Genomic DNA, 115,343 nt, shown 5'->3' with positions numbered 1-115,343 from the left:
ACTTCACACCAGTTCATTCGGATTTCTGGATATCTCAAAACTATGGATCAAAACTACTAGTCTTTAAGAAGAGTTACCTAAATATGCTTGTACAGGAATGTTTTCTTTTGCTATACTTTCCAGGGAGGCTGTATCGATAAATTATCGAATGGTGCTCTAATAGGTTTTAATAAAAATGAATATTAATTAACTTGTAGCCATGGAGGTGAACTCGTTGGATTTTGCTCAGATCCGTAAGGACCGAGACAAAAGAACGGTCGGTACTTGACTCTTTTTTTGCCTTTCGGACCTGTTTAGCAGATAGCTAAAAGGTCTTTTTGTTTGTTTAAATTAAGGGAAAAGAAGGGGAGACTATTATGCGTTTTCTTATCGTGGGTGCAGGAGCTATAGGTGGATATTTCGGAGGCCGTCTAGTTCAAAAAGGAGAAGATGTTACATTTCTCGTCCGAAATGCCAAGCAGATTCAGTTAGAAGCGGACGGTTTGATTGTAAAAAGTGTTCATGGGGATTTTCAGACTTCTGTACGAACGATTTCTAATAGGGAAGAAGCAGAGCTTTTCGACTGCGTTATTATAGCGGTCAAGGCATACCATTTGCCTCAGGTGATGAATGACATTGAACCCTACGTCGGTGAACATACACTGATCCTCCCGCTCCTCAATGGTTATAATCAATTTAGCATTTTGCAGAAGCGTTTTGGCCCAGAACATGTACTGGGTGGTCTTTGTTATATAGAAACAACTCTAGATTCAGCAGGTACTATCGTTCAAAGCAGTTCGTTTCATAGTATTGTGTTTGGTGAATGGGCAGGCGGTGAGTCAGAACGAACAAGATTGCTGCTGAGTCATTTGGATCATGCTGGCTTCACTGTATCATTAAGTTCTGCCATTCAGCGCGAAGTGTGGCAGAAATATATATTTGTAGCTAGTCTAAGTGGGATTACCACTTTAATGGATAGCTCTGTTGGGCCTATTTTTGCTTCCCCAAAAGCACGTGCAATCTATGAGCAGCTTCTTCAAGAGATTGTTAGCTTGGCTCAGAATGCTGGAATGCCTGTGGGACCGGAAAATATAGCTTCCACGATGGGAAAGATGCTTTCTGTGTTACCTGAATTTACTTCATCCATGCATCGGGATATGCATAAGCTACTACCTGTAGAAGCGGACCATCTGCATGGGGCACTTCTGGCTATGGCTGTTCCAGGTCAAGGCGCGTATCCGGTTCTCGAAACCGTGTATGCCCGTTTGAAAGTATACGAAAGCGTTAATGATATGAACTGATCTACTTTAAATCACAATAAGGAGCTGGACAATGATGAAGGAAACGAATCAAAAGATCATGACTTTTCTAATGTTCGAGGGTAAGGCAGAAGAAGCTATGAATTTCTATACGTCCTTGTTTGATGATTCCGAAGTTATTAGCATTAAGCGCTATGGAGCGAACGAAGCAGGACCTGAAGGGAGTGTAATGCAGGCCTCCTTTTCTTTACATGGACAAGTATTTATGTGTATAGATAGTTATGTTCAGCACGGCTTTACCTTTACTCCAGCGATATCCTTATATGTGAATTGTGAGGGTGAAGCTGAAATTGATCGGGTCTACGAATCATTAGCGCAAGGTGGACAGGTCCTAATGCCTCTTGGAAGCTATCCGTTTAGTCCGAAATTTGGCTGGGTAGCGGATCGTTTTGGTGTGACCTGGCAATTAAATCTTCTATAAGTAGTATCATACTATTGTTCTGTAACCTCCATTATAATGAGCATAGCTATTATAATGGAGGTTTTGAGATGTCCATCATTAATCCGTATCAGGTATGTCCGGTGTTTGAGAGTGAGCGTTTAATCTATAGATTGGTTCAAGAGGAAGACGCAGAGGACCTACTAGAATGTTATTCTGACGCTGCTTCTATCCCGCTCTTCAATAGCGATAACTGTACTAACGATTTTAACTTTCAAATGATAGAAGAGATGAGTGGCTGTATACGATTCTGGCTGGATGAATATGCAAGGCATAGTTTCGTTCGATTTAGTATTGTAGAGAAAGATAGTGATAAGGCTGTTGGCACTATTGAATTTTTTGCGAGAAATGAGAGTGTTGAAGGGGTAGGAGTGATTGGTGTTCTAAGGCTTGATCTGATCTCGAGATTGGAGAATGAAGGGGTTCTTACAGAGATCCTCTCTATGATTGAGAAGGAGTTCTATGATTGTTTTGGGGTTGATGCGATGATTACCAAGGCCATTCCTGCCGCTAAGCAAAGAATTACTGCACTATTAAATAGTGGTTATTCAAAAATTGAGGGCAATACACTGGTGTCTTTCTACGACTATTATATGATTTCGAGAGTTTCTGGTTAAGAGGTATAATCGCAAGCTACATAAATGATTAGAGGAGGTGAACCTAATAGGGTTTACATCCTCTTTTTTTGAAAATATAAGAAACGGATTTAATTACATTGCTGAACAATAGTTGTGCCCTTATTAGTAATCGTGACAGTTGAATAACCAGATAGATACTCTGTATAACCGCATACAGTTTCTTGGGTGGATCGTCCTTTTGCGTCAGTATACTTTAGGTATATAGAACCTTCACCACTTAAGCTCAGTGTAGGCTTAAACTTTTTCGTTTGTCCTTTCCTGATGGGACTTATAAATAATTCCTTGGAATCCGTATGGACTAAACCTATTTCAATAGAGCTAATATCATTATCCGACTGATTATCTACAGTGAGCAAGAAACTCTTAAATGGAGTTAGGATATTTGATATCGTACCGATCCCTAAAGCTATCACAATACCCACTGAAAATATAGAAATACCTATTAAAAATCGTCTCTTCATCATGCAGTCCCCCTATGTAAGTAAGACAGGGTTCATTCGAATAATGTTACAGTATATAAGAATTAATTATAACTATTCATTAACAAGTGAAATTGGAAGAGATGTGCTACCCTTAATGTATGCCAAAATTTATTTGAAAAGGGGTTTTGTTTTGACAAAATCAACGATTCTTTCATCAGAGGGAATAATGATTCGTCATTTTGAACAAGGGGACATGCCATTACTGGGTGAGTTATATAACTCGGTTACTTCGCGGGGAAATGCTGTTTTTTGGTGGGTTGGTGATGAGGAAAACTGGAAGAATGTGTACTGCGCCTTTGAAAATGGGAAAATGATTGCCAAAGGTCAAGTAGAGATCATAAATATTGTGCCGACTGGGCGTTCAAAGGAAAGCAGACATTCGATCTATTTGAATTTGAAAACAATACCTGAACGAGAAGAAGACTATGATTTATTAGAGAGCATGTATCAAACGCTCCTCTTGAGAGCACTAGAATTAAAGGAAACTTTACCAGAAGAGTATAAAACGACGCTATGTGTGGGGAATAACGCATCGGAGATCGCGAACACGCAGTTTTTTGAAAAAGAAAAGGGCTTCTGTCAGTACAATAGCTTATTTAAAATGAATCATAATCTTAATGATACTTTCTCCGTACCTGAACTAAATGAGAGATTTGAATTTGCAAATTGGATGATGGAGACCCCACAAGAAGAAGAACTTTATTTAGAATTGGAAGCAGAGGTTTGGCCAGAAACCCCACTCGGGAAAGAACGACTATCTCAGTTTAAGCAAAATCTGCTTTGGAATTCTTTGGTTGTTCGAGAAGGGGAGAGGGTTGTAGGCAGCTTGATGGTATGGCAAGAAGAGAAAAGTGGATATATTGAAAATGTTTTTGTACTAGAGCCGTGGAGAAGATTTGGAATTGCTAGGTACATGCTTTCTCAAGCGTTAAGCTATTTCAGAACACATGGACTTGAAGAAGCTTATTTAATGGTGTTAACAGATAATGATTCTGCATTGCATCTTTATGAATCTGTTGGATTCAGTTTATCAAGTGAAGAAAGACGGTATCGTATAGAATTATAGAACTCCTATAGTTTTTGAAGTGGAGGATTACTAAGCAAAGTGTGATTCGTTTTCATCGAGGCTCGATGACAGGATTGCACTTTTTTAGTAATCCGTTCGCCTTGTAATAAATGATGACTGGAACCTCTGAACAATTTTGTTCAGTTATTGTTAGTTACTTGTTTACCCTCGCATTTCTTACACACGTTAACCTTTTCGCCTGAAAGTCCTTTTCCGATATATAAAAGCTTAATACGAGTGCTGCCGCAGATCAGACATGTTCCTCTGCCTCGGGATGGCATACGCCAAAGTGCTTTGCCGCGCTTGTTTTTGGACATAAATAGCCCACCTTTGCGATTGATACCCTATCTTATGAGCGAAGGAACCTTAAAGTTCGGAGAATGAAGCTTATAAATTCCTTTGTAATTGCAGATGAAATAAAGGATAAATAAGGGCAAAAAATGCTCTAAAAAAACAGCGCATAACTTAAATTATACGCTGTTTTAGTTTTAAGACGTTTTTTTGAGGAGAGATCGCCACTTGGACGAGCGAAAAGGAGGGATTTTAAGGATTTTTTTATAAATAACGGATATCTATATCTCTAAATTTACCTGCTGACATTTTTAGCATTCTGAATTGTAATGAGCCTTGTTTATAAGTGCCTCTGCTCTGATCCGGATTGACTGGAATGGGGAGTGGGATGATCTCGCTATGATCTTTTCCAAGACCACTTAATTTGATTTGGGTTCGGTTGATTTGTGCCCATACACTTTCGGGGTGAATACCATTTGGAATACGAATTTTAGTAATTAGATAATTATGTGTGTCCAAATGCTCCACATGCAGACTTGAGGTTTCTTCGGTAAAAGATGAAGAGGTGGCTGCGGTAGCTTCTCTGATTATTTTTTCAACATAACCATCGATCTGGCTTGGATCCAGCTTCCATTGCTCTTCAAGCGACTTTAAGGATAACTTTTTCTTAAAAAAGGGATCTTCGTTCATCCAATCTAAAGGGTTCGATTTATTGGGGCTCATGAACGCTGAACCTCCTTCATTTTTTTATCCATTGTATGGGCGTATGACTTATTCAGTGACATCTGGGCGGGTATCTACATAGAATAGGTTATCATTCCGAAGGGAGGAGTGGTTTGGTGGTTTCAATCATCGGCAACATTAAAATTAACAGCGTAGGCCCCAGTTCCACAGTCTTAGTAGGAAATACGGCATCTGTTATCTTGAGCAGTAACTCCAAAATCTATGCCGGTGCCAACTCCTTCCCCATAGGTGATTCCTTTGGTACGATTATTACGAATAACCAGGCTAGCAGTACTAATACAATGGATTCGGATGTGGTGGATCAAGTATCGCCTCCTTAAGGGTGGGTTTATATGAATATTACGGTATATCAGTGCGTATCGGTCAATAATCTAAAAATTGGTACGATCTCAAATTCATCGGTCCTTCAGATCGGCACATCCGGACGAATTAATACCTTGTCTCATAGTTATCAGACCGGGGACGTTCCAAAATCTCCTCCTGCGCCAACACCAGCGGTAAGTGATTCAGCTCTTGTACCCTTGCCTCCACCAACTGAACTATATAGCCGCTAGAATTAGGCTCCTATACTTCGCATACAATAAACCATAGGAGGGGGTTGTATGCACCCGTATTATATTCAGCAAGTCTTTAATGCACTAAGAGTGCAAGCAGAAAAGATTCAACTACTAGAGAAACAACTCCAAGATTTAAAAGGGGACATAGACAGCATAAAGAACAATAAAACTGCTAGTATAGGTCCTATAAATTATCATTTTGAACAATTAAAAATCGAGAAGCTGGAAGGCACTTTAAATATAGGCATTACACCAAATGAGGGAAATAATCTGGATGAAGCGATGATCAATGGTAAGCCTATTGGGAAGGAAGAGGGAGTGATACCAACTGCATCTGCATTATCGGATAAAATTCGTCCGGAAATTCTGAAGTATGTACAAGAGGAAGTTCCTTCTCAATTTTCACGCTTAGAAAAAGAGCAGAACTTAAGTATTGATGAGCAGTATATCCAAATGGTAACCCAGGATCTGCTGAATCAGATGGATGGCCGGATTAACGAGTATGTAAGCCAGCTTCCTGCCGCAGAAGAAGGGCGTAGATACACAGAAGAGGAAAGTACTTCTATTGTTGAGCAAATCAAACGAGATATTGTTACGGCGGTAGAACGTCATTTGGAAATAAACATAACTGGAAGGCGGGAGCCGCATGAAAGTAATCGTGATTAACAGAGAGATAAATGTAAACGCGGTAAAAGTGTTTTCGATATCAGGTTCTTCGGTATTTTTAGTAGGGGATACGCAGACGATTAATTGTTCTTCGGCGTTTGACAGCGTGATAGAATATACTCCAAGTGCTCCGGATCAAGTCAAAAAAGGAAGTTAATAAATGCACACCTCACGTATCCTAGATGTGTATATCAATAATCTGTCTGACAGTTCGATTTTTTTATGTGGATCTGTAGAGCGGATTCAGTCTAAATTTGTAGGTAGTAAAGAAAATTACCTATATAACATAAAAGAGATTAATAGCAATAATAGAGAGGCTTCACCCTTAGAGATCCCACTCATGGCATGGCCGAAGCAAGTGAATGAAGATGAAGTTGAGATTTTGAATGATTCTAAGGAATCAACGATTAATATGCAATGTATTAGGATTTTATCGATTGGGTCTGGGACGACCTTCCAGATTGGAAATGGTGGCTCTGTTCATCTGGAGAGTCGAACCAGTGAGTTCAAGCGAGAAATAGCTTCAGAAGATGAGGGGTAATTTAGCATATTTGTTGATACTTATTTTATAAAAATAAATTAGTTTACATAATCATTATTATGTAAACTAATAAAAGGTACTGTCCTATAAGAAAGTACTTTTCACAAATAAGGGAGCTTCGAGCTACGAAAAGGAGGACCATCAAAGGTATTCTGCTATAGAAACAACATTAAACTCATAAATAAAGAAAGCCTGCAAATGTGCAGGCTTTCTTTATTTGGTGAAAGAACATATTTGTTTAGAAGCCTTCACGAAGCCATGACGTCGCCAGCTTTATGGCGGCTTTTTTGGCATTGGTTTCAGCTAAAGGATTTAGCATCACAAAATCATGTATGATCCCTTGAAAACGAACTGCCGTGACTGTGACTCCAGCTTCACGTAATTTGGCAGCATAAGCCTCACCTTCATCACGTAGAACGTCTGCTTCACCCGTTATGACTAGTGCTTCGGGTAGATCTCGTAACTGATCAACACTAGCTCGAAGCGGGGAGGCTGTGATCTGCTTCCGCTCCTCGGGGTCAGTTGTATATTGATCCCAGAACCATTTCATTCCATCACGCTGCAAGAAATATCCTTCGGCAAACTCATGATAGGATTCGGTATCAAAGGAGGCATCCGTTACCGGATAGAACAAAAGTTGTTTCTCTATCTTTGGGCCACTGCGTTCTTTTGCCATAAGCGTAATGGCGGCTGCCATATTCCCACCGACACTATCACCACCTATGGATAGCTTGCTAGCATCAAGGGCATGATCACTTCCCTGTTCAGCGATCCATTTCAGAACAGCATAGATCTCTTCGATGGCTGTAGGATATTTTGCTTCCGGAGAGAGGCTATAATTTGGAAAAACAATAGCAGCCTCCGCTCCGACTGCTAGTTCACGTATCAGACGGTCATGCGTATGTGCATTACCAAACACCCAACCTGCACCATGAATGTAAAGGATGACAGGCTGCGGCGCGGAAGAGGAACTAGGAGGGCGAACAATTCTTACAGAAACATCACCGTTAGGTCCACCTGGCACCATTAGATCTTCAATATCTACTTCAGGTTTATATATATCACTGGATTGTACGCTATCTACCGTTTCTCGGCCTTTTTCTGGTCCAAGATCAGGAAGGAATGGAGGTTTGGAATTAGCATCGGCAAATTTCTGCGCTGCTGGCTCAAGAACAATCTTTGGTTGATTTGGCATGATATATCGTCTCCTTTGTCTGGTCATAGTATAGTTTACCCTCTTCATTCCATAACCATCTAAGGAGCTGCTGAAACGAAAATGAAATAGAATCAACCCGTAACTAATCCTGGCAAAGGACGAGTTACGGGTTGCTGATCTTTATAATTTATAATACTTTTCGTTGACCTTCATACCTTTCACGACTTAAATCCTTCTTTCCGGTTACCGCTTGTTTATGTTTGATACGGAAGATCAAAATAAACATCAAAGTAATAAGCAACGGATAGCCTATCGCCCAGCCTGTAAAAGGAAACACAGCGGCGGTAGCTAGAAAAGAGATCCAGCTAATCGTTACGCCTAATCTGCTTCCCTTAAGAAGGCGTATCCCTGCGGCACAGCCTCCGATATAAGTCAGGATAAATGTCGCATTTGGAAACTGGATCAAAGTAGTGATAGATATCATTCCGCTGCTGTAGAGTGATATGACCGTTACAAAACAGAGCAGCAGGAAAGCTATCCCTCCGATAGGGGTATGATATGGTTTGGATAGTCTGCCCATCCATTGCGGGGCATAGCCCTGACGTGATAAGGCATAAGCCACTCGCGAAGCGGCACCGGCATAAGCAATAATGGTGGCGGTACAGATGAAGAGACCTGTGAGTCCTGCGATAAATCCTCCCCAGCGTCCAAGAGGCTGGCTGATGATCCAGACAAGTGAAGTACTCGACCCACCTTTAAGGTAGCTTTGTGTGCCAACCGTCGCTAAAGCAGATAAGAAATATAGAACACCTACAATAATAGCAGCGATGGTCACACCTTTAACTGCAGCACGTTGTGGATCTTTGAACTCCTCAGAGAGATGTGAGACAGCTTCCCAACCAATAAAACACCAAAATAGGATCGCTGCAGCCTGTCCAGTGCTCATCCAACCGTGTGGGGCGAAGGGAGTGAAGTGTTCAACCTCCATCCGCGGAAGCGCAGTAGCAAACGAGAAGACGAGGACAGCTACAATCGCAATCACTACAGCAATTTGTACCTTTCCCGCCACTTGCATACCAATCCAGTTTGTAATTAGCCCAATGGCCAACATCACCGCAGCAATAGTAATTCTCGCGGGTTCATCCCAGCCCATGGCGGCTGTCATATAACCAGCTCCAGTCAGCGCAGCGACAGGCGCACCAATCGGAACGGACATTAGGAAGAACCAGCCCACTAAAGATCCGGCTTTAGGTCCGAAAGCAAGGGTAACGAAGTGGGACACGCCTCCAGCGTTAGGGAATTTGGCAGAGAGCAGGCCCATCGATAAGGCCATTGGCAAAATCAACAGCGTCATAAATCCCCATGCCAGTAATGAAGCGGGACCAGCCATTTCTGCAGCCAGCCCGGGAACGATTAAGACTCCTGAGCCCAATACAGCACCGATATAAAGAGCTATGGCTTGCGGCATGCCGATGTTTCTTCGTAAAGTGGTTGAACTTGAATCTTTCATAATTTTTTAATCCTGCTTTCATTGTCTTTTGTTATAGAGTAGCAGATAATAGATCCATTGGAAAAACAGATTTTTTGAATAGTATCCATTCGAAATTCCGATGGATAACTATTATTCAGGGGGCATCTATGGAATCACGTCATCTTTTTACCTTTATAGTTGTAGTGGAAACTGGAAGCTTCACCCGTGCTGCACAGAAGCTTGATTATGCACAATCCAGTATTACCGCACAGATCCAAGCGCTAGAGACTGAAATAGGTCAGCCTTTATTTGATCGGATCAGTAAAAAGATTATCCTAACCGATGCAGGCCGCCGTCTGCTTCCATTCGCACAAGAGATCTCCAGAATGCACTCTCTAGCGCAAGATGCTCTTCGCTCCGAGAGTGAGTTAACAGGGTCTTTACGAATTGGCGCACCTGAATCTCTGGCTGCTTTTCGTTTACCAGGCATTATCAAGGAGTTTCGTGTTAAATATCCGAAGGTCCAAATTCTTCTGAAGCCTGGAGCCTGCTGGGAGCTAACAGATCTAGTTCGTTCCGGTGAACTGGATCTGGCTTTCTTACTGCAACCCGAAACGGAAGATAAAGATCTGAATATAGAAACTCTGGTGCATGAACAAATGACCCTGATCGCCCCGCCGGAACACCCTCTAATTAATCTTTCGGAGGTAGAGCCTCTACACCTTAAGGGAGAAACGATACTGCATACGGAAACCGGTTGTAGCTACCGTACTTTGTTCGAGCATCATTTAAACAGCCACGGGGTATTTCCTGACCCTACACTAGAGTTTTGGAGTATCGAGGCAATCAAGCAATGTGTTATGGCCGGTCTAGGCATCGCTTTTATTCCAATGATTACAGTGAACAACGAATTAGCGGAAGGGAAGTTAGCCAGGTTGAATTGGAATGATGAATCCCAGCGGGTTGCAACTCAAATAGCCTATCATCATAAGAAATGGAAATCTCCTGTTCTAACAGAGTTTTTAAAAGCTGTGCAAAAGCATGCTGAAAAATGGAGCAGCTAAGTTTAATTCATATAGCCATTCTATGGTACAATAGATTGTCGAAATCAAGGGAGGCTCGAAGCCATGAATGATTGGAGTGAAGACTACGAAGAGGGGCTTGAGGCTTTTTTAATCTGGATGAAGGATGCCGGTTACACTCCCTATACGCAGAAATCCTATTTAGTAGATGTAAGACAGTTTTTAGAAAGTCTGAATGGTAAAAAGCTAGAGTCCGTAAAGAAGCTGCATGTTATTTCTTTTCTTACGTCAGTGCGTGAACGTGGAGTAAGTGATGCTACCCGTAACCGGAAGCATGCCTCAATTAACTGTTTTTTCAAGGCATTAATTGAGCTGGAATTGCTTCTAACCAATCCTGCAGCTGGGATTAAGAAATCTAAAACGGAGATCAATCGCGAGCCGGTCTACTTAGATGAGGGTGATCTGGGGCGATTTTTGTCTTCTATAGATGGGAAATACAAAGGCCGTAATTTAGCAGTCTTTTTACTGATGTCCTATATGGGGCTTCGGGTGGGGGAAGTCCACACGCTTAATTTAAGTGATTATAATGTAGAAAGACATTCCCTTCGAGTGTTCGGTAAGGGACGTAAATGGCGTAATGTACCGATCCCAGAGGATGTGGTACCTTTTCTCGATCTGGCGATTGAAGAACGATTAAATCCTTGGCGCAGTAAAGAGGAAGCTATGTTCATTTCACAAAAAGGACGCAGGCTGTCCATACGTGGCATTCAGCAAATCGCTGCGGACACCTTCGATCGTTTCCAAAGGGATGTGCCTGCTGCACAACGTCGACCCTATTCCAGCCATAAGCTACGACATTCCTTCGCTACCATGCTGCTACGAAAAGGTGCGGATCTGCGGACGGTTCAAGAGCTGCTGGGACACTCTTCCATTCAGACAACAACGGTTTACACGCATATCACGAGCCGTGAGAAGGAAGAAGCCATGTCGAAATTGCAAATCCAGATTTGATAGAATTCTAAGTGCAATTCTTTTCATGAAAAAGGGGCTATCCCTTGCCATTGTATCATGACAGTAGGGAGAACCCGATGTATTCTTTTGCTTATAGTTCCAGCTTAGCTATCTCAGCTTTAAGCTTCTCGGCAGATTTCTGGAATAGAGCTCGTTCTGTTTCATTCAATGGAAGATCTAGTACTTCTCGTACACCGGACCGATCTACGACGCAAGGCGCGCCAAGGTAGACATCCGAAACTCCGTTATAATTATTCAATAAAGTAGATACGTTCAATACAGAGCCTTCATTATGAAGAATGGAGACTACAATACGATCTAGTGCTAATGCTATTGCGTAAGAGGTTGAGCCTTTGGCATCAATAATTTCATAAGCGGCATTCTTAGTATCTTGGAATATTTCATCTTGTTCTGCTTCGTCAAAACCGAGATCAATCCCGGCAACATTCGCTAGACTCCAAACCGGAAGTTCCGAGTCTCCATGTTCCCCGATAATCTGACCGTGAATACTGCGTGGATCAATTTCTTTGTGGCGTCCAATCAGGTAGCGAAAACGTGCACTATCCAGCACCGTTCCGGAACCGATGACTCTTCTGCGATCAAAACCGCTTATTTTCAAAGTGGCATATGACAAAATATCTACAGGATTAGTAGCAATAAGTAGTATCGCATGTTGATTATATTTGGTGATCTTTTGAACGATATCTTTGAAAATTGAAATGTTTTTGCGGAGAAGATCTATCCGGGTTTCACCCGGTTTTTGTGATGCACCGGCAGTTACAATGATGATATCCGCTTCCCGGCAATCTTCATATGTACCAGCCCATAGCTTCACACCACCAACAAAAGGCATACCGTGATTCATATCCAATGCTTCTCCAAGGGCTTTCTTTTGATTAACGTCAATAAGTACAAGCTCAGGCATACGTCTCCGTAGCAGTAATGTATAGGCTGTTGTTGTACCAACTGCTCCAGTACCAATGACTACGACACGATTGGGTTTCGGGGGGGCCATGATTCCATCTCCTCAGTAATTAAAATTTTTAGCTTTTAATCTTGTCCATCATAATCGCTAACGATATTGTTTTCAAGCAGGTCTTATTTAATGCATTACCCCATTTTGGGCATACTTAATAGAAATTCTCTAATCAATTTGACAACAAGACTAGACAGGAGAGAATGTAAGAATGGATTTATTTCGCAAAAAACCGCTAATCGCACCTTCAAACTCCGGTACAACCAAGTTAAACAAAACACTCGGTGCGCTGGATCTAACCATGTTAGGTGTAGGAGCGATTATTGGTACTGGTATTTTTGTAATGACAGGAGTAGCGGCAGCAGAACACGCTGGTCCTGGCCTTGTCATTTCATTCCTGTTAGCCGCGTTTGCCTGCGTGCTGTCAGCCCTTTGTTATTCAGAGTTTGCATCGAGCATCCCAGTCTCCGGAAGTGCCTATGCTTATAGTTATGTAGCTTTTGGAGAATTACTCGCTTGGATTTTGGGCTGGGACCTTGTGTTAGAGTATGGCGTTGCAGCAGCTGCAGTGAGCAGCGGGTGGTCAGGCTATTTACAGGGACTTTTAGAGGGCTTTGGTATCCATATTCCTACAGCACTATCCGGGGCGTATAATGCGGAAGCAGGTACCATTATTAATTTACCAGCAGTAATAATCATTTTACTAATTTCCTACTTACTAACACGGGGAACTAAAGAGACGGCTCGTTTTAATGCGATTATGGTTATTATCAAAATAGCTGTAGTGCTTTTGTTTATCGTAACTGGATTTTTCTATGTTAAACCAGAGAACTGGACTCCATTCCTGCCCTTTGGCTATCAAGGTGTTGTGAACGGTGCGGCAACTGTCTTCTTTGCCTACATAGGTTTTGATGCGTTATCGACTGCTGCAGAAGAAGTAAAGCAGCCTCAGCGCGATTTGCCTATAGGGATTATTTCATCCCTTGCTATATGTTCTGTATTGTATATCCTAGTTTCACTTGTATTAACGGGGATTATACCTTATACGGATCTCAATGTTAGTGATCCCGTTTCTTATGCGCTCCGTGTTGTAAATCAAGATATGATAGCGGGTTTAATCTCTGTTGGAGCTATTGCGGGAATGACCACCGTACTGCTCGTAATGCTGTTCGGTCAAACTAGATTGTTATTTGCAATCTCACGAGATGGTCTTTTACCACGAGGATTGTCTAAGATCAATGCTAAAACACAGACACCTATTCGGAGTACGTGGATGGTTGGGATCATTATAGCTGTATTAACGGGCTTTATTCCATTGGATCGATTGGCTAACTTAACAAGCATTGGAACACTGTTTGCCTTCTTTGTCGTTTCATTGGGGGTAATTGCCCTGCGGGTTATTCATCCTAATATGAAAAGAGGATTCAGAGTACCCTGGGTACCCTTCATTCCATTGCTAAGTGCGGCAACATGCGGATATTTGATGTATAATCTAGGAAGTGAGACATGGATTGGATTTCTGATTTGGACAGGTCTTGGGCTTCTGATCTATTTTCTATACGGCTACCGTAATAGTAAGTTAAATTATAAATAAGATTCCAATTGAGAGGAGAGAGGGCATTGACATCTAGAACCGCTGGATTGAAAACTCTAAGAATGTTTATGATGCTATTTTTTCTAGCGTGGATAGTCTCAGCATGTTCTTCACCACCACCGGAGCCTTCTCCACAGCCACAACCTACAGAAGCACCGGAAGAAGGACAGACGATTACTCTCATTACACCACCTAGTAACAATACTAACAAAGAGAGTGGCCCGAAATATCAGGTTCAAACTCGAATTACGGGTTTTCATCTGCTTAGTGAGACAGAGGGCATGGTATGGGGTGTAACAAAAAATGAACTTCGTTTGTACGTTACCCATAATAACGGGTCGACCTGGGCTAATATCTCTCCTGCACCCAATGTGCAGTTCCTTTCCACACCTGTCTATGGAAAAGGCATCTTTTTCACTGACTCTAATCATGGTTGGATTATAAGAAGTGCCTTTGGTACGACAGAAAATATAGTGTTACGAACCACAGATGGAGGGAAGAGCTGGAAAATCTCTTCATTAGGTGATGATAATAATGTATCTTCCGTTTATTTCAATTCACCAACTCAGGGATGGCTAATGACCTCTGCGAACGCTACTCCTAATAAGGAAAGCAAGGCGATTTATTCAACGACAGACGGTGGGGCCACATGGGAAGAAGTGATGCAGAATGAACAGTATAATCCGAACCTTCCAAATCATTCGATCCCGTTCACAGGAGTAAGTACTGGAATGATCTTCAAGAATCATGTAGAAGGATTTGTGACTTTGCAAACCGGTGCCCTTCCTAAGATCTTTATAACTAAGGACGGCGGGCAGAGTTGGAATCCAGGACAGTCTTTTCTGGTAAATGAACAACTGGAAAGCTGTGACAGAGTCATTACTGGCAAACCAGAGTTCTTCGATGCTAGTAAGACTAATGGTTGGATGTCTGTGGGCTGTCAAAATGATAAAGATAAGACGATTACTTACCACGGTTACTTTACCGCTAATGGTGGAGACAACTGGAAATTCACCCCTTTTGAATTAAAGAGTCCAACCGGAGGGAATCATCAGAGCGCTCCGACATTTCTGGATTCGCAAGTTGGTTGGGCCATTATTGGTGATACTCTTTACCATACCGTTAATCAAGGGAAAACTTGGCTCCCTCTTAAGGAGAGCAGTGTTCTGCAGTCTAAGCTTGAGGAATATCCTGAGACGATTAAGATGCAGTTTATTTCCGCAGAGGTGGGATGGCTTTTGCTTGAGAAAAAAGAACAAAAACGCTCGCTCCTCTTACAAACTACAAATGGTGGGATTAGTTGGCGTGTGATGTAAAGTGAAGCTGTTTCAAAAGTAGTAGATACTACTTTTGAAACAGCTTTCTTTAAAAAATAAACAAGAATGAACTTCCAAATCAATTTGTTTTTGATTGATTGAATATAAGGAAAAAACTTAATTAAAATTTTCTTTAAAGATGTGAAAAAAATCACATTACATTTAAATGATCGTGTGATATATTTAACACATAGAACAAGTTCAAATTTTCACAAACTTAACTTTCGAATAGGAGAGATTACAATGAAAACTTTTGAAACAGATTATATGACAAGAAACCTACTGCAACTTTGCTACAACTGTGATGATGCTCACCTGTGTGAAACGGAAGAACAATGCAGAGCATGCTGGGCAGACAATGGTATGTTAGATGTTGAGACTGATGAAACGAAGCAATTGCTAGACCTCGTTCATGCTTAATCTGAACACTCAATACTATGATTAAAGACCACACGATTTCTTGATTTCTAAGAAAACGAAGTGGTCTTTTTGCATGAAGTCTCACTAATTTAATGCTTTCTGGACTAGAAGAGGCATATACATGTACAGAAGTGCCTGAAGTTAAGCTAAGGGTTGAATTAATGGGTATGAAGGGGGACAATGTCATGGGAATGGGCCCGGATCTTTCATGGATGTTTGATTTCTCTGGAACAGTGATGCCAATATTTCTCATTGTAATGGTTGGTATTCTTGCAGTTTCAGCAGGCAGGGGTTTGCTTCAATGGAGCCGGAACAATAGCTCACCCATGCTAACTATCCCTGCCCGTATCGTCAGCAAACGGAGTGAAATAAGGCAGCAGCAGGTTCAAGAAGATAATGGTTCAAGTCGTACAAGTACAACATACTACTTAACGTACGAATTGAATGGAGGCACTCGAATTGAATTTAAAGTAGATGGCCATGAATATGGAATGAGTGCAGAAGGCGATAAAGGCATGCTTACCTATCAAGGAACTAGATATCACGGATTTGAGCGACAACCACAATACTCCACAGCGGAGTAGTCATTAGCATTCATTCTTAAACCATTCTTCTGTTCTATTCAACGGAGCAGAGGGATGGTTTTTATTTGCGGTCTAATAAGCAACTAGACGGAATGTAAATGGCTTTAAAATTAGGTGGGAACTGTCACCTCTTGGGCTAATGCACATACAATACACCATGCAGTTAAGAACGAGGTTGTTTACGAAGCAACCCCAAGGAGGAGACAGCATGGCCGTCATCAAAACGAACTCGGAAGATGTGAGGGTGCTAGCGCGGTTGATGAGAGCGGAAGCTGAGGAAGATGGAGATCTCGGTATGCTTATGGTTGGCAATGTTGGTGTCAACCGGATTCTTGGCAATTGCCTTGATTTTTTGAACATTCGTACTGTGAATGACATGGTCTATCAAAGTCCGGGAGGATTCGAAGCTCCGCAAAAAAGCTACTTTTATCAACGAGCAAGAGAAGCAGACATCCGTCTTGCTAAACGTGCAATTGCAGGTGAAAGAACTTGGCCAGCGACCAATGCTTTATGGTTCTTCCGTCCTGTAGGAGATTGCCCTCCAACCTGGTATAACCAACAAAACACTGGCCGCTTTAAAGCTCATTGTTTCTTTACTCCGACTGGAGAAGATTGCCCGGCTGTATTTATTGGTAATTAACAGGGTAACTGTGTAAAAGAGAATTACTCATTGTTATGAGTAATTCTCTCAGTAAGCTAGTGTAAAGGTTCTTTTGTATCCAAAGGGAGCAACTGCTCCGATAAATATTTAGGAGGTTTCATTAAATGATCGTTCAACCATACCGTCCCGTTACTTACACTATTGGCAGTGTTTCTTCTTCAGGTATGCAAATGCCAATGTCTACAGGAATGCAAGGCATGCAAGGGATGCAAGGAATGCAAGGCATGGGTAGCATGCCACCACAAGTTAGCAGCGGAAGTCCGATGACACCAGGAGGGGTTGTAGTTCAAAACCCGCCTCAACAGTTTGAACAATCGTATATCGAAAATATTTTCAGACTGAATTTAGGCAAAGTAGGTACATTTTATTTTACTTACGAAAATAACAAAGAGTGGAATGCCAAAGTTTACAAGGGTGTGCTGGAAGCTGCGGGCCGTGACCACATTATTATTAGTGACCCAGTAACTGGTCAACGTACTGTATTACTTATGATTTATTTTGATTATGCTACATTTGATGAGCCCCTTACTTATCAGTACCCTGGTGTGATCGGTAATCCTCCTACAACAAGAAACTGTCGTTAATCAAGGTCTTATATTTGTGTATGAACCCCATCACTTAACCGTGAGGGGGTTTTCTCTATTTATGCTGATATTTTGGAATAATAAGGGGAATAAAGGCCTATTTTTTTTCGAAAGGACACGCATGCTTGCGGTTTGCCCCAATATATTAATATAATAAAGTATATATTCAAAAACGTGATTCTAGACTGGAGATGAAAGCATTGGGAAATTGATACTGAAAGGAACAACTGGCAAGCGATTTGCCAATACTCTTAAAAAACGAAGGAGGTGGGCCTATCCATCCGTACGGAGAATGGTGGATAGGATTATAAATTGAGCGACCCTTTACCCGGTATATTACACGTAGGTCTTATTATTCTGTTGGTATTATTAAATGGATTCTTTGTTTCAGTTGAGTATGCAATGGTGAAAGTACGAAGCGGTAGAATCGATACCCTTATTGAAGAAGGTAGTAAAAAAGCTTTAAAAGCGAGAAGCATTGTACGCAACTTGGAAGGTTATCTATCCGCCTGTCAACTTGGTATTACATTGGCTTCACTTGCGTTAGGATGGTTGGGGCAGCCCGCTATAGCTAACCTTGTTGGGCCCTTATTAGGAAGTATAGGTTTTGGAGTAACCGCTGTTAATGTTGTATCTTTGATTATTGCTCTAATGTTTATCACTATCTTGCATATCGTGCTAGGAGAGCTTGCACCTAAGACTATTGCAGTTAACAAGGCTGAATCTGTCCTTTTGCTAACATCGGGGCCGATGAATGTGTTTTACAAGATCATGTATCCAGTGATTTGGATCGTAAACGGGCTGGCACGTGGTTTATTACGGATCTTCCGTTTATCCCCTGCTTCAGAGCTGGGAACGGCGCATACGGAAGAAGAAATCCGTATTATCATGCAAGAAAGTAATAAAAGCGGCTTTATTGATAATACCGAAATGGCGCTGGTTGACAATATTTTTGAATTTGTGGATACAATGGCCCGCGAGATCATGATTCCTCGAACAGAAATGATCTGCTTGAATAATCATCTTTCAACGGAAGAGAACCTTGAGATTGCTTTTGATGGAATGAGGACGCGTTATCCTGTCTGTGATGGTGATAAGGATCATATCCTTGGCTTCATCCATATCAAGGACTTAATTAGGGATCGTGAACAAAGCTATAATAAATTGATCCGTCCTATACTAACTGTACCAGAATCTATTCAGATTAGTGCTCTGTTGAAAGTCATGCAGCGCGCAAAGACACAAATCGCCATTCTGATTGATGAGTACGGTGGAACATCAGGAATGGTTACGCTGGAAGATATCATGGAGGAGATTGTAGGAGAAATTCAGGATGAGTTCGATGAAGAACGTCCTGGTGTTGAGAAGCTGGGGGAGGATGAACACTCCATCGACGGCTTGATGCTTATTGAAGAGATCAATGATCTTTTGGGGCTCCATATGGATACTGAGGATTATGATACGATAGGCGGTTGGCTGTATTCTAAATTGGAGGTTAATCCACCTCAAAAAGGACAGTCTGTAGAATTTGATGATCATCTGTTTATTGTGGAAGAAACGGATCATAAGCGGATTTCTCGAATTAAACTGCTGAAGTTACAGCTATTGACTGAAGAAGCTGGTGCATAACGAACTTATTAGAATGATTAGGACACAGTGCTATAGTGCTGTGTCTTTTTTTACAGAGTTTTTACAGTATTGTTTGCCAAAAAGAGACTAAAAATTATATAATTTTAAATGTATATGATAAAAACTACATTAGTCCACAGAGGACAGAAAGGAACTCTCCTTGAGTAAACCTAATAAAAGTACAAGCGTTCCCCAGCTTAGCAAACAAGAGAAACGGCGGGTAGAACAGGAGCAGCAAAAGCAGAAGACGAGAATTTTAATTATTAGTTCAATTGCTTTAGTAGTCATTATTTTTGTTGGATTGTTTATGTTAGCTTCGAAAGATGCCACAAAAAATGCCACTTCGGGAGAACCAGTAGCATTCAATTACAGTGAGCTACCTAGAGTTGGTAAAGAGGATGCACCTGTTAAAATTGTTGAATTTGGAGACTTAAAATGTCCAGCGTGTTCCCAATTTGCAACTTCAGTTAAACCGAAAATTGTTCAAGATTTTGTCAACGAGGGAAAAGCAGCGCTCTACTTTGTAAATATGGCTTTCGTTGGTCCAGACTCTGAAACGGCCTCACTTGCTGCATTATCTGTTTATCATCAGAATAATGATGAGTTCTGGAAGTTCTATGATGCTGTATATGCTCAGCAAGGTGATGAAAGTGAAGAATGGGCGACTGAAGATTTCTTAGTAAGCCTTGCGGAGAAAGAGAAGTTAGCTATCGATTACGAACTGCTTCGTAAAGATATTAAGGATCGTACGTATGCAGATGAGCTGAATAAGGGTATGCAGTTAGCTAGTGAAGCTGGGGTGACGACTACACCATCCCTTTACATCAATGGAGTAATGATTGCGGATCCTTTTAACATTGAAGCGATTTCAACTGAAATTAACGACGCCGCAAAAGCTGTGGAGGCAAAGTGACAAAGTTCCTATCTTTTTGCAAGCGTAACTGCCTGTATCTGGCCTGGTTCGTCTCTTTAGTTGCTGTAGCTGGTAGCTTGTATTTGAGCGAAGTATTGAAATATGAACCTTGTAAGCTTTGCTGGTTCCAGCGAATTTTTATGTATCCTCAGTTATTCCTCTTGGGAATTGCGACGTTTCGAGGAGATAAAAGGATTATCCCATATGTACTTCCATTAAGCTTGATTGGTGGCAGTATCTCGATTTATCATTATGCGGAGCAGAAGATTCCTGCGTTAAGTAAAGTGCTTCCTTGTACAATTGGTGTTCCTTGTAATAAGGATTACTTGAACTATTTCGGATTCATTACGATTCCTTTTCTTGCTTTAATCGCGTTTGCTTTAATAAGTATTTTACTTTGGTACGGACGCAAGGAAGAAGAAGTGATGGAATTAGAAACAGAAGAAAGTTTAGGATTTTGATTTTTCAACTTTGAAGGAACGAAAAAATGTGAAAAGTGACTAAAAACACGACCCAGAGGGATAATTGAAGAGAATGAAAGAGAGCATCCAATTAGACGCTGTATTTGCGCTTTTTGGATGTTTTTTCATTCTTTTTTCATTTTTTTCAACGCTTTACTGCATACACTTTGTAGACTAATATTAGACCTTGTGAGAAGTTGAATATGCGCTGAATTTTCTTAGGAAAAACGGGGGAACCAAACTTGGCATATGTGCCAATGGGGTGAATCGGAATAGGTCGATTGGACTTGTACCGTAGGGCTAAACCACAGCCCGAATCCGCCAGCTAACCTCGTAAGCAAGGTGGGATAATGACCATGCATAGCATGCGGATCATTTCCGTATGCTATTTTTTGTGTCTGCATTTATGAAATCCACCAATGAAAACAGCGCGCGGAAATTCCGTTTCAGCTCCCAAAGAAAGGAACTGTATCCACCATGGTAAGCAAGGTAAAACGACTATTGATCGGGCGTCCGATGAAGTCGAACGAACTCGATCATGAAAAGTTATCCAAGGTTAAAGCACTGGCTGTCCTGTCTTCTGATGCGCTCTCGTCTGTAGCCTACGGAACGGAACAAATTCTGATTGTACTGGTGGCTGCGGGGTTTACTGCCATCTGGTATTCCCTGCCAATTGCATTAGCCGTATTGGGCCTGCTGGCCATCCTGATTTTATCCTATCGGCAGACGATCTACGCTTATCCGCAAGGAGGAGGAGCTTACATCGTTGCCAAGAGTAATCTTGGTGTTCCGACAGGGCTTTTAGCAGGAGGGTCTTTGTTAGTGGATTACATTCTGACCGTAGCTGTTAGTGCCTCGGCAGGGACAGATGCGATCACATCAGCGTTTCCAAGTCTTCATAATCACACGGTTCTTATTGCTGTATCCGTAATTATTCTTCTAACATTGATTAATCTTCGCGGAGTTACAGAATCGGCTTCATTTATCGCAATCCCAGTGTATTTGTTTGTGGTGTCGATTGTAGTTTTGATTATCTCCGGTGTTATTAAATATGCAGCAGGTGGCGTACATGCGAATGTCCCTGAAATAGGCAGCGCCGTCTCCAATGTTAGTTTGTTTCTACTATTAAAAGCCTTCAGTTCTGGCTGTTCGGCACTTACGGGTGTAGAGGCTGTATCTAATGCCATTCCAAACTTTAAAGCACCGGCTGAAAAGAATGCAGCCAAGACCTTAATGGTCATGGGGGTTATACTTGGATTTATGTTTACAGGTATCACATTACTGGCCTATTGGTACGGTATAGTGCCTGATGAAAAGGCAACGGTTGTTTCTCAGATCGCTGAATCGACCTTTGGTCGCGGAACTTTATATTTTTTCATTCAAGGGATTACAGCAGTCATTTTATTCTTAGCAGCTAATACAGCTTACTCAGCGTTCCCGCTGCTCGCCTTTATGTTTGCAAAAGATAAATATATGCCACATGCTTTTATGGTTCGTGGTGACCGTCTAGGTTTCTCAAATGGTATTATTTTTCTAGGTGTTCTGTCTGCTGTACTTGTAGCTGCATTTCACGGAAATACAGAAAGCTTGATTCCTCTTTATGCGGTAGGTGTCTTCATTCCGTTCACATTGTCCCAGCTAGGAATGATGGTTCATTGGTTTAAAACCAAACCAGCGGGATGGAAAAAAAGATTTGTTGTAAATACCATCGGTATGCTGACTACATTGACAATTACGCTTATTTTTATCATTACTAAGTTCTCAAGCGTATGGATGGCGTTCATTTTCTTACCTGCTGTAATGTTTGTGTTCCACCGCATTCACAAGCACTATTTGAACACAGCAGATCAGCTTCGTATATGTCCGGCTACGGATAAACCTTTAATTAAAGGAAGTACGGTTGTTGTCCCTGTTGCTGGTGTAACACGTGCTTTACTGCATTCCATCAGCTATGCCAAGTCTCTAACAGATAATGTAGTAGCCGTGTATGTTGGCTTTGATGAAGAGGACATTCAAAAGATGGAGCAACGGTGGGAGGAATGGAATCCGGGTGTACGCCTGATTGTACTTCGTTCCAGATATCGCAGTATTATTCGTCCGTTAGTGAAATTTATTGATACCGTGGAGTGGAAGACCGCAGCGACGGATCATATCACGATTCTGATTCCACAGTTTATAACTAAGCATTGGTGGCAAGCTGTACTTCATAATCAGACCAGCTTTTTAATCCGTTCGTATCTAATGAATTCAAAAGATGTTGTAGTTGCGACTGTCCCCTATCATTTGAATAAATAATGGATTATTAAGGAGAGGCTATATCCGGAACGTTCGGAATATAGTCTCTTTTGTATTTTTTTTGAAGGAAAATGCTGCAAATCAACAAAATTTTAAATTTATAGGTTGACACAGAGAATGAGAATCAATATCATTTAAAAGTGAGACAGAGGTAAACAACACCTTTGAATATCAAAGCAGGTATATATTAGGAGGGTTTTTAATGTTTTCGTTAAACAGAAAAAGATTTGGAAGCATGAAATTGACGATGATCGGACTAATAGTGATGACGCTATTCCTATCCGCTTGCGGTAATAATAATGCTGAAAGTTCATCCAATGCAGGAACTGAGCCTACAACAGCGCCTACTGCAGAAGCTACAGAAGCACCGGCAGCACCAAAAACGTTAACGGATGCGATGGGGCATGAAGTAACGATCCCTGCTAATCCTGGGCGTGTTCTGGGTTCTTATTTGGAAGATTCTTTGGTAACGCTGGGTGTGACTCCAGTAGCCCAATGGTCTGTGCCAAATGGCGTTCAGGATTATCTGGCTGCTGAATTGAAAGATGTCCCTACCATTAGCTACGATCTTCCATTGGAGGCAGTAACCAGCTTCGCTCCGGATCTGATTCTTATCCCATCGGAGTCTTCCGTACAGAATGGTATCTACGACCAATTGAATAAGATTGCACCGACTTATGTGATCGGGGATAAGCTAAATCAAGATTGGCGTAAATCGCTACTCAAGATTGGTGAAATTCTGAACAAAACCCCTGAAGCAGAGAAAGCCATTAAAGATTATGAAGACAAAGCGGCGGCTGCGAAAGAAAAGCTTAAAGGAGCTATTGGTGAAGAGTCCGTGGCGATTTTATGGCTGGTACAAAAAAACTTCTATATTGTAGACGAAACTCGCAGCAGTGGTGCTGTATTATATACAGACCTTGGTGTAAAGCTACCTAACTTAGTAACAGAAATTCCTGTGGGTACAAGAGCTACTTGGAATCCAATTTCGCTGGAGAAGCTTTCTGAGCTGACTGCAGATCATATTATCCTTGTAAATAGTGATAAGACTGAGGGTTCGGAGATTCTGGACAGTGCCATTTGGAAAGGCATCCCGGCTGTAAAAGCTGGTAATGTGCATGAAATGAGCTCAACAAGCAGTTGGCTATACAGTGGTGCGAACGCTGGTGGCAAAATCATTGACGATGTGTTAACAAGTCTTGTGAAATAAAAGTCGTAATTCACCATGAATGAGACTGCTCATTTGGGTGGGGAAGGGCGTGCAGATCAGTATCTTAGATACAAAGATCTGCACCATTTTTTTATAAACTACGCCCATATTACGGGAAAATGGCTCCTGCAATTGTACAACATTAATTTTTTTGCGATAATGAGAATGATTGTTGTTATCATATAGACTATTGTAACTATCGATTAAGGAGACGACTCATGGTTTCACCCTCAGATTTCGCACATCGCAATAAAAATGATACACAAAAAGCTCTACATACCCGTCCGGCAGCTGCAATAGGTATTCTGATTTTTGGACTTGCTGCTATTGCCTTTGGACTGGCACTTTCAGTCTCAGTGGGTGCGGCAAATATCAAGCTAGCTACGGTATGGGAAGCAATATTTCAATTCAATCCAGATATACAGCAACATCAGGTGATTAGAGAACTAAGACTTCCACGCGTGATCGCAGGTGCTTTGGTCGGTGCTTGCTTCGCAGTAGCCGGGGCAATCATGCAGGGGATGACAAGGAACCCACTTGCGGATTCAGGTCTGCTCGGCTTGAATGCGGGAGCGGGTGTAGCGCTTGCTATAGTATTTGCTTTTGCACCTTCGCTCTCCTTCACTACACTTATGTTGTTTTGTTTTATTGGTGCCGCAGTTGCTTCTTTTATCGTATTCGGAATTGGGTCGCTTTCCTTTAATGGCCTGACACCGTTGCGGTTGACACTTGCGGGCTCTGCTGTCAGCGCATTACTAGTTGCTGTTAGCCAGGGCATAGCGATTCTTTTTAACTTATCTCAGGATATTGCTTTTTGGTTAGCTGGTGGAATGGGAGGAGCTAGCTGGACTCAGATCAGAATCATTTTCCCTTGGGTGTTTGTGGCATTAATTGCAGCGATGATGTTATCGCGTTCCGTCACATTGCTCAGTTTAGGTAAGGAAGTGGCCGTTGGTCTGGGGCAGCGGACTCGATTAGTCCAGTTGGCATGTATGATTGTTGTAGTCGTTCTTGCCGGAAGTGCAGTCTCGATGGTTGGCCCGATTGCTTTTATAGGACTAATTATTCCACATGTTACGCGTTATTTCGTGGGGGTAGATTATCGCTGGATTATTCCTTGCTCGGCAGTCCTTGGGAGCTTATTGATTATCTTTGCGGATATCGCCGCGAGAATGATCAACGCACCTTATGAAACGCCGCTAGGCGCTTTAATTGCTATTATCGGGGTACCTTTCTTCATTTACTTGGCGAGTAAGCGGAAGGGGGAACTGTAATGCACAGATTAACCCTTTCTCCAAATGAAAAAGAACGCCGCAAACGCGTGCTTACAGTATTATCGCTCCTAGCTATATTGATCGTCGTCATGTTTATTATCAGTATGAATACAGGGTTTATGCGCCTATCCCCATTGGAGGTATTACATACACTGCTGGGAGATGGAACACATCAGCAAAAGCTTATTTTATTTGATTTTAGATTACCTCGCATCGTAATTTCACTGTTGGTTGGAGCGGGCTTTGCAGTGTCAGGCTGTATCTTACAGAGTCTCGCACGAAATGCACTTGCTGAGCCGGCTACGCTGGGCATAAGTGCGGGTGCAGGTTTTGCGGTAATCATTTTCATCTCGTTTTTTCCGGCTACAACAGCAGCTCCGGTATTCGTCTTGCCGCTCTTAGCGCTTGGAGGGGCTAGCTTAACCGCCGCTTTAATCTATCTTCTCGCTTATCGGAAAGCAGATGGTCTATCTCCAACAAGGTTGATCCTTATCGGGATTGCGGTCGCTGCCGGAATTAATGCTTGCCAGCTTGTGTTGGCACTTCGGCTTGATCCTAATAATTATCAATTTGTAGCGACTTGGATCGCCGGTAAAATATGGGGTGGGGATTGGAGATTTGTCCTTGCTCTGTTACCTTGGATAGTGATTTTGTTACCGTTTGCCTTCTATAAAGCACGGATTCTTAATGTATTGAATCTAGGCGATCATACTTCACTAGGGCTTGGAATGCGAGTGGAGAAGGAGCGTATTCTTCTACTCATGACAGCAGTGGCGCTTGCCGGCTCCTGCGTTGCTGTAAGCGGAGGTATAGGCTTCGTTGGACTGATAGCACCACACTTGGCTCGCAGGCTCGTAGGGCCCCGTCATCAGGTATTATTGCCGGCTAGTGCGTTGACAGGGGCACTCCTTATGATTACTGCCGATACGATCGGCAGATGGGTATTACAACCTGCAGAAGTTCCCACGGGCATTGTGGTTGCAATTATTGGCGCACCTTACTTTTTATATTTACTCGCCAAATCAAAAGCGTGAGTATAGCTCCATACAACGTAGCGCGTGCTTACGAAGCAAAATTTATTATGTAGTTCATTCTAGGAGCATAGCTCCATAAAACTTATAAGGAGTTGTTATCATGTCAGAACGTTTGAATACAGAAGAATTAAGTATTGGGTATGCAGAGGCTACAATTGTTAAAGGATTGAACTTGACTATCCCTACGGGAAAAATCACTGCACTAGTGGGCGCTAACGGCTCCGGTAAATCTACAATCCTCAAAACGATGGCTCGGATCATGAAGCCTAAGAGCGGCAGTGTAATGCTGGACGGCAAATCAATCCATAACTTTTCAACGAAAGAGGTAGCTCGTCAACTTGCGATTTTACCGCAAAACCCAACAGCTCCAGACGGTCTAACGGTTTCTGAGCTTGTCAGCTACGGTCGTTTCCCCCATCAAAAAGGTTTCGGTACAATGACCGCAGAGGATCGCAACATTATCTCGAACGCAATCTCCGTTACGGGGATGGAACCATTCCATGATCGTCCGATTGACCGTCTATCGGGTGGACAACGTCAACGCGCTTGGATCGCTATGGCATTGGCACAAGAGACGGATATTTTGTTCTTAGACGAACCAACAACATTTCTAGATATGGCTCACCAGCTTGAAGTCCTACAGCTTCTGCAAAAGCTGAATGAGGAAGAAGGGCGTACCATTATCATGGTCGTGCATGATTTGAATCATGCTACTCGTTATGCGCAGCATATGGTAGCTATCAAGTCAGGTACTGTGATTAGTGAAGGATCACCTACTGAGGTTATGACCCCAAATGTATTGCGCGAAGTGTTTGGCATTGAAGCAGATATTGTTCCAGATCCACGTACGGGAGTGCCACTGTGCCTTCCTTACGAGCTTGCTGCCTATAAAGCGGTGTAATCATATTCGAGAATCATACAACGAACAGGCTCCCGTCATTGACAAGGGAGCCTGTTCGTTGTTACAGTTGGGGTTGCCTACAAATCCATGATACCACTACTAAAAATAGATTAAGGACCATCATTTATACATGGTTAAAGGAGCATGAAACATGAATATTGACAAAATTCAAAATGACCTAGAGCAGCTAATGACTGCAGGAATTGTGAAGAGTCATGAGAACTTAAAAGATCACGTGTATACCAAAATGGGCGGTAAAGCAGATATTTTGGCAGCACCAGCTACTTATGAGGAAATTCAAAAGATTGTTACATATGCGGAACAGAATGGGATCACCCTTACGGTACTTGGGAACGGTTCGAATGTGATTATCCGCGATGGCGGTGTACGTGGAATCGTTCTGCAGACGGCAGGACTAACGGATGTGGGGATTCGAGACAATCTCTTATATGCGGAGTGCGGCGCTAAGATTATTGATGTTTCCAGATATGCGCTGGATATGGAGCTTACGGGTCTTGAGTTCGCCTGTGGCATTCCAGGAACGGTTGGTGGAGCGTTATACATGAACGCAGGCGCTTACGGCGGAGAAATTAAAGATGTACTGCATAGTGCGCTAGCTATAACTAAGAGCGGGCAATTGGTGACTCTGCAAGGGGATGAGCTGCAATGGGGTTATAGAAAAAGCGTGTTCGCAAGCGGTGAATACATCGTACTTGAGGCCAATTTTGCTATGACTTCAGGTGATGCATTAGCCATCAAGTCGAAAATGGATGAACTTACTTACCTGCGTGAATCCAAGCAACCGCTTGAGTATCCTTCCTGTGGTAGTGTCTTTAAACGTCCTCCAGGTCGGTTTGCAGGTCAGTTAATTCAAGAGAGTGGCTTGCAGGGAACAAGAATCGGTGGTGCTGAGGTATCCAAGAAGCATGCAGGGTTTATTGTAAATGCAGATCATGCAACCGCCAGCGATTACATTGGGCTAATTCACCATGTAAGGGCGACTGTGAAGGATAAATTCGGTGTGGAGCTGGAAACTGAAGTGGAGATCATTGGAGAAGAGTAACTTATTAATCGTATAAATCGAAAGAGCCCCAGATTTACTGCGGGCTCTTTTGCTGTTATTACAACTTGCTTAATTTACTGAGAGGGTATATATAGCTCGATCTGTCGTAATTTCCGCCTTACGATCTCCTATATCCTCAATCCGAAGCCCGTCAATAGCTAAGTCATAGGTGGAGTGTGGTAGCGATACTAGCTCACCATCGGCGTTTAAAGTGCTGCCAAATCCTTTTAATATTATTGCACTCCCTAGATAATCATCGATAACATCCTCCGCACTCCGAAACTCAACGGCCTCTAGATTAAAATGAATTTTATCCAGATCACGAAGCTCTTTCTTTTCAATTACAATAGTTTCATTCACATGACTGTTAATCCAGTCCATAACTTTCTGTATACTTTGTTCCATTAGATGAGCCCACCTTTACCTCGAAGATTATTAAGTTTAAGTTACCCTTTTCTTAGGATTTGAATCCATATTTCTGCTATATTAGAACGAATTACTTTTGCTGTGAAAAAGGGCGAGGCCTTTGGGTTTCTAGGTCCCAAGGGTGTTGGGAACACAACAACAATGTGCATGATGACAGGTCTACTTCAGTCTACAAGCGGAGAAATTTTAATTAATGGCATGAATATTTCACATCATAAAAAGAAATTCATGCTCAAATTGGTGTTGTTTTCGAGCTTCCGAATCTATACATGCGTAGTTCTATTCGAAATAATCTGGACCTGTTCGCTGATCTGTATAGGGTAGCAGGAAATCGAGTGAATGAAGTCATGTAAACTCCAACTGTTTGACAAGGGAAAAGCTAAGGCAAAGCGTAGAACTTGTCAGGAGCAGGCTACCCATGGTATAGTTCAAGACGCAATATGCTTAAAGAAGAAGTCTGCACGGATGATGCAGGAGAGGTTCGCGAACTCCCTCTATAAAAAACTAAGAGTATATTAAATCATATAAGCGGATGCGCTCCTTTACCGGGACGTTGCTTCCGTTTCTTCTTAGTGGAGCCAAGTTTTCGAAATCTCGTTCTTCTTTCCATTACCGGCCAAGGCCGAAGGAAAAGAGAGGGGTTTTTTGTCGTGTCAGAAGGAAGAATGAAAAAGGAAATGCAAGAGGTTACTTTGCTTGGGAATCAGGGAACGCAGTACCAGTTTGGTTATGATCCAGATATTCTAGAGGTATTTGATAACAAACATCCTGGGCGTGATTATTTTGTTAAATTCAACTGCCCTGAGTTCACAAGCTTATGTCCTGTAACAGGCCAGCCGGATTTTGCTACATTGTATATTTCATATATTCCTGAGCAGAAAATGGTGGAATCCAAATCATTAAAGCTATATTTGTTTAGCTTCCGTAACCATGGTGACTTTCATGAGGACTGTGTCAACATTATTATGAATGATCTGATCGCACTGATGGACCCTCGTTACATTGAGGTGTGGGGGAAGTTCACTCCGCGTGGAGGCATCTCTATTGACCCTTATTGCAACTATGGAAGACCGGGTACGAAGTATGAAGCGATAGCGGAGCACCGCTTAATCAATCATGACCTCTATCCGGAAAAAGTGGACAACCGCTAATCCCAATAAGTTGATAAGGAGAGATTTAGATGAATAAGAAAGCACTCGTCGTATTCAGCGGCGGACAAGATAGCACCACTTGCCTGGTATGGGCTTTGAAGCAATTTGAGGAAGTGCAGGTTGTTACCTTCAATTATAATCAGCGGCATGCGGCCGAAATCGAAGTGGCTACAGAAATAGCGGCTAAGTTTAATGTACAACAGCATATCCTAGATCTTGGGCTGCTGAATCAGCTGGCACCCAATGCACTAACCCGCCAAGATATTGATATCGTTGCTGGCGAAGGCGATGAGCTTCCTAGCACGTTTGTAGACGGACGGAATCTGTTGTTTTTATCTTTTGCGGCAATATTAGCTAAACAGCTGGATTACTCCCATATCGTTACGGGTGTCTGCCAAACGGACTTTAGCGGGTATCCGGACTGCCGTGATGTATTTGTGAAATCATTAAATGTTACGCTGAATTTATCTATGGACTATGAGTTTGCAGTACACACTCCACTGATGTGGCTGGATAAAAAAGAAACATGGAAGATGGCCGATGAACTGGGCTATTTTGATTATGTTCGTGAACACACATTAACCTGTTACAACGGCATAATTGGGAGTGGCTGTGGAACTTGTCCAGCTTGTCTTTTACGTCAGCGTGGTCTTGAACAGTATGAGGCAGAAAGAACGGAGGTTAGTTCTTAATGCTAAACGAGGTTTCAGTCTGCAAAATATTCACGTTCGACGCGGCGCATCAATTAGTGGGCCACAAGGGGAAATGCAGCAATCTGCATGGACATACTTATAAGCTTGAAGTAGTGCTCAAGGGTAAACCTATGACCGCGGAAGGCCATTCGGATGAAGGGTTTGTTATTGATTTCAGCGATATCAAAATGACAGTACAACAAAGCCTTGTAGATCGTTTAGATCACGCTTTTCTCGCTATGGGGAATGAACCTGTATTAGAGACGTTAGTGAATACTGGCTCCAAAGTAGCTTTATTGTCTTTCCGCACCACGGTTGAGAATATGTCCTCCTATATTGCCTATAAGCTGAAGCAAGCGGGGCTGCCACTCTACGCTGTAAAGCTGTGGGAGACACCAACCTCCTGGGCAGAGGTACTGGCTGAAGATATCCCTGAGGATGGGCCGTCTTACCGCTTGTATGGAGGCTGTGACTGTGAGTAAGATTCCCGTAATTGAAATGTTTGGTCCGACCATTCAAGGGGAAGGTGCGGTGATTGGTGTAAAGACGATGTTTGTCCGCACCTATGGCTGCGATTATCGCTGTGGCTGGTGTGACTCCTCCTTCACTTGGGATGGCACGGTGAAAGACAAGGTTCGTATGATGACCTCGGATGAAATTATGAATGAACTTTTAGCTATAGCTGGAGATAATTTCGATTGTGTTACGATTTCCGGCGGTAATCCTGCTTTAATTGGTGATGGGATGGGCACTTTTATTAACCAGCTTCATGAGCGAGGGAAACAAGCGGCTATAGAAACTCAGGGCAGTAAATGGCAGGACTGGTTCAATGATGTGGATGTGCTGACCATCAGTCCGAAACCACCAAGCTCAGGGATGACGACAAATTGGGAGATGCTAGATACCATCATGCGTAAGATGGAGAATCCGGGCCGTTCTACACTTAGCCTGAAAGTCGTTGTGTTTGATGACAAAGATTTTGATTATGCAAAAGACGTTCACCAGCGATATCCCAATGTGCCGCTCTTCCTGCAGCCTGGGAATGATGATGTCACTGAAGAAGGAGACATTTCTGCTCGACTTTTGGGAAGGCTGGAGTGGCTGTTTAATAAAGTGATCATGGATTCAGAAATGAATAGAGTGCGAGTACTTCCACAGTTGCATGCTTTGATCTGGCATAATAAACGCGGTAAGTAAAAAGGATTGTAATGATGTGGGTGTCTGCTTAGCAGATGCCCTTTTTTTGTTGATTGGAGTCTTTAAATAGGTAGATAGAGTGTCCCATAATCTGGTATTATTTTTGTAAAAGCTCTAGGAGGTTATCCACTTGGAAAATTCAACTGCACTATTAATTATTGATGTTCAAGAAGCTATGTTCTCCTACCCTGATCAAAAGCTGTACGATGAAGAGGGGGTGATGGAGAGAATTATTTCCCTTCAGCACAAAGCTAGGGTGGCAGGCATTCCAATTGTTTATGTCCAACATACAGAAGATGAGGAATATACAAAAGGAACGCCCACGTGGCAGATTAGTCATCGTATCACACCGCAGGAAGGCGAAGTTATTGTGGAGAAGCCTACTTGGGATGCTTTTCACCGAACCGTACTGCAAGATGAGCTACAGAAGCTGGGGATCACGAATCTGGTGATTTGTGGAATGCAAAGTGAGTTCTGTCTAGATACGACGATAAGACGCGCATACAGCATGGGCTATAAAAGTGTATTGGTTTCAGACGCTCATAGCACCTTTGATAACAAAATGCTGAATAGTGAACAGATCGTTAAGCATCATAATGCACTGCTTGGAGGGAGATTCGCCCAGTTACGAGCTGAAAGCGAGGTTCAGTTCTAGATGAATACCCCTCAGGCTGCCATGAAACCTATTCAGCGTTCTCGACTTAGACTATTTGCCGGAAAGCGATATTTTATTTACAAAAGATATCTGAAATGGTGTACTAGCCGAAGCAAGGTGGCGAAGCAACGCACTAGTGAAGTTTTATCTAATGAAGTGATGACGCATGCTACACCGTTATTAAGAAGTCTACGGAATGTAGATATGGTGCTTCAATACAATAAAATAACCAATTTACGTCTGGCGATAGCGAAACTGGATGGACTTATGGTGCGGCCGGGGGAGACTTTTTCTTACTGGAGAAGCATTGGAAAGCCCACGAAGCGAAAAGGGTATCTGGAGGGAATGGTGCTGCATTATGGTGGGTTCCATTCCGGGGTTGGCGGAGGCTTATGCCAGCTGTCCAATCTGATCTACTGGATGACACTGCATACACCTCTTACGGTTACGGAACGGCATCGGCACAGCTATGATGTATTTCCAGATGAACAGCGTATACAGCCATTTGGAAGCGGGGCCACCTGTTCTTATAATTATTTGGACCTTCAAGTGAAGAATAATACGAATCAAGCCTATCAATTAAAGCTCTGGCTGGATGACAGCCATTTACATGGGGAATGGAGATGCGAGGAGCAATCCCTTTATAAATATGAAGTATACGAAAGTGATCACCGAATTAGTCTAGAACCTTGGGGAGGCTATATACGCAGTAACAAGATTAGTCGAAAAGTATATACACGTACCGGCGACCTAATTGGAGATGAAGATGTAACCGATAATTATGCGCTTATGATGTATTCCCCGCTTCTTCATGGATAAGAAGATAGGTCTTAGGGTTATAACATAGATGATGTTATCGTTACACCCTTTGCCATACTCTAAAGGAGCGGATGAACAGTATGAAGGCACTAACCTACCAAGGGAAGAAAAAAGTTAAGGTTAAAGAGGTAGCTGATCCGAAGCTTGAGAAAAAGGACGATATTATCGTTCGGATTACAACTACAGCGATTTGTGGCTCAGATCTACACATCTATAACGGTGAGATTCCAGGTATGCATGATGATTATATTATCGGTCATGAGCCTATGGGGATTGTTGAAGAAATTGGCCCTGACGTAACTAAAGTCAAGAAAGGCGATCGTGTCATTATTCCCTTTAATGTGGCCTGTGGCCAGTGTTTCTTTTGCCAGCATGAGATGGAGAGCCAATGTGACAATTCTAATGATGCTAAGGACACAGGTGGCTACCTAGGTTATTCTGATACTTATGGTGGCTTTGCTGGAGGGCAGTCCGAGTTGCTGCGGGTACCTTATGGTAATTTCGGCCCCTTTGTGGTTCCTGAGGATGCAGAAATGGAAGATGAGAAAATTCTTTTCTTATCAGATATTGTACCTACAGCCTGGTGGGGAGTAGAAAGCGGAGGCGTGAAGCCAGGGGATACAGTTATTGTTCTTGGCTGTGGACCTGTTGGTCTGTTAACTCAAAAATTCGCCTGGATGAAAGGTGCTTCTAGAGTCATAGCTGTTGACCATGTTGGTTACAGGCTGCAGCATGCGAAGCAAACCAATAAGGTTGAAATTTATAATTTTGAAGAGATCAAGGATATTGAGGCGCATTTGAAGGAGATTACTCATGGGGGAGCAGACGTAGTTATTGATTGCGTAGGTTTGGATGCCAAAATATCTGCTTTGGAAAAAGTGGAAACCACACTGAAGCTACAAGGCGGCTCACTCAGCGCATTTAGGATGGCCTCGGATATTGTGCGTAAATTCGGAACCATTCAGCTGGTAGGGGTTTATGGGCTTAATTACAATATGTTCCCGCTGGGTCATCTATTTGAACGTAATATTACTTTAAAGATGGGACAAGCCCCAGTTATTCACTATATGCCTTTGCTTTATAAGATGATTAAAGAGAATAAATTTGATCCTACAGATATCATTACGCATCGCCTGCCAATCAGTAAAGCAGAGCATGGCTATGACGTTTTTAGTGAGAAAAAAGAGAATTGTATCAAGGTTGTTCTAAAGCCGTAACCTTATAGAAGCATGAGCTCTCGTCAGAAATGACGTGGCTTATGCTTTTTTTAGTGAAATCTAATGAAAATAGATGCATTTTTTTACGGTCTGCGTTAAATTAACATAAGTGACTTTAGATATTGAAAGGACGCGTACCATGTGAATCTTAAAAAACCGCCACTTCCTATTCCAATATTAATGTTGATTGGGATTGTGGCCATCTCATTTTCTGCTATTTTTATTAAATGGTCTGCAGCACCAGCGTCTATTCAAGGCATGTATCGGCTGTTATTCACCTCGCTATTGATGTTGCCTTTTGCACGACCATACAGTGGAGCAGCGGTTGCGCTTCGTAAAAAGGACTGGATCATGTTAGTGCTCTCAGGCACTATGCTTGCTCTACATTTTTTGCTTTGGATGGGCTCTTTGAAGTATACTTCGGTAGCTAGTTCAACGATGATTATGGCGCTGGAGCCCGTATTTATTATGCTGGGCGTTTATTTTTTGTATAAGGAAAAAACGGCTGCGTCTGCTATTCTGGGACTGAGTATTGCTATTGGTGGTGTAGTATTTATCGGCTGGGGAGATATTGGAATCTCTGCGAATAATCTTAAAGGCGATTTGTTATCGGTTGGAGGTACTGTAGCGGTAGCTGTGCATATGCTTATCGGTCAAAAGCTAGTGGTGCGTATGCCTTCCTATTTGTATAGCTTGATAGTCTTCTTGTCAGCAGCTGGCGTGTTTGCCATATACAATCTGTTCATGGGGATTTCCTTCTTTAATTATCCTGCGAATGAGTGGGGGATTTTCATATTGCTAGCTGTGGTACCCACGGTATTTGGGCATATTTTATTTAATTGGCTACTTCAGTATGTATCCGCAACTACGGTATCCATGAACATCTTAGGAGAACCCGTGGGTGCTAGCATCCTAGCTTTTCTGCTCTTAGGTGAACAATTAACAGCGCTGCAATGGGCTGGTGGACTGTTAGTCATGTTTGGACTCGGTGTATATTTGTACGCTGGAAGAAAGAAAACTATTCGGGTGGCAGATACCATTCAGAATGCTTCATAACAGATATTTTAATCATAAAGGGGTCACAAGGAATGGAAGAACAAGATCACAATGTAGAACTACCTTCTGGAAAAGGCACAGGGCCAACCAGTGAGGAACTATGGAACGAAGACACATACACAGCTTGGGTTACTCGATTTGGTACACCTTCAGAAGCAGCAGCCAAATTAATCAAGGAACCAAGTGCGAAGCTGTACCCGCTCTCTTCTTATTTTGGAGAAGTAAAGGGTAAAAAGATGATGAATCTCATGGGATCAAATGGCATGAAGGCCGTCGCTTTGTCTTTACTTGGAGCGGACGTAACCGTTGCCGATTTCTCGGAAGCAAATGCGCGTTATGCCGCTGATCTCGCACAAGAAGCGGGTGTTCAGCTTACCTACATCGTATCAGATGTTCTTAAGCTTCCAGATCACGTCCTAGATGGTTCATATGACATCGTATTTGCTGAGTTAGGAATCATGCACTACTTTACCGATCTTGCACCGTTTATGGAAACCGTCCGTCGTTTACTTTCTCCTGGCGGGATTTTTGTTCTGCGTGATTTCCATCCAGTGACAACTAAGCTTATAACCTCGAAGGGATCTACGGCTAAGATTCGCAAGCACAAAGTTAGTGGGGATTATTTCGATACAACATTGGAAGAAAAGAAGGTCTCGTATTCTAAGTATTTGCCTTCCACAGGCAAACCTGTAGGCGAACAGGAACATAGCGTTGTCTATTGGCGCCGCTGGACGCTTGGAGAAATCGTTACAGCCGCTGCTAGTTCTGGACTTGTGATCCGCCAATTGGCCGAAGAGCCCAATCTATCCTCGGATGTTTTTGATAAAGGAATCCCAAAGACGTACACCTTGGTGGCTGGAAAGGGTTTGAATTAATAATTCTTATAAAAGACTGCATCGTCCATGAAAAGACGGTGCAGTCTTTTTTGCTTGCTTTAAAACATAAAATTTTAAACTTTTTTGCGGAGAATATTCCATTACATTTGAAGCCTATAGGCAATACAATAATTTTACATTCAATATTGAAAGCGATTACTTCAATAAAAAAGCACTCCTAAAGGATTTGAGGTGGAGATGAAATGGACGAATTATTACTACGAATGGCGGGGATTGATAAATTTTTCCCCGGTGTTCACGCATTGAATCAATGTCAATTTGAGCTGAAGCGTGGGGAAGTTCATGCCTTAGTTGGTGAGAACGGTGCAGGGAAGTCTACCTTGATGAAAATTGCCACAGGTGTCTATGCCAAGGATGCGGGTCAGATGTGGTACAAGGGATCTGAGGTGGAGATTGCCAATACTCGTGCTGCGCAGGAACTTGGGATTAGTATTATCCATCAGGAACTGAATCTAATGCCGCATCTTACAGTGGCCCAAAATATATTTATTGGTCGTGAGCCGCGTAAGGCACTGAAATGGTTCGTTGATGATCTGGAGCTTAATCGTAAGGTGCAGGAACTGTTTGATCAGATGAATCTAAAACTGGATCCGAAGACTTTGGTCTCAGATCTGACAGTTGCTAATCAGCAAATGGTTGAAATCGCAAAAGCTTTGTCTTTCAATGCCGAGGTACTGATTATGGATGAACCAACTGCAGCGTTGACAGATACGGAAATTAACGAGTTATTCCGTATGATTGAGCAATTACGAGAAGAAGGTGTAGGTATTATATACATTTCTCACCGCATGGATGAGTTGAAACGGATCACAGATCGCATTACAGTCATGCGGGATGGTTGTTACGTGGATACTGTTCGGACGGATTCAATAACCATTGATCAGATTATTAGCATGATGGTCGGTAGAGAACTCTATCAAACGTCAAAGCCGACGATTTCCAAACAGACGCAGCAAGTCGTTCTGGAGGTTCAAAATCTTTCTAGCGGGCAGTTGTTGAAGGATATCAGCTTTCATCTGAATAAGGGTGAGATTCTGGGTTTCGCAGGATTAATGGGAGCTGGACGTACTGAGGTTGTTCGCGCAGTATTTGGGGCTGATCCTATCGATAAAGGTGAGATTAAGCTGCATGGAAATACGGTACGTATACGACATCCTCATCAAGCAGTGCAGCAGGGTATTGGCTATTTGTCCGAAGATCGCAAACGCTACGGACTGCTTGTAGAGATGGACATTAGCATGAATAATGCGATGGCTTCCTTCTATAAGTTCCGCAATGCCTTCGGATGGATGAGGGATCGCGAGATGCGAAAGACAGCGGAGCAACATGTGGAAGCACTAGCAACCAAGACACCAAGTATAAGTCAAAAAGTCAAATTCTTATCCGGTGGCAATCAGCAAAAAGTGGTTATCGGTAAATGGTTGACGAGAGACTGCGATGTGCTGATTTTCGACGAACCGACACGTGGAATTGATGTAGGGGCGAAAAGTGAGATCTATAAGTTGCTTGATCAGCTGGCCAGCGAAGGAAAAGCGATCATTATAGTCTCTTCAGATCTCCCAGAGATTCTAAGAATGAGCCATCGCATTATTGTCATGTGTGAAGGACGTATAACCGGAGAACTAACCGCAGAAGAAGCATCGCAAGAAGCAATTATGAAATATGCGACGATGCGTTCATAATCGTTCAAGAGTTTATCGGAGGTGTCAAGGTCATGAAGATCGCAGATCAAGGGATTAGCCAACCTATCGGCTCGAAGCAAACCGGGGCGCAATCAGGGTTCAAACAAAAATTATTGGCATTCGCAAGTTTGATCATATTGGTCATCGTATTTTCAGTAGCCTCAAGTAACTTTTTTCAATTCTCTAATCTAGTTGGAATTCTGGTCTCTACTGCTGTAATTGGAGTATTAGCTCTAGGCGCAACCTTTGTAATTATTACAGGTGGGATCGATCTTGCTTTGGGTACGGTGATGACCTTCTCCTCCGTGATGGTTGGCGTCTTCATTACATTCTGGGGTCTACCCGTTCCACTCGGTATTGTAGGCGGGATTCTAGCTGGTGCACTATGTGGCTTTATCAGCGGTTTAATGGTGGCGAAAATGAATATTCCACCTTTCATTGCTACGCTGGCGATCATGATGAGTACTAAAGGATTATCACTGGTCATAACGGGTGCTAAGCCTATTTATTTCAATGATGATCCGATCTTTGCCAAGATTGCTATGGGTAAGATGATCCCAGGCATTCCGAATACCATCATTATCTTCTTATTGCTCGGAATTATCGCAAGCATCATATTGTCGAAGACCATTATTGGGCGCTATAATTTTGCGCTTGGCAGCAATGAAGAAGCGACTCGCTTATCCGGTGTAAATACGGTCAAATGGAAGATTGTAATCTACACCATCACAGGGATCTTCAGTGGAATCGCTGGTATCCTGATGGCCTCACGACTTAATTCAGCGCAGCCGTCACTTGGCACCGGTTATGAATTAGAAGCTATAGCGGCTGTCGTCATTGGAGGCACATCTTTAAGCGGGGGCGTAGGATCTATTCTAGGTACGATTATTGGTGCACTGATTATGAGTGTACTGACGAATGGCTTACAGATTATGTCCGTTGCTCAGGAATGGCGGACAGTCATTGTCGGTGTTGTCATCATCATCGCAGTGTATGCTGATATTCTTCGCAGACGGAAGCAATGAAAGAGGTATTATCTCCATACGGAGTGATATACAAAGCAAATGACGAGGGGGAAGATTTAAATGAAACAACGTCGAAAAGGGATTATTATGCTTGCCAGTTTGTTACTGGCTACTACCTTACTTGGTGCTTGTAACAACAGTGATAGCAAAAAGAGTGCATCCGGTTCAGACAAACCCTATATCCCAGTCATTTCAAAAGGCTTCCAGCATCAATTCTGGCAAGCGGTGAAGCAAGGAGCCGAGAAGGCTGCCAAGGAGTTTAATGTCGAGATTACGTTTGAAGGCCCTGAAAACGAGAGTCAGGTAGATAAACAAATTGAAATGTTGCAGACGGCGCTAGACAAGAAACCTGCAGCAATCGCTTTAGCGGCTCTGGACAGCAAAGCAGCGATTCCATATCTGGAAAAGGCAAAGGAAAACAATATTCCAATCATTGGCTTTGACTCTGGTGTAGATAGCGATATCCCTGTAGCAACAGCAGCGACGGACAATAAAGCAGCCGCCGCTTTAGCAGCTGATAAAATGGCTGAGTTGATTGGCAAGAAAGGTAAAGTAGGTCTAGTAGTACATGACCAAACAAGCAGCACAGGTCAACAACGTCGTGATGGTTTCTTAGAACAAATGAAAGCGAAATATCCAGATATTGAAGTGTTAGAGCCGCAATATGGCGGCGGAGATCAGTTGAAGTCCACGGATCTTGCAAAAGCGATGATGCAGGCCAATCCGGATCTTAAAGGGATCTATGGCTCAAACGAAGGCTCTGCGGTAGGTGTGGCTAATGCCGTAAATGAATTGCAGATGGGTGGAAAGATTGTGGTCATCGGATTTGACTCTGGTAAACAGTTAATGGATGCCATTCGTAGTGGTGTTGTGGCTGGCGCGGTTACACAGGACCCTATTGGGATTGGTTATCAAGCGGTGAAGGCGGCTGTGCAGGCGATTAAAGGGGAAACCGTAGAAAAGAATATTGACACAGGGTTTCATTGGTACGATAAGAACAATATGGATTCCGATGAGATCAAACCTCTGCTATACGAATAGAAGCTACATATAATAGAGGTTGCCTTAAATAGGCAACCTCTATTATCCTTATTTAAAAAGGTAAACATTTACATGTAAGCGATCGATAAGTTCATAGCTGAGGAGGTGTTGGATGTATAAGATTATTCTGGTTGATGATGAAGATGAGGTTCGTGAAGCGATTAAACAGAAGATATCTTGGAATAATTATGGTTTTGAGCTCGTTGGAGATTTCGATAACGGCAGAGATGCCCTTGATGCGATCGAGCAGTTTCGACCAGATGTGATTATTACAGATATTTGCATGCCCTTTATGGATGGTTTAGGACTGGCAAAAGCTGTTATGGAACGGTACCGCGACATGAAGGTCATTATCGTAACTGGTTATGAAGACTTCGATTACGCCAAACAGGCAATAACTTTGAAGGTGACAGAATATTTGTTAAAACCGATTAATGCTCGTGAGTTTGCAGAATTTCTAAACAAAATGAAACAGGATTTGGATGAAGAGTATTTACAAAAGGCCAATATCGCAAAGCTTCGCATGCAATTAAATCAGAGCTTACCTTTACTGCGCGAACGTTTTCTGGAGAAACTGGTTACGACTCGAATGAAGAACGATGAGATCGAGAATAAAATGAATTATTTTCATATACAGTTTCAGGGCGCGGTTTACCTTGCAATCGTAATCGAGATAGAAATGGAGAGTCGAAGCCAGGACATTGCTTCTGATGCTGAGCTACTACGTTTTGCTGCATTTAACATTGTGCAGGAGCAACTTGAGAAGGGGCAGTGCGGGGTGGTGTTTCAGACTAGAGATGGTAAACTCGCTGCGATATTATCAGGAGATTCAGAAGCAATTGAAGTTACAACACAGCTTCTCGCGGATCAGGTTCAGACCAGCTTGAATAAGTATTTGAAGCTGACCGCCACCATCGGCATCGGTAGAAAATACGCTAGCATGCAACAAATTCCACAATCCTTCCAGGAAGCGATTTCATCCTTAGAATATCGTTATCTTTTAGGCATCGATAAGGTGATCTCCATTCAGGATCTTGAGTTTGGCAAAGGGTTGGATCAAGCGCACTTCACTTCTTGGGAAAAGCAATTTATATCCGCGTTGAAGACAGGGAAAGCATCAGCGATCTCAGAGGTTCTCTCACAATGGTTTCAGGAATTAAAGAGCAATAGCTCTTCTATAGAAGGTTGCCGCAGTATCATCTACCAGATGCTCGTTTCTCTAATGAATTATGTGGCCGATATTGGATTCCCCAATACTGAGCTGGTTTCGCATAATATGTTCGCAGAAGTTGCTGCTCTAAAGACTTTAGAGGAAGCGAGAAATTATTTGGAGAGAACTTGCCATGAGCTGATCCTCAAGCTATCGGAACAAAGAACTACGGTAAGGGCTTCTCAGATGAAAGCCGCGGAAGCTTATATCCGGGAGAATTATTATAATGACAGTTTTTCACTCAATGAGTTATGTAGCCATATTTTTATGAGCATCAGTTATTTCAGTGTAACGTTTAAACAGCATACCGGTGAGACTTTTATTGAGTATTTGACTCGCCTCCGTTTGGAAAAAGCTAAAGAACTGCTTACCATCACACAGCTGAAGACTTATGATATCGCTGCTAGAGTGGGCTATGCTGATCCTCAGTATTTCAGTGTTATTTTTAAACGAAATGTTGGGATCACACCTAAGGAATATCGACAGCGACAGAAGGAGAATCTTCTTCTATGAAACCTAATCGTTTCTTCCGAAGTCGAAGTATTCATAATAATATCGCGATTTCTTTTTCGCTTCTTATCCTCTGCACCACTATAGTACTTACCTATACTTCATATCGACTCTCCTCAGCAGCCGTCATGGGGAATTCCGTAGCCTATACCTCACAATTAATAGAACAAGTAAAACTGAACATCGAGAATTATATTAGCAACATGGAGAGCATTGCTGCTCTGGTGTTAACTAGCAGTGATCTTGAGAAATATGTAAGAGGTTCGAGTTCTGGACAAGAAGGGGAGACCAAGGATAAGCAATTAGCTAGCCAATATCTACGATCTGTAGTCCAATCCCGCTCGGATATTTCTTCTATTGTGTATGCAAGCTCGGAAGGGATAACCGTTTCAGATCGACTGGATGCAGTTTTGAAACCGCTTCCCGAGTTGATTGCTCAAGAGTGGTATCAGCAAGCATTGAACCAGACGGGAGTGGCTGTCTCCTCTTCACATGTGCAGCACTTATTTCAGAATGAATACCGTTGGGTAGTGTCGATCAGTAGAAAGCTTTCCGATTCTTTTTCTGAAATGGAAGCAGATCGACAGGGTGTGCTACTCGTAGATCTTAATTTCAGCGTTATTAACAATTTGTGCAAACAAATCGAACTGGGAAAGCGCGGTTATGTATTTATCGTAGATCCGTCAGGGAGTTTAGTTTATCATCCTCAACAGCAGTTGATTTATTCGCAGCTCAAGTTTGAGCAATTGGATACTGTTCTTGGGATTAAGAACGGGTCAGTTACGGTGAAAGCAGGGAACGAACAGAAACTGTACACCGTGGATACCACTAGCTTTGGCTGGAAGATTGTAGGGGTCACCTATCCAGATGATCTGGTTGCTAACAAACAGCAGATGCAAGGGACCGCCGCCTTGTGGGGAGCCGTAAGTCTGATCTGTGCTATGGCAATTTCTGTGCTGCTGTCCTACGCATTAACCAAACCGCTCAAGAATTTAGAAATGAATATGAAAAAGGCTGAACGCGGTGAGTTCGACATTCGCGTGGAGATTGAGAGCACGAACGAAATCGGTAAGCTAGCCCGTACCTTTAACCTGATGATCCTGAAGATTAAAGAGCTGATGAGTCAGATCGTCATGGAGCAAGAGATGAAGCGTGTGAGTGAGCTTAAGGCCTTACAAGCACAGATTAAGCCCCACTTTTTGTATAATACGCTGGACTCGATCATTTGGATGGCAGAGACCGGTAAGATGGAGGAGGTAGTCGAAATGACCTCTTCATTATCGAAGCTGCTACGTTCTACGATTGGTGAGGGCGAGGAGCTGATCCCGATCGCTAGAGAACTAGAACATATTCGGCACTATCTAACGATTCAGAACATGCGCTATCGCCATAAATTCACATATTCGATAGAAGTGGATGAAGACATTCTTGAATGCAGTATTTTGAAAATGGTCCTTCAACCCTTAGTTGAAAATGCGATTTATCATGGGATAAAGCATAATCCTGAGCAAGGTCACATCCTGATTAAAGGCAAAAGAGAGCAAAAAGATATTACTATTCAAATTATTGACAATGGTGTCGGTATGAATCCAGATCAGATGGGGAAGTTACTGCTTCAAAAGCCAGATTACAGGATTGGCAGTGGGGTAGGCGTCGCGAATGTAAACCATCGCATTCAGCTTTATTTCGGGGACCATTACGGTTTGTCTTTTGCAAGTGAAATGGAAGAAGGGACGACGGTCACTTTAAGAATTCCTGCGCTCTATGAGGAGGAGAGTCCATGAGTTCACTTTGGTCAAAAATAGGCCTGTCTGCTCTACTGTTATTCTTTATTGTAGCGCTCGGTTGGGTAGGTTATCGTATGTTTACGAATGAGCTTGATCCAAAAGTCAGAACCATTATCTACGTTCCTAAGACTATCGATACCAGCATTGAATTCTGGGAGGTAATGAAACAAGGTGTGGCAACTGCTGCCAAGGAATTCGATGCAGATGTCCATACGGTAGGAACAAATACCGAGTTAGATGTGGATAAGCAGATTCAATTACTAGAACAGGCGATTGAGGAGAAGCCTGATGCCATTATTTTGGCTGCTACCGACTATTATCGTCTTGTTCCGGTTGCAGAGCAGATTAAAGCTGCGGGTATCACGCTTATTACGGTAGACTCGGGACTGAACGGCGGTGTATCGGAGAGTTTTATCGCCACAGATAATTATGAAGCAGGCCGAAAAGCAGCGCAGAAGTTGATTGAAAATATTCATAGCGACGATCTAGTCGCCATTATGAATTTTGTACAAGGCTCCGCTACAGCTATCGAGAGAGAGAAAGGGGTTAGGGATGCTTTATCTCAGAATGGAGTTAATCTTGTGCAGGATACCCTTTACAGTAACGGTTCTTCGAAGAAGGCATATCAATTAACTGTTGATCTTCTAAGGAATCAGCCTCAACTAAAGGGAATCATTGGTCTCAATGAGCCCTCTACATTAGGTGCGGGACTGGCAATTATGGATATGGGCTTAAAAGACAAAGTGAAGCTGGTGGGGTTCGACAATTCCAGTAGTGAGGTTCAATTGCTGGAGAATGAAATTATGCTGGGGACGGTGATTCAAAAACCTTTTACTATGGGGTACTTGGCTGTGAAAACTGCACTTGAAGCCGTTTCAGGCCACAAAGTAGCTCCTGTTATGGATACAGGCTCCGAATTCATTACGAAGGAAAATATGTACACAAGTGAGAATGAGAAGTTAATGTTTCCGTTTATAGAATAAGCCTAAAAAAGGGAGTGCTCAAGTCCGTAATGGCTTTGGGTGCTCCCTTTTAGTATAAAATATAAAGTCTAAACGTTGTTTAACATTTCAGCAAAAGACTGCTGCAACGGTGTTAATATATGATCTTTTCGCCAAGCCAGTACAAAACCGCCGCTCTCAGGCAAAACTCCCGGTAGAGGAGCATAACAAAGACGACCTAATGCAAGTTCTGCTTCAATGCTAACTCTAGAACAAATGCCTACACCATCTCCCTCGCTAACTAACTTCTTTAGGGATTCAGGTGAATTTAACTCGGATCGGTTCCACAAGCGAATATGATTTATTTCTGCCCATTGATCCGCAAATCCCCGTAAACAAGAACCACTCTCATACTGAATCCAAGGCTCAAGCGCGATCTGTTCTGGTGTTAGCTTCTCTATAGTTGCAAAAGGGTGACTAGGGGCAAAAATCAGCACAGGCTCGTCGCGGACAATCAGCTGAAAGTTAAAGGATTCATCATGCCAATCTGAAGTGTGCAAAATAGCCATTTGAATTTCTCGGCTTCGGAGTCGTTCCTTTAACAAAGTGTCACTTTGGATCGTCATCGAATTATTAATACCAGGATATTGTTTCATGAATTGGATTAGCGCTTTAGGTAAAATATAAGTTGCAGGTATATAACTTGCTTCCAGCTTCAAAGTACCATGTGTTGGGGAAGAAAACTGTTTAACAGTACGTTCAGCTTCGGCCGTAAGTGAGACAATCTTGAGCGCATATTGATAAAGGGCTCTACCCGCATCTGTGAGCAGGACTCTTCCACTTCGATACTGGAATAAAGGAGTTCCAAATTCATTCTCTAAATTCTTCATATGAAAAGATACAGTGGGTTGTTTAAGGCCCAATTCAGCAGCTACATCGGTTACTTTCTTATATTTTTCAAGTAGAATAACGATCTTTAACTTCATAATATTCATGACTTTCCTCCGAACAATGCTAAGTTGGATAACAAATTATATCTCCATTATAGATTAAATCTATACATATATATAGTTTCTATTGGTATTTTTATCGTTCGCTTTACAAAGTTAAGAAGTTTCTCTAACGAACGAGCTCTAGAATAAGAAGAGTCAGAGGGGCCAAGAAGCCCCGGACAACAACAATAACATATGCGTACAATGCACTTTTACAGTAAACAAGCATATGGGGGCCAAAGCTCCACAACACCATGTTAAAGCTTTCGAAGCCAGTTCCATATGAACTGTATGCGGAAGCCGTGCTAACAAAACATTTAGGAGGAGACAAAACAATGCAATTCAAAAAATCTTGGGTTATGACTTTGGCTTTAACGAGCGTACTGGCACTTTCGGCCTGCGGTAATGGTGGGGCAAACAACACGGGAGGAAACGCTGCAGCTACAAATGAAGGTAGCGGCGCTAAAATAAGTGGTTCTATTCTAGCATCAGGTTCAACAGCACTACAACCATTGGTTGAGCTGGTAGCAGAGAATTTCATGGATAAAAATGCTGGTGTGGACATTCAAGTTCAAGGCGGCGGCAGTGGTACTGGTCTTACTCAAGTAGCTGAGAAACAAGTAGATATCGGTAACTCTGATGTATTCGCAGAAGAAAAACTAAAGGATGCAGATGCAGAAAAAGCAGCAGCTCTTGTAGATCATCAAGTAGCAGTAGTAGCGATCGCAGCAGTAACTCATCCGGATGCTGGTGTAGACAGCTTGACTAAGCAACAGCTTATCGATATTTTCACAGGTAAGGTTACGAACTGGAAAGAAGTTGGCGGAGCGGATCAAAAAATCCAAATCATCAACCGTCCAGGCAGCTCCGGTACTCGCGCAACCTTTGAAAGCTTTGCACTTGGAACTAAAACGGAAGATATCCCAGGATCGATTCAAGAAGATTCCTCCGGTACTGTTAAGAAAATGATCGGAGAAACTCCAGGGGCTATCGGTTATCTGGCTCTTTCATACCTTGATGATTCAATCAAAACACTTAGCCTTGATGGTGTAGAAGCATCTGTGGACAATGTTGTTTCTGGTAAATATCCAGTATGGGCTTACGAGCACATGTACACAAACGGCGAACCAAATGAAACAGTAAAAGCATTCCTTGACTTTTTCTTGACAGACGAAGTACAAACAGGTGAAGTTGTTGAGCTTGGATACATTCCAGCAGTAAAAATGCAAGTTACTCGTGACGTTGCAGGAAATGTTACAGCTAAGTAATTCACTTCTAAGTAATTTGTAAGGATTAGAATCTCAAGTGATTAGAGGCGGATACATCTGCCTCTCTTTTCACTTTAGAAAGAGGGAGCAATTGAGGGTGAAAATAAAGAACTCACGCATCGAGAAACATCATATTGAAGATTTTGTGGGACGTACATATATGTCCTTCTGTGTACTGCTATTGATAACAATCATTGTATCGATGGTATATTTTGTGGCGTCTAAAGGGATTTCAACTTTCACAAGTGGCGATGTTAGCGTTACAGATTTTCTGTTCGGAACAAAGTGGTCACCTGAAGCAGATACGCCATCCTTTGGTGCATTTCCGTTTATCACGGGATCCTTCTTAGTTACTCTACTTGCAGCATTGATTGCTAGTCCACTTAGCCTTTGCGCTGCGCTGTTTATGACGGAGATTGTCCCAGGATGGGGCAAAAAATTGCTTCAGCCCGTAATCGAGCTGTTGGCAGGTATCCCTTCAGTTGTTTATGGTTTCATCGGATTAAGTGTTATTGTACCGTTTCTACGCAACAACCTGCCTGGTCAAGGCATCGGGGTAGCTGCAGGCGCGCTTGTGCTCTCGGTCATGATTCTTCCGACGATTACAAGCGTGGCTGCAGACGCGCTGGCTTCATTGCCGCAAAATTTAAAGGAATCCTCCTATGCGCTTGGTGCCACCCGGTGGCAGACGATCTCTCGAGTGATTATTCCGACAACGTTTCCTGCTATTATGACTGGTATTGTCCTGGGGATGGCACGTGCATTCGGTGAAGCCCTTGCTGTACAGATGGTTATCGGGAATGCGCCATTCGTACCAAAATCACTCTTTGAATCAGCTTCTACCTTGACGAGTGTAATCACGCTTGGAATGGGGAACACAACCATGGGTTCTGCGCACAATAATGCTCTGTGGAGTATGGCACTGGTTCTTATGCTGATGACCTTTGTATTTGTCTTCTTTGTGAGACTGCTTGAAAGGAGAAATAAAATTTGAAGCCGAGAACCGTAAATAAAATTGCCACAAGCCTTATTGTGTTTTTCGCATTGCTCATCGTAGCTATTCTGGTTGGTCTATTAGGATATATCCTCTTTCGAGGCCTTAGTCACATTAGTTGGGATTTTCTATTCTCTGCACCACAAAAAATTCGAGCAGGTGGAGGAATTGGTCCTCAATTATTCAACTCCTTATTCCTTTTGGTACTCACGCTAATAATTACAGTACCGCTTGGACTGGGTGCCGGTATTTATATGGCTGAATATGCTCGTCCAGGAAAAATCACCGGCTTTATTCGCTTAATTGTTGAAGTATTATCTTCGTTCCCTTCAATCGTAGTCGGCTTGTTTGGTCTATTGCTGATTGTTAACTATTTTAATCTTGGCTTTTCCTTAATCTCGGGAGCACTGGCATTGACGGTCTTTAATCTACCGCTGATGGTTCGGATTACTGAGCAAGCTTTCCGTAGTGTTCCGAAGCAACAAAAAGAGGCAGGTTTTGCACTAGGATTGTCCAAGTGGAAAATCGTAACCTCTGTGTTGTTTCCAGTAGCATTACCAACGATTATTACCGGTACAATTTTGTCCGCTGGCCGTGTCTTTGGGGAAGCAGCCGCGTTGATGTTCACTGCAGGAATGAGTAGTCCAAGACTAGATTTCACCAACTGGAATCCACTTAGTCCGAACTCACCACTGAATCCTTTCCGTCCAGCTGAAACACTGGCTGTTCATATCTGGAAGGTAAATAGTGAAGGCCTTGCTCCTGATGCCGCGCAAATTGCTGCGGGAGCTTCAGCAGTACTTGTAATTATGGTGTTGATCTTCAACTTGGCAGCACGTTATTTCGGAAGATTTATTTATCGTAAGCTTACAGCTTCAAAAAGAATGAACTAATTCCTAAAAATTAAAGTAGAGATGTAGGAGGAGTAATCGATGGGAACGTCGGCAACAGCAGTGCGAGAATCTTTTCAAACCGAGGACCTGAGTATTTTTTATGGAACATATGAGGCAGTAAAGGGGATTAGTCTTCCTTTTGCTGAAAATACGGTTACTGCACTGATCGGCCCATCCGGCTGCGGTAAATCAACCTTTCTTCGTTCACTGAATCGGATGAATGACGAAATCTCCGGATCAACCACCAAAGGAAGCATATGGATTGATGGAGTGGATATTAATGCTCCGGGCACAGACGTTATCAAACTGCGTCAGAAGATTGGTATGGTGTGGCAGAAGCCGAATCCGTTCTACAAATCCATTTATGATAACATCGCTTTTGGTCCTAAGTATCATGGAATTAAAGGGAAAAAAGCACTCGATGAGATCGTAGAGAGCAGCCTTCGCAAAGCAGCCTTGTGGGACGAAGTGAAGGACCGGTTAAAAGATTCAGCATTAGCTCTATCCGGTGGACAACAGCAGCGCTTATGTATTGCAAGGGCGTTGTCGGTTAACCCACAAATTCTGCTCTTGGACGAACCCGCATCCGCACTAGATCCGGTTTCCACTGGTAAAGTAGAGGAGCTCATCAAGGAGTTAAAAGAAGAGCTTCGCATCGTAATCGTAACGCACAACATGCAGCAGGCTGCACGGATCTCTGATTATACGGCCTATTTTTATCTTGGATCCCTTATAGAATATGATAAAACGGATAAGGTCTTTACTAATCCTGAGAATCAAATGACACAAGAATACATCATGGGCCGTTTCGGCTGAAGCCTTTTAACATCGTTCTTTAGGGAACGGTGTTTTTTTTCTAATATTTGCAAAAGGCAGATTGATACTGTATTATTAATGATAATGATTATCATTATTACTATAGGGAGTGGATCTTATGACACAAACTCAATCGACTCAAAAGAATAGCGTAGCAGAACTAATTAAAGAACGGCGCTCTGTTAAACTTTTTCAAAAAGATCCACTGCCACAAGGACTACTAGAGGAATTGTTAAATGTAGCGGTATGGGCGCCTAATCATGGGGTTCGTGAGCCGTGGAGATTCATTGCTTTTCAAGGTGAAGGTACAAAGTTCTTGGCTGAAGCAGCATTTGCCTTCGTGAAACGTGCCATAGCTGATCCTGAAGTGGCTGCCAAGCGCAAAGAATATATCTCAAATATTCCCTTAACGTTAATTGTGGTGATGCCTGAAGATCCTCGGCAGAGAGAGTGGGATGAGGATTTTGCAGCAGCGTCAGCACTTGTGCAGAACTTCCAGCTAGCAGCTTGGGAGCAAGGCGTGGGAACGATTTGGAAGACCGATCCTTATATCAATAATCCTGAATTCCGTAACAAAATTGGTGTGAAGCCAGGAGAGAAGATCATAGCTATGATTCATGCTGGATACCCAGAAACTGTGCCAGACAGCCGTCCACGCACGGATGCTTCTGAACTACTGAAGATCGTTGATAGCTATCCAGAGAACGATGTAGTGGAATAGAGAAGACTATAAGGGATTTGAATAGTAATCGTTTAAAGCATCCATTGGGGTGCTTTTTTTCTTGCTTAGAATCTCTAGGAAAGAGGCAGGGAAAAGATAAGGAAAGTCGAGTAAAGATGAATCGAGGATGAGTAAAGTTGAGTTGAAGAAGTTTCGAAAATGTTTATAGCAATATATATTGTGCATAATGATTAGTATAGATTACAATTTAGTGTAATGAAACAAATTGTATAAGGAGGGAAAAGCGTGGGGGAGAACAAGAACATCAAGATGAAACTGGCTCGTGTAGAAAAAGATCTTTCCCAAGAACAGTTAGCGGAATTAGTAGGAGTTACAAGGCAGACGATTGGCCTAATTGAAGCGGGAAACTATAACCCGACACTTAAGTTATGCTTAGCGATCTGCAAGGCATTGGATAGATCATTAGACGATATTTTTTGGGAGGATTAAGGTGAGAGGGACAAGGATTAAGGATGAGCGGATTATCTCAGAAGGTCAGAAGATTAGTACATACGGGTTTATGATAGTGGGTAGAGGAATGGATAAATCGCTATTGCAAAACTAATGGTATTAGTTTATATTTAAGCTAATACCATTAGTTTTGTGGAGGGATAATGATGAGAGTAACTCGTGAAGGTCATTTATTACAGCTGACTTGGATGCCAAAAGTGTTTCCTGTGAATTGTTACATCATAGAGGAAGAAAATGAATTAACTTTGATCGATGCGGCCATGCCGTTTAGTGTAAAGGGAATTATGGATACTTCAGCAAAGTTAAATAAGAAGATTACTCGTATTGTATTAACGCATGCTCATGGTGATCATGTTGGTGCACTGGATGAACTAAAAAAGCAGCTTCCAGAGGCTCAGGTGTACATTTCAGAAAGGGATTCCTCTTTATTAAGCGGAGATCGTTCCCTTCGTGAGGGAGAACCTCAGACCCCTATTAAGGGAAGTGTACCCGATAAGGTAACAACAAGACCAGATGTATTACTCTATGATGGCGATGTCATTGGTTCGTTGACAGCCATTCTAACTCCCGGTCATACCCCTGGCTCTATGTCTTTTATTGATTCACGAAGCAAAGCTGTTATTGTTGGCGATGCTTTTCAAACCTTCCGGGGAACCGCAGTTTCAGGAACCGTAATTCCTTGGTTTCCGTTTCCGGCTATGGCCACCTGGAATAAAGATCAAGCCTTAAAAAGTGCCATTAAGCTTCTAGAGGCTTCTCCGACTATACTGGCCACTGGACATGGAGACTTGCTTAGAAATCCAGTTCAAACCATGGAGAATGCCATACACAAAGCACAAATGAATCAAGGAAGGAGGAATTAAATGTCACCTAGAGCGGGATTAGATCGTCGTATGCTAGTTATTGCAGCAGCAGAAATTGCCGATCATGAAGGAATCGAGACCGTAACTTTAGCTGCATTGGCTAATAAACTAGGTGTTCGATCTCCGTCGCTATACAATCACATTAACGGGCTACAGGATTTGCGTACACAACTAGCAATTTATGGACTAGGTGAGCTTTCTACGGCCATGATTAGCGCAGCTAAAGGACTTAGTAGAGATAATGCTGTACAGGCGATGGGGCGAGCGTACGTGGACTTTGCTAGAAGTCGCCCTGGTTTATATGAGACCACGCTGCGAGCGCCTGAACAGGCCAATACGGAGCTAGAAGCAGCAAGTGAACATATACTGAAGCTTATCATTCAAGTGATGAAGGATTATCAGTTAGGTGAGGAGGGTGAAATTCATGCAGTCCGCGGGTTACGAAGCATTTTGCATGGCTTCGCCTCTTTGGAACAAAAAGGCGGTTTCGGAATGGCGCTTGATACTAATGTAAGTTTATCTCGCCTCATCGGTACATTCATTGCTGGGATTGGAAATATGAAATCAAAATAATGGAGTACATAAGGAGATGATGTAGTGATGCATGAGGGATATGAAGAAGGTAGTGTCACCACTTTTGAGGAAGCTGTAGGCATTGTTGCCAAGGTTGGGATTTTACCGCTTGCAAACCTGATTCCTGATCACCCATCTTTAAACGGATTAACGAAAGCAGAAAATTGGCATACAGGAACAGAGCTAGATCCTTGGTCATGGCGTGTAAGGTTTCCCGGGGAAGGATTGGCTGGATACGGCAAGTTTATTAAGAAAAAAGCGATCTTGGTCTCTAGCGGGTGGTTTCCAGCATTTGTGGCAGCTGTTGGAAGTACAAAATCTATAGAAGAACGTTATAATGACGGATTGGCCAGCAGAGAAGCAGTGACTTTACTGCAAATTATCCGTGAACGTCAAGGGATTGATACACGCATCCTTCGTGCTGAAGCTGATATGAAGGCTAAGGAAAAGAAGACGGCATTCGATAATGCAGTTACGGAGCTTCAGGCATCGCTGGACATCGTTATTTCAGGTGTAAAAGAACGCCAAAATGCAGAAGGTGAGAAAAATGGCTGGAGCAGTACCTCGTTTGAGACTGTAAGCCACTGGACGGAAGATAACGGTCTTTCCTCATTTGAAGGCGATAGAGAAGAGGCCATAGCTTGGCTACATTCCAAAATGAATGGCATATGGTCGCCTACAGCAATAGCCTGGACGAACAAAGCACTCTCATGGAAATAAAAACGGCTAATCAGTACTCCCAAGAGAGTGATTAGCCGTAAGCGTTTTCTAATAAAATCATATCCATCACATTATTGTTCCAACATAGGTGCCAAGTAAGCAATCAGGAAATACAAGAATCCGAAAAACAGCATAACATAGGCGGTATATTTGATTGCATTAGATGCAACAATTCTTGAATCCACCGGTGCTTGAATTTCGAGCTGTTCTTCTTCAACGCTGTCAATTTCATTGGATATTGGGTCTCTCAACATGATAATCCCCTCCTTGGAAATTAGATCCTTAACTGTATTGTGACATATTTGTGAACGGAAATCAACAATAGTGTGAACAAATATTGAACTTTTATTCAAATTTGGACTATTTATTTACTGGATATTCTAGTTTGCAATAAAAAACAACCTGCTTTTGTCCTCGGAAGAGGAACCAAGCAGGTTGTTTGGCATTTTATTTATTCAATAATTTAAGCGAACAATTTAAGCCCAATCTCCATCACGGAAGATAGGTACGGTTGTTCCATCATCCTTAATACCATCAATGCTCATTTCAGGTGAGCCCATCATAAAATCAACATGTGTATGGCTTTGGTTCATTCCTTTTTCCTGCAATTGTTCTTTCGTCATTGTCGTACCTTCTTGAAGGGTAAAGGCATAAGCTGCACCTAATGCCAAATGGCAGGAGGCATTCTCATCATATAATGTGGTGTAATATAGAATTCCGCTCTCGGAGATCGGAGAGTGGAAAGGCACCAAAGCGACTTCTCCAAGATAAGCAGAGCCTTCATCTAACGCAATAAGGGAAGCAAGCGTTTCTGAACCTTTTTCAGCGGTGAAATCCGTTACTTTGCCGTTTTCAAAGGTGAGGGTGAAATTGTCAATAAGATTACCCCCATAGCTAAGCGGCTTAGTGCTGCTTACCTTACCATTCACACCAGACTTCAGTGGGGCAGTAAATACTTCTTCAGTAGGGATGTTGGCTAGGAAAGGGACTCCTTTGCCATTGACAGCTCCTGCTTGACACCAGATATGTCCTTCTGGCAGCTCAATCGTCAAATCGGTTCCATGTCCTGTATAGTGCAGCTTGCGGAACTTATTATCATTCAAAGCAGTACAACGTGCTTTCAGACCATCTAAATGTTGACTCCATGCTTGAATAGGGTCAGCTTGATCCGCACGTGTGGCTTTAAAGATAGCATCCCATAGCAAATCAATTTGCTGATCAGGTGATGCTTCAGGGAATACCTTTGCCGCCCACGATGCTGATGGGAAGGCTACAATACTCCAGCTTACGTGATTCCCCATTAACAACTCACGATATGGAGCTAACGTCTGTCCAGAGATCCGCTGATTATCCGCAATTCTTTTGGACTCAACACCGCTCAATAGATCTGGATTCGTTGAAGTTATCGATAGAAATGCTGCACCTTTTTTAGCCAGGTCTTCCAATTCATCTGCTTGCCATTGTGGCGGTTCCAAAAAGGAATCGGATGGAGCGAGGTCATAACGAGTACGTGTAACAACCTCATCACTATAATTAACCTTGACGAGCTTCGCACCCGCTTCATAAGCTTTACGTACTACAAGACGCACCAGTTCTGCGGAAACGATATCGGCATTTACAACAAGGGTCTGCCCAGGTTGGATATTAACCCCAATCTTTACTGCCAGCAATGCATAATTCTCCAGTTTTTGCTTGAAATCCAACATAGTTCCTACTCCTTTCAATATCTCTAGTCTTTATTTCAAATATGCAGTTATTAGAACGCCCAGTTTCCATTAATAAATACAGGTTCTTCTGTTCCATCAGCAGTAATTCCGTAAATATTCATCTCCGCAGAACCGATCATGAAATCCACATGGGTGACGCTATTATTTAATCCATGCGCAATAAGTTCATCCGGAGCCATATCTTTACCGCCTTCTAAACAGAAAGCATAAGCCATACCTATAGCTAGGTGATTGGATGCATTCTCATCAAACAAGGTATTGTAATAAAGAATATTGGACTCTGAGATAGGGGACTTATGTGGAACTAATGCAACTTCACCTAGGTATTTTGCTCCTTCATCCATACTAATGAGGTGCTCTAGTGCTTCTTGTCCTTGTTCTGCACTAACACTAATAATTCGTCCGTTTTCAAAAGTAATAGAGAATCCATCGATAATGTTGCCGCCATGGCTAAGCGGTTTGGTGCTTCGTACGGTACCATTTACACCAGTCTTTAGAGGGGCGGTAAATACTTCCTCGGTAGGCATATTGGCTACAAAAGAATGACCTTTTGCATTAATGCTGTCTCCTTGTGCCCAAATATGACCTACTGGAAGCTCGATGCTTAAGTCCGTACCAGGTGCTATGTAATGCAGTTTCTTATATTTTTTTGCGTTGAGTACATTTGCTTTTTGATCTAAGGTGTCGAGATGTTCTTGCCATGCAGCTACCGGATCTTCACGATCAAGACGTACGGTGTGGAAAATAGCTTCCCAAAGCTTACTTACACGTTCTTCAGCTGGAACATCCGGGAAGACTTTATCCGCCCAAGCCTGACAAGGTACAGCAACAATACTCCAGCTAACTTTGTCGGACATTTGCATTTCACGATATTTGGTGAGTGCGGCTCCCCGTACTTTTTGATAATTTGAAATGCGTACAGGATCAATACCTTTAAGTGCATCAGGATCTTCCGCAATCACGTTAAGAATAGCCGCACCCTTCTCGGCGAGTTCGGTCATTTCACCTGCGTACCAAGTAGGAGGCTCAGTGAACACTTCTGGAGCAGCATGTTCAAACTGCTGGCGTGTAATGCTCGCATCACTCCAGTTCACCTTCACTAAGCTTGCTCCAATCGCATATGCCTTGGCGGTAATCATACGAACGAAATCAGCTGCAAGAATTGGTGCATTCACCACCAGAATTTGCCCTGGTTGAACGTTAACCCCAATTTGCACAGCTAAATCTGCATATTTACTAAGCTTTGCCTCGAAATCAGTCATCGATATTTCCTCCAATTACTAATAGTTTGGTACTTTACAAGTATTGTACTAAATTATTAACCGCCGGATGAAAAAAGTCAATTACATGGAATTTACAGTGTAAATTGAGGAATTACATTCATTTCAATGCTATACTGAAAGGGGAAATGATTTGATGAATGGAAGGAAGATTAGCGGATGAATTTAGAGATCGTAAGTGCTGAAATGAGCCGTAAAGAGGATAAAAGCTATGTAGGGAGGACGATATTTACTCTCGAAAACCATAAGGCTCCATATGAGATTACTTTTTTCAGTACAAGAGGAACGGAATGGGATTACAGCCTAAGCTTTGCTGGTGAGCCTGGAAGTGAAGATCAGTTCTTAGAAACTGACGCGCTACTTGAAAATGATGACGATGTATACAATCAATTGCTGGATGCCGCACTAGATAAACAAGAGATCGTTGAAGAGTAAAACATACATGTGTTGATTGATTACCAGCGGCAATATTCATTGCCGCTGGATACATCTCGCCTTATCCAATTGTAATCTTACCTTCAGGATATCTGTAAAGTTCCTTACTACCCTTAGGCTTGAGTGCATAAGCTAGAGTAAGCGGACCTGTCCGACCCAGAAACATTAGAATAATAACGAGCACTTTACCCGCCGTAGTCAATTCTGGAGTAAGTCCCGTGGAGAGACCAGAAGTTCCGAATGCAGATACGGATTCAAAGAGTACCGCAAGAAAGTCAGCCTTTTCTGTCACGGACAACAACATCGTAGCAATGACCACTAACATTAGAGACATTAATGTCATCGTCACGGCTCTATAGACATTTTCTTTGGCGATCCGATGACGAAACATTACAATATCCTCTTTACCCCTTAGTCTTGCAGAAACCGCAGCCACTAGAACAGCGAACGTAGTAATCTTAATTCCCCCACCAGTAGATCCAGGCGCAGCCCCTATGAACATTAGCAGAATCATTAGAAATTGCGTAGATTCCCGCATAAGTGGAATTTCAATCGTAGTGACGCCACCTGAACGTGGTGTTATCGCTTGTAAAAATGTAGCCATCATCTTTCCACCTGCACTCAAAGGCTGCAGCGTAGAATTAAATTCTAGTAAGAAAAATAGAGCAGCCCCAATGACAATTAATATCCCAGAGGTCGAAAGAACAACTTTAGAATGTAGAGTAAGCTTTTTGCGTTTTGGAAAGTCAAAAACATCAGATAGGACAATAAAACCGACCCCTCCTAGAAAGATGAGGAACATTGAGGTGAAATTCACTATAGGATCATTTACAAAACGAGTAAGTCCACTAAAGGGTCCATGAATGTCACCGAATAAATCAAAGCCTGCATTATTAAAAATAGATATACTGTGAAAAATTCCATAATATACAGCTTTTCCGAAAGGCATATCCATCATAAACCTACCGGCAAACAAGATGGCACCTGTGAGCTGAATAACAAGGGAATAGATCAGGACTCTGCGGATTAACTGGACAATACCTTGCATGGAATTCTGGTTCATAGATTCTTGCATAAGAATTCGCTCTTTAAAGGATATTCGTTTATTAAGGACCAAAGTAATCAAGGTGGCCATCGTAATAAAACCCAATCCCCCAAACTGAAATAATACGAGTAGAACGACTTGTCCAAAAGTTGTTAACTGTGTGCCCGTATCAATGACTGCCAAACCTGTAACACAGGTTGCCGATGTAGCCATGAATAATGCATCAATAAAAGAAATATGCCCTTCTACGGAGGCTACCGGCAAACTAAGTAAAAAGGTTCCGGCAGTGATAAGTATTACAAATCCTAGTGATAAGACTTTAGGTGGTGTTAATTTCAATCCACCGAAGTTCAGATTAGCCAATTCAATTCTCCTGTCATACGTGAAATTAGATTAGTGCTCACAAAATTATAACATAACTTGCCAGACCTTCCCTAAGTGGAGGGAGGTAATTGACATATTTTATCGAATTATTCTAGAATAACACCCTATTCTGCAACTTTAAAGAGGAGGCTTTCTTAATGGTGATAAGTCCGATTCTGAATCAGATTGGTGCAGTTTTTATTCCGGTAAAGGATATTGAGAAATCAAAAGAATGGTATTGCCAATTGCTTGGTTTGCCTTTGGATGGTGAAGTATTATTCGGGCATTTATACGTCATCCCCATGCAGGGACCAGAAATCGTATTAGACAGCAAAATTTACACCTCTGAGTCTGTTCTTAATATCCCCTCTTTTCATCTAAATACCGAAGATATTGATGCTGCTTACGATTATGTGAAAGCAAATGGCGGAGAGATTCTTACGGATATCGAGCATGATCATTGGTTTAATTTTAAAGATCCGAATGGTAATGTTATCATGGTCTGTCGTTGTTAAGAATGATTAAGAAAGGAATAAACTAATGATAAGAGAGGCTGTTCCTGAAGACACATTGTATATTGAAAATTTATATCGAATGTTGTTGCCTGAGCAAACAGCTATACAAGTGTCACCGGAACGACTGAAGCGGATAGCTGACAATACGGATAGTTTTCTTTATGTGTACGAAGAAGAAGGGACTATTGTTGGGACGCTCCATCTCCATCTGTGTATGGATGCTTTATGTGACGATCGACCCTTTGCTGTCATTGAAAGAGTCATCATATCACAAGAGGTGAGAGGGAAAGGTTACGGAGCGAAATTAATGAGATATGCTGAGCACGCAGCCACCTCTAGGGGTGCCCTTAAGATCATGTTATCGAGTGCAGTCAGTAGAGAGGATGCACATCAATTTTACGAACATCTTGGATACAATAGCAGCTCCAGTAAGCTGTTCAAAAAGTACTTATAGCTATTTACGATGGGAAGTGGGAATATGAGGGTTACATTGAGGGAGCTGGTGCCGGAGGATGCTGGTGAATTGCTTCGCCTTCAGCATCAGTTAGACCAGGAATCCAAATTCATGTTACTGGAACCGGATGAACGGCAATCCAGTCTAAATCAGGTCAAAGAGATGATCGAAAGCTTCGCTTCAGCCGATACTTCAATCCTTATTGGTGCAGAGGCTGATAACCAATTGATAGGTTTTATGTCGGTTAGAGGTGGAAGTGTTAGACGCAATCACCATAATGCGTACATAGTCATTGGCATCCTAAGACAATATCAAGGTAAGGGGATCGGTGCAGGTCTGTTCCGAGAGATGGATGTTTGGGCTAGGAATACTGAAATTGTTCGACTGGAGCTAACCGTCATGACACATAATGAACCGGCTGTGGCGCTATATATCAAAAATGGGTTTGAGATCGAAGGGACGAAAAGAAAATCACTTGTGATCGATGGCCAATGGGTAGATGAATATTACATGAGTAAGATTTTGAAAAAAGAAAAAAGGACAGAGGATCAGATTTTAATCTGATAACTCTATCCTTTTTTTATGATTAAAAGCTTATGAATTCTCAAGCTCTGACGATTCAGTATCACCAGTAGACTCAATGATGACCTCAACCTTGCGTACACGGTATCTGTTCATTTCACGAATGATTAAGGTTACGTTATCATGTACAATGCTTTTGCCAACGGCCGGATCCGGGATATGACTGTATAACCAGCCTCCAATCGTTGTCACTTCCTCATGTTCGAAATCAAGACCGGTAAGCTCCTTGACCTCAATTAAAGATACCTTACCATCGAACAGATAATTTGTATCGCTTAGTTTCTCAATTTCTCTGCGCTCATCACCGTCAAATTCATCTCGAATTTCACCAACGATTTCTTCCAAAATATCTTCTATCGTGATGAGGCCAGATGTTCCACCATATTCATCAAGCAGCAGGGCGATATGCACCCGCTCCAATTGCATACGGGTTAAAAGATTCTTAACAGGTGTTACTTCAGATACAGTTAGGACAGGCTGAATCAAGCCTTTGAAATCAAAATCTGGGTTATTGTCATATTGCAAATAAAGCTGTTTGGTATTAATCATTCCGATGATATTATCCTTGCTGCCTTCTGCAACCGGGAAGCGAGTATATTGCTCCTTACGGATAATCTCGAAATTTTCTTTCAATGAATGATTGGTGAAAAGACATACCATATCGGTTCTTGGAACCATGATTTCTTTGGCCAACATCTCATCAAAAGTAAAGATACGGTTTACATAGCCATATTCAGCTTTATTGATTTTTCCACTTTCATAGCTTTCGGATAAGATCAAACGAATCTCATCTTCACTATGTGCGTCTCCATGCTCACTGGCAGGCTTCATCCCAAAAAGGCGAACAAGCAGATTTGCGGAACCATTCATAAACCAAATGAGTGGGTACAAAATTCTGTAGAACCAAATAATCAGCGGTGATGTAATTTGACCGATTTTTTCCGGAATGTTTATAGCTACTGTCTTCGGAGCAAGTTCCCCGACAACGACGTGTAGGAATGTTGCAATGACGAATGCGAATAAAAACGCAAGAGGGTGACTCACACTTGAACTAATGTTAGCCCAGTCGAATACCGGAAGGAGCAGCTGCTCAAACGCCGGCTCTGCTAACGCACCAATACCCAGCGCAGTGATTGTAATCCCGAGCTGACAAGCAGATAAGTACCCGTCAAGATTAGCAGACACTCGTTGTACAGCTAGCGCGTTCTTCTTTCCCTCGATCACCATTTGACTGATCTGGCTACCTCTAAGTCTCACCAATGCAAATTCCGTTGCTACAAAAAAAGCGGTTAAAATAATCAAAATAGCCACCAACGTCAAACTAAGTCCTATACCCATATAATCTTTACCATCCCTTTCGTTCCTAAAATAGGTTATACTCATATTATGAGTTCTTATGAACTATTCTACGAACTTTTCAGAAAAATATCAAATGGTGGAGGGAAACAGATATGGAATCATTTGCATTGACTCGTGTGGAGATGTCCAGTCTTCTGCTCTCATTGACCGGATTATCAGACCGGAAACCGCTGAATATCCTCCAAGAGGCATGGACCAAATTTCATCTTGATGAAATTCAAAAGGGGACTTCGTTACCCGCTTTTTTATCTACAGATGTTCCACCCATTTTACAAAAGATCATTAAGGGCGATAATGTTAAAGGCTTTTCACTTGGTGAAATTGCTTCATTAGGCCATCTTATAGAGTATTCCACGTTGACTGTGACTACTATGCAAAACTGGGTGAAGCGCGACTTTAAGGAGTACCTCGGTTCTCCAAGAGAGGGAAAAAAGTATTCAGTCAATCAGGCAGCACTTCTGTTTATGATTGATGATCTCAAATCGGCCCTGAATTTCGAAAGTATTCGTCAGCTATTCCAACTGATGTTCTTAAAGCCAGATCGCGACGATGATGATCTCATAGAACCGGCAAAACTGTATTTCGCATACGCTGGACTTTTTGAAGAGATCAAGAGCAATCCCACAATACAGACGCAATGTAAAGTAGATCAACTTTTACATAAGGAGTTCTCCTGGAAAGAAGAATCCCTGCTTAGAAGTTCTACAGATCGTGTGATCAATCGGCTGACGCATCTTACAAGATCTCAGAGAGAATCTGTGCGCAACATACTGCTGATCGCCACGATAGCTGTTCAGACCTGTTATTTTCAATCACTTGCCAGACAATACTTTAATGCGGCTTTATTTCTTGATTTTTGAACGCTTCAATTTTAAAATGTATGAGTGAAACAATCAAAAGTAAGTTTCATAAGATATATGTTGGATATAAGGGGGCTTAGAAGTGAATCAAATGACACTGCTGCGGAATCCGAAGCAGAGGAAATTACTCTTCAGTGCAGGCTTAAGCTGGATGTTCGACGCGATGGACGTCGGGATGATTTCTTTTGTTGTAGCGGCTTTAGCCAAGGATTGGAATCTGGGACCGGAGCAGATAGGCATATTAACAAGTATTAACTCCGTGGGCATGGCCGTGGGCGCTGCGGCGGCAGGGATATTAGCAGATCGATTCGGACGTAAACCGATCCTTCTATGGACACTCCTGATTTTCTCGGCTGCGAGTGGGTTATCGGCTTTTGCAACAGGCTTCGGGATACTCTGCGTGCTTAGATTTATCGCTGGATTTGGACTAGGTGGGGAGCTGCCTGTTGCCTCAACTTTAGTGTCTGAGAGTATGCCTGCCCGTGAGAGAGGCCGCGCGGTTGTGCTGCTGGAGAGCTTTTGGGCGGTTGGGTGGATTGCTTCTGCGTTAATTGCATTCTTCGTCATTCCTGATTATGGCTGGCGTGTAGCATTCGGCATTGGTGCTGTTCCCGCTCTATATGCTTTATATTTAAGACGCGCTATAGATGATTCGCCGAAGTTTGCAGAGATTAAGAAGGCACCTGTCTCCTTAAAAAAACGTATCGCAACTGTATGGTCACCAGAGTATCGCCGTTCTACGATTATGCTGTGGATTTTATGGTTTACCGTAGTGTTTTCGTATTATGGCATGTTTTTATGGCTTCCTACAGTTATGGTACTTAAAGGGTTCAGTTTAGTTAAGAGCTTCGAGTATGTGCTAATCATGACACTCGCCCAGCTCCCAGGTTACTTTACTGCCGCTTACTTCATCGAGAAGTTCGGACGTAAGTTTGTCCTGGTCATCTATATGCTGTTCACTGCCGTTAGTGCGGCATGGTTCGGAAATGCGACGACTGAAGGCATGCTGATGGCTGCTGGTATTTGCTTGTCGTTCTTCAATCTTGGAGCATGGGGTGGCATGTACGCATATACACCAGAGCTATATCCAACATCTATTCGTTCAACAGGTGCTGGTTTAGCGACTTCTTTTGGCCGGATTGGTGGCATCATCGCTCCTTTACTAGTAGGTGTGCTGGTAGGTAAATCTATAGCAATTGGCTCGATCTTCATGTTATTTTTTGTAACGATTATTATCGGTGCGTTAGCGGTGCTCTTCCTAGGAAAAGAGACAAAGGGAACGGAGCTACTGTAAAGGATAATTCTTCATTACATACTTGATGTTAATCTATCAACAATGCTAAAATTTAATAAGAACAAAACGGTTCCTTCACAATTGTGAACAGGGCCGTTTTTTTTAAATTAGTCCTTCTTTTATAAGAACGGAGCGATCGAACATGAGTAAGGATGGAAAGCAGCCTCATTTCACGGAATTAGTCTGGGAAAGTACGGAGCAAAATGTTCCTATTCCCCCGCGAAATTCATCAGAACCAGTGCTGCCTAAGTTATCTACTGCAAATGTAGGGAAGTCTAAAGCGTCGTCAGAACCTTCTCTACAGCTTCAGCTTTGGGATCTGGAGACGGACACCCCAGAACCTGTGACAACAACAGAAAGCCAGTTTGTAACTAGAGCGAAGGAATTGGAGCATAGAACTGAGGATTCAGCACTCTTTGTTCCTTTTAAGAGCTACTGGCCCACGTATGGCCATATGACAGGCACGCAAAGTAGATGGTATTTTTATTGGCGCTATGAAGTTAGACAGGGTAGATATCCGAAAACGGATCTTTCATATATTTTTCTGCATGTGTATGAGCTTATTAATGGTGTAGGCTGGCAAGATCCTTATGATGGCTATAAGCAGCTCAGTCAAATCTGGGAAGCTTATCGAGAAAAATATAAACGTCTGGATCAATATTTGGGTGGTTGGATCGCGGACTTCTCGTTTGTTCATCATTTGGATGTGCCACTATCGCTAATCGTTGCTCGTTCACGCGGCCTTGCTGGAGATCTGGCTGAGCTAGAGTTAGAGAGATGTCTTACTGTATCTCCTGAGCAGTTAACCTTTACGGTATTAACCGCGATGTCGGACTACGATATTAGTAAATCGAAGTTTTATATGGGGGAAGGTAAAGAAGCCCTCGAACGATATATTCCACAGATAGTGGCATTAATCAACGCTTATGTCAGTCGGAAACACGGCTCGAATTTGGTTGAAATGTTCCCACCAGGCCCATCAGTTATGCGGGAGCGTTATTTATTCCGTAGCGCCGTATATGATATTTCGCTATATGGTTATTCTGTACTTATACCGGTTGTTCGTATCAGTAAATCTCCACCGCTTCGCAGTTTGATTACAAGGCTGTTCCGTTTGACTGAGAATAAATTACGGGAACTGCTGGGTTATCGTGGTCGGCTCAAAGGGGTTAACGTGGATGCTGATATGGATGATCTTATCACTCGTTTTCTGAAGCGGGAATTTGAGAAAGAGAAACAGGAAGACAAGGGGCCGGCAGTAGTCATTGATCGTGAGAAGCTTGAAAGGCTGCAGAGTGATTCCGAGATTGTACGAACCATGCTTACGGTTGAGGAAATGATTGAGCTGGAAGAGCCTGAGGATAGCGGTTTTGAGATTACTAATGAGGAATCCAAGCTTGAAGAATTAGTAGAAAAAGAAGAATTTGAAGAGATTGAAGATGAAATCATTGTACCGCTTCAGTCTCTTGAGCCTGAATTAACTATAGAAGAAATTCAATCTGCTAACGTAGGAACGGAGTGGGAGCAGTTCTCTAAAGCTTTAAGTCCACTCCAACACGAAGCTCTTATTGCGCTTATGAACGAGGATGGAACACAAGCCATACAGAAGCTAGCGGCTGCAAACGGCACGATGTCAGAGCTCTTGATCGATGAGATCAATGATATGGCAATGGACATTCTAGGTGATTTGATCATAGATGGTGAAGAAATTGCAGAAGAATATAAAATTTATCTGCTTAATATTTAATGAGGTGAACTTTGGATGAATGTTTTAAAAATACCTAAACGCATGACGACAGCGCTAGTCAATTCACTGACAGCCGGTGTGGTTCCGCGTATCGGACTAGAGCATATAGCCGTTGGTCGCCGGCCAGAGATTGAAGCGATATTGAGAGATATGGATAACATTGCGGAGGGTGGAGCTGCTTTTAAGCTGATTACAGGCAAATTCGGTAGCGGCAAAAGCTTTCTTTTGCAGATGATACGTAATTATGCGATGGATCGGGATTTTGTAGTAGCTGATGCGGATCTATCCCCTGAACGAAGATTAGTGGGAACGAAAGGACAAGGTCTTGCTACATATCGAGAGCTGATGAGTCACTTGTCTACCCGGACGCGTCCAGATGGAGGGGCTCTGGAGATTATTTTGCAAAAATGGATCATTACGCTTCAGCAGTCTGTGATGCAAGAGAATGAATATGGCCCTGATCACCCCCAGCTTGGAGAAGAAGTTGAGAAACGAATCTATGCTGTAGCCTCCGAAATGCGCGGGTTGGTGCATGGATTTGATTTTGCCAAAGTACTGGCTTCTTATTGGAATGCCCATAAGCTCGCTGACGATGAACTGAAGCAGGATTCCCTTCGCTGGCTCAGAGGGGAATTCGCCACTCGAACGGAAGCACGAAAAGCACTTGGTGTTGGCGTGATTATTGATGATGATAATTGGTATGATTATATGAAGCTGTGGGCGGAATTCACTTCTGCTATTGGTTATAAGGGACTGCTGCTGTTCATAGACGAAGGCGTCAATCTCTACAAAATCACGAACAGCATCTCACGTCAGAGTAACTATGAAAAGCTGCTTACGATGTTCAATGATACGATGCAGGGCAAGGCAGAGAGCCTGGGAATTTTTATAGGGGGGACTCCGCAATTTGTGGAAGATAGTCGACGCGGATTATTTAGCTATGAAGCGCTGCGTTCTAGATTAGTTGCAGGAAGATACGGCGCAGCAGGTCTGAACAATTATACCGGGCCTGTTATTGCACTAGACATGCTTTCACATGAAGAAATTTTGATCCTTTTGCAAAAGCTTAGAGATATCCATGCCCTTCATTATGGTTACGAAGCACAGTTAACACAGGAACAATTGGTTCATTTTATGGAAGAAGCAGTGGGCAGATTAGGGGCAGACGAGCTCTTGACTCCACGTGAAGTGGTGCGTGATTTTATGGATCTGCTACACACCTTGCACCAGCATCCGGAAATTTCTTTCGAGAAGCTAGTGGGCGAACGAGCCACTAAACCTGCTGAAAATGAACAAAACGAGTTAGATGGATTCCTCGCGGAGTTTGAATTATGAGTGATAATCCGTTTTACAGGCTGGCTCCCTTCATTAAAGAGTTTATCTATAAGAACCGATGGGAGACCTTGCGCGAGGCCCAGGTAGATGCCTGTCGTGTGCTGTTTGATACGCCAAATCACTTACTGATTGCTTCGGGTACAGCTTCTGGTAAGACAGAGGCGGCTTTTTTTCCAGCGCTTACTGAGCTGTATGAACGTCCATCCGGTTCGGTCGGTATTCTGTATATCGCTCCGCTGAAAGCTTTGATTAACGATCAATTTACACGGCTGAACGATTTACTACGTGAAGGCAATATTCCGGTGTGGCACTGGCATGGGGATGTCCCGCAAGCAGATAAGACGAAACTGGTGCAGAATCCTTCCGGCGTGCTGCAGATTACTCCTGAGTCGCTTGAGGGACTATTGATGAACCGTCCGAATGCTATTCCAGCTCTGTTCCATGATCTTCGTTTTATTGTTATAGACGAGGTTCATGCCTTCATGGGCGCTGATCGGGGGATTCAGGTCTTAAGTCAGTTGGCGAGAATCTCACGAATGGCGGGATGTCATCCGCGCAGAATCGGTCTATCGGCCACGCTTAGCGACTATGCTTCGGTGACGGAATGGCTGGCGGCTGGTACGCGGGAGAGCGTAGAGGTGTCCGCTCCACAGGGCGGGCGTAAGCTCCGATTAAGTGTGGAGCATTTCTCTTTCCCGGATGCACGGGATGAAGTGCAGGCGGAGCATTTAGAACGCGCGAAGCAGTCTTACTACGATTTCATTTACGATCATACGCATCTTAAGAAAGCGTTGATCTTCACGAATAGCCGCTCGGATGCAGAGACGGCGACCCTTGAGCTGCGGAGAACGGCCGCGAAGCGTGGGGAACGGGATGTTTTTCACGTTCACCATGGCAGTATCTCCGCGATGCTCCGCGAAGAGACGGAAGCTGCGCTGCGGCAAGGCTCCGGACCTGCCGTTGCGGCAGCGACATTGACGCTGGAGCTGGGCATTGATCTGGGAGAGCTGGAGCGGGTGCTCCAGGTCGGCGCTCCTTATAGCTGCGCAAGCTTTGTGCAGCGGCTCGGTCGCTCGGGCAGGCGCGGGGACGCCGCATCCGAGATGATCTTTGTCACGCCCGAGGAAGAGGATGAGGAAGCGCAGCTTCCGGCACGGATGCCTTGGACATTGCTTCGAGCGATTGCGGTGATAGAGCTCTATGTGCGCGAGAAGTGGGTTGAACCACTGGTGGTGCGCCAGTTGCCCGTTGGTCTGCTATACCATCAGACGATGAGCATATTGAAAAGTATGGGGGAGGCGGAGCCGGAGGAATTAAAAGAGGCTGTACTTAGCTTACCTTCCTTCAATAGCATTGATCCTGTGGACTACGATACTTTCATGACTTATATGCTGGGTATGGGACAAATCGAGAAGATGGATGAAGGCAGCCTGATTATCGGGATGGCAGGGGAGAAGATCGTGAACAACTTCCGCTTCTATGCAGTTTTCAAAGACGATGAAGAGCATGTTGTCTATAACGGAACGGAAGAGATCGGTTCGATCACAACGGTACCACCACCGGGTTACTGTTTTACTCTGGCAGGGAAGCTCTGGAAGGTAGAAGAGGTCGATAATCGCCATAAAGCTGTTTATGTAAAAACCTCACGCGGAAAAGTGGATACGTTGTGGCTTGGAGCGGGTGGGGATGTGCATACACGCATTATGATGAAGATTCGTGAAGTGTTAGGCGCAACATCCTTGTATCCGTATCTTGCTCCGAGTGCGGCCGCGCGGCTTGAACGAGCACGCCGTTTAGCGAAGGAAAGTGGAATGCTTGAACGTTCCGTTATGCCGGCAGGTGGAGATTCGATGTTTATCTTACCGTGGGCGGGTAGTCGGCAATTCCGCACACTAGAGCGCCTTCTCAAGAACAATTTAAAGAGCTCACAGGGACTTAGATCTATCGTACCGATGGAACCTTATTATATGGTGGTTGCAGGCAAAACAGATGCAGATACGCTGGAAGCAGAAATTATCGCTGAAAGCATGGCTGCAAGTGACCCTTTATCCTTGTTATCACCAGATGAGGCGCCTTATCTCGGGAAATACGACGAGTTCATCCCACATGAGCTGCTGCGCAAAGCTTTTTCTTTGGATGGATTAGATGTTCCGGGGTTGCTTGAAGTGCTAAAACAATGGCGGCAACCACAATAACTATTTTAAACATTTTTAATCGAGACGCCCGCTTATGCGGGCGTCTCTTTATGTTCGGACGCACAGCAACATGTATGTCCTTACGCCAATCTAGAGTTTCCTCCTATTCCAAAAGCTGCATAAAAATAGGGCAGGCGGAGAATAGTATCTAGAAGATTCCTATTAAGAGGATGATTGCGATGTGGTCTAAAATAGTCTCTTATATTCCCGATTGGACAGTTTTTATACAGGCGGCGATAACGTTGCTCTTTCCCATAGCGGTTTATTATCTTTACAAGCATCTATATTTCTATGTTGGAAGCGGACGCTCCAAGAATTCAGGGGCTAAATCTCAGGATGCTGAACCGAAGAATTCGGACAATCATGCAGCAAATCAACAGGAAACTGAAGCCGATCACCCGCCTTCTAAGTCTACAGGGTTTACTCAAGACTATGATGACGATTTAGCAGCGATAAGAACGGCATTAGAAGCAAATAGTGATGTGTGTTTTCGTGAATTCACAGTCAAAGGTATTCAGGCACGTGCCGCTTTGGTCTATGTTGAGGGCATGCAGAATGAACTGCTAATCAACCAACAGGTGCTACAGAATCTGATGTTTGCCAATGAAATGCAGGCTTCCGAAGGAATATACACCTATATGAAACAGAATATGCTACCGCTGGCTCAGCTAAACGAAACTAGAGATTTGGATCATCTGCAGGAGTCAGTCCTGTTTGGATACACCGCACTGATTGTAGAAGGCATGCGTGAGATGCTGCTGGTTGGCTTTCCACATGGAGCAGTGCGCTCTATTACTGAGCCGACTTCAGAAGCTTTACTGCGGGGACCAAGGATTGGATTTACCGAAGTGCTCAGTGAGAATACCTCTATGCTTCGCCGCCAAGGGCTCAATAAGCATCTGGAAATGCAAAGGTTTGAAGTGGGTAGCGAAATCAAGAAGAACCTGGTTATCGCTTATATGAAAAACATTGTAAATCCAGATCTGCTACAGGAAGTGAAAGACCGGATCTCCAAAATTGATATGGATTTCATTCTGGAATCTGGTTATGTGGAACAGTTAATCGAAGATGATTATTTAAGCCCGTTTCAACAAACACAGAATACAGAAAGACCCGATCGTGTGATTGCCTCCTTATTAGAGGGGAGAATCGCTATCCTGCTGGATGGCACACCGTTTGCCCTCATTGTTCCAGTTACGTTCAGTATGCTATTGCAGTCACCTGAGGACTACTATGAGCGTTGGTTTCCAGGTACACTTTTGCGGGTGCTACGGTTTGGCGCAGCATTTCTGGCTCTGTTAGCCCCAGCTCTGTATATTTCCTTTATCTCCTTTCATCCGGGGCTGATTCCTACGCAGCTAGCGATTTCCATTATCGAAACACGCCAAGGTGTACCTTTCCCTTCATTAATTGAAGTATTGATTCTGGAGATTTCTATTGAAATCTTGCGTGAAGCTGGAATTCGTCTGCCAAAGCCCATAGGACCGGCAATGGGGATTGTCGGAGGACTGATCATTGGAGATGCCGCGGTACAAGCCGGTATTGTAAGTCCCTTTCTGGTAATTGTCGTTGCCGTGACAGCGATCTCTTCGTTTTCCATACCGATGTACAGTGCCGGGATTACCTTGCGGATCTTACGATTCGTAGGTATGTTATTTGCGGCGGTCCTGGGTATGTACGGTACCATCCTTTTTTTTCTGCTAATTTGCAGTCATCTGACTCGACTTTCAAGCTTCGGGGTTCCTTACGTCACCCCAATCTCGCCTTTCCGGGTAAGTGATTGGAAGGATTTGTTCGTCCGTGCGCCGTTATCTATCATGAAGCGAAGACCGGAGATGCTGAAGACCCAGAAGAAAATTCGCAAGTCCTAGAGAATGTATCTAGCAGGAGCAGAGGGGGAGCGCAGTGTTCAAACGTACGGATGACAAGATCACAACCTCACAAGCTGCCATTGTATTGACTAATTCCATGTTGGGTGCTGGCATTTTAACTATGCCAAAAAGTGTTGTCAAGGCTGTACAGACTCCCGATGCTTGGCTTTCAGTAGCGCTGGGTGGTATCGTCGTGTTTTTGGTAATCTTGGTGATGGTGAAGCTTAGCCAACAATTTCCGGGTAAAACGGTCTTTCAGTATTCTAAAAAAATAGTGGGAAATCTCCCAGGTAGTGTGCTGAGTTCACTATTGATTCTTTACTTTATTGTCATTGCTGGCTTCGAAATCCGCGTACTGGCGGAAGTAACATTGTTCTTTCTTCTGGAAGGCACTCCGATCTGGGCGATCGTGATGCCATTTATCTGGGTGGGTACGTATTTGGTGTATGGTGGGATTAATTCCATAGCCCGCGTGTTTCAGATTGTATTTCCGATCAGTATCTTTATCCTGATCATTTGTTTTATTTTAAGCTCCAGAATATTTGATATTCATCATTTACGTCCTTTTCTAAGTGAAGGCATCATGCCGGTCTTCCGGGGGATGAAGTCGAGCATCCTGATCTTTACTGGTTGTGAGGTTGTGATGACGATGACGGCCTTTATGCAGCATCCGCAGGAAGCAGTCAAGGGGATGTTGGTCGGATTATGCATTCCGCTGGTGCTGTATCTGGTTACGATTGTGATGGTGATTGGCGGCTTGTCCATCAATTCAGTAATCACAAGTACCTGGCCTACGATAGATTTGGTACGGAGCTTTGAAATTTCTGGTTTCTTTTTTGAACGATTTGAATTCCCGCTGCTGGTCATTTGGTTGATGCAGATGTTTTGTAATTTTTGCAGCTTTTTCTTTAATGCTTCACTTGGAATCTCACAGGTGTTCAATCTGAAGATTCATCCGGTGATGTTCGCCTTAATGCCCATCATCTTCATCTGTACGATGATCCCTCAACGCATTAATGACGTCTTCAGTCTTGGTGATTCCATTGGCTATATGGGCGTGCTGATCTTTGTATTGTTGCCATTGCTATTGTCGATTGTATTACTGATCAGGAAGAAAGGACTTAAGCAGAATGTTTAGGCAGAGAGCTATACACTTACTAATAGTATCCATTATTTTAATTACACAGCCTGGCTGTTGGAGCAGTAAAGAGATTGAAGATCTAAGTGTTTATACAGGATTGGCGCTTGATAAGGGAGAACCTGATGCACTCGAACGGGAATTCGAGGAACGTGGGGGAAGCTACCAAAAGCAAAATAAAGTTACGGCAACTGTACAAATTATACCTGAAAGAACAATTGGAAATACCGGTAAAGATGGAGAAACAGCCAGAACCCATTTTAACAATGTTTCTGAGACTGGGGATTCTCTGCTTGAAGTATTCCGCCAATTCACCATTCGTCAGAACCGTCCGATTATCGGCCATCATCTCAAGGTTATCGTAATGGCTGATAATCTTGTGCAACAAGTGAAGATCAGACGTTTAATGGATTTTGTGCTGCGAGATAACGATATCCGCCCGAGCTGTCTAATATTTCTAAGCCAAGGGCGTGCGTCCGATACGCTTAAGACGAACTCGGAGGAGATTCCTTCCATTCGACTTGAAGAGATGGTCCAAAACAACTTCAGAACCAGTAAAGTTATGAAGGGGATAACATTGTCCAATCTAGATGCTCTGATGTACTCTAAGCGAAGTTTTGTGTTGCAAAACGTTGTGGAAGCACAAGGTGAGGTGGAATTCTCCGGGGCCGGTATTATCAAGGGAGAGACAGGGCATTGGATCGGCAACCTTGACCAACATGATGTGGAGAGTATTTCCTGGATCAAAGGCGATATTAAGAGCGGGAGCATCAAAGCCTATGATCGGTCGAACGACTCCATTACTTATGAGATTAAATCAGTGAAGAGCAAGATTACACTGAATAAGAGCGATGATAAGGGGATGTCATTTCATGTTGCGATTGAGTCCACTGGACGTCTAATTGAGAATTGGAATGTGGATGAGGATTCCTCGAGTGTAGCTTATTTTAAAGAACTAGAGAAGATATTTGAAGAGAAACTAACCCAACATATCAATGGACTTATCTACAAAATGCAGTCCACTTACAAAGTGGATGTAGCTGGATTCGGTGATTGGCTCAGCATTGAAAAGCCGCATATTTGGAAACAGATGAAGGATCATTGGGACGATGAATTTACGCGGATGCCATTGACCTTTGATATAAAACTTAAAATCACCGATTTTGGTTCCACATCTAAATGATCGCCTCACGTCGAAAATATGGTTCATGGAAGCACCCGAATTAGCGGGTGTTTCGTTATGTTCGGACATATATTGTATTTTTCTAGAAAAAACAAACCATTTATCTTAAATTTGACACCTTGTTGAAAGCGCTTAACAGTACAATAATTAGCCTATAACGAAAATAGGGGGCGTCAAACAATGGTCAGCAAAAAAATGAAGGCAACTTCAACAATTGCGTTATCAGCAGCTTTGGTTTTAAGTATGGCAGCGTGTGGAAATTCAAACAACAATGAGAGTAAAGGCGCTACAGAGTCGAAAGGGAATACAGCTACGAATGCTCCAGATGCCGGAACTACTAAAACCGAAAGCGGTAAGAAGGTCACGATTACTTTTCAAAATATTTATCCGGATCCAGCAACACCTGCTTATAAAATGCTTCATGAATTAGTTGACCAATATGAAAAAGAAAACCCTAACATTCACATCGAACTAGATACTTTGAATACAGACCAACAAAAAGTCAAACTGAAGACACAAGCTGCTTCCAAAGAAGTTCCTGATATTACGATTGTTAACCCGGCTGCACAAATGAAACCCTTCGTTGATGCTAAGCTGTTTGCTCCCCTGAATGATATGCTGGATCAAAATGGACTGAAAGACACTTATCAATCCGGTCTGCTTGATTACTACAGCTTCGATGGCAATGTTTATGCGCTGCCAGATGGTAATAACATCGAGGTAGTCTATTATAATAAAGAACTTTTCGAACAAGCGGGAATCACAGACACTCCTAAAACATTCGATGAATTACTCCAAGATGTAAAAACCTTGAAAGCAAAGGGCATTACGCCAATCGCGATCGGTGAAAAAGATTCCTGGACGGGTTCATTCTTGTTCATGAATATCCTGCTTCGCACCAATGGGGGACCTGGTTTCCTTCAAGATGTGCTGGATGGCAAAAAAACATTTGAAGATCCTGCTTTCATAGAAGCTGTTGACCGTTTCCAAGATCTCGTGCAAGCAGGTGCATTTCCAGATGGAGCTACTTCCATCGATGCTAACGCAGGTGGTAATATCTTTAAATCCGGTAAAGCTGCTATGTGGGTTATCGGTTCTTGGGAAACAGGTGCAATTGACGCATCCTCAGTGGCTGGTAAAGCAGGAGCCTTCCAATTCCCAAGTGTGAATGGTAAAGGTGATCCAAATGAATTCATGCTCGCACCAGGTAGCGCCTTTGCAATTTCTGCGAACAGTGAGCATTTACAAGAAACCAAAGACTTCTTAAACTTCTTTACACTCAACTATCCTAAAAAGCAATTTGAACTCAAAAATGCTGTAGGGATTGGTCAAAAAGTGGATGGAGACCTGAAAGCCGCAGGTTACTCTGATCTGGCGATCAACGTTTCAGGATTATTCAATCAGGTTAAAGGTGGCGACTTGGCCTTTGACAACACTATGAACCCAGCTACGGCACAAGTCCATCTCAGCAGTATCCAAAATCTTTTTGTTCAAAAAGTGGATTCCGCTCAAGTAGCTAAAGAACATCAAACCGCATTTGAAGCAAATAAATAAGAAGGTTTCCAAAACGCGATGCGAGGGTGCTTAAACGCTTCTTCGCATCGTGTTTACATTCTAGGGGGCGGAAATAATGAAGGTACTAAAGGTTCCAGCGCGCACAATCGCCGTCTTCGTGTTACCTTGCCTGCTTTTGTATGTGTGCTTGGTGTTTGCTCCTATTCTAGTATCCTTTTATACAGGATTGCTAAAATGGGACGGAATTACGACTGCGAAGTTTGCTGGACTTGCTAATTTCAAAGATATGTTTTTTCATGATCCGGTATTTTGGCCCTCTGTAAGGAGAACATTACTCTATGCTGTGGCTTCCATGGTGGAAATTCCATTTTGTTTGTTGATGGCTGTCCTTCTAAACCGGTACGTGAGAAAAGGAAACACTTTAGTTTCTATTTACTTTACGCCGGTTATTTTGTCGGTGGTTATCATTGGACAGCTCTGGAAAACGATTTATGACCCGGTATCCATGGGAGGGATGTTGAACGGTGTCCTGATCTCTCTTGGGCTGGATAGCTGGACTCACAATTGGATCACAGAACCTAAAATTGCGATGTTCGCTCTTTATGCAGTTTCTCTATGGCAATATTTCGGCTACCATTTGCTGATTCAATATACCGGTGTTCAGAATATTCCGGATGAGCTGTATGAAGCGGCAAAGATTGATGGGGCTGACGGATTCAAAGCCGATCGATACATTACTTTTCCGCTGATTATTCCAATCTTTAAAATATCTATCGTACTCGCCTTTATAGGGTCTTTGCAGGCTTTTGATCTCGTAATGGTCATGACAGCCGGTGGACCCGCTCATGCTACAGATGTTATCTCCACACATATGTACAACAGTTCATTCTTATCCTTTAAATATGGCTATGGTAGCGCTATCGCTTCTTTCTTGGTCATACTGTGCCTAGTGTTTACTGCTAGCATAAATACGATCTTTAATAAGCTTGAGAAAAAATTCAGTTAGCAAAGGAGTGCGCGATCATGCGGAATGTCAAGCATAAACGCCCAAAGCGTCCTTACAAGGACGGTAAGCGTTTAAGCGAGAAATATAAGGATAATGTATTAAGTGGAACTCATACGTTCTTATATTTCAAGAAAGGACTCGTGTATCTTCTCTTTGCGATTCCTGTCGTTACCCAGCTATATCCTCTTCTATGGCTAATGCTTTATTCCTTGAAGACCAATGAGGAGATTTTGGGAGGACGTTTTTTCTCATTTCCTAAAGTATTTCAGTGGCATAACTATAGCGAGGCTTATAGGTCAGGTAGTTACCTAAAGTATTTATCAAATAGTGTATTGGTTACTGGTGTAACGATGATCTTCGTTATCCTGCTTAGCTCCATGGTAGCTTACGCGATTTCTCGATTCCGTTGGCGTTACGGCAACTTGGTCATGACGATTTTCTTAATGGGGATGATGATTCCCATGCAGGCCACTTTGCTACCACTGATGATCATTTTCAAAAATATGCATATTCTGAATACGCATTTATCGCTCATATTACCTTATGTAGCTTTTTCTACTCCTATAGCGGTGTTTATATTAAGTGGCTTTATGAAGAGCATTCCGCATGAAATCGAAGAATCGGCCTTTATAGATGGGGCGAGCGTATATCGGATCTTCCGCGCGATCATTCTTCCTGTATCCGTGCCACCGGTAATGACTGTGTGTATTCTAACGTTCATCAACATTTGGAATGAGTATATCTTAGCGGCCACCTTCATTTCCTCCGAGAAATTGAAGACCTTGCCCTTTGGCGTGTACACATTCGTTAGTCAGTATTCTGTAAACTATGGAAATATCGGTGCATTTCTAGTGATGGGTGCGTTACCCGTCATTTTAATCTATTTCTTCTTATCTAATCAGATTACAAAAGGAATGGTGGCGGGAGCAGTAAAAGGATAACTCTATATTGCAAATTTCAATAATGGAATTATAATGAAGAAGCAGCAGGACAGATGAGTTTGAGGAGGGAAGCCTTTTTGAGAAACAGCTTTCATTCCATCCACCATCGATTGTTTTTGCTGTTTCTTTTTTGTATGTCTAGCATTCTATTAATTGTGAGTCTGCTCTATTACAACCGGACAACCGTACAGTTTCATGAGAAAATAAGTGATTTGTCGCAGAAGAATGTCGCCCAGACGGCGGATCTATTCAGCTTATTGTACAAAGGGTATGATAGTCTCTCTAAATCACTCAGCAATAACTTTGAACTGATACGTTTGATTAATGAGACAAGCACTGAGCCGGCGGTAGCTTACATCAATGAACAGACAATTACCAATATTCTAGGAGCTATATTTTATTCTCGGGATGATCTCGTAGGTATTCATGTCATTACAGATAAAGGTAAGATTTATAATTACGGAAATTATATGAATGTGGTTGATCCCGATTATATGAAGGAAGATTGGTACCATCAGCTGCAAGCTTCCTCCGGTAAAATGGTCTGGCTCGGCGTCTATGAACATTCTCTTATCGATCAAGTAGAGGATAGTCCTGTGTTTGCCTTTGGCCGTCAGATTTACGATCTCAATGAACACAAACCGATTGGCATTGTTCTGTACGAGACGAATCCGAAGCCTGTTCTGGATGCGCTAGATAATGTGAAGCTGGGTGAGCATAGCCAGGTGTATTTAATGTCGCAGGATGGACGATTCGTATCCTCTGCCGAAGATCAGGAACCTGATTTAACTCAGCTCCCGTCTTTACAGAACTCCCAGAATGTTGTGGTCGAACAGACAGCCAATCGTCTGCTTGTCGCTTCTAAACTGTCCTTCTCTGGTTGGTGGGTGCTTAGTATCACTCCTAATCGCGACCTAAATGTAGAGTTGGTAGAGATGAAACGTTATCTGTTCATTGTATTTTCGATTCTTGTGCTCGTCTCTACTTTAATAGCTTCTATGGTTTCACGAACGATTTCTTTGCCGCTTAAAAAGGTGATTCGAGAGATGAAGCAAGTGGAGATCGGAAATTTTCGGGGAATGGTGAATGTTTCTTCTTATCAAGAGATTAATATTCTTGTTGCTTCGTTTAATCGGATGGTTCGCCGAATCGAAGAACTGATCGAGCGGGTGAAACTTTCTTCCGTCAGTGAGAAGAATGCTGAGCTTCATGCCTTGCAATCTCAAGTGAACCCACATTTTCTATACAATACTTTGGATATGATTTATTGGATGCTGGATGAGGAAGGGAATGAGCAACTGGGTGAACTTGTTCTCTCGCTATCTTCGATGTTCCGGTACAGTAGTCATTGGGAAGTTGACGTAGAAGTCACACTACGAGAAGAACTGGAACAAATTGGACACTATCTAAATATAATTTCTATCCGACTGGAAGGTCGTCTACGGATTGAGATCAATATAGATGAACGATGGCTTGAGGTTCGCCTTCCCAAGATGACTGTACAACCGGTTATTGAAAATGCTGTAAAACATGGCTTGGAATCGCTCGACCGTCAAGGTATTCTGAAGGTGAGTGTAATTGAAGAAGCTGGAGTACTGAACATCGTTGTTCAAGATAATGGCAAAGGTATGGATGCAGAAAAGCTGAATGCGCTAGTGGGATCCTTAGATCGGCCAACAACGAAAGAAAATGGGAAAATGGGGATAGGTCTTCAAAATCTGCACCGGCGGCTCCAGCATATGTTCGGAGAATCCTATGGTCTTGTGATTCGAAGCTTACCTGGAGAAGGAACCGAGGTTGCTATCATGCTGCCGATTCCGCAGGAAGGAGAGCATAGTCTTGAACATTCTCATAGCTGATGATGAACGAGTGATCCGAGAAGGCATTAAGCGCACTATAAGAAGTATCTATCCAGATTATTGTGTACATGTAGCTGCGTCCACAGAAGAAGCAGTCAAGATTATGGAGGAACAATCCATCCATATGGTCTTAACTGATATTCTTATGCCCGGTATGAATGGCCTAGAGTTCATGAGGATTTCTAAGCGGCGGTATCCTTATGTCAAATGGGTAGTCATCTCTGCACACAGTGAGTTTGCCTATGCACAGGAGGCTGTTCGTCTTGGAGCGAGAGATTATCTACTTAAGCCGATCGGTAAAAGCAAGCTACTTGAGATTATTAGTAACTTATCGCTAGAAATAGAGCAGGATCATAAATTTATTAAAGATGAAGACCGATTAAGGTCAAGTCTCAAATATTTAAGAGAAGGTGTATTTCAGAGGCTCGCTTCTGGTTTTAATCTCGGTAATTTAGACATCAGCCAATTAATAGAAGATCATCAATGTTTCTATTTGATTTTGCTCCAAATGGATGCGGGTGATAAAAACATTCGGATAGAACATTTTATTGTAGAAAATGTGTTAACTGAGCTGATAGATCGGGACGGGAGCGGGTTTGTAGTCAGCTATGACCGCCAGAGTCTGCTGGGATTAATCACCTTAAGAGAAGAAGCACGATTAGAAACTTTTCTGGAAGATGGGCGTACCTATTTGAAGCAATATTTAAAAACACCCTTCCAAATGATCCATTCCGGACTTAGCTACGATATAAATACTGTACCTCAGATCGTAACGAGCTTAAGAGAGGCAGTGAATTCTCAAGTGTTGGATTTAACGCCAGCGAAAGGTAGTGGCGAAAAAGCCATCGACATCGCATTGCAATATGTAAAAGAACACTATTTCGAAGACCTTACTTTAGAAAAGATTGCCTCCGTTGTATTTCTGAATCCGGTTTACTTCAGTCAATTATTTAAACAGAAGACGGGTCAAGGCTATAAGGAATACGTGACATCCTTACGTTTGGAACAAGCAAAGCTACTGCTTGTAAACTCGAAGCTTAAGGTGGCAGAAATCGCCGAACGTATTGGATATCAGGACATGCGGCATTTTACACAGATGTTCCGCAAGCGGTTCCTAGTAACTCCGACGGAGTATCGCCAGCAGCTTAATAATGGAACCTACTGAATGGTTCATAGGATTGGAAAAAGGATCTCTGCAGCCATTAGGGTGGCTATAGAGATCCTTTTCTTCTGTGGATCAGTAATGGGGGTAATTTGCTGCTGCATATATAAAAATAACGAAAAATAAAATGAATATGGCGTAAAGTAGAGTGCCGACAATCCCGCATACCAGACCCGCAATAGCTAAGCCTCTTCCTTGCTCATACCGAATCCGTATTTCTTTAAGGGATAGGGCAGACAGAATAACCGCTACAATCCCTAACAAAAATCCGATATAAGGAACAATTATGGAAAGTACTCCTAAAACGAAACCAGCTATTGATTTGCCATTCATCGGTGTTGGTGGGGGCGGGGGAGGATAATAGTTTTGATTCTCGTTCGGCACATAACTCATTCAAATCACCTCCTATCAAGCGTGTTATTGGATGTAGTTAATCCAGTGTTCAAGCTGTACACAAGGAATGAGTCCAATAGATTCAGCTAGTCTGATGGACGCTTGATTTGTTTCAAGCACATGATAGCGTGGAATAAACCCTCGTTCTAACGTTTCTTGTATGGCGGTTTGGACCACCTTTTTCGCATACCCGTTTCTTTGTGAGGATTCTAATGTATGTAGAGCGCCGATTTCCCAGATGGTTTCTTCATTACGGAACGCTAGGCAGGTACTGACCGGATTGCCGTCTAGGTAAATTGACACGGAAAAAGCACCATTTTGAAAATAGTCTTCTATTTCATCTTTCGTGTAATGATTAGCGGCCCATAGCGGAATTAATCTGTCGTCAACCATATGACTGATAACAACTTCTTCGTCCTTCGGAAAGATTTGACCCTCAACTGTACTGTATGAGTAGAACCCCCGGACTTTCTCCATTGAAAATTGTGATGATAAGGCCTCTGTGTAGTTCACGTCTTGCAGTTTAAAAACAAATTTTGCTTGCGGAGGCAGCAATTGAAACAGAGCCGGAAATACATCTGGGCTGCTGTAATCCATAAATACGATGTAATCCGCTTGAGGATATACTCTATGATCATATGCGTAGGCTGAGGCAGGAAGAAGCAATAAAACACCCCATTGACTTCCTTGCTCCACAAGATGAGACTCCATGACTTTCTGGAATGAGGTTAGCATTTTTAATAAACTGACATTCTTCAAGGGTTCCTTGCGCAATTTGGTCATAATTCGGTCATTCTGGTGCATGTTATTAACTCCTCGCTAAATAGAATCAAATATAAATTGTACTTATGTAGATCATATATATTTGGATGATTATTATATCGCAGAAATACGTAAGCTTGACAGTGACTGCTATAATGTATTAGGAAAATAAAGCTTGCTGTTTGATGCAGCATACGTAATCGGAGGCACAGAAATTTCATGACACAATCTATCACACCCGCTGCAGTTCGTGTAGGAGGAGGCCTAACTAAGCAATTCATACTTATATTAGCTATTGCATCAGGATTAAGCGTGGCAAATATGTATTACAATCAGCCCCTTCTGGCCGATATTGGACGAACCTTCCATGCATCCTCTAACGCAGTAGGATATGTATCGATGCTTACTCAGATCGGTTATGCGCTTGGGATGTTATTGTTTGTTCCGTTGGGCGACATTCGTGAACGAAGAACACTAATATCCGGACTTCTTATTGCCGTATCATTATCACTCGTTGGTTTTGCTACAGCTCAGAACCTTATTTGGATGTATATTGCCAGTTTTGCTATTGGCATAACTACGGTGGTGCCGCAGGTTATCATTCCTCTCTCCGCAGAGCTTGCTCTGCCAGAAGAACGAGGTAAGGTTATTGGAACCGTAATGAGCGGGCTGTTTTTTGGTATTTTGCTGGCAAGAACGATATCCGGAATTATAGGAGATATGTTCGGCTGGAGAGCGATGTACTGGATTGCTGCAGTTATAATGCTATTGTTATCCCTTATCTTATACCAACTAATTCCAAAGACGAAACCAGAAAATAATTCATCCTATACGGATCTACTGAAATCAATGGGGAATTTGATTCGCAGATATTCGACGCTTCGTGAAGCATCACTGATTGGGGCTTGTATGTTTGGTGGCTTCAGCGTGTTCTGGACTTCACTGGCTTTCTTTTTAGAAGGTGAACCTTACCACTATAGTAGCTCTATCACAGGCTTGTTTGGGTTGATCGGTGTAGCAGGTGCTGCGGGTGCTCCATTTATCGGGAGGTTAGCTGACAGGATCGCACCGAAAAAGATAGTAGGTATACTACTGTTGCTGACATTGATTGCTTATGGATTCTTCGGTTTAGCTGGATTTACAATCTGGAGCCTGATTGCCGGTGTTATTATTCTGGATCTTGGCGTACAAGGGTCACAGGTTAGTAACCAAACACGGATCTATGCACTTGAGCCGGCGGCCCGCAGCCGAATAAATACTGTGTTTATGGTCAGCACTTTTACAGGTGGCGCAATTGGATCAACACTTGGAAGCTTTGCATGGCAGCATTGGGGCTGGAATGGCGTCTGTCTGATGGGTGGAATGCTAATTGTGGCCGCTATATGCATATGGATAGTCTATAGAGGAATTGAGAAGAAGGCATTAAACGCAGGAGGTGCATGAGCATCAATCTGAAGGCGGAAATGGTAAAGGTTGTCCCGTATGACCCCGAGTGGAAGGTAGAATTCAATAGAATTAGAGTTCAGTTGTTATCTTATGTTGGCGACCTCATTGTTACGATAGAGCATGTGGGGAGTACTTCCATTGAAGGCTGACTATCTCCGTTCAAATGGCGGTAACGCGTCAAGCATATGCAGAAGTCAAACAGCGTCTGGCGGAACAACACCGCTACGATAGGGATGCTTACTGTGAAGGAAAGACAACGTTTGTCACCTCGATTTTATCAAAAACCATGAAATAACCCATAAGCAATCATGTGCCTGATCGAAGATGGCTTCGATATTCACTGGGGGACATACCGCTCCACTTACGGAACTGCTTGGAGAAATATAACGCATCATTGAAACCGACCGAAGAGGATACCTGGTCGATGGTGAGCGTTCCTCCAAGCAGTTCCTTTGCTTTATCCATGCGAACCTTTAACAAATATTGCTTGGGTGACATTCCGATCTTTTGCTTAAAGGCCTTAGAGAGGTGAGCCCTATGATAACCAAGCGAGGATGCCATGTGGTCGATACTGATCTGTTGATGAAATTGGAGAGAGATCCAGCGGATCGCTTGATTGATCTGGCGGTCGATAACATCCGGTAAATGTGCGGAATTAGGGGTTAGCGAACCTATGTTCGCAAGGCCGAATTTGTGCACCAAAAGGCGCATCCACCCAGAAGCCTCCAAACTTTCCAACCTTGGATAAGCAGACTGCTGGAAGGAAAAACGAATATGTTCATACAAGTTATGTATCTCTAAAAGATTATCTAAGTGTATTAACGGCTTGTCCGGTGTAATCCCCACTTCTTTAAATAGCTGCTGAACGGCTTCTCCTTGCAAGGCTACCCATACATAAGTCCAAGGCTGTTCCATGTCTGCCTGATAGCTGAATAATGCCCCTGGGAATATAACAAAGGTATCTCCTGCACCACATACCTGAGAGTTACTTTCACTCTGAAACACTCCCTTACCATCCATTACGGTATGTATAAGGTAGTAATCGTGAACAGAAGGCCCCATCTTATGTCCTGGGACCGGTTTACCTTCTCCGCTGAACAATACAGTCAGGTCGATTTCATCTGGAGCAAGATTAAACCCTGCTGTGAAATGATAATGCTCTGAAGCCATTTGCTTCTGACCTCCTATACGTGATTTGAATTACATATAGATTATAGGACATACCACATAAATGCAACAAACATCCATATATGAATTGTATTTATCCATACTCATTGAGATCGCTCTCATTTATAGTGAATAGTGAAGAGAGAGACGGATACCCTCTGATATTCAAGTGTTTATAAGGAAAATTTATGGATATTTTCTGTGTCGTTAACGATGTCGGGACCGTAGAGCTCACTATTTAAGGAGGAATATTTCACATGTCCAAAATTACATTTATCGGAGCGGGAAGTACTGTATTTGCAAAGAACGTTTTAGGAGATTGCATGAGAACTCCAGCCCTTCAAGGCTTTGAGCTTGCCCTATATGATATTGATCTTCAGCGCCTAAAAGATTCTGAGAATATGTTGAGTAATATAAAAGCAAGTAGTGGCAGTACTTGTATCGTGAAATCTTATACGGATCGCAAGGAAGCTTTACGTGGAGCTAAGTATGTAATTAATGCGATCCAGGTCGGGGGGTACGATCCTTGTACCATTACAGACTTTGAAATTCCGAAGAAATATGGCTTACGTCAGACGATTGCGGACACGGTTGGTATCGGTGGCATTTTCCGCAACTTACGTACGATTCCTGTCATGCTTGATTTTGCCGCAGAAGTGAGAGAGGTTTGTCCAGATGCACTCTTTATGAACTATACGAATCCAATGGCCGTATTGACGAATGTGATGAACACTTATGGTGGTGTGAAGACCGTAGGATTATGTCATAGCGTACAGCATTGTATTCCAGGCTTATTCGAGCATCTGGGAATGGATCAGACAGGTGTACAAGCTAAGATCGCCGGTATTAACCATATGGCTTGGCTACTCGAGGTTACGAAGGATGGAGAGGACTTATATCCGGAAATCAAACGTCGCGCTGCCGAGAAGCAGAAAGAACATCATGGGGATATGGTTCGTTATGAAATGATGCTTAAATTTGGTTACTATATTACGGAGTCTTCAGAACATAACGCAGAGTATCATCCTTATTTTATCAAACGTAATTATCCTGAACTCATAGAACGGTTTCAAATTCCACTCGACGAGTACCCCCGCCGCTGTGTAGAACAAATTGAACGGTGGCAGCAAATGCGTGAAGAATTAGTAAATAACAAAGAGCTTGTACATGAACGTTCGCATGAATATGCGTCCTACATTATGGAAGCCATCGAAACGAATGTACCTTTTAAAATAGGTGGTAATGTTATGAATACAGGTCTTATCACCAATCTTCCGAAAGAAGCATGTGTAGAAGTTCCGTGCCTTGTAGACCGCAGTGGCGTGACTCCAACCTTTGTGGGAGATCTGCCTCCGCAGTGTGCTGCACTGAATCGTACGAACATTAATACACAATTGTTAACAATTGAAGCAGCGATTACTCATAAGAGAGAGCATATTTATCACGCAGCTATGCTCGATCCGCACACTGCCGCCGAACTGTCGATGGATGACATTACGAATATGTGTGATGAGCTGATCACAGCCCATGGAGACTGGTTGCCCGCGTATAAATAATGCGGTCTAATCTTTCATTGTATAAACACAAAAAGAGCCTGAGAAATCAGGCTTTTTTTGCTTATCTGTCTAGGACAACTGGGGTCTTAAAGAATACACATATATGGACACCTAAATGCGGAGGTGAAGCATGATGATCGTTGAGAATTATACTTTAGCATCGTCTACAACCCATGCCACTCCTTATTACGTGATCAGAGGCGGGCTCCCAGGTCCTGTGTTTATGGTGGTGTCCGGCATACACGGGAATGAAACGGCAAGCATTCGTGCGGCGAAAAACATCGTGAATCACTTAAGACAAGGAGAATTAAATATTTACCGTGGTACGCTTATTATTGTGCCTCTCATGAATCAAAAAGCTTATCGCAAACGAATTCGGGGCGTGCCGGATTTGAACCGGACGTTTCCACGTACTCGGAATGGATCTGCCAAACATCCGTTATCCGTAGCCTTGCTTCAATTAATAAGACGTTATCGCCCCAGCTGGTACCTTGATCTCCATGAAGCGAACGGTTTGTCTCAAAGAAATCCTAAACGCCTTGGTCAGTCTAATATCATTAAGCCTGGGAGCCAAGGTACGGTTACGGCTAGGCGTATCATAAAAGACATTAACCGTACAATCGCAAATACTTCTTATCATTTTAATATCCGTTTACGAGAGCGCCCCGGGTCGTCACGTGCGGCCGTCTCCCGTATCATAGGAGCGAAGGCATTTACTGTGGAAACCTGCTGGAGTCTTGATCGTGACCTTCGTATTCGTTATCAGATAGACATTGTTAGTCGCTTTTTAAGAAGTGCTGGATTGATGTGATGATAATTAGATATGCTGTATGCCAAGCAAGCTGACCCTAAGTTCAATAGGAATCGGCTTGTTTTGTGTGGATTTAAAAGATCATTGACAACAATGGGTATAGTGTATATATTACATATATACATTGAATACACATAAACTAGGAGTGAGGGCACGCGTTCATGAACATATTGATATCCAACACTTCCGGTGAACCCATCTATGCACAGATTGTAAGTCAGATCCGCCAGATGATCCTACAAGGAGAGTTAGTTTCAGGTACGCCTTTACCTTCTATTCGACTGTTAGCCAAAGAGCTGCAGATTAGCGTAATTACAACAAAACGAGCTTACGAAGAACTGGAGAGAGAAGGCCTTATTAATTCCATTGTGGGAAAAGGTTCCTTTGTTTCTGGTGCAGATCAGGAGTTTATTCGTGAGCAACGGCTACGGATCATGGAGAACAAGATGAAGGAGATTATTGACGAGAGTAAGCTGTTGGGGATTGATTTTGCTGAGTTCAGTGAGATGTTGAAATTGCTGTATGAGGAGGAGACAGAATGAACGATGTCATTCAATTGAATCAAATATCTAAAAAATATGGCCATTTTAGCCTATGCGAACTTACGTTCGGTATTAAGGAAGGGTATATAACGGGGTTAATAGGACCCAATGGGGCAGGGAAAACAACTTTAATTAAAATGATGATGGGTATGGTACAGCCCGACCAAGGAAGTATCGAGATTTTTGGCAAAGAAACATCCATAAAGAATGCAAAGTACAAAGATCGAATTGGGTATGTTTCCGATGAGAACTATTTTTACGATCCATTAACCATCGATCAGATGAGTAAGATGATTGCTCCCTTTTATAGCCAGTGGGATAAAGAGACTTATAGGAAATACATAGAGATGTTTAAGCTTTCCCCGCGGAAAAAGATTAAAGAGCTCTCCAAAGGAATGAAGATGAAGTATTCGCTCGCTATTGCCTTATCGCATGGTGCAGATCTGCTCATCATGGACGAACCTACTGCAGGTCTTGATCCCATATTCCGGAGAGAACTGCTTGATTTACTTAGTGAGCATATCCAGGATGAGAAGAAATCTATTCTTTTCTCCACGCATAACACGACTGATTTAGACCGGATAGCGGATTATATTGTTTTTGTGAATGAGGGGCGGTTAGTTTTTAATGAGATGAAAGAATCACTACCTAATAAATATATGCTGGTAAAAGGCGACAAGGAGCTGCTTGATCGGGATGTGCGAAAATGGTTCATCGGGCTTAGAGAGACGGAAGTTGGTTTCGAGGGTCTTCTGAACAAGCGCTCTGAGGGTGAACGATTCTTTAGAGATCATGCTATATGCGAGACACCTACTCTGGAAGAAATTATGTATTTTACGGTAAAGGGAAACGCTTTGTATGTTTAATCTCTTGCTGTTGATTCGGAAAGACATTATTCTCCTGCGGAATTTTATCCCTTTATTTCTCTTGAGTATTTTGTTTGTTGCCTATGTGCAAAAGGATAGCTCCAGTATGTTTGCTGCCTTTCAATCCTTACTGTTGCTCGTATACTCCTGTTCAATGGATGCACAGAATAACAACACAAAGTTTGTTATAGGATTGCCAGTAAGTCGGCAAGAGATTGTCTTGGCTAAATACTTATCACTGATTCCTTATATTTTCATCGGTTTGGTTTGCTCATTAGTTTTGTTTCTAATTTCTTTTTCATTTGGCTATTCCATTAGTCCAGTGTATTGGATAGGGGTATCTTTAACGTTACTTATGATTCCTTTGACTGCGTCTATTTATCTGCCGATTCATTATTGGCTTGGTTACAAAAACTTTTACTTCAATACCTTTTTTAATGTAGTTGTAACGATAACCACGATAAGTGCTGGAGCTTCACTCACCAATTCATCAGTTTTCTCAAAAATAACCCATTTAAAGCTGCAAGATCATCTGGTGCAGATAGGTTTGATAGGGATCGTTTATCTATTCATCTTGTACTTCTCATATAAGATTTCACTACGATTGTTCAGCAGGGAAGAGTTATAAGCTAAGGAGGACTTATAGTGTATCATTCATTTTATCTTATTCAAAAAGACTTCATTCTTCTGCGTAAATTTCTGATGCTGCTAATCCCTTTCTTTATTTTTATAGCTTACTCGAACTATCATAGCTTCAGTTTATTTACGGTGATGCCACCCATGCTGTTATTGATAAGCTCCTGTTCTATGGATACTCAGCAGATGACGCAACGGTTTCTCGTTAATCTCCCTGTACGGAGACAAGAGCTTGTCCGTGCCAAATACTTCTCAATCCTTCCATATGCGCTTGTTGGGCTGGCAGCAACTGCTTTTACCTATCTCCTGATTATTATGACAGGTAAAGAGGTAACCCCTTATTTTTGGCAAGAGGTTGGTATTGCGATATCTATTTTCCCACTCCTTGCTATGCTTTATTTACCGATTCATTACTGGTTAGGTGCTAAAGGAACGCAAGTGGTTAATCTCGTTTTTATGATGATTATAATGGTTGGTCCGAATGTGATCGGTAGTTTGCTTCAATGGTTTCCTGACCTAGAGAACTGGCAGAGCTATGGCGTGAAATCTAGCTTTATTCCTTATATCATAATAGGACTCGCTTACGTGTTTTTACTCAGCTGTTCTTATCTCATTTCATTGCGGATTTTTGAGAAAAAGGATCTGTGATTTTAATAATTTGAGATTTAGATTGAATTCATATACCATTATCACTACAAAGATAAATACTGTAGGGGAAGGGTATACATCCAATGCCTAAAATGATTTATAGTTTTCGTACAAAAATGATTATGCTGCTGATGGCCAGTATGCTAGTATCCGGTGGGATAACCTTTTTAATCTATAAGGCGCTCCAGCGATATTATCACTCTGAGGTGAAGTTTGAGAATCCACTTACCCAAGTTCGCTATGTAATAAGAGATATTGGAGATGTGAATACATTTTTAATTATCTTTATACCACTCGCCATTCTATTTTTCTTCTTATTCACTAAGCCGTATGCAAAATACTTCAAAGAAATATCAAAGGGGATTCATCAGCTAGCATCAGGTGATTTCTCTGAACGAGTAGATATACCTTCCAAAGATGAATTTGGGATCATTGGTCATGATCTAAATCTAGCCATAGAGAATATGCAAGAGGCCATTGAGCGGGGAGATATTGCCGAGAGCAGTAAAGATCAACTCGTGTTGAACCTGGCACATGATTTGCGTACACCCCTAACCTCGGTTATTGGCTATTTGGATTTTATTTTGAAAGACAATCAATTAACGCCTGAACAGACCAGGCATTACACGACGATTGCTTATACCAAATCTCAACGTTTAGAAAAATTGATCGATGAGCTGTTTGAAATTACAAGAATGAACTATGGCAAGCTTAAGCTTGAGAAATCCTCGATTGATCTCAGTGAGCTTCTTTTACAATTGAATGAAGAATTATATCCAGTCTTTGAGAAAAATGGTCTAATCTCCAGAATGGATATGACACAACCTCTGATGATATATGGCGACGGGGAATTGTTAGCACGTGTATTTGAGAACCTTCTTATGAATGCGGCCCGATACGGAAGCGATGGTCAATTTATTGATATTCACGGTTACTTGGACGCTAACGAGGTAGTCGTAGAAGTGATTAACTATGGGAATTGTATTGAGCCGGAAGAGTTGCCACGTATTTTTGATATGTTTTACACGGGTGATCGTGCACGAACACATCCAACTGGAAGTACGGGACTTGGCTTGTTTATTACTAAAAATATAGTAGAGCAGCATCATGGAACCGTATCTGCGCAAAGCAGTGTGGTGCGGACAATCTTTGAAGTGAGACTCCCGAGAAACAGTAATTGAAGACCATTTCTATATGATGAAGTACCAACCTAAAGAGGATTCGTTGGTGGATGATATCTAAAGATAGTCAACCTTTGAAATCCTCTTAAAAACATGATATAATTAGCTTGCTAATTAATTTGTAAGGTGGTCCGGAGGAACAAGCTGTGATTGAAGATGAGATAAGAGAACTACTGGACAGAATTTCTGCGGAAATGCGTAGAGATTATGCAGCATTGCTTAGAGAATTTAATCTTCATGTGGGCCAAGAACAGTTATTATGCCGGTTATGGAGATCAGATGGAATGACCCAGATCCAGTTAAGCGAAAGTCTGAATTGTGAGCCGCCAACGATTACGAACATGGTGAAATCACTTGAGAGTCATGGGTTTGTTGTTCGAAAAAGAGATCCTGAAGATGGCAGAGTAAGCCGAGTGTATCTTACTTCAGCCGGACGTAATCTTTGTGAACCTGTGGAACGTATATGGAATAAGCAACTGGATAAATTATTAACAGGAATTTTACCCGAAGAACGTTTATTATTAAGAAGGCTTATGAAACAGATGGCGGATAATTTATCTTGAATCTGGCATAGCTCAGCACATCCATTAGCAAGCTAACCAACACTTAGAAAAGAGGAACATAGATGATTACCAGTTTAACTCGTATTAATGAACTAGCCAGGAAAGAACGTGAAGAAGGCCTGACAAAAAGTGAATGGGTGGAGCAGATCGCTTTACGTGAAGATTACCTACGTGAAATTCGTGGACAAGTTCGTAACAGTCTGTCGGGAGTGACGATTGTAGATCCTGAGGGAAATGATGTTACGCCTGAAAAGATTCGGTTGTCGCGTAAAGAAACTTTGAACTAATTTATAGTTAATAAAATGGATGAGCACCTTTAGAATATCGTTGAATAGCCCTAAGGCTTAATCAGCGAATATCTAAAGGTGTTTTTTTATGATATCAATTGAACGAAAGTGGAATCATATTTATAAAAGTTATCTTAACGGAAGCTTAATTCTATTTCTTTAGTTGTGGTTGAGAATTAAGACTGAATTAATCTTGTGTTACACAGGATCTAAGACTGGATGGTTAGAATGAAATGGACAGAAGATAAGATATAAACATATGGGGAGCGGGAGATGACAGATGAAAAAAGCATTGTTCTTGTTACTTAAAGTAGTAGTAGTTATTATCGTACTAATCGTAGTATTTCTTGCCACTGTATTTACAGTTAATGTGGTCAGCAACAAATTAGAGAAAGGCAAAATTGAATCCTATGGCCAGCTAATACCTGTAGACGGAAAAAACATGAATGTCATGATTCAAGGTCAAGGCGAAGAAACGGTAGTGTTACTACCAGGTTTCGGAACGGCAGCCCCAGGAATTGATTTTAAACCGCTAGTTGACGAGCTATCTCCATTCTACAAAGTGGTAGTAATTGAGCCATTTGGGTATGGGTTAAGTGATATCACTGAAAAAGAACGAACGGTCGATAATATAGTGAGTGAACTTCATGAAGCTTTACAACAATTAAAAATAGACCGTTATATTCTGATGGGGCATTCTATTTCTGGAATTTATGGTCTGGACTATGTGAACAAATACAAAAACGAAGTCAGTGCATTCGTGGGGATCGACAGCAGTGTACCGGCACAAGGAGCAGGTGAGACGCTTCCAACTGCAGCCTTAAAATCACTTAAACAATCAGGATTCTTCAGATTGCTGGTTAAAATCGATCCTAACCAAATCCTCTCACCAAATGTGGATGATAAAACGAAAGAACAAAATAGAATGATTACGCTTAAAAACATGATGAACCCAAACATCATTAACGAAGCAGAGCATTTCCCTAGTAATTTTAAAGCTACCGAAACATTGAAGTTTCCTAAAGATCTTCCTGTACTTTTCTTCTTAGTGAAAGATACTACGGATGTTGAGGGCTGGGAAGCTTTACATGAAGATCAGATTAAAGATTCCTTACAGGGGAAGATGATTCTGCTTGAAGGCGATCATTATTTACACCATACCCGATCAAAAGAAATCGTCCAGAATTTCAGAAGCTTCATGAATGAAACCAAATAAGCATAAATGAGAAAGCGTCGAACGATTCGTTTAGTGAATCCTTCGGCGTTTTTTTATATGAATGATAAGCAACAAAAAATGATTGATCAACGCATTTGTGGGCACTCTAAACCTTAATCTTTATTATAGGAAGGACTAACATAGCATGTGCGGAATAGCAGGAATATTAAAATGTAATGGACACCCCCCGCAAGAAGAAACCTTAAAACAAATGACAGGTGCAATGAATCATCGAGGTCCTAATCATGAGGGAATATGGCTTGATTCTCGCATTGGACTCGGTTTTCGGAGGTTGTCCATTATAGACCTACGTGATGGGAATCAGCCGATGACGAATGAAGATCAGTCCCTGTGGATTGTTTTTAATGGTGAGATCTATAATTATAAAACACTAAGAGATCAGCTGAAGCTAAAGGGACATCATTTTCAAACACAATCAGATACAGAGGTTATTTTGCATTTATTTGAGGAATACGGCAAGGACTGTGTTCATCATCTACGTGGAATGTTTAGTTTTGCGATTTGGGATCGTAAGGAACAAACGCTTTTTGCTGCTAGAGATCATTTTGGTATTAAGCCTTTTTATTATTACAAAGATGAGAATAATCTTTTATTTGCTTCAGAAATCAAAAGCATTCTTGCCGTGCAAGGAGTGCCTAGAAAGCTTCAGTATCAAAGCTTATTTAGCTACTTAACTTTTCAGTATGTACCGCAACCCGATACGATGTTTGAACATATTCATAAATTAGGCCCTGCAGAGCGTATTTTTGTTAACCCGAATGGTGAAATGAAGATCGAGAAATATTGGGAACCCCATTTTCATCCGGTAAAACGATCCTTAGCAGACTATGCGGAAGAAATTCAATGGAAATTGAAAGAGTCTGTAAATCTTCATTTACAAAGTGATGTGAATAGAGGGTGTTTTTTGTCCAGTGGAATTGACTCCACAGCTATAGCTGCAATGATGAAAGCAGAAGAATCAACAAAGACTTTTTCGATTGGATTTGAAGGGGTGAACAATGAAACTATCATTGCAAATCAAACGGCAGCCAAACTGGGGACGGATCATTATTTTCACATTTTATCTACAGAAGACTTTTTTGAGAGTATACCGAAAACGGTATGGCATCTAGATGAGCCTGTTGCGGACCCTTCCGCTATTGCGCTCTATCATCTTAATCAGCTTGCCAAAGAGCATGTCACGGTTGTCCTATCGGGGGAAGGCGCTGATGAATTATTCGGAGGATACCGAATCTATAGAGAGCCGGATGCATTAAGACCCATTACATGGATGCCTAACTTCATAAAGGATACGTTACGAAAATCTTTAACCGTATATCCTTATCATTTTTATGGAAAAAATTATTTACTTCGGGGGCTGACACCTTTAGAGGAACGCTTTTTCGGTAATGCTAATATCTTTAACAAAAGCGGAAAGATGAACTTGCTTCACGAATCGGTACACGCTCAAAATAGCTTTTTACATCCGACCGATATCGTTAAGCCTTTTTATGATAAGACAGTGCACCTTGATCCTACGACAAGAATGCAGTTTATTGATATGAACTTTTGGTTACCTGGCGATATTTTATCAAAAGCAGATAAGCTCTCTATGGCACATTCATTGGAATTAAGAGTCCCGTTTTTAGATAAAGAGGTTTTTGAAACGGCCAGTAAAATTCCAGTCGCCAATCGGATTGGCAAAAACACAACAAAACTTGCTTTGCGTAAAGCTATGGAAGGTATTGTTCCGGACGCAATTGTGAATCGTCCGAAATTAGGATTTCCCGTACCGATTCGTGATTGGCTTAAGACCCCGATTTCAGATATAATGTTTGAGCAAATACGCTATAGTGGTATTGAAGAAATATTCAATATGAATATCATCGAAGAAATGTTTATCCAGCATCGGAGTAATAAAGGTGATTATTCGCGTAGAATCTGGCTAATTTACATTTTTTCAGTGTGGTACACACTTTTTATGAAAGAAGATCTGAAGCAATTAAAGAGTGCCGTGCTGTAATGGGGGAGTGATCGCTTGAACATTGAGGAATATGCATGTAAACATGAGCAGTAAATAAAGGAAACTTACGGATTTACTTACAGTAGTCCTAAGATAAAGATAAAGATTGTAGACAATAATGAATCAAGAAATCAACTTGAAGAGACACTTGAAAAATTACCACAGAAGTACCTGGCCAAATGGGCTTTGAGCGTTGCTGTTGAACGTCTGGATCAACATCTTATAAATTGACCCGAGCGTTCTAACTGGACATATGAGAGGACATACTATAGAAAGCAGTGACTATGCCGTTGAAATGGTAAATGTATCCAATTGTTCTTTAGTGGCCGAGGCTGCCACTAAAGAACGGGAAAGACAATTAGGGGTAGCTGAAGAATTGTTTTAAAATTAAAGCTATAAGACCGAACATGTGTGAAGATACTGATATAAGTTGATTGATGGTAATAATTAGCTTTTTTATTTAAGAGGTACTTAAAGAACAACCAACAATAAACATATAAATATAACCACACAGAGTTAAATCCGAGATTCTGATTACTTTAAAGTTTAATACTCGTTAGCGACAAATTGATCTCTATAAAAAAGAAAAGATGAAGATAATGTTCATACAAGGGACGTTCATTTGAACGTTGTATCGATAACCATTAATGGACAGCTGATAAGCAGTATTTATAGATCAAATTGGCTTACTCCATTAATTTATATACTACTTCATCACAAAACCCGTATTTTGTACATATGTCTATGAGTTGGAAAACGCCCTGTTTGGTTCTTATTGTCTGTGTGTCCGGTGTGGACAAGAACTTAGTCCCATTGCCGCCCCCCTATTCTGGCCATACCCTAATGAGTTGTTTTTTGAATAAATGCTTCTTTATAAAGGAACTCACGTAATTAAGTAGTTCATAATTTTTTGAATAATCCGTACAACAGGCCCATTTGGAGAACTAACTTCGGTCGGGTCTGTTCTTCATCAGCTGCTGGTAGACGATGAACAATCTATATCTATTGGACCTGCTTCACCGGCGAACTGAGTGGCCAACTGCACAACGGATTCTACAGCTCGTGCACCTTGTCTTATAGATGCACCAAGGCTGGGCTGCTATCCTTCCCCAAAGACAATTTGTCTTAGGGAGTTATGAGTACGCGCTTCGTATCCATGTAGCGATCGCTGAGCTTGACCGTCTTCAAATTTAACCCCCAATGAATTACTTACGTCTTCAATCAAGCCCTAACTCCGAGGAAGACCGGCACCGTCTAGGTATTCCAAAAAGGGAGTCCTGAACACCCAAATGGAAACAATTTCCACTCCTCGCACTGTGCTTTCCATTAGAAGAGTTCGTCGCAATTCCTTTCTACACCATTTATAGAGACTCAACGGCTTCGTACTCTGTTTATGCTTGATGCCATGCATCAGTTCCTTGAATTAACAGCAGCCGAACCCCGACTTTATCCTTTTCTATTTGAGCCAAAAACGGTTCTTATGCTGGAGGAGAGCAGCTCCTCTGCTAAGAAATTTTCCATTGTGAAACATCAAAAAAAACGCTACGCTATACCGATTTCAAAAAAAAATCGCTTCAAATTTATGGAACACTTCCAACTTAGTTGGGAAAAAGCGATGCGAAAAGAATATTAAGACTTACCGGTACGCCCGACCGGGATGGCGGCAGCCGTCGTCGTATGAAACGTCTGGTAACGACCACCAAGTCCCCGCGGTTAGCCGATGATAAAAAAAAGGACCATCTGGCCGGCCCCTTTGGCGGCGGTCGCCACCCACCGCCCTTCCCTGTTACCTCGCACCGGCTACGCCCGACTTTCTTCCGTTACTCCCGGTACGTGCTACCCTGGTGGCTGCAGCAACCGGATGGGAATTCACCGATGCTGCGACTACCGCCGTCGTCCGGAACGTCTGATACCGCAGCCGTTCAGGCCAAAGAGGTAGGTCGACCCTTTCCCCGGCTGCGGCCGGCGAGCAGCCACCGACTCCCATCGCACCATCTGGTTTCCCTTTGCCGATTCCCCCACTTTTTCCGGCATTTAAAATCCACCCATATAAATGACTTGATCAATAACCATGTTTTCTTACAAAATTAACGAGATGGGCCACTGACTTCGGTCGTTCCACCCACCTATGTGTCCGAAGCAACCAGGTGTGCTGCGCACAGCAGCTGGCCACGCCGCCGGCACCGATTCACGCAGCTCACGGTAATTGTAGATTTCCCCGTTAAAAATAGTGATACTTCGCCCGGCTCATTGTGCATCGGCTGCGAACCTTGAATCCATACGGTTTATTTAGGAAGGGTGTCACTTCAACTCATCCATGAATAGGCTGTTGTAATAAATTGAATAATGGAGGTATCCCAGATGACCTTTGGGAACGAATATCCAAACAGCCAGGCTAATCCATCCGTATACCCTTACTTTACCCGTTACGATCCTTTCCCGTACTCTCATTACTACCATCTCTTCCGTTCAGATAGCAGTCTATCAGATCAACCCTCAGACAGCGAAAACACCAAAAAAGAACTTTTAAAAGGTTATATGAACGAAAATGTATGCAGCGGGCAGGGGATTAAGCTAAATACCGGAGGAGAAGTAGGCGGTAAACACGGCATTGGTTTAAACGCTGGCGGGAATTTAGCCTTAGGTAGCATGGGTATGTATGCGGGCGGCCATATGGGCACTCCTTCATATGGAATCCATGCGCAAGGCAATACTCATCTGGACAGCAGCCAGGGTCTAGGGCTCAATGCCGAAGCTCAGGCCTTCGGCAAGTACGGGATTGCGGCTCAGGCAAAAACCCAAATAGGTGGCCAAGAGGCAGGTTTTCATACGGGGGCGCAGGTCGGAGGAGAGTACGGTATGAGTGCTGATACAGAAGGACACTTGGGGTTCACTCAAGGCGCGGGACTGCAAACCCATTTGCAGCTTGGTGGCGAAAATGGTCTCGGCGCCCAGGCCAAGGCACAACTCGGCGGCGGTCAAGGAGCAGGCTTAGGAGTTGCCGGACAGGTAGGCAAATATAATGGAAAGTTAGGATTTAATATTGGCGGCAAGGACAAAGAAACCAAGGAGTAAAAGTTGCCCCAACGTTAAGTATTTAACCTTTCATTAGATATTCATTTAATCGTCAATGCGACTATATACTTGTCCTTGAGAAAATAGTTAATTAATTCCAAACTTATTTGATGAATATCAAATCGGTAATAGGGCCATGTTCCTGTCCATTAACGGCTAAGGGATCAAGTTCTTGTCTGGAGTAAAGGACAAGAACTTGATCCCTTAAATACAAAAACCGCTCGGGGCTCGGTTCTTATAGGACTATGTTCTTGTCTCCTGACAGTAATAGTTAGTTAGTTCGTAACTTCATCCAGCTCCTTCTACAGTCTATATGTCGGTCTTTACTTCCATATACAGCTATTGCGTGGCATAAAAAACTGTGGTTTTACATCTTATGATTATTTCATTAATCAACTTAAATAAAGTTCTTCTCTCTGCGATTTTTCGAATGTCTGTTTATTTAAAATAAGAACCGCGACTACATATTGTAATTCGGTTCATCGTGAAATGTGTTGCGTACTATTTACTGTTGTCTTTTACTGTGATTGCAAAGTTAATTTTCATGGGAGTTTAACAGTCTGCCGATCCCGAACAAATCGGCTAAGGATGCGAGTTTTTGTCCTCTGACAGTAATAACAAGTAATCGGAAATTTATCTTTACTAAAAAAACTGACCTTCATTAAGAAAGGTCAGCACTGAGTTATTAATTTATTTTTTTTTTTATTAATATCATTGAATGTGTAAGTTGAATCAATTGAAGTTGTAATATTCCCATTTCCAATAAGACTATTTTCATAGTCATCTGATCGAAACACTTACTTAAAATTACAAATCAAATGATAAAAACTCAGGTAGTTGTTGTTCACGCTTGTCGAGCATAATCTGATCCGGCTTGATGCCCTGCTCACGCAGTACTTCAATGTTCTGAACGAGGAATTCGTCACTACCGACAACATAGAAAATTCCATCCTTGTCTGTAGCAAGATTTTCCACTTCTTCATAGTAGTCTTTACGATTATCGACGAACTGTGATGTGAACTTCTTGTCAGGAATGGATTCGAAAATATTAGTGAATAAGAAATTTTTTGATGAATCTATGTTCAGGGAATGAATTTGATTGACATTGTCAGCACGTTCGAAATAATCAAGAACAAGAGGTCTGAAAGTTGCCAGTCCGACACCTGATGACAGCAGGTAAACATTTTTATCTTCTCTTTTAAGCGGTAGATTCGAATGAGTTTTGAATATTGCAACTTCATTGCCGACTTTAAGAGTTCTTAAAATCGTTTTAAACTCAGAGCACTGCTCTCTGATTCGTGTTGTGATACCGATTGATTTTTCGTGTGGTAAAGTAGAGATTGACATATGGCGAATCAGGCCACGGTTTGGTTTATCTCCGGCATTAAAACCTTCCAGTGCGAAGTGGGTGTGGGAACCTTCTTCCCATGTAAAGTCTTTCGGACAGTCTAGCAGGTACGTTTTAACTTCAGGTGTTTCTTCAATAATCTTATTTATTTTAGTCCAATAGATTTGCATTATATATCCTCCATACTCAATTATATGTATCGTTCTTAATATACAACAAGTGATAATAATTCTCAATCAAAAGGATCGATAACTCGATGATTTGATTCTTTGCAAAGCTACTATTGATGTCATTAAAAGATGGCTTCAACAGCCATCTTTTATAACTTTGGAGCAACCTCCTCATTTTATGTTTTTCGCATCCTCCAGCCACTGCTGCAGCAACGTGTAATCTTCGATTTCGCCCAGCCTAATCTTTGCGATCTCTCCATCTTCATTAATTATGAAGGTTGAAGGAAGCGCAGTAATTCCAAAAGCGATAGAGATTTTCCCGGTAACATCAATAGTGACAGGAAACGAAAACTGGTGTCCTTTCAGATATTCTGATACCGTCCCTTTAGATTCTCCAACATTAATAAACAACGTTTCAACCTGATCCCCCGAAGACATGTGAATATCATTCAGCAGAGGCATTTCCTGCATGCAAGGCTTGCACCATGAGGCCCAGAAATTAAGCAGCACTCTTTTCCCCTTGTAATCCTTCAAGGTAATTTTTTCGCCGGTTAGTGTAGTAGCTTCAAAGTCAGGAGCGGCAGCCCCCACTTGAATCCTTTCAGATGGAACCTTGTTTTCATTATCTATAAATGTCCATACGACGGCCCAAATAGCCCCGACAACGACTAGCAAGGCAATGATTCGGTTTATCCTCATCTCAGACCCAGACTATGATTAAAGGCTGCGTATAAAGAACCGAATTCTGATTGAAAACCTTCAGTCGGACCTGAACCAACACATTTTCCATGGTTGAGAAAAACAATTTGATCGGCTACCTTATCTGCTATTTCCAGTTGATGAGTTGAGAACACCACCGTATATCCTTCTGCCTTTATGCCTTGTAGCAGATTAACGAATTCATTCATCCAGAAAGGGTCGAGACCGTTGGTAGGCTCATCCATAATCAACAATGGCGGTTTGGCTATCAACGCTTGACCGAACAAGATACGCTGACGCATTCCTTTGGAGAAAGTGTTTACCAGAAGATTACGTTTGTCCTCTAGTCCTACTAAGACGAGTATTTCTTCGACTCTTGCTTTCCGTTTAGGAACTTTACGAAGCGCTGCCCAAAAAGTTAGAATTTCTGCAGCAGACAGACCATGTGTAAACTGATAATCATCAGGCATATATCCGATCTGCGTCGAGAATTGTTTGCGTGAATCACTCCAGCGAAGACCATTTACGGAAATTTCACCTGCTGTTGGCTGAAGAATACCTGCAATCATCCGCAGAACTGTGCTTTTTCCTGCCCCGTTTCCGCCACATAGCGCTAATATACTTCCACGAGGAATTTGAAAACTGATTTCCTCTACTAATGTTTTCTTTTTTATAATCTTAGAGATTCCCTTCACATTTACAAATAAATTATCCACGGGAACGCCCCCTTTCCCAAATCCAATAAACGAATAGAATCGAGGTTAGTATCCAAATCAGGCATACTCCCACAAACAACAAAGTACCGTTAGATCCTCTAATCCACTCTACCCACTGGTAGTACTCAGGTCCCAGTATTGAGCCTCCACCTAGCTTTATCACAACGAATAAACGTACTAGCTCCGCAGGATTCAGAATGGTGAGTGCCACGAGCAGAGGCTTTATCCAGAGATAAGGTAGTAAACCTAAACCAGCTATCAGAAAAGTCGGCCAGCCAATGACCAAGAAGAACCATACTGCGACGGACACCGTCAGGGCTTGCCAGCGGTTACCGGACAATGAACCAATCAATAAAGCAATCGTCAAGAATAATATAACCAGACCGGCTGAAAAAGCCAGAAAAAGAAAGTACGTACTGGAATCGAAGGCCATGCCCATCAATCCAGACATCATCCCCATCAACCCATAACCAAAAGCCACAATGATGAGCAGCACAGAGGCCAGTCCCATATACTTGCCCAGAATAAAAGAGAACGTTCCAATTGGGTAAGTAGACAGCAGTTGCCAGCTACCCTCCTCCTTTTCCGAGGTCAATGAGAAAGAACCTAAAAACAAGGTCATTAGAGGCAAAAGATAAACAATAAGACTTAACATGGAACCCGTGACAGCTGTATACCCTTCGACCACATTTTGTGAATTAATTAGCAAAAGGCCTAAACTAAATGTACAGAATAGGCCCAAAAAAGAATAAGCCCAAGGATTGCGAAATCCCATTTTAATTTCTCTACGGGCCACTTGCAGCATGTCAGCCATAATTACATGCCCGTCTCTTGGTCATTAGGCATACCATCCTGATCCTCAGACATATGGTCGTCCATATGACCTTCTTCACCATGCATATCCATATTCATATTATCCGTATTTTGTTTCCATTCACGGGATGCCAAATCTCCGGCAGTCAGTACTGTACCTACCCCTTGCTCCTTTACAAAATCTTCAGCAGCAGTGCTATCCTTAAAGCTAATTACACCATAGGCCATAGGTGTACGCAGAGACTCATCATAGACATAGCTCGCTTTGCTAAATTCAATCCACTCTTTGTCGTTGTAATCCCTGACATAGTCCATTCCAATGTCCTTGGTCCCGTTCTTTTCCTTCCATTCGTTCATACAACCAATATCATCAAACTTATAATTTTTACCATCTTTGGTCGTCAATTGAGTGGCATAAGCATCATCCTTAACCTGCATGTTGCAAATCACACAAATATCTACCGCTTCATTTATAGCCAAAGGTTTGTACTTCTTGACTCCACAAGCTGACAAGACTAACAAACTCAGGACCAATATTAAACCTACATTCCATTTTTTCATAATCGTAATACCCCCAAGTATATTATTAAAATCACTGAAAAAAACATAAGCAGCCAACCTACTATCATTACTGATCCTTGGCCTCCACTTGTCTGTCCTTCAGCGCCCGCACCTATCTCCAATTGCATTAGCGGAGTCGAGTCAGTAGACCACTGTGCTTTACCGTCTGTATACATATCGCTTAAAAATGTCATGCCTGGTGATTGGAAAAAAATCTGATAAGCAGCAGTTTTGGAGATTAATTGCTGGTAAAAGGGATTAATTGCATAAGAAAGATCGCTCACGCCATCCCCAGTAAGATCAAGACCCTCGAATGAATCCCAAAAATTACCGTTCATCTCATTATTCCTGCTTCCTGTCGCTTGTGCCTCAATGACATTAGCAACAAAACCATTGCGTTGAAAACGATTACCTTCTGCTTCTTCAAACTGAATTCCAATATAGTTCCGGAGCACAAGGTTATTCTGGAGGTTGTTGTCTGAAGACTGCTGCATATAGATCCCCACACGATTTCCTTCCACCACGTTGTTCACAATTTTTGAGGTATGCACATCATATAGCAAAATCCCTTGGGAATGGACATTCTGTCTCTGCTTGCGAAAAGAATTGCCTGAAACCAGAACATCTTTCACTCCCATTATCATTGCTCCCGTCACATTGTATTCCCCAATGTTGTTGGTGACCGAAGAGCCATTGATATACATACAATGAACACCATAGCGTAAATACGAAAGCTTGTTCTGGTCAACTACCGTATTGCGACTGTTCTCCAGATAGATGCCATCCCGCAAGTAAGAGATTTCATTCTCACTTATGTTTGTTCCGTGAGAGTTATATAGGTCAATCCCATTGCCCCTTGTTCCCGGAGCAGTCCCTTTTGGAATAAACCAGCGGATTTTATTATTTGCAATAATGCCACCGTCAGCCTCACGTAATACAATTCCAAATCCCGCAGTATGGATCGTCAAATTCCTCAATATAAACCTATCTGCTTCCACCTGAACCGCTGCCGCATCCTCGTCGTTGTCTTGTTGAATATTCAGATTTTCCAACTGTACGCCTTCAGAGAGAATAAGGACAGCAATCTTAGCGTCTGGAGAAGAGTTTACTAATGTCGCTCTTCCCTCTCCACTGATGGTCAGCCTTTTGTCAATGCGAACCGGTCCCAGGTAAGTTCCCGGAGCGAGGGAAATTGAATCTCCGCTGCGAGCCGCATCTATAATCGGCTGCAGTGGAATCGCTTCCGGATTCGTATTAGTTGCATTACAATAGGTTGGTGTGATAAAGAAGAGAGTAGCTAATATCGTGACCAGAATTCTCAGAATGCCTGAATGATAGTTTCTCTTGGCTATAACCACTGCCCCCTTTTTTTACGATCCTTGGATACCTCCGAAGCTTGCATCAGTTTCATCATAAATGGTTCATACTGATTCAGCCTCCCGTTTCTCTGCGAAGCAGTTGAAGAAGTGCACGAAAAAGTTGTTTTACCTGCGCTATTTTCGCTTAGAATTGCTACTGACTCACCTAATAATGAATGAAAGCTTAATTCCTTCAAAATATTGGATTGATTGTACCCCCACTATATCGCGAGATTTTTATTGCTAGAGACGTTTTGTGCACACTAGTTTCAGTATCGTGAGCGCTCCTCTATGAATACGCTTTAAGTGTAAATAAAAGGAAGATAACTGCCTATAGCTCAATGTAGCTATACTCGTCAAAAAGATGTGTCTTTTTTATGATTTATGTCATATCTCTTTGTAAAGTATCTGACAATCGATTTCAAAAAAACGGTATATGTGATTTATCGAAATGAGTTACTTAAAAATAGTAGCTTGAATGCTATAAATCCTCGAAATTGCAAAAAAAGTCCTGATAAAGTTATCATCAGGACTTTTTTAATAGCTATGAAAATAAATTTTGTTAGCGAATACTATTTCATGATACGAATGGATTTTGTAGTATTATCGAAGAATACATCTGCACCAAAATACTCAGCAATGAAGCGTAATGGGAGCATAGTACGTCCGTTTACAATTTCAGCAGCTACATCCATTCCTGGTGCAAGTTCACCGATCGTTATCGACAAAGTCTTTCCTTCCAAGGTAATCAGTACGGTTTTCGTAATGTTATCCCAGCCTACTTTTGCTCCTAAGCTCTCGGCTACGAAGCGTAGTGGTACTAACGTTCTTCCTTTAACGACCATCGACGCAACGTCCCTACTCATTTCGTTTCCGTTTAATTTATACCCTGTCTTACCTAGCGTAAATTCCAATATCACAGGTTCAGGCTTCGTTGTAACGAAGATATAGCCTAGCCCTTTTGCTGTGAAGGTAAATTTACCTGTCTTATGGTCATAGTTACCACCTAAACGTTCCATGCTACCGTCTAACCGAAGAATGACACCGCATAACATGCTGATATCGTTATTCAACAACTTCTCTTTTGTCAGATCGAAGGTTACGGGTATAAGCCCTTTATAATCCTTTATTTCCCGGTCATCCGCGAAGATCTTCAACTCATAACCCCGCCCTATTACTAAGTCTCCTTCATCTACAGGTTTAATGACAACCTTCATTTTCTTGCCTGTATTCAATTGCTTCAACAATTCAGGTGATAATTCAACCGAAACGGTGTCATTCGTAACGATTAGTGGTTTGTCAGCTTTAATAATTGCACCGATCGTATCGCTATGAATCTCAAGCTCGTCTATTCCGGCTGACAACGTCAATTCTATGGAATCGCCCTTCTTCAGCTGCTCTTTGATTGTAGCATCCATACGATCCGCTACTGATGGTTCTGGCGAAGGCGTCGGCGTACTGCTTGGGCCACCTGAACTTTCGCCATTGTTATTACCGCCGTTGTCATTGGCAGTAATTACGATAGTTAACTCTGTCGTATCCCTGCCAGCATGATTGGAAGCCGTAACAGTAAATTTGTACGTTCCCGCTTCAGTAGGCACCCCTGATATCACACCCGTAGCTTCTTCTAAATTCAACCCAACAGGTAAATAATTATCACTCACTGTCCAAGTAACCGGTTCGTCGCCGTATACCGATAATGTTACCGTATAGGGTTGTCCAGCTTTGCCGTTTGGCAGATTCTTAGTGATAATCTCTGGAGCTGTATCTACTGGCTTATCCTCTTTAATCTCGATGCTTAATACCCGCTCATCTTTACCAAAGTCATTCGTTGCTGCAACATTAAATTCGTAATATCCTGCCTCTTGAGGTGTACCCAAGATTACGCCGGTTGTTTCATCTAGGTTAAAATCTGCTGGCAAAGCTCCTCCTTGGACCTTCCAAGTCATCGGTTGGCTGCCATATACCGCTAATGTTGCCGTATACGGTTGTCCTACTTTGCCGCTTGGCAAGTTCTTAGTTATAATTTCCGGAGCTGTGTCACCGTAGACGTCTTTAGTGATTACGATATTGAACCGTTTCGTGTCACTGCCTGCTTCATTATTAGCTTGAACTTTGAACGTAAATTGACCCCATTGATCGGGTGTACCAGATATAATTCCTGCATCTTCATCCAAGCTTAATCCTGATGGCAATTGACCCTCTACAATGGCCCATTTGATCGGTTTATCGCCATCAGTGGTAAAGACTGCCAAATACGGTTGTCCAACTTTGCCATCCGCAAGCGAATTCGTCGTAATCGTTGGCGCCGTACCTGCGCCTTCAGCCCATTTCGCATATAATTCAATATTCCATGTAACAGGATCAGCAACGAAATCCCAGGCATCGTTTAATCCTGCATCTTGATACCAACCGTCGAAAACCGTTTTTTCTTTTGTCGGCGCTGTTGGCTCGGTAATTGTCCCGCCCAGATCAGCGAACTTCATTGCAACATCGCTACCACCATTAGAATCAAAAGTCACCGCATAAGGGTTGTGTGCACCGATGGAAGGTGTTCTGCCGCTAAGTGGGTTGCCGAAGAAGTCTGTTCTCTCCGTCATATGAGGTAGAGCATTCGCGCGATCCACATATGGGCTCACAATTTCGGCACCTGTACCAAAGGCCAGGTTATTACCGTCAGCAAGACGGAACCCGTTCATCGCACTATAATCAAGCTTGGCATCAACTGTTCCACTGTTAGTAATCCAATGTTCCGGTGTAGATTTATAATCATTTAATATAGAATGTAGTTCCTCATCTGTTACATAGCGGTTGTCTGTTGCAGTTACGCCTGCACCTAGATACCCGCCCCCGCCTGCGTTCATGCTACCAAAAAGATTAGCCGGATACACAATGTTGTTCGTAAACCGTCCGGCTGCAAATGGAGCTGATGTTCCTCCGCCTTTCAGACCAACATGGTTGTTTTCCCCAGTGTAGGCAAAAATATTATTCTGGAAATAAATGTTCAAGTTGGAGGCTGTCGGGTCAAACACTAACGAACTGCTATTCTTTAATGGCGTGACGATAACATTGTTATAGTATAAGCCGCTTAATTCCTCGCTCGTTGAAGAACCCCCCGCTAGTAATATAAGACTATTAAAGCTCTTGTTAAAATCCGGGCTGCGACCATCATTCACGCTAATGTTATACCGAACGATATTGCCCTTGGCAGCATTCATCTGTAAATACCAACCGCCATAGTTATTTCGGCTGTAATTGTATTCATATACATTGTCCTGACAATAGTTGTCTATGTCCCAAGCCATACCGTCATTGCTAGCATGATAAGGGTTATCGACAGCTTCATTATAGCGGAAGATCGTACCTTTACTTGCCATAATCCACGCGGCCGCATAGTTTTGCGAACCTAGATATGTTGGGTTTGTATTATTTGGTCCCCAGTTCGTAACCAGGTTGCCGCTCTTATCGCTTAGATAGCTGTAACCGTTGTCTGTGACCACATTTCTTTCCACAAGGGAGTTGTTTCCCCCGGACATGACAATACCATCTCCAACCGAACTTGAAACCCAGTTGTTTCTAAACACAGCTTTTGATGCCCAAGGATAGCTTGAGTTACTCCAAGTAATACCTGTGTTATTGGTCCCTGGATTGCTTGGTCCATAGGCATTATTGCGAATACCTTCATTATCGCAGCGAAGGGTTTTGTTGCCTTCAACCAATATATCTACATAACCATTAATAATGATGCCGCCGGACACCTTATTTGCTCCATTTGCTTGGTGCAGCCCATTAACATCATGAACATAGTTATCTCGAATAACCATTCCTTGCATACGAGCATCAGCATACTCTTGAATATTAAACTGACCTTGACTCAGCTTGGAAATCCGCGACATTACAGCGATACCGGAACGGCCGTCACCTGCTGCATTGCCGATGTTCGTGACTTCAATTCCACTGACTACCCAATAGTTAACGTCATATAACTCAATGGTACCGTTTAAGGAAATCCCTGATGGGCTCGACGCTGTTCCACCACCATTAATGATCGGTCGTTGGTTAGGATCGGTCGTATTATATTTTGTAAGCGTAATCGGATTTCCTTCCTCACCATTGCCGCGCAGTCTGATTTGTTCATTCCATACGCTATTCGCATCCAGATAAATGGTTGAACCCGGCATAAATACATATTCATTAATCTTGGAGATTGATTTCCAAGCCGTAGCCGGAGTGAGTCCATCTTCCTGATCGTCACCGTTATTGGAGAAATAATAATCACGGACTTCAAGGGGTACAATGTTCAACTCGAATGTGATTTCGGCAGGATGCAGATTAAGTCTAACCGTATATTTTCCCGGTACGATATTATTTCTTGCGAATGATTCTTTGTTAATCTTCAATACATTACCGCTAACCTTATAATCCACATCCCGGAGTAAAGTTACAGTGCCGATTTCCACTCCAGCTAGATCCGCCAAATCAGGATTTACGGTGATATTATAGTCATCCAGACCCATAACATATGTGCTGTCTTCCAAGTGACTATACTCTTTAGGCAACAGCTTTAGCGTAATAGAAGCTGTCCCGGTTTGGGCTGTTTTTCCACTATCGATAACATATACGTCATCGATAAAATGTTTGTTCTGTATATCCTTAACCGTTCCAGCCTTGTTGCCCCAGTTTGTAGCAAGCTGCAATGCATCGATCTTGGAAATATTATTCTTAACTTGGGTATCAAAATTGCCACCATCTGTTGATTGCCTTTGAAGGTCTTGTCCATCGATTTTATAGGTCGTTCCCGTTGATGTAACGAACCATTGGAATTTATGCCAGCCTTCGCTTCGCTTGACATCTACAGGATAGAATCTTCCAGATGAACCGGGTCTGACTGCGTAATGGGTCAGATTTTCCGCCCAATCACCATCTCCATTGCCATAATTGATGGCGATATGTTCATTGGACGATGGGGTTAAGCCAAAGACAGCATGGTCATTGGAACCCGCTCTGCCATCATCATAGTACCAAGCAGTAACGATTGTTGTCTTACCGGTTGCAGGGGCGTAATTATAGGTACCTGGAACAGTAGCCACCTGACCGGCGCCGCTTGATGTCGCGGCCTTTCCTCCGGTACGGGACATCACATCGCTGTGAACATATCCGTTCGCACCATTTGAAAATTTCTTCTCCCCTTCAAACCCATCGTAAAACATAGTTTCAGCCTTATTGAAGTAATCAACGCTCACTTGAACAGTGACCTCTTCGTTCCCTGTCGGAACATAACCTTTCTTAACCGTCACGAATCCGGCATCATCTACTTCAATCTTATCCTTGTCTTGATCCGCTGGGCTGAAGCTGATGTTATCAGCAACGAACACATCAGCAGTGTCAACGATTAACCGCGTTTTATCTCCTGCACGCAGAGTATCGTTCTGGCGAATTAACGCAATGTTAGCTGAATATCGGGTGCTCTCCCCTGATTCAGCAGAGTCTAAGAATCGTGATGTTGCGTTGCCGTTTGCTGTTACTTTAAATGTATCATTTAAAGTCGGGGACAAAGCCACATCACTGGTTGTTGCTGCAATCGGGCTTCCATTAGCCACTCCATTCCTGAAGAGTTGAACCGAATAGGCAGCTGCGTTAGCGACACGGTCCCATGTAGCGTATGTGCCGTTCCATCTGACATTTACCGGTACAGGTAATTTCTCGATCTTTAATATTCCGGATGCTGCAACTTCTTCACTGATGTCTCCCGCATTATTAATGACAATGGCTGTAACAGTGTAGTTGCCCACTCCCAGTGCCCTAGCATAGGGCAGAACATGATGCCTTTCATGATTGTTAGGCTGGTCGGGTCCCCCATTTTTCGATAAATAATAACCAACAGGTCCACCGTCTTTGAACAGTGTTACAAGGGTATCTCCGTAATTGGAAGCACCACTATAAATGCCCGTATCTGAGTCAAGCATCGGGTTAATTGGCGCATTCACCTGTGTATTGGTGGTTATCAATAACGGTACAGCATTGGATTTCACCATAACTCCCTCTGCCGAGGACACTTCGCAATAATAGAAATTGCCTTGTTGTGAAGCTGAGTCCACATTGGGAAGCGTTAATAGCGCCTTATCAGCTCCACTGACTTTTGTCCCGTTCAAGCCAGTCTCGTCATCAGATACATACCACTGATAGGCTGAAGCAGCGGCTGATGCCGCAACGCTAAATGCTGCTGTCTCACCTTGTTTCACTTCTGCTGCTGTTGGCTGAGTGATTATTTCTAAATTTGGCAATCCACCGGGAGGTACCAAATTTAATGTTAATGTTCTGGTTCCTGTTGTTGTAGCCACATCTTTAACAACATAAAAATCGTCGATTAGATGTTTATTTTTAATATAAGCTTTGTTGCCTGACTGGTTGTTCCATCCTCCAGCTATTTTAGGCTGAATGGTTGTACCGCTCTTCATAGCTTTGTAAATATTACTTTGCGCTGAATCGGATATTAATGTTCCGTCTATTTGTAAAGTCGCACCATTCGGTGTAATGAGCCACTCGAATTTATGCCAGCCTGTGGAACGTAAAGCCCCGCTATCTTTCCAACGGTTGCCTGCTGTACCCGCTGATGATGGTGCATATGCCCAAGTATATCTAGTCGGGTTATGAATAACATCAGCCTCTGAGCTTTGATAGAATGTCCCGGCAAAGGTGGCATTTTTGCCATCTACAATAGCAAATTGAGTTCTATCCGTCGCTGTCTTCTCCTCATCAGGATACGGGTCAAAATACCATGCCGTCATCTTGTAATTGCTGCCTGCCGGCAATGCCACGTCTTGGGCTACATTTTCATTATTCGTATCATTCGAAGGTGTAATCGCTTTCAATCCAGAACGGGACTGAGCATCGGACAGCGTATATGACGAGCCTAATTTGCCCGTTGATGTCATCGGACCATTGTTGTTCTCGAAGTCCTCCATGAACAACACATCGGAGTCATGGTAATAACTCGCCGCGGCCGTGATTGTCACCGGGATGCCCGGAGCGCCTTGTGACGCAAAGGTATAACCGCTAGCTAAAGTAATGTTCCCCTGATTATTAACAGTTAAAAGATTTGTATTGCTGGAATCGTAATTAACCTCGTCAATAACCGGTCCTTTCACCAGACTGCTTAAAGGCGAACCTTTATAGGTAAGATTCACCCTGCCCGCCTGACCTGCCGCTTGTGTCAATTCTAGTACAACAGAGTCAAAAGATTCGCCCCCTCCCGCAGCTGACACTTCAGATAAAGGCGCCAAGCCGAACAGACCAGGGAATACCAATGAAGATGCCGTAATCATCGACAAAGCTTTTTGCATCCATTTCGATCGTATCATCCAAACACTTCCTCCCTTTGAAATTAATAAATGAATACTTTATAAAAAATCTGCATCTATAGAAGTCTCAATAGACATAGATTCTTATAAACTTAAAAACATAACTATTCTAGTTCACTACTAATTCACTGAATTGATTAGCGTTATACACGATCTTCAACTTATTGGTATTTGCAATTAACGCTCGTAAGTCAGATTCCGCCCATCCGTATAGAATGGAATCCTTCACTTCTTCCAGTTTAAGCTTGGAGATTTCCGGTTTTGTGATTAATGTGGCAATGACATCTTCACCCATATATTTACCGATTACTGTCTCGCCTACAGAAGCAGCAGCTAATGACTCCCAGAACTTAAGAGATTCGGTATCTTCTTTAGATATGTCCAAACGATTTAGCACTTTCTCTTCCTTAGCCTGCCCCGCTATCGCTAACGTGGCCGTTAATTCATCAGCAATACGAACATATTCCGCACTTTTTGAAGCATACTCAACTTGCAACTCGGATTCGCTCATTTTCGTTTTTTTAAGCTGGGTTTCTACCAAATCCGGCCAACGGGCACCACTTAAATATTGCATGTATTGATATAAGTCAAACTGAGGCAACCCATAGTAAGTCCCTCCTGAATCATCCATCTTTGTTCGCTTAACATTTTCATCTTCCATGTCGGATTTTAGCTCATCGAAGCTTTTGTAAGGGGCGAGCCCCCGCTCATCTGCAATTAATTGCTCCTGTTTGGTCTTTAGTAATGCAGACATCGCAGATTTTTTGGCGTATTCAGATGGGGTTTCATGATTTTCGCCGTATTGACGTGTCCAGAAGCCCTCATCTACTTGGGCCCCATAAGTTTTGAAGAAATAGTCTGTCGTTATAGATCTTTGCTCTTTGACATAAAATTGAAATTCTTCTTCTGTTACGGCGTATCCGCCTACTGTGAATATCCAATTTTCAGGCAGTCCCGCTTTTTTGTTAGTTAAGCTCAACACGAGTAAAATAAGAACAATCAGAGCGATAAATAAGATAATCACTGTTGGTTTTCGTCTTTTAATCCCCATGACGCCTCCTTTTCCAATGTTCAATCTAGCTTTGCAAGAAAGCCTATGACAGCATAATTCGTCGCCGTTGTAGGAGAAGTTCCCAAATTTAATGCTTAGACATCATTGTAAGTTTAGCCGCCCCCTAATGTAAGCGCTTATTTAGACTGAATTTGAACAAATTTGACTTATAAAAACTGTCCTAGTTCGCAATTATTTGTGTGCTAGGGGATCAATTTCCACAAGAAGGACCATAGCGAGGTGTTCGCTAAAGCACAAAAAACACAAATGGCTTCGTCCTCTGAAAACAAAGGACGAAGCCATTTGATATTAACGTTTAAATGCAATTATAGATGATCATAAATTTATGATAGCAACAGCTGTAGCTCGAAATCAATCCATAAGAGAATTTACAACCTTATAATGAAACCTGAAATTAGGCATCCCGTTTACGGTAAAATACAATAGCAACTGTAATAAAGATCAATGTCCATAACATTGAAATACCTGTCCCTTGCATTGATGTAAGGACATTTATCTCCTCAGAGGAGCGCGGCATATACATATAATACCCTGCCATATCCGGAAAATAATTTGTAATACTAGGCAGAAAATTTCTCAGCAGTGGACTTACAATGAAATAATAACCAAGCAGTAACACTAAAGCAGGCGTGGTTCGCCTTAATAAAGCACCTATAGCTGCACTGAGAAGTGTAGTTAATGTTAGATAGCCCGTTGCACCTGTTAATGTTGTTATCATAGTGTCTATTGTAATCACTTCTGCTGTATCTTCCATCCTAATAAAAGTATATAGTACACCTGATCCAGCAATAATAAACGCCACGGGAATAGTGATGATTGCCAACGCAAAATGCTTCGTGCATAATTGAAGCCCGCGCCAAGGTATCGTAGTTAAAGTAGTTCTAATCTGCCCGCCAGTATACTCTGAACATGTAGCTAAAATACCAAGAATAATGAACCCTGCTTGAATATATCTCATAGAAGCGAGTCCTATACTCAGTATACTTTGCGTCCCTGCTGCCCCTTGTAGACCAATAGAAGTAAAAGCTGCGGCTAAAACTAAATTAAAAATGAACGTCCCCATAAGCGTGAGCCATATCAATGGTAAGGTAACTAGTTTATCCAGTTCAGCACCAAGCATTTGTGTTAGCTTTCTACTAGATGAGACACTCATGCTGCAACGTCCCTCCTATGGAATACAATAGCTGCAACTATGAAAAGAACAGCTACCCAAATAGACATGATTAAACCGCCTGTGAATGGGGTGTTAAATCCGAGGCTCATAAACATATCAGCGCCAGCTATATCTGGTAAGTAAAACGCTAACTTTGTAATCTTAGAAAGCAGGAAACTAAATGACACAAGTGATGAATTTATCAAGAGTACAGTAAGCGGGATAATGCCATTCTTAGTAAGTATAGTAATCCCAAATGCTAAAAGAGCAGTAAATGTCCAGTAACAAACTGCACCGATAAGTTTAGACCATTCCAATGCAGGGGTATATTCACCAAGAATAAGATGGGTTGCTGACACAGTTGTCATAATAGCAACAATACACAGCAGTATACTAATCACTGTCACAGCCCCTGCTTTTGCCAGCAAAAAATGAAGTCGGGATGAAACAACAGTTAAACTTGTTATAATCTGTTGTCCTCCACCCGATTCACTGCTCTCTGTCATATACTCACTACTAACAGCAAGCACGCCAAGAAGAATGACACCTTGCACACCATAAACTAATCCAATATAGCCAACTTCCGCTAGCCTTGTGCTAACACCAGCAATAATCTCCTCTTTTTGTGCGGTACTGTCCATGGCAGCAATGACCGCTGGGGCAAATGCTCCAATGAAAGAGGCAAGCCAAATGCCCGGCAGGGAGAACAATTTTGATAGTTCCGCCTTGAATGCTCTCATACAACAACACCTGTATTCTCATTTGTCAGGGCAAAATAGGCATCCTCCAGCGTGGAATGGTTACCTTTTACTTCTTCCAATGTTCCATCTGCAACGATTGTTCCATGCTTAATAATCACCACATCATCAACAGTCGCTGCAAGCTCTCCCATTAGATGACTGGATAGTAAGACCGTGTTTCCTGACTCAGCACGTTCACGTAAAAATGTCCGAATCCAGCGAATTCCTTCGGGGTCAAGCCCGTTTACGGGTTCATCTAAAACCAATATTTTGGGGTCACCAAGGAGTGCAGCCGCCATTCCAAGTCTTCTCCCCATGCCAAGAGAATAATTGCCAACTCTTTTCCCAGCTGCATTAGTAAGGCCTACGATTTCCAGAACCTCCTCGACACGTGAGCTAGGCAATCCTGCGGCACGAGCAATCCAACGCAAGTGTGCCCGTCCGGTCCGCATACGATGAGCTCCAAAGCCATCAAGTGCAGCACCTACGGTTGCTAGAGGATTATGTAATTCTGCGAATGGCTTTCCATTAATGAATGCACTCCCTGAGGTGGCACGATCTAATCCAAGCAGGATGCGGAGTGTAGAACTTTTACCTGCCCCATTGGGACCTAGAAACCCAGTTACCCTACCGGGTCTAGCATTAAAACTGATACCAGATAAGATTACTTGTTTTCCGCGATGTTTGACTAAGTTATTAATGGTAAGCAACCATAACACTTCCTTTCTGTTATGGTTCTTATTATAAAGAAGCAAAGTTACATCCCGGCTATCAGCCCGTTTAATTCTGGGTTAACTTTAGGTTAAGCTCGGCCAATAGCTACTTTTGTACCATTTTCATTTGATGTAAAGTCAGCTTTCAGCTTCATTTTTTGCAGCATATAATTTGAAGCCGATAAACCAATCCCTGCTCCACGCTCATAGGAGAAGTTATCCATACCTGGACCTTTGTCTGCAACGATGATCTGTTCTTTTACTACATCAACCACAATGTTTGCATATTCCCCCTCTGCTGCATGGCGAAGAATATTCTGAAATAGATTGTCCAGAACCCGTGTCATCCATTGTGGATCGGCCTCCCAATAAAAAGTCTCCTCTGCCGGTAAATCCACATCGATCTGAATTTCTTTTTCTTCAAATACAGGATACCATGCTGCAACAGATGCTCTTACTAAACGTCCAATATCTGTTGAAATGGGTACAAAAGGATGTTTCCCTGATGTAAGCAAAGTGTAGGAAAGTAAATCATCCATCAGATCTCCGACTCTGGTAATCGTATGATTCATCTCTGTTAAGGAGTTTTGTCCTTCTAAACTTACTGCTTCTTTATTTAATCTGGTGACATGTCCTCTCAATATGGTAAGTGGTGTTCGTAAATCGTGAGATAAATTCGCAATGAGCCGATGCCGTAATAATTCTTCTTCATATTCCCGCTTGCGACTGTCTTCAAGCTGCTGAATCATCCAATTAAAAGAACTTCCCAACTGGTCTATTTCATCCATACGATCACTTTGAACAGAAATCGGTTTAGGAAAGGAGTTATGATTAGCTGAAAATGACATGACTTCCTGTAAGCAGGTAAGACGTTTACGAAGTCTCAAGAAGAACAGCCAAGAGGAGACAATAAATGCGACAATAATAAAACCAAACAAAAATAGTGTAATGTAAAATGGATTTAACGTCAGAGGTTCTTCATTGACAGAAAACCCAAAGAAGGTAAAGAAGAAAATAAGCACAATTGGAGGAAGGAAGATAAATAGAAAATGCACTTTTAGAAAACGGCGAAATAATGATCTGCTGTGTTTCATAGCTTCACCCGATAGCCTATTCCTTTTAACGTTTCAATAATCTCTTGTGAATCTGGATGACGTTCCAACTTCTGACGTAGTCGATGGATATGTACCATTAGTGTCTTATCACCGGTTATGTACGTTTCTTCCCAAATGGCTTCATAAATTTGTTCTTTTGGTAAAACTTGATTAGGGTGGCGTAAGAAGTACATTAAAATTTGATGTTGTTTCCCTGTCAGTATAATTTCTTCTCCTGTGGGCTTGTCATATACCATTTGGAGTCCTGGATCTACTTCAATATGATTACCTAATGAAATGCGTCCAGAATGTCTTCTGCCACTTCGGCGGATTAATACTTCTAATCTCGCAACTAATTCATCCGTATGAAATGGTTTCGTTAAATAATCATCAGCAAACTGTAACCCATCTACCTTATCATTTATCGATGTTCGAGCAGATAACAGCAAAATAGGAACAGCAGGAGCTGCCTTTTTTAATCGTTTTCCTACAGTAAATCCGTCTAACCCAGGTAACATGATATCCAAAATAACGATTTCATGCTGATTCACTTCTTTTTCGGCTCCTTCACCAGAAAGCAGCCACTGAACTGAAAACCCCCGCTGCTCCAATTCTTCTTTTACCCATTGGCCTATTTTCTCATTATCTTCAATATATAATATGTTTCTTTTCAAGTAACAACCCTCTCTCTAATGGAGTTCACTATTAGACAGATTAACACAATCTAAAGAATCGTTTCCAGTTAAGACCATTTTATCGTTTGTTAATATAGTTTCATAAAAAAGCCGAATGGATCGGTTTCATCCACTCAGCTCAAAGGATTATTTTACGATATCACTTATCACTTACCGTTGTTCCGCTTCCATTCAGAAACTCACTGCTATTATTCGAAAGTTTCGGTTTACCTGGCAGACCAAACAATACCGGACTAACGGAATGCCGTTCGAACTTGACTGCATCAGCCCTCGTATAGATCATATCAGCAGGCAGAGTTGGGGGATCTACCGTTGTCGGAGTAACCCTGGTTAAACGAACATACTCGCTGCCGTCTCCTGTAAAGTCGAACGTTCCTAGATTAACCCAACCCGACGAGCCGACGGTTGCATCGATATACGTGACCTCGGTAACCGACTGATGCTTCACTTCCACTTTGACATAATTATCGTTTGCTGTCGTATGGACGAGCTTGTAGATGGAGACCGTATATTTCCCCTCTGGAAACTGGCCTTTCCACGTCGCTGATGATCCTTGAACGGTAGAGTAACGGGACTTAACCCCAATTTTGTATCCGGCTAAATTGCTTTGGCTCCAAGACCCTTCTGTCGTGTACAACCCAGTCGTATTCGTACTGTCGACAATAACCGTTAAGTCCCTGATCGCAATTATCAAAGGCGATGTTGTTAAGGTCACCCCGTCAATCGTTACAGTGGCCCATACCTCAATGTGATCTTTTTCCCCGTCGAGACTTAGAAGAGTCAACAAACCGCTACTGTCCACTTCAGCCAAATCGGTTCGATCAACGAAATACTGCACATTTGCCTGTGATAGATCACCAATCAGACCGTTATCCAAATAGCCGGTTACGCTCAGTTGT

115 protein-coding genes and 2 riboswitches (2 of these 117 cut by a window edge) are annotated in these 115,343 nt (G+C 42.5%); of the genes, 85 read left to right on the top strand and 30 right to left on the bottom strand.

What is annotated here, in order from left to right; all coding sequences use genetic code 11:
• The 4 genes from MHB64_RS16515 to MHB64_RS16500 all read left to right on the top strand — a co-directional run.
• Positions 1-67: the end of an ABC transporter substrate-binding protein gene (locus MHB64_RS16515; protein ID WP_341134912.1), read on the top strand. It extends 1,709 nt beyond the left edge of the window; only the last 67 of its 1,776 coding nucleotides appear in the window; the start codon falls outside the window, past its left edge; the stop codon is at positions 65-67.
• Between the two features lie 289 nt (positions 68-356).
• Positions 357-1,280 (top strand): ketopantoate reductase family protein, encoded by a 924-nt coding sequence (locus MHB64_RS16510; RefSeq protein WP_341134911.1) that lies wholly within the window; start codon positions 357-359, stop codon positions 1,278-1,280.
• A 34-nt stretch (positions 1,281-1,314) separates the two neighbouring features.
• Positions 1,315-1,719: a VOC family protein gene (locus MHB64_RS16505; RefSeq protein ID WP_094875819.1), complete on the top strand. Its 405-nt coding sequence runs from the start codon at positions 1,315-1,317 to the stop codon at positions 1,717-1,719.
• Between the two features lie 68 nt (positions 1,720-1,787).
• Positions 1,788-2,354 carry a GNAT family N-acetyltransferase gene (locus MHB64_RS16500; protein WP_341134910.1) on the top strand — a complete coding sequence of 189 codons (567 nt, stop codon included), beginning with the start codon at positions 1,788-1,790 and terminating at the stop codon, positions 2,352-2,354.
• An 89-nt stretch (positions 2,355-2,443) separates the two neighbouring features.
• Here MHB64_RS16500 and MHB64_RS16495 read toward each other — a convergent pair whose 3' ends face one another.
• Positions 2,444-2,836 (bottom strand): hypothetical protein, encoded by a 393-nt coding sequence (locus MHB64_RS16495; protein ID WP_341134909.1) that lies wholly within the window; start codon positions 2,834-2,836, stop codon positions 2,444-2,446.
• Between the two features lie 151 nt (positions 2,837-2,987).
• Here MHB64_RS16495 and MHB64_RS16490 point away from each other — a divergent pair, with 151 nt between their 5' ends.
• Positions 2,988-3,923 (top strand): GNAT family N-acetyltransferase, encoded by a 936-nt coding sequence (locus MHB64_RS16490; RefSeq protein ID WP_341134908.1) that lies wholly within the window; start codon positions 2,988-2,990, stop codon positions 3,921-3,923.
• Positions 3,924-4,063: 140 nt separating this feature from the next.
• On the opposite strand, the gene MHB64_RS16485 is transcribed toward MHB64_RS16490, so the two are convergent.
• Positions 4,064-4,240 carry a hypothetical protein gene (locus MHB64_RS16485; RefSeq protein ID WP_179283588.1) on the bottom strand — a complete coding sequence of 59 codons (177 nt, stop codon included), beginning with the start codon at positions 4,238-4,240 and terminating at the stop codon, positions 4,064-4,066.
• A 238-nt stretch (positions 4,241-4,478) separates the two neighbouring features.
• Positions 4,479-4,937: a hypothetical protein gene (locus MHB64_RS16480; protein WP_094869135.1), complete on the bottom strand. Its 459-nt coding sequence runs from the start codon at positions 4,935-4,937 to the stop codon at positions 4,479-4,481.
• A gap of 116 nt (positions 4,938-5,053) precedes the next feature.
• Between MHB64_RS16480 and MHB64_RS16475 the strand changes: the two genes are divergently transcribed.
• The 4 genes from MHB64_RS16475 to MHB64_RS16460 all read left to right on the top strand — a co-directional run bounded on the left by MHB64_RS16475 (position 5,054) and on the right by MHB64_RS16460 (position 6,722).
• A complete protein-coding gene (locus MHB64_RS16475; protein ID WP_149647545.1) occupies positions 5,054-5,278 on the top strand; it encodes a spore germination protein in 225 nt (74 codons plus the stop codon).
• A gap of 12 nt (positions 5,279-5,290) precedes the next feature.
• Positions 5,291-5,512, top strand: coding sequence for a spore germination protein GerPB (locus MHB64_RS16470; protein ID WP_341134907.1), 222 nt, complete (start codon positions 5,291-5,293; stop codon positions 5,510-5,512).
• 48 nt (positions 5,513-5,560) lie between these two features.
• Entirely contained in the window at positions 5,561-6,181 is a 621-nt protein-coding gene (gerPC, locus tag MHB64_RS16465; RefSeq protein ID WP_341134906.1) for a spore germination protein GerPC, read from the top strand.
• A 160-nt stretch (positions 6,182-6,341) separates the two neighbouring features.
• Positions 6,342-6,722: a hypothetical protein gene (locus MHB64_RS16460; protein ID WP_341134905.1), complete on the top strand. Its 381-nt coding sequence runs from the start codon at positions 6,342-6,344 to the stop codon at positions 6,720-6,722.
• A 238-nt stretch (positions 6,723-6,960) separates the two neighbouring features.
• On the opposite strand, the gene MHB64_RS16455 is transcribed toward MHB64_RS16460, so the two are convergent.
• Both MHB64_RS16455 and MHB64_RS16450 read right to left on the bottom strand, forming a co-directional pair.
• A complete protein-coding gene (locus tag MHB64_RS16455; RefSeq protein WP_094869131.1) occupies positions 6,961-7,917 on the bottom strand; it encodes an alpha/beta hydrolase in 957 nt (318 codons plus the stop codon).
• Between the two features lie 148 nt (positions 7,918-8,065).
• On the bottom strand, positions 8,066-9,388 hold the full coding sequence (locus MHB64_RS16450; protein WP_341134904.1) for an APC family permease: 1,323 nt from the start codon (positions 9,386-9,388) through the stop codon (positions 8,066-8,068).
• A 128-nt stretch (positions 9,389-9,516) separates the two neighbouring features.
• On the opposite strand from MHB64_RS16450, the gene MHB64_RS16445 reads away from it, so the two are divergent.
• Both MHB64_RS16445 and MHB64_RS16440 read left to right on the top strand, forming a co-directional pair.
• Complete coding sequence (locus tag MHB64_RS16445) at positions 9,517-10,413, top strand: LysR family transcriptional regulator (RefSeq protein WP_094869129.1); 897 nt, start codon at positions 9,517-9,519, stop codon at positions 10,411-10,413.
• Between the two features lie 63 nt (positions 10,414-10,476).
• Positions 10,477-11,382 carry a tyrosine-type recombinase/integrase gene (locus MHB64_RS16440; protein WP_341134903.1) on the top strand — a complete coding sequence of 302 codons (906 nt, stop codon included), beginning with the start codon at positions 10,477-10,479 and terminating at the stop codon, positions 11,380-11,382.
• 91 nt (positions 11,383-11,473) lie between these two features.
• Here MHB64_RS16440 and MHB64_RS16435 read toward each other — a convergent pair whose 3' ends face one another.
• On the bottom strand, positions 11,474-12,397 hold the full coding sequence (locus MHB64_RS16435; protein WP_042188714.1) for an L-lactate dehydrogenase: 924 nt from the start codon (positions 12,395-12,397) through the stop codon (positions 11,474-11,476).
• A 172-nt stretch (positions 12,398-12,569) separates the two neighbouring features.
• Between MHB64_RS16435 and MHB64_RS16430 the strand changes: the two genes are divergently transcribed.
• The 15 genes from MHB64_RS16430 (at position 12,570) to murB (ending at position 28,297) form a co-directional block, all read left to right on the top strand.
• Positions 12,570-13,952 (top strand): amino acid permease, encoded by a 1,383-nt coding sequence (locus MHB64_RS16430; RefSeq protein ID WP_341134902.1) that lies wholly within the window; start codon positions 12,570-12,572, stop codon positions 13,950-13,952.
• A 62-nt stretch (positions 13,953-14,014) separates the two neighbouring features.
• Positions 14,015-15,268, top strand: a complete 1,254-nt coding sequence (locus tag MHB64_RS16425; protein WP_341134901.1) for a WD40/YVTN/BNR-like repeat-containing protein — start codon at positions 14,015-14,017, stop codon at positions 15,266-15,268.
• A gap of 243 nt (positions 15,269-15,511) precedes the next feature.
• Entirely contained in the window at positions 15,512-15,688 is a 177-nt protein-coding gene (locus MHB64_RS16420) for a hypothetical protein (RefSeq protein ID WP_179085723.1), read from the top strand.
• Positions 15,689-15,879: 191 nt separating this feature from the next.
• On the top strand, positions 15,880-16,272 hold the full coding sequence (locus tag MHB64_RS16415; RefSeq protein WP_280786342.1) for a DUF2500 domain-containing protein: 393 nt from the start codon (positions 15,880-15,882) through the stop codon (positions 16,270-16,272).
• A gap of 208 nt (positions 16,273-16,480) precedes the next feature.
• A complete protein-coding gene (locus MHB64_RS16410; RefSeq protein ID WP_094869125.1) occupies positions 16,481-16,912 on the top strand; it encodes a cell wall hydrolase in 432 nt (143 codons plus the stop codon).
• Between the two features lie 125 nt (positions 16,913-17,037).
• Positions 17,038-17,517, top strand: a complete 480-nt coding sequence (gerQ, locus tag MHB64_RS16405) for a spore coat protein GerQ (RefSeq protein WP_094875742.1) — start codon at positions 17,038-17,040, stop codon at positions 17,515-17,517.
• Between the two features lie 312 nt (positions 17,518-17,829).
• The gene (locus tag MHB64_RS16400; protein WP_094869124.1) at positions 17,830-19,146 is read left to right on the top strand and encodes a hemolysin family protein; all 1,317 of its coding nucleotides are present in this window, start codon (positions 17,830-17,832) and stop codon (positions 19,144-19,146) included.
• A 160-nt stretch (positions 19,147-19,306) separates the two neighbouring features.
• A complete protein-coding gene (locus MHB64_RS16395) occupies positions 19,307-20,059 on the top strand; it encodes a DsbA family protein (RefSeq protein WP_280786320.1) in 753 nt (250 codons plus the stop codon).
• Complete coding sequence (locus MHB64_RS16390; protein WP_094869122.1) at positions 20,056-20,520, top strand: disulfide oxidoreductase; 465 nt, start codon at positions 20,056-20,058, stop codon at positions 20,518-20,520. Before MHB64_RS16395 ends, MHB64_RS16390 begins: the two co-directional genes overlap by 4 nt.
• A gap of 196 nt (positions 20,521-20,716) precedes the next feature.
• Positions 20,717-20,874, top strand: a riboswitch (cyclic di-AMP (ydaO/yuaA leader).
• A 123-nt stretch (positions 20,875-20,997) separates the two neighbouring features.
• Complete coding sequence (locus MHB64_RS16385; protein ID WP_341134900.1) at positions 20,998-22,815, top strand: APC family permease; 1,818 nt, start codon at positions 20,998-21,000, stop codon at positions 22,813-22,815.
• A 202-nt stretch (positions 22,816-23,017) separates the two neighbouring features.
• A complete protein-coding gene (locus tag MHB64_RS16380; protein ID WP_094869120.1) occupies positions 23,018-24,025 on the top strand; it encodes an ABC transporter substrate-binding protein in 1,008 nt (335 codons plus the stop codon).
• 218 nt (positions 24,026-24,243) lie between these two features.
• Complete coding sequence (locus MHB64_RS16375; protein ID WP_341134899.1) at positions 24,244-25,299, top strand: FecCD family ABC transporter permease; 1,056 nt, start codon at positions 24,244-24,246, stop codon at positions 25,297-25,299.
• Positions 25,299-26,333 carry a FecCD family ABC transporter permease gene (locus tag MHB64_RS16370; protein WP_094869118.1) on the top strand — a complete coding sequence of 345 codons (1,035 nt, stop codon included), beginning with the start codon at positions 25,299-25,301 and terminating at the stop codon, positions 26,331-26,333. Before MHB64_RS16375 ends, MHB64_RS16370 begins: the two co-directional genes overlap by 1 nt.
• A gap of 100 nt (positions 26,334-26,433) precedes the next feature.
• On the top strand, positions 26,434-27,234 hold the full coding sequence (locus tag MHB64_RS16365; RefSeq protein WP_094869117.1) for an ABC transporter ATP-binding protein: 801 nt from the start codon (positions 26,434-26,436) through the stop codon (positions 27,232-27,234).
• A 151-nt stretch (positions 27,235-27,385) separates the two neighbouring features.
• Positions 27,386-28,297, top strand: a complete 912-nt coding sequence (murB, locus tag MHB64_RS16360; RefSeq protein WP_094875749.1) for a UDP-N-acetylmuramate dehydrogenase — start codon at positions 27,386-27,388, stop codon at positions 28,295-28,297.
• Between the two features lie 69 nt (positions 28,298-28,366).
• Here murB and MHB64_RS16355 read toward each other — a convergent pair whose 3' ends face one another.
• Complete coding sequence (locus MHB64_RS16355) at positions 28,367-28,702, bottom strand: hypothetical protein (protein WP_094875750.1); 336 nt, start codon at positions 28,700-28,702, stop codon at positions 28,367-28,369.
• A 63-nt stretch (positions 28,703-28,765) separates the two neighbouring features.
• On the opposite strand from MHB64_RS16355, the gene MHB64_RS16350 reads away from it, so the two are divergent.
• The 16 genes from MHB64_RS16350 (at position 28,766) to MHB64_RS16275 (ending at position 44,644) form a co-directional block, all read left to right on the top strand.
• On the top strand, positions 28,766-29,047 hold the full coding sequence (locus MHB64_RS16350) for an ATP-binding cassette domain-containing protein (protein WP_341136090.1): 282 nt from the start codon (positions 28,766-28,768) through the stop codon (positions 29,045-29,047).
• 146 nt (positions 29,048-29,193) lie between these two features.
• Positions 29,194-29,237, top strand: a riboswitch (PreQ1 riboswitch).
• A 151-nt stretch (positions 29,238-29,388) separates the two neighbouring features.
• The gene (queF, locus tag MHB64_RS16345) at positions 29,389-29,874 is read left to right on the top strand and encodes a preQ(1) synthase (protein WP_341136089.1); all 486 of its coding nucleotides are present in this window, start codon (positions 29,389-29,391) and stop codon (positions 29,872-29,874) included.
• 29 nt (positions 29,875-29,903) lie between these two features.
• Positions 29,904-30,566 carry a 7-cyano-7-deazaguanine synthase QueC gene (gene queC, locus MHB64_RS16340; protein WP_094869114.1) on the top strand — a complete coding sequence of 221 codons (663 nt, stop codon included), beginning with the start codon at positions 29,904-29,906 and terminating at the stop codon, positions 30,564-30,566.
• The gene (locus MHB64_RS16335) at positions 30,566-31,048 is read left to right on the top strand and encodes a 6-pyruvoyl trahydropterin synthase family protein (protein ID WP_094869113.1); all 483 of its coding nucleotides are present in this window, start codon (positions 30,566-30,568) and stop codon (positions 31,046-31,048) included. The genes queC and MHB64_RS16335 overlap by 1 nt, the downstream gene beginning before the upstream one ends.
• Complete coding sequence (gene queE, locus MHB64_RS16330) at positions 31,041-31,763, top strand: 7-carboxy-7-deazaguanine synthase QueE (protein ID WP_341134898.1); 723 nt, start codon at positions 31,041-31,043, stop codon at positions 31,761-31,763. The genes MHB64_RS16335 and queE overlap by 8 nt, the downstream gene beginning before the upstream one ends.
• A 130-nt stretch (positions 31,764-31,893) precedes the next feature.
• A complete protein-coding gene (locus MHB64_RS16325) occupies positions 31,894-32,418 on the top strand; it encodes a cysteine hydrolase family protein (protein WP_341134897.1) in 525 nt (174 codons plus the stop codon).
• Positions 32,419-33,237 carry a VanW family protein gene (locus tag MHB64_RS16320; protein WP_341134896.1) on the top strand — a complete coding sequence of 273 codons (819 nt, stop codon included), beginning with the start codon at positions 32,419-32,421 and terminating at the stop codon, positions 33,235-33,237.
• Between the two features lie 80 nt (positions 33,238-33,317).
• Positions 33,318-34,454 carry a zinc-dependent alcohol dehydrogenase gene (locus MHB64_RS16315; protein WP_094869110.1) on the top strand — a complete coding sequence of 379 codons (1,137 nt, stop codon included), beginning with the start codon at positions 33,318-33,320 and terminating at the stop codon, positions 34,452-34,454.
• A 141-nt stretch (positions 34,455-34,595) separates the two neighbouring features.
• Positions 34,596-35,510, top strand: coding sequence for a DMT family transporter (locus MHB64_RS16310; protein ID WP_341134895.1), 915 nt, complete (start codon positions 34,596-34,598; stop codon positions 35,508-35,510).
• Between the two features lie 32 nt (positions 35,511-35,542).
• Positions 35,543-36,385 (top strand): class I SAM-dependent methyltransferase, encoded by an 843-nt coding sequence (locus tag MHB64_RS16305; RefSeq protein ID WP_341134894.1) that lies wholly within the window; start codon positions 35,543-35,545, stop codon positions 36,383-36,385.
• A 203-nt stretch (positions 36,386-36,588) separates the two neighbouring features.
• The gene (locus MHB64_RS16300; protein ID WP_341134893.1) at positions 36,589-38,088 is read left to right on the top strand and encodes a sugar ABC transporter ATP-binding protein; all 1,500 of its coding nucleotides are present in this window, start codon (positions 36,589-36,591) and stop codon (positions 38,086-38,088) included.
• Positions 38,089-38,120: 32 nt separating this feature from the next.
• Positions 38,121-39,113, top strand: coding sequence for an ABC transporter permease (locus MHB64_RS16295; RefSeq protein WP_341134892.1), 993 nt, complete (start codon positions 38,121-38,123; stop codon positions 39,111-39,113).
• A 60-nt stretch (positions 39,114-39,173) separates the two neighbouring features.
• Complete coding sequence (locus tag MHB64_RS16290; RefSeq protein ID WP_094869106.1) at positions 39,174-40,154, top strand: ABC transporter substrate-binding protein; 981 nt, start codon at positions 39,174-39,176, stop codon at positions 40,152-40,154.
• 112 nt (positions 40,155-40,266) lie between these two features.
• On the top strand, positions 40,267-41,877 hold the full coding sequence (locus MHB64_RS16285; RefSeq protein ID WP_341134891.1) for a response regulator: 1,611 nt from the start codon (positions 40,267-40,269) through the stop codon (positions 41,875-41,877).
• Entirely contained in the window at positions 41,874-43,658 is a 1,785-nt protein-coding gene (locus MHB64_RS16280; RefSeq protein WP_341134890.1) for a cache domain-containing sensor histidine kinase, read from the top strand. Before MHB64_RS16285 ends, MHB64_RS16280 begins: the two co-directional genes overlap by 4 nt.
• Positions 43,655-44,644, top strand: a complete 990-nt coding sequence (locus MHB64_RS16275) for a substrate-binding domain-containing protein (protein WP_341134889.1) — start codon at positions 43,655-43,657, stop codon at positions 44,642-44,644. The genes MHB64_RS16280 and MHB64_RS16275 overlap by 4 nt, the downstream gene beginning before the upstream one ends.
• 68 nt (positions 44,645-44,712) lie before the next feature.
• On the opposite strand, the gene MHB64_RS16270 is transcribed toward MHB64_RS16275, so the two are convergent.
• Positions 44,713-45,597 (bottom strand): LysR family transcriptional regulator, encoded by an 885-nt coding sequence (locus MHB64_RS16270; protein WP_341134888.1) that lies wholly within the window; start codon positions 45,595-45,597, stop codon positions 44,713-44,715.
• 332 nt (positions 45,598-45,929) lie between these two features.
• On the opposite strand from MHB64_RS16270, the gene MHB64_RS16265 reads away from it, so the two are divergent.
• The 9 genes from MHB64_RS16265 to MHB64_RS16225 all read left to right on the top strand — a co-directional run bounded on the left by MHB64_RS16265 (position 45,930) and on the right by MHB64_RS16225 (position 52,913).
• Positions 45,930-46,862, top strand: a complete 933-nt coding sequence (locus MHB64_RS16265; RefSeq protein WP_094869101.1) for a phosphate ABC transporter substrate-binding protein — start codon at positions 45,930-45,932, stop codon at positions 46,860-46,862.
• Positions 46,863-46,953: 91 nt separating this feature from the next.
• Positions 46,954-47,856, top strand: coding sequence for a phosphate ABC transporter permease subunit PstC (gene pstC, locus MHB64_RS16260; RefSeq protein WP_094869100.1), 903 nt, complete (start codon positions 46,954-46,956; stop codon positions 47,854-47,856).
• Positions 47,853-48,749, top strand: a complete 897-nt coding sequence (pstA, locus tag MHB64_RS16255; RefSeq protein ID WP_042128135.1) for a phosphate ABC transporter permease PstA — start codon at positions 47,853-47,855, stop codon at positions 48,747-48,749. Before pstC ends, pstA begins: the two co-directional genes overlap by 4 nt.
• A gap of 39 nt (positions 48,750-48,788) precedes the next feature.
• A complete protein-coding gene (gene pstB / locus MHB64_RS16250; protein ID WP_076120520.1) occupies positions 48,789-49,565 on the top strand; it encodes a phosphate ABC transporter ATP-binding protein PstB in 777 nt (258 codons plus the stop codon).
• 118 nt (positions 49,566-49,683) lie between these two features.
• Positions 49,684-50,286 (top strand): nitroreductase family protein, encoded by a 603-nt coding sequence (locus MHB64_RS16245; protein WP_341134887.1) that lies wholly within the window; start codon positions 49,684-49,686, stop codon positions 50,284-50,286.
• Between the two features lie 270 nt (positions 50,287-50,556).
• Positions 50,557-50,736, top strand: a complete 180-nt coding sequence (locus tag MHB64_RS16240; protein WP_341136088.1) for a helix-turn-helix transcriptional regulator — start codon at positions 50,557-50,559, stop codon at positions 50,734-50,736.
• A 167-nt stretch (positions 50,737-50,903) separates the two neighbouring features.
• Positions 50,904-51,620, top strand: coding sequence for an MBL fold metallo-hydrolase (locus MHB64_RS16235; protein WP_094875777.1), 717 nt, complete (start codon positions 50,904-50,906; stop codon positions 51,618-51,620).
• Positions 51,621-52,193 carry a TetR/AcrR family transcriptional regulator gene (locus MHB64_RS16230; protein ID WP_341134886.1) on the top strand — a complete coding sequence of 191 codons (573 nt, stop codon included), beginning with the start codon at positions 51,621-51,623 and terminating at the stop codon, positions 52,191-52,193.
• A gap of 27 nt (positions 52,194-52,220) precedes the next feature.
• The gene (locus MHB64_RS16225) at positions 52,221-52,913 is read left to right on the top strand and encodes an AlkZ-related protein (RefSeq protein ID WP_280786340.1); all 693 of its coding nucleotides are present in this window, start codon (positions 52,221-52,223) and stop codon (positions 52,911-52,913) included.
• Positions 52,914-52,984: 71 nt separating this feature from the next.
• Here MHB64_RS16225 and MHB64_RS16220 read toward each other — a convergent pair whose 3' ends face one another.
• From MHB64_RS16220 to MHB64_RS16210, 3 genes are all read right to left on the bottom strand, one after another.
• A complete protein-coding gene (locus MHB64_RS16220; protein WP_042128123.1) occupies positions 52,985-53,167 on the bottom strand; it encodes a hypothetical protein in 183 nt (60 codons plus the stop codon).
• 222 nt (positions 53,168-53,389) lie between these two features.
• Positions 53,390-54,619 (bottom strand): aminopeptidase, encoded by a 1,230-nt coding sequence (locus tag MHB64_RS16215; protein ID WP_094869095.1) that lies wholly within the window; start codon positions 54,617-54,619, stop codon positions 53,390-53,392.
• A gap of 50 nt (positions 54,620-54,669) precedes the next feature.
• A complete protein-coding gene (locus MHB64_RS16210; RefSeq protein WP_094869094.1) occupies positions 54,670-55,902 on the bottom strand; it encodes an aminopeptidase in 1,233 nt (410 codons plus the stop codon).
• Between the two features lie 177 nt (positions 55,903-56,079).
• On the opposite strand from MHB64_RS16210, the gene MHB64_RS16205 reads away from it, so the two are divergent.
• Complete coding sequence (locus MHB64_RS16205; RefSeq protein WP_094869093.1) at positions 56,080-56,355, top strand: hypothetical protein; 276 nt, start codon at positions 56,080-56,082, stop codon at positions 56,353-56,355.
• A gap of 61 nt (positions 56,356-56,416) precedes the next feature.
• Here the strand turns inward: MHB64_RS16205 and MHB64_RS16200 are convergent, their stop codons facing one another.
• Positions 56,417-57,763, bottom strand: a complete 1,347-nt coding sequence (locus MHB64_RS16200; RefSeq protein WP_341134885.1) for a TrkH family potassium uptake protein — start codon at positions 57,761-57,763, stop codon at positions 56,417-56,419.
• Positions 57,764-57,924: 161 nt separating this feature from the next.
• Between MHB64_RS16200 and MHB64_RS16195 the strand changes: the two genes are divergently transcribed.
• The 3 genes from MHB64_RS16195 to MHB64_RS16185 are packed head-to-tail and all read left to right on the top strand — an operon-like array spanning position 57,925 to position 59,296.
• Entirely contained in the window at positions 57,925-58,278 is a 354-nt protein-coding gene (locus tag MHB64_RS16195) for a VOC family protein (RefSeq protein ID WP_094869173.1), read from the top strand.
• A 25-nt stretch (positions 58,279-58,303) separates the two neighbouring features.
• The gene (locus MHB64_RS16190; protein WP_341134884.1) at positions 58,304-58,732 is read left to right on the top strand and encodes a GNAT family N-acetyltransferase; all 429 of its coding nucleotides are present in this window, start codon (positions 58,304-58,306) and stop codon (positions 58,730-58,732) included.
• Between the two features lie 24 nt (positions 58,733-58,756).
• Entirely contained in the window at positions 58,757-59,296 is a 540-nt protein-coding gene (locus MHB64_RS16185; RefSeq protein WP_094869090.1) for a GNAT family N-acetyltransferase, read from the top strand.
• A 30-nt stretch (positions 59,297-59,326) separates the two neighbouring features.
• Here the strand turns inward: MHB64_RS16185 and MHB64_RS16180 are convergent, their stop codons facing one another.
• The gene (locus MHB64_RS16180; protein ID WP_094869089.1) at positions 59,327-60,652 is read right to left on the bottom strand and encodes a hemolysin family protein; all 1,326 of its coding nucleotides are present in this window, start codon (positions 60,650-60,652) and stop codon (positions 59,327-59,329) included.
• 113 nt (positions 60,653-60,765) lie between these two features.
• On the opposite strand from MHB64_RS16180, the gene MHB64_RS16175 reads away from it, so the two are divergent.
• The 13 genes from MHB64_RS16175 to MHB64_RS16115 all read left to right on the top strand — a co-directional run bounded on the left by MHB64_RS16175 (position 60,766) and on the right by MHB64_RS16115 (position 78,782).
• Positions 60,766-61,533, top strand: coding sequence for a DUF1836 domain-containing protein (locus tag MHB64_RS16175; RefSeq protein ID WP_094869088.1), 768 nt, complete (start codon positions 60,766-60,768; stop codon positions 61,531-61,533).
• Between the two features lie 91 nt (positions 61,534-61,624).
• Entirely contained in the window at positions 61,625-62,827 is a 1,203-nt protein-coding gene (locus tag MHB64_RS16170) for an MFS transporter (RefSeq protein ID WP_179281530.1), read from the top strand.
• A 142-nt stretch (positions 62,828-62,969) separates the two neighbouring features.
• Positions 62,970-64,574 (top strand): TerB N-terminal domain-containing protein, encoded by a 1,605-nt coding sequence (locus MHB64_RS16165; protein WP_341134883.1) that lies wholly within the window; start codon positions 62,970-62,972, stop codon positions 64,572-64,574.
• Positions 64,575-64,589: 15 nt separating this feature from the next.
• Positions 64,590-65,909, top strand: coding sequence for an ATP-binding protein (locus tag MHB64_RS16160; RefSeq protein WP_094875793.1), 1,320 nt, complete (start codon positions 64,590-64,592; stop codon positions 65,907-65,909).
• Positions 65,906-68,104, top strand: a complete 2,199-nt coding sequence (locus tag MHB64_RS16155) for a DEAD/DEAH box helicase (protein WP_094869084.1) — start codon at positions 65,906-65,908, stop codon at positions 68,102-68,104. The genes MHB64_RS16160 and MHB64_RS16155 overlap by 4 nt, the downstream gene beginning before the upstream one ends.
• 179 nt (positions 68,105-68,283) lie before the next feature.
• Positions 68,284-69,975 (top strand): spore germination protein, encoded by a 1,692-nt coding sequence (locus MHB64_RS16150; RefSeq protein WP_341134882.1) that lies wholly within the window; start codon positions 68,284-68,286, stop codon positions 69,973-69,975.
• Between the two features lie 34 nt (positions 69,976-70,009).
• A complete protein-coding gene (locus tag MHB64_RS16145) occupies positions 70,010-71,113 on the top strand; it encodes a GerAB/ArcD/ProY family transporter (protein ID WP_341134881.1) in 1,104 nt (367 codons plus the stop codon).
• Positions 71,106-72,296: a Ger(x)C family spore germination protein gene (locus MHB64_RS16140; RefSeq protein ID WP_094869081.1), complete on the top strand. Its 1,191-nt coding sequence runs from the start codon at positions 71,106-71,108 to the stop codon at positions 72,294-72,296. The genes MHB64_RS16145 and MHB64_RS16140 overlap by 8 nt, the downstream gene beginning before the upstream one ends.
• 180 nt (positions 72,297-72,476) lie before the next feature.
• Entirely contained in the window at positions 72,477-73,850 is a 1,374-nt protein-coding gene (locus MHB64_RS16135; protein ID WP_094869080.1) for an extracellular solute-binding protein, read from the top strand.
• A 76-nt stretch (positions 73,851-73,926) separates the two neighbouring features.
• Positions 73,927-74,817: a carbohydrate ABC transporter permease gene (locus MHB64_RS16130; RefSeq protein ID WP_094869079.1), complete on the top strand. Its 891-nt coding sequence runs from the start codon at positions 73,927-73,929 to the stop codon at positions 74,815-74,817.
• Between the two features lie 17 nt (positions 74,818-74,834).
• Positions 74,835-75,758, top strand: coding sequence for a carbohydrate ABC transporter permease (locus MHB64_RS16125; protein ID WP_341134880.1), 924 nt, complete (start codon positions 74,835-74,837; stop codon positions 75,756-75,758).
• 77 nt (positions 75,759-75,835) lie between these two features.
• The gene (locus MHB64_RS16120) at positions 75,836-77,617 is read left to right on the top strand and encodes a cache domain-containing sensor histidine kinase (RefSeq protein ID WP_094869078.1); all 1,782 of its coding nucleotides are present in this window, start codon (positions 75,836-75,838) and stop codon (positions 77,615-77,617) included.
• On the top strand, positions 77,598-78,782 hold the full coding sequence (locus MHB64_RS16115) for a response regulator (RefSeq protein ID WP_094869077.1): 1,185 nt from the start codon (positions 77,598-77,600) through the stop codon (positions 78,780-78,782). Before MHB64_RS16120 ends, MHB64_RS16115 begins: the two co-directional genes overlap by 20 nt.
• 72 nt (positions 78,783-78,854) lie before the next feature.
• Here the strand turns inward: MHB64_RS16115 and MHB64_RS16110 are convergent, their stop codons facing one another.
• Together MHB64_RS16110 and MHB64_RS16105 are read right to left on the bottom strand one after the other, a co-directional pair.
• Positions 78,855-79,172, bottom strand: coding sequence for a DUF4190 domain-containing protein (locus tag MHB64_RS16110; RefSeq protein WP_280786296.1), 318 nt, complete (start codon positions 79,170-79,172; stop codon positions 78,855-78,857).
• Positions 79,173-79,196: 24 nt separating this feature from the next.
• Positions 79,197-79,976: a GNAT family N-acetyltransferase gene (locus MHB64_RS16105; RefSeq protein WP_341134879.1), complete on the bottom strand. Its 780-nt coding sequence runs from the start codon at positions 79,974-79,976 to the stop codon at positions 79,197-79,199.
• A gap of 177 nt (positions 79,977-80,153) precedes the next feature.
• On the opposite strand from MHB64_RS16105, the gene MHB64_RS16100 reads away from it, so the two are divergent.
• The 3 genes from MHB64_RS16100 to MHB64_RS16090 are packed head-to-tail and all read left to right on the top strand — an operon-like array spanning position 80,154 to position 81,675.
• Positions 80,154-81,377, top strand: coding sequence for an MFS transporter (locus MHB64_RS16100; RefSeq protein WP_094869074.1), 1,224 nt, complete (start codon positions 80,154-80,156; stop codon positions 81,375-81,377).
• Complete coding sequence (locus MHB64_RS16095) at positions 81,374-81,529, top strand: GrpB family protein (RefSeq protein WP_341134878.1); 156 nt, start codon at positions 81,374-81,376, stop codon at positions 81,527-81,529. The genes MHB64_RS16100 and MHB64_RS16095 overlap by 4 nt, the downstream gene beginning before the upstream one ends.
• A 14-nt stretch (positions 81,530-81,543) precedes the next feature.
• Complete coding sequence (locus MHB64_RS16090) at positions 81,544-81,675, top strand: GrpB family protein (protein WP_256989725.1); 132 nt, start codon at positions 81,544-81,546, stop codon at positions 81,673-81,675.
• Between the two features lie 11 nt (positions 81,676-81,686).
• On the opposite strand, the gene MHB64_RS16085 is transcribed toward MHB64_RS16090, so the two are convergent.
• Positions 81,687-82,550 carry an AraC family transcriptional regulator gene (locus MHB64_RS16085; protein ID WP_341134877.1) on the bottom strand — a complete coding sequence of 288 codons (864 nt, stop codon included), beginning with the start codon at positions 82,548-82,550 and terminating at the stop codon, positions 81,687-81,689.
• Between the two features lie 254 nt (positions 82,551-82,804).
• On the opposite strand from MHB64_RS16085, the gene MHB64_RS16080 reads away from it, so the two are divergent.
• The 14 genes from MHB64_RS16080 (at position 82,805) to MHB64_RS16015 (ending at position 95,951) form a co-directional block, all read left to right on the top strand.
• Complete coding sequence (locus MHB64_RS16080; RefSeq protein ID WP_341134876.1) at positions 82,805-84,103, top strand: alpha-glucosidase/alpha-galactosidase; 1,299 nt, start codon at positions 82,805-82,807, stop codon at positions 84,101-84,103.
• Between the two features lie 133 nt (positions 84,104-84,236).
• Entirely contained in the window at positions 84,237-84,914 is a 678-nt protein-coding gene (locus MHB64_RS16075; RefSeq protein WP_341136087.1) for a succinylglutamate desuccinylase/aspartoacylase domain-containing protein, read from the top strand.
• 161 nt (positions 84,915-85,075) lie between these two features.
• Complete coding sequence (locus MHB64_RS16070) at positions 85,076-85,456, top strand: GntR family transcriptional regulator (RefSeq protein ID WP_094869071.1); 381 nt, start codon at positions 85,076-85,078, stop codon at positions 85,454-85,456.
• A complete protein-coding gene (locus tag MHB64_RS16065) occupies positions 85,453-86,322 on the top strand; it encodes an ABC transporter ATP-binding protein (RefSeq protein ID WP_341134875.1) in 870 nt (289 codons plus the stop codon). The genes MHB64_RS16070 and MHB64_RS16065 overlap by 4 nt, the downstream gene beginning before the upstream one ends.
• Positions 86,315-86,950, top strand: a complete 636-nt coding sequence (locus MHB64_RS16060) for an ABC-2 transporter permease (protein WP_094869069.1) — start codon at positions 86,315-86,317, stop codon at positions 86,948-86,950. The genes MHB64_RS16065 and MHB64_RS16060 overlap by 8 nt, the downstream gene beginning before the upstream one ends.
• 17 nt (positions 86,951-86,967) lie before the next feature.
• The gene (locus MHB64_RS16055; protein ID WP_341134874.1) at positions 86,968-87,606 is read left to right on the top strand and encodes an ABC-2 transporter permease; all 639 of its coding nucleotides are present in this window, start codon (positions 86,968-86,970) and stop codon (positions 87,604-87,606) included.
• Between the two features lie 83 nt (positions 87,607-87,689).
• Complete coding sequence (locus tag MHB64_RS16050) at positions 87,690-88,787, top strand: sensor histidine kinase (RefSeq protein WP_094869067.1); 1,098 nt, start codon at positions 87,690-87,692, stop codon at positions 88,785-88,787.
• A gap of 146 nt (positions 88,788-88,933) precedes the next feature.
• On the top strand, positions 88,934-89,350 hold the full coding sequence (locus MHB64_RS16045; protein WP_256989724.1) for a MarR family winged helix-turn-helix transcriptional regulator: 417 nt from the start codon (positions 88,934-88,936) through the stop codon (positions 89,348-89,350).
• Between the two features lie 62 nt (positions 89,351-89,412).
• Positions 89,413-89,637 (top strand): DUF896 domain-containing protein, encoded by a 225-nt coding sequence (locus MHB64_RS16040; protein WP_042188496.1) that lies wholly within the window; start codon positions 89,413-89,415, stop codon positions 89,635-89,637.
• Positions 89,638-89,917: 280 nt separating this feature from the next.
• Positions 89,918-90,853 carry an alpha/beta fold hydrolase gene (locus MHB64_RS16035; RefSeq protein ID WP_341134873.1) on the top strand — a complete coding sequence of 312 codons (936 nt, stop codon included), beginning with the start codon at positions 89,918-89,920 and terminating at the stop codon, positions 90,851-90,853.
• A 145-nt stretch (positions 90,854-90,998) separates the two neighbouring features.
• Positions 90,999-92,876 carry an asparagine synthase (glutamine-hydrolyzing) gene (gene asnB / locus MHB64_RS16030; protein WP_341134872.1) on the top strand — a complete coding sequence of 626 codons (1,878 nt, stop codon included), beginning with the start codon at positions 90,999-91,001 and terminating at the stop codon, positions 92,874-92,876.
• Between the two features lie 226 nt (positions 92,877-93,102).
• The gene (locus MHB64_RS16025; RefSeq protein WP_445671640.1) at positions 93,103-93,261 is read left to right on the top strand and encodes a putative immunity protein; all 159 of its coding nucleotides are present in this window, start codon (positions 93,103-93,105) and stop codon (positions 93,259-93,261) included.
• 1,008 nt (positions 93,262-94,269) lie between these two features.
• On the top strand, positions 94,270-94,509 hold the full coding sequence (locus MHB64_RS16020) for a hypothetical protein (RefSeq protein ID WP_341134870.1): 240 nt from the start codon (positions 94,270-94,272) through the stop codon (positions 94,507-94,509).
• A 713-nt stretch (positions 94,510-95,222) separates the two neighbouring features.
• Positions 95,223-95,951, top strand: a complete 729-nt coding sequence (locus tag MHB64_RS16015) for a hypothetical protein (protein ID WP_341134869.1) — start codon at positions 95,223-95,225, stop codon at positions 95,949-95,951.
• An 807-nt stretch (positions 95,952-96,758) separates the two neighbouring features.
• Here MHB64_RS16015 and MHB64_RS16010 read toward each other — a convergent pair.
• The 14 genes from MHB64_RS16010 to MHB64_RS15945 all read right to left on the bottom strand — a co-directional run.
• A complete protein-coding gene (locus tag MHB64_RS16010) occupies positions 96,759-97,469 on the bottom strand; it encodes a dihydropteridine reductase (protein WP_341134868.1) in 711 nt (236 codons plus the stop codon).
• Between the two features lie 171 nt (positions 97,470-97,640).
• Complete coding sequence (locus tag MHB64_RS16005) at positions 97,641-98,168, bottom strand: redoxin domain-containing protein (RefSeq protein WP_341134867.1); 528 nt, start codon at positions 98,166-98,168, stop codon at positions 97,641-97,643.
• Positions 98,165-98,884 carry an ABC transporter ATP-binding protein gene (locus MHB64_RS16000; RefSeq protein ID WP_280786281.1) on the bottom strand — a complete coding sequence of 240 codons (720 nt, stop codon included), beginning with the start codon at positions 98,882-98,884 and terminating at the stop codon, positions 98,165-98,167. Before MHB64_RS16000 ends, MHB64_RS16005 begins: the two co-directional genes overlap by 4 nt.
• A complete protein-coding gene (locus MHB64_RS15995) occupies positions 98,877-99,698 on the bottom strand; it encodes an ABC transporter permease (RefSeq protein ID WP_341134866.1) in 822 nt (273 codons plus the stop codon). The genes MHB64_RS16000 and MHB64_RS15995 overlap by 8 nt, the downstream gene beginning before the upstream one ends.
• A 2-nt stretch (positions 99,699-99,700) precedes the next feature.
• Positions 99,701-100,258 (bottom strand): nitrous oxide reductase accessory protein NosL, encoded by a 558-nt coding sequence (locus MHB64_RS15990; RefSeq protein ID WP_341134865.1) that lies wholly within the window; start codon positions 100,256-100,258, stop codon positions 99,701-99,703.
• A complete protein-coding gene (locus MHB64_RS15985) occupies positions 100,255-101,616 on the bottom strand; it encodes a right-handed parallel beta-helix repeat-containing protein (RefSeq protein WP_341134864.1) in 1,362 nt (453 codons plus the stop codon). The genes MHB64_RS15990 and MHB64_RS15985 overlap by 4 nt, the downstream gene beginning before the upstream one ends.
• Before the next feature lie 572 nt (positions 101,617-102,188).
• Complete coding sequence (locus MHB64_RS15980) at positions 102,189-108,977, bottom strand: putative Ig domain-containing protein (protein ID WP_341134863.1); 6,789 nt, start codon at positions 108,975-108,977, stop codon at positions 102,189-102,191.
• A 109-nt stretch (positions 108,978-109,086) separates the two neighbouring features.
• The gene (locus tag MHB64_RS15975; RefSeq protein WP_341134862.1) at positions 109,087-110,028 is read right to left on the bottom strand and encodes a hypothetical protein; all 942 of its coding nucleotides are present in this window, start codon (positions 110,026-110,028) and stop codon (positions 109,087-109,089) included.
• Positions 110,029-110,443: 415 nt separating this feature from the next.
• Entirely contained in the window at positions 110,444-111,202 is a 759-nt protein-coding gene (locus tag MHB64_RS15970; RefSeq protein ID WP_341134861.1) for an ABC transporter permease, read from the bottom strand.
• Positions 111,199-111,942 carry an ABC transporter permease gene (locus MHB64_RS15965; RefSeq protein WP_341134860.1) on the bottom strand — a complete coding sequence of 248 codons (744 nt, stop codon included), beginning with the start codon at positions 111,940-111,942 and terminating at the stop codon, positions 111,199-111,201. The genes MHB64_RS15970 and MHB64_RS15965 overlap by 4 nt, the downstream gene beginning before the upstream one ends.
• Positions 111,939-112,661, bottom strand: coding sequence for an ABC transporter ATP-binding protein (locus MHB64_RS15960; RefSeq protein ID WP_341109051.1), 723 nt, complete (start codon positions 112,659-112,661; stop codon positions 111,939-111,941). The genes MHB64_RS15965 and MHB64_RS15960 overlap by 4 nt, the downstream gene beginning before the upstream one ends.
• A gap of 83 nt (positions 112,662-112,744) precedes the next feature.
• Complete coding sequence (locus MHB64_RS15955; protein WP_280786273.1) at positions 112,745-113,749, bottom strand: sensor histidine kinase; 1,005 nt, start codon at positions 113,747-113,749, stop codon at positions 112,745-112,747.
• Positions 113,746-114,423, bottom strand: coding sequence for a response regulator transcription factor (locus tag MHB64_RS15950; protein ID WP_341134859.1), 678 nt, complete (start codon positions 114,421-114,423; stop codon positions 113,746-113,748). The genes MHB64_RS15955 and MHB64_RS15950 overlap by 4 nt, the downstream gene beginning before the upstream one ends.
• A 160-nt stretch (positions 114,424-114,583) precedes the next feature.
• A protein-coding gene (locus tag MHB64_RS15945; protein WP_341134858.1) for a golvesin C-terminal-like domain-containing protein crosses the window boundary here: on the bottom strand, positions 114,584-115,343 show its 3' portion. Its footprint extends 4,346 nt past the window's final position; 760 of the gene's 5,106 nt are visible here — the last part of the coding sequence; its start codon lies off the right edge, out of view; the stop codon is at positions 114,584-114,586.

The sequence above is a fragment of the Paenibacillus sp. FSL K6-2859 genome (assembly GCF_038008265.1).
Lineage (GTDB): Bacteria > Bacillota > Bacilli > Paenibacillales > Paenibacillaceae > Paenibacillus_AQ > Paenibacillus_AQ nitricinens.
This window is presented reverse-complemented; position numbering and strand designations above follow the sequence as displayed.

Excerpts from the sequence above, each read along its gene's own strand:
- MHB64_RS16510 (WP_341134911.1), top strand. The coding sequence starts at position 357 with ATGCGTTTTCTTATCGTGGGTGCAGGAGCTATAGGTGGATATTTCGGA.
- MHB64_RS16505 (WP_094875819.1), top strand. The coding sequence starts at position 1,315 with ATGAAGGAAACGAATCAAAAGATCATGACTTTTCTAATGTTCGAGGGT.
- MHB64_RS16500 (WP_341134910.1), top strand. The coding sequence starts at position 1,788 with ATGTCCATCATTAATCCGTATCAGGTATGTCCGGTGTTTGAGAGTGAG.
- MHB64_RS16495 (WP_341134909.1), bottom strand. The coding sequence starts at position 2,836 with ATGAAGAGACGATTTTTAATAGGTATTTCTATATTTTCAGTGGGTATT.
- MHB64_RS16485 (WP_179283588.1), bottom strand. The coding sequence starts at position 4,240 with ATGTCCAAAAACAAGCGCGGCAAAGCACTTTGGCGTATGCCATCCCGA.
- MHB64_RS16480 (WP_094869135.1), bottom strand. The coding sequence starts at position 4,937 with ATGAGCCCCAATAAATCGAACCCTTTAGATTGGATGAACGAAGATCCC.
- MHB64_RS16470 (WP_341134907.1), top strand. The coding sequence starts at position 5,291 with ATGAATATTACGGTATATCAGTGCGTATCGGTCAATAATCTAAAAATT.
- gerPC (WP_341134906.1), top strand. The coding sequence starts at position 5,561 with ATGCACCCGTATTATATTCAGCAAGTCTTTAATGCACTAAGAGTGCAA.
- MHB64_RS16460 (WP_341134905.1), top strand. The coding sequence starts at position 6,342 with ATGCACACCTCACGTATCCTAGATGTGTATATCAATAATCTGTCTGAC.
- MHB64_RS16455 (WP_094869131.1), bottom strand. The coding sequence starts at position 7,917 with ATGCCAAATCAACCAAAGATTGTTCTTGAGCCAGCAGCGCAGAAATTT.
- MHB64_RS16450 (WP_341134904.1), bottom strand. The coding sequence starts at position 9,388 with ATGAAAGATTCAAGTTCAACCACTTTACGAAGAAACATCGGCATGCCG.
- MHB64_RS16445 (WP_094869129.1), top strand. The coding sequence starts at position 9,517 with ATGGAATCACGTCATCTTTTTACCTTTATAGTTGTAGTGGAAACTGGA.
- MHB64_RS16440 (WP_341134903.1), top strand. The coding sequence starts at position 10,477 with ATGAATGATTGGAGTGAAGACTACGAAGAGGGGCTTGAGGCTTTTTTA.
- MHB64_RS16435 (WP_042188714.1), bottom strand. The coding sequence starts at position 12,397 with ATGGCCCCCCCGAAACCCAATCGTGTCGTAGTCATTGGTACTGGAGCA.
- MHB64_RS16430 (WP_341134902.1), top strand. The coding sequence starts at position 12,570 with ATGGATTTATTTCGCAAAAAACCGCTAATCGCACCTTCAAACTCCGGT.
- MHB64_RS16425 (WP_341134901.1), top strand. The coding sequence starts at position 14,015 with ATGTTTATGATGCTATTTTTTCTAGCGTGGATAGTCTCAGCATGTTCT.
- MHB64_RS16420 (WP_179085723.1), top strand. The coding sequence starts at position 15,512 with ATGAAAACTTTTGAAACAGATTATATGACAAGAAACCTACTGCAACTT.
- MHB64_RS16415 (WP_280786342.1), top strand. The coding sequence starts at position 15,880 with ATGGGCCCGGATCTTTCATGGATGTTTGATTTCTCTGGAACAGTGATG.
- MHB64_RS16410 (WP_094869125.1), top strand. The coding sequence starts at position 16,481 with ATGGCCGTCATCAAAACGAACTCGGAAGATGTGAGGGTGCTAGCGCGG.
- gerQ (WP_094875742.1), top strand. The coding sequence starts at position 17,038 with ATGATCGTTCAACCATACCGTCCCGTTACTTACACTATTGGCAGTGTT.
- MHB64_RS16385 (WP_341134900.1), top strand. The coding sequence starts at position 20,998 with ATGGTAAGCAAGGTAAAACGACTATTGATCGGGCGTCCGATGAAGTCG.
- MHB64_RS16380 (WP_094869120.1), top strand. The coding sequence starts at position 23,018 with ATGTTTTCGTTAAACAGAAAAAGATTTGGAAGCATGAAATTGACGATG.
- MHB64_RS16375 (WP_341134899.1), top strand. The coding sequence starts at position 24,244 with ATGGTTTCACCCTCAGATTTCGCACATCGCAATAAAAATGATACACAA.
- MHB64_RS16370 (WP_094869118.1), top strand. The coding sequence starts at position 25,299 with ATGCACAGATTAACCCTTTCTCCAAATGAAAAAGAACGCCGCAAACGC.
- MHB64_RS16365 (WP_094869117.1), top strand. The coding sequence starts at position 26,434 with ATGTCAGAACGTTTGAATACAGAAGAATTAAGTATTGGGTATGCAGAG.
- murB (WP_094875749.1), top strand. The coding sequence starts at position 27,386 with ATGAATATTGACAAAATTCAAAATGACCTAGAGCAGCTAATGACTGCA.
- MHB64_RS16355 (WP_094875750.1), bottom strand. The coding sequence starts at position 28,702 with ATGGAACAAAGTATACAGAAAGTTATGGACTGGATTAACAGTCATGTG.
- queF (WP_341136089.1), top strand. The coding sequence starts at position 29,389 with ATGAAAAAGGAAATGCAAGAGGTTACTTTGCTTGGGAATCAGGGAACG.
- queC (WP_094869114.1), top strand. The coding sequence starts at position 29,904 with ATGAATAAGAAAGCACTCGTCGTATTCAGCGGCGGACAAGATAGCACC.
- MHB64_RS16335 (WP_094869113.1), top strand. The coding sequence starts at position 30,566 with ATGCTAAACGAGGTTTCAGTCTGCAAAATATTCACGTTCGACGCGGCG.
- MHB64_RS16320 (WP_341134896.1), top strand. The coding sequence starts at position 32,419 with ATGAATACCCCTCAGGCTGCCATGAAACCTATTCAGCGTTCTCGACTT.
- MHB64_RS16315 (WP_094869110.1), top strand. The coding sequence starts at position 33,318 with ATGAAGGCACTAACCTACCAAGGGAAGAAAAAAGTTAAGGTTAAAGAG.
- MHB64_RS16305 (WP_341134894.1), top strand. The coding sequence starts at position 35,543 with ATGGAAGAACAAGATCACAATGTAGAACTACCTTCTGGAAAAGGCACA.
- MHB64_RS16300 (WP_341134893.1), top strand. The coding sequence starts at position 36,589 with ATGGACGAATTATTACTACGAATGGCGGGGATTGATAAATTTTTCCCC.
- MHB64_RS16295 (WP_341134892.1), top strand. The coding sequence starts at position 38,121 with ATGAAGATCGCAGATCAAGGGATTAGCCAACCTATCGGCTCGAAGCAA.
- MHB64_RS16290 (WP_094869106.1), top strand. The coding sequence starts at position 39,174 with ATGAAACAACGTCGAAAAGGGATTATTATGCTTGCCAGTTTGTTACTG.
- MHB64_RS16285 (WP_341134891.1), top strand. The coding sequence starts at position 40,267 with ATGTATAAGATTATTCTGGTTGATGATGAAGATGAGGTTCGTGAAGCG.
- MHB64_RS16280 (WP_341134890.1), top strand. The coding sequence starts at position 41,874 with ATGAAACCTAATCGTTTCTTCCGAAGTCGAAGTATTCATAATAATATC.
- MHB64_RS16275 (WP_341134889.1), top strand. The coding sequence starts at position 43,655 with ATGAGTTCACTTTGGTCAAAAATAGGCCTGTCTGCTCTACTGTTATTC.
- MHB64_RS16270 (WP_341134888.1), bottom strand. The coding sequence starts at position 45,597 with ATGAATATTATGAAGTTAAAGATCGTTATTCTACTTGAAAAATATAAG.
- MHB64_RS16265 (WP_094869101.1), top strand. The coding sequence starts at position 45,930 with ATGCAATTCAAAAAATCTTGGGTTATGACTTTGGCTTTAACGAGCGTA.
- pstB (WP_076120520.1), top strand. The coding sequence starts at position 48,789 with ATGGGAACGTCGGCAACAGCAGTGCGAGAATCTTTTCAAACCGAGGAC.
- MHB64_RS16245 (WP_341134887.1), top strand. The coding sequence starts at position 49,684 with ATGACACAAACTCAATCGACTCAAAAGAATAGCGTAGCAGAACTAATT.
- MHB64_RS16240 (WP_341136088.1), top strand. The coding sequence starts at position 50,557 with ATGAAACTGGCTCGTGTAGAAAAAGATCTTTCCCAAGAACAGTTAGCG.
- MHB64_RS16235 (WP_094875777.1), top strand. The coding sequence starts at position 50,904 with ATGAGAGTAACTCGTGAAGGTCATTTATTACAGCTGACTTGGATGCCA.
- MHB64_RS16230 (WP_341134886.1), top strand. The coding sequence starts at position 51,621 with ATGTCACCTAGAGCGGGATTAGATCGTCGTATGCTAGTTATTGCAGCA.
- MHB64_RS16225 (WP_280786340.1), top strand. The coding sequence starts at position 52,221 with ATGCATGAGGGATATGAAGAAGGTAGTGTCACCACTTTTGAGGAAGCT.
- MHB64_RS16220 (WP_042128123.1), bottom strand. The coding sequence starts at position 53,167 with ATGTTGAGAGACCCAATATCCAATGAAATTGACAGCGTTGAAGAAGAA.
- MHB64_RS16215 (WP_094869095.1), bottom strand. The coding sequence starts at position 54,619 with ATGTTGGATTTCAAGCAAAAACTGGAGAATTATGCATTGCTGGCAGTA.
- MHB64_RS16210 (WP_094869094.1), bottom strand. The coding sequence starts at position 55,902 with ATGACTGATTTCGAGGCAAAGCTTAGTAAATATGCAGATTTAGCTGTG.
- MHB64_RS16205 (WP_094869093.1), top strand. The coding sequence starts at position 56,080 with ATGAATTTAGAGATCGTAAGTGCTGAAATGAGCCGTAAAGAGGATAAA.
- MHB64_RS16190 (WP_341134884.1), top strand. The coding sequence starts at position 58,304 with ATGATAAGAGAGGCTGTTCCTGAAGACACATTGTATATTGAAAATTTA.
- MHB64_RS16185 (WP_094869090.1), top strand. The coding sequence starts at position 58,757 with ATGAGGGTTACATTGAGGGAGCTGGTGCCGGAGGATGCTGGTGAATTG.
- MHB64_RS16180 (WP_094869089.1), bottom strand. The coding sequence starts at position 60,652 with ATGGGTATAGGACTTAGTTTGACGTTGGTGGCTATTTTGATTATTTTA.
- MHB64_RS16175 (WP_094869088.1), top strand. The coding sequence starts at position 60,766 with ATGGAATCATTTGCATTGACTCGTGTGGAGATGTCCAGTCTTCTGCTC.
- MHB64_RS16170 (WP_179281530.1), top strand. The coding sequence starts at position 61,625 with ATGACACTGCTGCGGAATCCGAAGCAGAGGAAATTACTCTTCAGTGCA.
- MHB64_RS16165 (WP_341134883.1), top strand. The coding sequence starts at position 62,970 with ATGAGTAAGGATGGAAAGCAGCCTCATTTCACGGAATTAGTCTGGGAA.
- MHB64_RS16160 (WP_094875793.1), top strand. The coding sequence starts at position 64,590 with ATGAATGTTTTAAAAATACCTAAACGCATGACGACAGCGCTAGTCAAT.
- MHB64_RS16155 (WP_094869084.1), top strand. The coding sequence starts at position 65,906 with ATGAGTGATAATCCGTTTTACAGGCTGGCTCCCTTCATTAAAGAGTTT.
- MHB64_RS16150 (WP_341134882.1), top strand. The coding sequence starts at position 68,284 with ATGTGGTCTAAAATAGTCTCTTATATTCCCGATTGGACAGTTTTTATA.
- MHB64_RS16140 (WP_094869081.1), top strand. The coding sequence starts at position 71,106 with ATGTTTAGGCAGAGAGCTATACACTTACTAATAGTATCCATTATTTTA.
- MHB64_RS16135 (WP_094869080.1), top strand. The coding sequence starts at position 72,477 with ATGGTCAGCAAAAAAATGAAGGCAACTTCAACAATTGCGTTATCAGCA.
- MHB64_RS16130 (WP_094869079.1), top strand. The coding sequence starts at position 73,927 with ATGAAGGTACTAAAGGTTCCAGCGCGCACAATCGCCGTCTTCGTGTTA.
- MHB64_RS16125 (WP_341134880.1), top strand. The coding sequence starts at position 74,835 with ATGCGGAATGTCAAGCATAAACGCCCAAAGCGTCCTTACAAGGACGGT.
- MHB64_RS16110 (WP_280786296.1), bottom strand. The coding sequence starts at position 79,172 with ATGAGTTATGTGCCGAACGAGAATCAAAACTATTATCCTCCCCCGCCC.
- MHB64_RS16105 (WP_341134879.1), bottom strand. The coding sequence starts at position 79,976 with ATGCACCAGAATGACCGAATTATGACCAAATTGCGCAAGGAACCCTTG.
- MHB64_RS16100 (WP_094869074.1), top strand. The coding sequence starts at position 80,154 with ATGACACAATCTATCACACCCGCTGCAGTTCGTGTAGGAGGAGGCCTA.
- MHB64_RS16095 (WP_341134878.1), top strand. The coding sequence starts at position 81,374 with ATGAGCATCAATCTGAAGGCGGAAATGGTAAAGGTTGTCCCGTATGAC.
- MHB64_RS16090 (WP_256989725.1), top strand. The coding sequence starts at position 81,544 with ATGGCGGTAACGCGTCAAGCATATGCAGAAGTCAAACAGCGTCTGGCG.
- MHB64_RS16085 (WP_341134877.1), bottom strand. The coding sequence starts at position 82,550 with ATGGCTTCAGAGCATTATCATTTCACAGCAGGGTTTAATCTTGCTCCA.
- MHB64_RS16080 (WP_341134876.1), top strand. The coding sequence starts at position 82,805 with ATGTCCAAAATTACATTTATCGGAGCGGGAAGTACTGTATTTGCAAAG.
- MHB64_RS16075 (WP_341136087.1), top strand. The coding sequence starts at position 84,237 with ATGATCGTTGAGAATTATACTTTAGCATCGTCTACAACCCATGCCACT.
- MHB64_RS16070 (WP_094869071.1), top strand. The coding sequence starts at position 85,076 with ATGAACATATTGATATCCAACACTTCCGGTGAACCCATCTATGCACAG.
- MHB64_RS16065 (WP_341134875.1), top strand. The coding sequence starts at position 85,453 with ATGAACGATGTCATTCAATTGAATCAAATATCTAAAAAATATGGCCAT.
- MHB64_RS16060 (WP_094869069.1), top strand. The coding sequence starts at position 86,315 with ATGTTTAATCTCTTGCTGTTGATTCGGAAAGACATTATTCTCCTGCGG.
- MHB64_RS16050 (WP_094869067.1), top strand. The coding sequence starts at position 87,690 with ATGCCTAAAATGATTTATAGTTTTCGTACAAAAATGATTATGCTGCTG.
- MHB64_RS16040 (WP_042188496.1), top strand. The coding sequence starts at position 89,413 with ATGATTACCAGTTTAACTCGTATTAATGAACTAGCCAGGAAAGAACGT.
- MHB64_RS16035 (WP_341134873.1), top strand. The coding sequence starts at position 89,918 with ATGAAAAAAGCATTGTTCTTGTTACTTAAAGTAGTAGTAGTTATTATC.
- asnB (WP_341134872.1), top strand. The coding sequence starts at position 90,999 with ATGTGCGGAATAGCAGGAATATTAAAATGTAATGGACACCCCCCGCAA.
- MHB64_RS16020 (WP_341134870.1), top strand. The coding sequence starts at position 94,270 with ATGCTTGATGCCATGCATCAGTTCCTTGAATTAACAGCAGCCGAACCC.
- MHB64_RS16015 (WP_341134869.1), top strand. The coding sequence starts at position 95,223 with ATGGAGGTATCCCAGATGACCTTTGGGAACGAATATCCAAACAGCCAG.
- MHB64_RS16010 (WP_341134868.1), bottom strand. The coding sequence starts at position 97,469 with ATGCAAATCTATTGGACTAAAATAAATAAGATTATTGAAGAAACACCT.
- MHB64_RS16005 (WP_341134867.1), bottom strand. The coding sequence starts at position 98,168 with ATGAGGATAAACCGAATCATTGCCTTGCTAGTCGTTGTCGGGGCTATT.
- MHB64_RS15995 (WP_341134866.1), bottom strand. The coding sequence starts at position 99,698 with ATGGCTGACATGCTGCAAGTGGCCCGTAGAGAAATTAAAATGGGATTT.
- MHB64_RS15990 (WP_341134865.1), bottom strand. The coding sequence starts at position 100,258 with ATGAAAAAATGGAATGTAGGTTTAATATTGGTCCTGAGTTTGTTAGTC.
- MHB64_RS15980 (WP_341134863.1), bottom strand. The coding sequence starts at position 108,977 with ATGATACGATCGAAATGGATGCAAAAAGCTTTGTCGATGATTACGGCA.
- MHB64_RS15975 (WP_341134862.1), bottom strand. The coding sequence starts at position 110,028 with ATGGGGATTAAAAGACGAAAACCAACAGTGATTATCTTATTTATCGCT.
- MHB64_RS15970 (WP_341134861.1), bottom strand. The coding sequence starts at position 111,202 with ATGAGTGTCTCATCTAGTAGAAAGCTAACACAAATGCTTGGTGCTGAA.
- MHB64_RS15965 (WP_341134860.1), bottom strand. The coding sequence starts at position 111,942 with ATGAGAGCATTCAAGGCGGAACTATCAAAATTGTTCTCCCTGCCGGGC.
- MHB64_RS15955 (WP_280786273.1), bottom strand. The coding sequence starts at position 113,749 with ATGAAACACAGCAGATCATTATTTCGCCGTTTTCTAAAAGTGCATTTT.